General features: G+C 60.4%; 100 protein-coding genes (2 of these 100 cut by a window edge). 52 read left to right on the forward strand and 48 right to left on the reverse strand.

Annotated features, from left to right (window positions below):
• A protein-coding gene (locus ACZ5VE_RS15030; protein WP_464455919.1) for a sensor histidine kinase crosses the window boundary here: on the reverse strand, positions 1–746 show its start. It extends 1339 nt beyond the left edge of the window; the window shows 746 of its 2085 coding nt (coding positions 1–746); the start codon lies at positions 744–746; the stop codon falls past the left edge of the window.
• 6 nt (positions 747–752) lie between these two features.
• Positions 753–4874 (reverse strand): YhdP family protein, encoded by a 4122-nt coding sequence (locus ACZ5VE_RS15035; protein ID WP_464455920.1) that lies wholly within the window; start codon positions 4872–4874, stop codon positions 753–755.
• Positions 4875–4899: 25 nt separating this feature from the next.
• Between ACZ5VE_RS15035 and glnE the strand changes: the two genes are divergently transcribed.
• The 3 genes from glnE to ACZ5VE_RS15050 all read left to right on the forward strand — a co-directional run bounded on the left by glnE (position 4900) and on the right by ACZ5VE_RS15050 (position 12000).
• Positions 4900–7653 carry a bifunctional [glutamate--ammonia ligase]-adenylyl-L-tyrosine phosphorylase/[glutamate--ammonia-ligase] adenylyltransferase gene (gene glnE, locus ACZ5VE_RS15040; protein WP_464455921.1) on the forward strand — a complete coding sequence of 918 codons (2754 nt, stop codon included), beginning with the start codon at positions 4900–4902 and terminating at the stop codon, positions 7651–7653.
• Positions 7654–7779: 126 nt separating this feature from the next.
• Complete coding sequence (locus ACZ5VE_RS15045) at positions 7780–8895, forward strand: efflux RND transporter periplasmic adaptor subunit (RefSeq protein ID WP_464455922.1); 1116 nt, start codon at positions 7780–7782, stop codon at positions 8893–8895.
• A gap of 9 nt (positions 8896–8904) precedes the next feature.
• A complete protein-coding gene (locus tag ACZ5VE_RS15050; protein ID WP_464455923.1) occupies positions 8905–12000 on the forward strand; it encodes an efflux RND transporter permease subunit in 3096 nt (1031 codons plus the stop codon).
• A 49-nt stretch (positions 12001–12049) separates the two neighbouring features.
• Here ACZ5VE_RS15050 and ACZ5VE_RS15055 read toward each other — a convergent pair whose 3' ends face one another.
• Complete coding sequence (locus tag ACZ5VE_RS15055; RefSeq protein WP_464455924.1) at positions 12050–13588, reverse strand: cryptochrome/photolyase family protein; 1539 nt, start codon at positions 13586–13588, stop codon at positions 12050–12052.
• Entirely contained in the window at positions 13585–13767 is a 183-nt protein-coding gene (locus tag ACZ5VE_RS15060) for a DUF2256 domain-containing protein (RefSeq protein ID WP_464455925.1), read from the reverse strand. The genes ACZ5VE_RS15055 and ACZ5VE_RS15060 overlap by 4 nt, the downstream gene beginning before the upstream one ends.
• An 87-nt stretch (positions 13768–13854) precedes the next feature.
• Here ACZ5VE_RS15060 and ACZ5VE_RS15065 point away from each other — a divergent pair, with 87 nt between their 5' ends.
• The 9 genes from ACZ5VE_RS15065 to ACZ5VE_RS15105 all read left to right on the forward strand — a co-directional run bounded on the left by ACZ5VE_RS15065 (position 13855) and on the right by ACZ5VE_RS15105 (position 21910).
• The gene (locus tag ACZ5VE_RS15065; RefSeq protein WP_464455926.1) at positions 13855–14463 is read left to right on the forward strand and encodes a glutathione peroxidase; all 609 of its coding nucleotides are present in this window, start codon (positions 13855–13857) and stop codon (positions 14461–14463) included.
• A 20-nt stretch (positions 14464–14483) separates the two neighbouring features.
• Positions 14484–15803, forward strand: a complete 1320-nt coding sequence (locus ACZ5VE_RS15070; protein ID WP_464457512.1) for an NAD(P)/FAD-dependent oxidoreductase — start codon at positions 14484–14486, stop codon at positions 15801–15803.
• On the forward strand, positions 15800–16693 hold the full coding sequence (locus ACZ5VE_RS15075; RefSeq protein WP_464455927.1) for a DUF1365 domain-containing protein: 894 nt from the start codon (positions 15800–15802) through the stop codon (positions 16691–16693). Before ACZ5VE_RS15070 ends, ACZ5VE_RS15075 begins: the two co-directional genes overlap by 4 nt.
• Positions 16694–16722: 29 nt before the next feature.
• Entirely contained in the window at positions 16723–17970 is a 1248-nt protein-coding gene (locus tag ACZ5VE_RS15080; protein WP_464455928.1) for a class I SAM-dependent methyltransferase, read from the forward strand.
• 125 nt (positions 17971–18095) lie between these two features.
• Positions 18096–18590 carry a chalcone isomerase family protein gene (locus ACZ5VE_RS15085; protein WP_464455929.1) on the forward strand — a complete coding sequence of 165 codons (495 nt, stop codon included), beginning with the start codon at positions 18096–18098 and terminating at the stop codon, positions 18588–18590.
• A complete protein-coding gene (locus ACZ5VE_RS15090; protein WP_464455930.1) occupies positions 18587–19933 on the forward strand; it encodes an MFS transporter in 1347 nt (448 codons plus the stop codon). The genes ACZ5VE_RS15085 and ACZ5VE_RS15090 overlap by 4 nt, the downstream gene beginning before the upstream one ends.
• A 33-nt stretch (positions 19934–19966) precedes the next feature.
• Positions 19967–20560 carry a DUF3833 domain-containing protein gene (locus ACZ5VE_RS15095; RefSeq protein ID WP_464455931.1) on the forward strand — a complete coding sequence of 198 codons (594 nt, stop codon included), beginning with the start codon at positions 19967–19969 and terminating at the stop codon, positions 20558–20560.
• A gap of 122 nt (positions 20561–20682) precedes the next feature.
• On the forward strand, positions 20683–21453 hold the full coding sequence (locus tag ACZ5VE_RS15100) for an SDR family NAD(P)-dependent oxidoreductase (protein WP_464457513.1): 771 nt from the start codon (positions 20683–20685) through the stop codon (positions 21451–21453).
• Positions 21454–21475: 22 nt separating this feature from the next.
• Positions 21476–21910, forward strand: a complete 435-nt coding sequence (locus tag ACZ5VE_RS15105) for a nuclear transport factor 2 family protein (RefSeq protein ID WP_464455932.1) — start codon at positions 21476–21478, stop codon at positions 21908–21910.
• On the opposite strand, the gene ACZ5VE_RS15110 is transcribed toward ACZ5VE_RS15105, so the two are convergent.
• The 6 genes from ACZ5VE_RS15110 to ACZ5VE_RS15135 are packed head-to-tail and all read right to left on the reverse strand — an operon-like array spanning position 21904 to position 28865.
• Positions 21904–23172 carry a BUD32 family EKC/KEOPS complex subunit gene (locus ACZ5VE_RS15110; RefSeq protein ID WP_464455933.1) on the reverse strand — a complete coding sequence of 423 codons (1269 nt, stop codon included), beginning with the start codon at positions 23170–23172 and terminating at the stop codon, positions 21904–21906. The two genes, ACZ5VE_RS15105 and ACZ5VE_RS15110, sit on opposite strands and share 7 nt — an antisense overlap.
• The gene (locus ACZ5VE_RS15115) at positions 23165–23851 is read right to left on the reverse strand and encodes a hypothetical protein (protein WP_464455934.1); all 687 of its coding nucleotides are present in this window, start codon (positions 23849–23851) and stop codon (positions 23165–23167) included. Before ACZ5VE_RS15115 ends, ACZ5VE_RS15110 begins: the two co-directional genes overlap by 8 nt.
• Complete coding sequence (locus tag ACZ5VE_RS15120) at positions 23848–24867, reverse strand: hypothetical protein (RefSeq protein ID WP_464455935.1); 1020 nt, start codon at positions 24865–24867, stop codon at positions 23848–23850. The genes ACZ5VE_RS15115 and ACZ5VE_RS15120 overlap by 4 nt, the downstream gene beginning before the upstream one ends.
• On the reverse strand, positions 24854–25138 hold the full coding sequence (locus ACZ5VE_RS15125; RefSeq protein ID WP_464455936.1) for a hypothetical protein: 285 nt from the start codon (positions 25136–25138) through the stop codon (positions 24854–24856). The genes ACZ5VE_RS15120 and ACZ5VE_RS15125 overlap by 14 nt, the downstream gene beginning before the upstream one ends.
• On the reverse strand, positions 25135–27027 hold the full coding sequence (locus ACZ5VE_RS15130; RefSeq protein ID WP_464455937.1) for a hypothetical protein: 1893 nt from the start codon (positions 27025–27027) through the stop codon (positions 25135–25137). The genes ACZ5VE_RS15125 and ACZ5VE_RS15130 overlap by 4 nt, the downstream gene beginning before the upstream one ends.
• Positions 27024–28865 (reverse strand): FtsW/RodA/SpoVE family cell cycle protein, encoded by a 1842-nt coding sequence (locus tag ACZ5VE_RS15135; protein WP_464455938.1) that lies wholly within the window; start codon positions 28863–28865, stop codon positions 27024–27026. Before ACZ5VE_RS15135 ends, ACZ5VE_RS15130 begins: the two co-directional genes overlap by 4 nt.
• Before the next feature lie 248 nt (positions 28866–29113).
• Between ACZ5VE_RS15135 and ACZ5VE_RS15140 the strand changes: the two genes are divergently transcribed.
• Genes ACZ5VE_RS15140 through ACZ5VE_RS15155 form a run of 4 tightly spaced genes read left to right on the forward strand, consistent with a single transcriptional unit; the run spans position 29114 to position 34244 of the window.
• The gene (locus ACZ5VE_RS15140; RefSeq protein WP_464455939.1) at positions 29114–29635 is read left to right on the forward strand and encodes a hypothetical protein; all 522 of its coding nucleotides are present in this window, start codon (positions 29114–29116) and stop codon (positions 29633–29635) included.
• Between the two features lie 11 nt (positions 29636–29646).
• Positions 29647–31335, forward strand: coding sequence for a hypothetical protein (locus ACZ5VE_RS15145; protein WP_464455940.1), 1689 nt, complete (start codon positions 29647–29649; stop codon positions 31333–31335).
• 19 nt (positions 31336–31354) lie between these two features.
• Positions 31355–33556: a hypothetical protein gene (locus ACZ5VE_RS15150; protein WP_464455941.1), complete on the forward strand. Its 2202-nt coding sequence runs from the start codon at positions 31355–31357 to the stop codon at positions 33554–33556.
• A 10-nt stretch (positions 33557–33566) separates the two neighbouring features.
• Positions 33567–34244: a hypothetical protein gene (locus ACZ5VE_RS15155; protein WP_464455942.1), complete on the forward strand. Its 678-nt coding sequence runs from the start codon at positions 33567–33569 to the stop codon at positions 34242–34244.
• 99 nt (positions 34245–34343) lie between these two features.
• Here ACZ5VE_RS15155 and ACZ5VE_RS15160 read toward each other — a convergent pair whose 3' ends face one another.
• The gene (locus tag ACZ5VE_RS15160; RefSeq protein WP_464455943.1) at positions 34344–34958 is read right to left on the reverse strand and encodes a glutathione S-transferase N-terminal domain-containing protein; all 615 of its coding nucleotides are present in this window, start codon (positions 34956–34958) and stop codon (positions 34344–34346) included.
• Between the two features lie 119 nt (positions 34959–35077).
• Here ACZ5VE_RS15160 and purB point away from each other — a divergent pair, with 119 nt between their 5' ends.
• Entirely contained in the window at positions 35078–36478 is a 1401-nt protein-coding gene (gene purB / locus ACZ5VE_RS15165; protein WP_464455944.1) for an adenylosuccinate lyase, read from the forward strand.
• Between the two features lie 9 nt (positions 36479–36487).
• Complete coding sequence (locus ACZ5VE_RS15170; RefSeq protein WP_464455945.1) at positions 36488–37048, forward strand: YaeQ family protein; 561 nt, start codon at positions 36488–36490, stop codon at positions 37046–37048.
• Positions 37049–37158: 110 nt separating this feature from the next.
• Here ACZ5VE_RS15170 and ACZ5VE_RS15175 read toward each other — a convergent pair whose 3' ends face one another.
• Positions 37159–37614: a DUF3717 domain-containing protein gene (locus ACZ5VE_RS15175; protein ID WP_464455946.1), complete on the reverse strand. Its 456-nt coding sequence runs from the start codon at positions 37612–37614 to the stop codon at positions 37159–37161.
• 355 nt (positions 37615–37969) lie between these two features.
• On the opposite strand from ACZ5VE_RS15175, the gene ACZ5VE_RS15180 reads away from it, so the two are divergent.
• Positions 37970–38656: a TerC family protein gene (locus tag ACZ5VE_RS15180; RefSeq protein ID WP_464455947.1), complete on the forward strand. Its 687-nt coding sequence runs from the start codon at positions 37970–37972 to the stop codon at positions 38654–38656.
• Between the two features lie 7 nt (positions 38657–38663).
• On the opposite strand, the gene ACZ5VE_RS15185 is transcribed toward ACZ5VE_RS15180, so the two are convergent.
• Positions 38664–40172 (reverse strand): M48 family metalloprotease, encoded by a 1509-nt coding sequence (locus ACZ5VE_RS15185; protein ID WP_464457514.1) that lies wholly within the window; start codon positions 40170–40172, stop codon positions 38664–38666.
• 123 nt (positions 40173–40295) lie between these two features.
• On the opposite strand from ACZ5VE_RS15185, the gene moaC reads away from it, so the two are divergent.
• Positions 40296–40787 carry a cyclic pyranopterin monophosphate synthase MoaC gene (gene moaC, locus ACZ5VE_RS15190; protein ID WP_464455948.1) on the forward strand — a complete coding sequence of 164 codons (492 nt, stop codon included), beginning with the start codon at positions 40296–40298 and terminating at the stop codon, positions 40785–40787.
• Between the two features lie 27 nt (positions 40788–40814).
• Here moaC and ACZ5VE_RS15195 read toward each other — a convergent pair whose 3' ends face one another.
• The 5 genes from ACZ5VE_RS15195 to sucC all read right to left on the reverse strand — a co-directional run bounded on the left by ACZ5VE_RS15195 (position 40815) and on the right by sucC (position 45863).
• Entirely contained in the window at positions 40815–42224 is a 1410-nt protein-coding gene (locus ACZ5VE_RS15195) for a PglL family O-oligosaccharyltransferase (RefSeq protein WP_464457515.1), read from the reverse strand.
• A gap of 130 nt (positions 42225–42354) precedes the next feature.
• Positions 42355–42837: a pilin gene (locus ACZ5VE_RS15200; protein WP_464455949.1), complete on the reverse strand. Its 483-nt coding sequence runs from the start codon at positions 42835–42837 to the stop codon at positions 42355–42357.
• 78 nt (positions 42838–42915) lie between these two features.
• Positions 42916–43602, reverse strand: a complete 687-nt coding sequence (locus tag ACZ5VE_RS15205; RefSeq protein WP_464455950.1) for a TerC family protein — start codon at positions 43600–43602, stop codon at positions 42916–42918.
• Positions 43603–43753: 151 nt separating this feature from the next.
• Positions 43754–44650 carry a succinate--CoA ligase subunit alpha gene (gene sucD, locus ACZ5VE_RS15210; protein ID WP_464455951.1) on the reverse strand — a complete coding sequence of 299 codons (897 nt, stop codon included), beginning with the start codon at positions 44648–44650 and terminating at the stop codon, positions 43754–43756.
• A gap of 52 nt (positions 44651–44702) precedes the next feature.
• Entirely contained in the window at positions 44703–45863 is a 1161-nt protein-coding gene (sucC, locus tag ACZ5VE_RS15215; protein WP_019429940.1) for an ADP-forming succinate--CoA ligase subunit beta, read from the reverse strand.
• A 185-nt stretch (positions 45864–46048) separates the two neighbouring features.
• Here sucC and argC point away from each other — a divergent pair, with 185 nt between their 5' ends.
• The gene (gene argC, locus ACZ5VE_RS15220; RefSeq protein WP_464455952.1) at positions 46049–46972 is read left to right on the forward strand and encodes an N-acetyl-gamma-glutamyl-phosphate reductase; all 924 of its coding nucleotides are present in this window, start codon (positions 46049–46051) and stop codon (positions 46970–46972) included.
• Between the two features lie 204 nt (positions 46973–47176).
• Here the strand turns inward: argC and recX are convergent, their stop codons facing one another.
• Together recX and recA are read right to left on the reverse strand one after the other, a co-directional pair.
• Positions 47177–47632, reverse strand: coding sequence for a recombination regulator RecX (recX, locus tag ACZ5VE_RS15225; RefSeq protein WP_464455953.1), 456 nt, complete (start codon positions 47630–47632; stop codon positions 47177–47179).
• 22 nt (positions 47633–47654) lie between these two features.
• Positions 47655–48692, reverse strand: a complete 1038-nt coding sequence (gene recA, locus ACZ5VE_RS15230) for a recombinase RecA (RefSeq protein ID WP_464455954.1) — start codon at positions 48690–48692, stop codon at positions 47655–47657.
• Positions 48693–48834: 142 nt separating this feature from the next.
• Between recA and ACZ5VE_RS15235 the strand changes: the two genes are divergently transcribed.
• The 3 genes from ACZ5VE_RS15235 to ACZ5VE_RS15245 all read left to right on the forward strand — a co-directional run bounded on the left by ACZ5VE_RS15235 (position 48835) and on the right by ACZ5VE_RS15245 (position 51618).
• Positions 48835–49338: a MarR family winged helix-turn-helix transcriptional regulator gene (locus tag ACZ5VE_RS15235; RefSeq protein ID WP_464455955.1), complete on the forward strand. Its 504-nt coding sequence runs from the start codon at positions 48835–48837 to the stop codon at positions 49336–49338.
• A 94-nt stretch (positions 49339–49432) separates the two neighbouring features.
• Positions 49433–50107: a response regulator gene (locus ACZ5VE_RS15240; protein WP_108406347.1), complete on the forward strand. Its 675-nt coding sequence runs from the start codon at positions 49433–49435 to the stop codon at positions 50105–50107.
• 47 nt (positions 50108–50154) lie between these two features.
• Entirely contained in the window at positions 50155–51618 is a 1464-nt protein-coding gene (locus ACZ5VE_RS15245) for a sensor histidine kinase (RefSeq protein WP_464455956.1), read from the forward strand.
• A 171-nt stretch (positions 51619–51789) separates the two neighbouring features.
• On the opposite strand, the gene ACZ5VE_RS15250 is transcribed toward ACZ5VE_RS15245, so the two are convergent.
• From ACZ5VE_RS15250 to ACZ5VE_RS15265, 4 genes are all read right to left on the reverse strand, one after another.
• Complete coding sequence (locus tag ACZ5VE_RS15250; protein ID WP_464455957.1) at positions 51790–52449, reverse strand: glutathione S-transferase family protein; 660 nt, start codon at positions 52447–52449, stop codon at positions 51790–51792.
• A 37-nt stretch (positions 52450–52486) separates the two neighbouring features.
• On the reverse strand, positions 52487–52717 hold the full coding sequence (locus tag ACZ5VE_RS15255; RefSeq protein ID WP_464455958.1) for a hypothetical protein: 231 nt from the start codon (positions 52715–52717) through the stop codon (positions 52487–52489).
• Complete coding sequence (locus ACZ5VE_RS15260; protein ID WP_464455959.1) at positions 52714–53493, reverse strand: biotin--[acetyl-CoA-carboxylase] ligase; 780 nt, start codon at positions 53491–53493, stop codon at positions 52714–52716. The genes ACZ5VE_RS15255 and ACZ5VE_RS15260 overlap by 4 nt, the downstream gene beginning before the upstream one ends.
• A 142-nt stretch (positions 53494–53635) precedes the next feature.
• Positions 53636–54340: an SET domain-containing protein gene (locus tag ACZ5VE_RS15265; RefSeq protein ID WP_464455960.1), complete on the reverse strand. Its 705-nt coding sequence runs from the start codon at positions 54338–54340 to the stop codon at positions 53636–53638.
• A gap of 95 nt (positions 54341–54435) precedes the next feature.
• On the opposite strand from ACZ5VE_RS15265, the gene ACZ5VE_RS15270 reads away from it, so the two are divergent.
• Positions 54436–57363: a DNA topoisomerase III gene (locus tag ACZ5VE_RS15270; protein WP_464455961.1), complete on the forward strand. Its 2928-nt coding sequence runs from the start codon at positions 54436–54438 to the stop codon at positions 57361–57363.
• 196 nt (positions 57364–57559) lie between these two features.
• Entirely contained in the window at positions 57560–58069 is a 510-nt protein-coding gene (locus ACZ5VE_RS15275) for a hypothetical protein (RefSeq protein ID WP_464455962.1), read from the forward strand.
• Here ACZ5VE_RS15275 and ACZ5VE_RS15280 read toward each other — a convergent pair whose 3' ends face one another.
• The gene (locus ACZ5VE_RS15280) at positions 58070–59959 is read right to left on the reverse strand and encodes an acyl-CoA synthetase (protein ID WP_464455963.1); all 1890 of its coding nucleotides are present in this window, start codon (positions 59957–59959) and stop codon (positions 58070–58072) included. It lies immediately after the preceding gene.
• Positions 59960–60021: 62 nt separating this feature from the next.
• Positions 60022–64065, reverse strand: coding sequence for a proline dehydrogenase family protein (locus ACZ5VE_RS15285; RefSeq protein ID WP_464457516.1), 4044 nt, complete (start codon positions 64063–64065; stop codon positions 60022–60024).
• A gap of 108 nt (positions 64066–64173) precedes the next feature.
• On the opposite strand from ACZ5VE_RS15285, the gene ACZ5VE_RS15290 reads away from it, so the two are divergent.
• Both ACZ5VE_RS15290 and ACZ5VE_RS15295 read left to right on the forward strand, forming a co-directional pair.
• On the forward strand, positions 64174–64647 hold the full coding sequence (locus ACZ5VE_RS15290; protein WP_464455964.1) for an Lrp/AsnC ligand binding domain-containing protein: 474 nt from the start codon (positions 64174–64176) through the stop codon (positions 64645–64647).
• Positions 64648–64670: 23 nt separating this feature from the next.
• Complete coding sequence (locus tag ACZ5VE_RS15295; RefSeq protein WP_464457517.1) at positions 64671–65060, forward strand: thiol-disulfide oxidoreductase DCC family protein; 390 nt, start codon at positions 64671–64673, stop codon at positions 65058–65060.
• 10 nt (positions 65061–65070) lie between these two features.
• Here ACZ5VE_RS15295 and ACZ5VE_RS15300 read toward each other — a convergent pair whose 3' ends face one another.
• Both ACZ5VE_RS15300 and ACZ5VE_RS15305 read right to left on the reverse strand, forming a co-directional pair.
• The gene (locus ACZ5VE_RS15300; RefSeq protein WP_464455965.1) at positions 65071–66378 is read right to left on the reverse strand and encodes a leucine-rich repeat-containing protein kinase family protein; all 1308 of its coding nucleotides are present in this window, start codon (positions 66376–66378) and stop codon (positions 65071–65073) included.
• A gap of 22 nt (positions 66379–66400) precedes the next feature.
• The gene (locus ACZ5VE_RS15305; RefSeq protein ID WP_464455966.1) at positions 66401–66820 is read right to left on the reverse strand and encodes an Lrp/AsnC family transcriptional regulator; all 420 of its coding nucleotides are present in this window, start codon (positions 66818–66820) and stop codon (positions 66401–66403) included.
• Between the two features lie 140 nt (positions 66821–66960).
• Between ACZ5VE_RS15305 and ACZ5VE_RS15310 the strand changes: the two genes are divergently transcribed.
• From ACZ5VE_RS15310 to ACZ5VE_RS15320, 3 genes are read left to right on the forward strand one after another with little or no spacing between them, the layout of a single operon-like run.
• Entirely contained in the window at positions 66961–68064 is a 1104-nt protein-coding gene (locus ACZ5VE_RS15310; RefSeq protein ID WP_464455967.1) for an ornithine cyclodeaminase, read from the forward strand.
• Positions 68065–68104: 40 nt separating this feature from the next.
• Positions 68105–69046: a citrulline utilization hydrolase CtlX gene (gene ctlX / locus ACZ5VE_RS15315; RefSeq protein ID WP_464455968.1), complete on the forward strand. Its 942-nt coding sequence runs from the start codon at positions 68105–68107 to the stop codon at positions 69044–69046.
• A gap of 37 nt (positions 69047–69083) precedes the next feature.
• Positions 69084–70034 carry a delta(1)-pyrroline-2-carboxylate reductase family protein gene (locus ACZ5VE_RS15320; protein WP_464455969.1) on the forward strand — a complete coding sequence of 317 codons (951 nt, stop codon included), beginning with the start codon at positions 69084–69086 and terminating at the stop codon, positions 70032–70034.
• Between the two features lie 12 nt (positions 70035–70046).
• On the opposite strand, the gene ACZ5VE_RS15325 is transcribed toward ACZ5VE_RS15320, so the two are convergent.
• Positions 70047–70949 carry a LysR substrate-binding domain-containing protein gene (locus ACZ5VE_RS15325; protein ID WP_464455970.1) on the reverse strand — a complete coding sequence of 301 codons (903 nt, stop codon included), beginning with the start codon at positions 70947–70949 and terminating at the stop codon, positions 70047–70049.
• Positions 70950–71066: 117 nt separating this feature from the next.
• Between ACZ5VE_RS15325 and ACZ5VE_RS15330 the strand changes: the two genes are divergently transcribed.
• Genes ACZ5VE_RS15330 through ACZ5VE_RS15340 form a run of 3 tightly spaced genes read left to right on the forward strand, consistent with a single transcriptional unit; the run spans position 71067 to position 74673 of the window.
• Positions 71067–72053, forward strand: a complete 987-nt coding sequence (locus tag ACZ5VE_RS15330) for a tripartite tricarboxylate transporter substrate binding protein (RefSeq protein WP_464455971.1) — start codon at positions 71067–71069, stop codon at positions 72051–72053.
• On the forward strand, positions 72050–73240 hold the full coding sequence (locus tag ACZ5VE_RS15335; RefSeq protein ID WP_464455972.1) for a M20 aminoacylase family protein: 1191 nt from the start codon (positions 72050–72052) through the stop codon (positions 73238–73240). The genes ACZ5VE_RS15330 and ACZ5VE_RS15335 overlap by 4 nt, the downstream gene beginning before the upstream one ends.
• 11 nt (positions 73241–73251) lie before the next feature.
• A complete protein-coding gene (locus ACZ5VE_RS15340) occupies positions 73252–74673 on the forward strand; it encodes an amidase (protein WP_464455973.1) in 1422 nt (473 codons plus the stop codon).
• 57 nt (positions 74674–74730) lie between these two features.
• Here the strand turns inward: ACZ5VE_RS15340 and gap (ACZ5VE_RS15345) are convergent, their stop codons facing one another.
• Positions 74731–75729, reverse strand: coding sequence for a type I glyceraldehyde-3-phosphate dehydrogenase (gap, locus tag ACZ5VE_RS15345; protein WP_464455974.1), 999 nt, complete (start codon positions 75727–75729; stop codon positions 74731–74733).
• A gap of 540 nt (positions 75730–76269) precedes the next feature.
• Between gap (ACZ5VE_RS15345) and ACZ5VE_RS15350 the strand changes: the two genes are divergently transcribed.
• On the forward strand, positions 76270–78069 hold the full coding sequence (locus ACZ5VE_RS15350) for a delta-60 repeat domain-containing protein (protein WP_464455975.1): 1800 nt from the start codon (positions 76270–76272) through the stop codon (positions 78067–78069).
• Between the two features lie 188 nt (positions 78070–78257).
• Here ACZ5VE_RS15350 and ACZ5VE_RS15355 read toward each other — a convergent pair whose 3' ends face one another.
• From ACZ5VE_RS15355 to nac, 13 genes are all read right to left on the reverse strand, one after another.
• Positions 78258–79103, reverse strand: a complete 846-nt coding sequence (locus ACZ5VE_RS15355; protein WP_464453075.1) for an ABC transporter substrate-binding protein — start codon at positions 79101–79103, stop codon at positions 78258–78260.
• A 28-nt stretch (positions 79104–79131) separates the two neighbouring features.
• Positions 79132–79866, reverse strand: coding sequence for an amino acid ABC transporter ATP-binding protein (locus ACZ5VE_RS15360; RefSeq protein ID WP_464455976.1), 735 nt, complete (start codon positions 79864–79866; stop codon positions 79132–79134).
• Positions 79863–80630, reverse strand: coding sequence for an amino acid ABC transporter permease (locus ACZ5VE_RS15365; protein ID WP_464455977.1), 768 nt, complete (start codon positions 80628–80630; stop codon positions 79863–79865). The genes ACZ5VE_RS15360 and ACZ5VE_RS15365 overlap by 4 nt, the downstream gene beginning before the upstream one ends.
• Before the next feature lie 2 nt (positions 80631–80632).
• Positions 80633–81334 (reverse strand): amino acid ABC transporter permease, encoded by a 702-nt coding sequence (locus tag ACZ5VE_RS15370; RefSeq protein WP_464453078.1) that lies wholly within the window; start codon positions 81332–81334, stop codon positions 80633–80635.
• 16 nt (positions 81335–81350) lie between these two features.
• Entirely contained in the window at positions 81351–82103 is a 753-nt protein-coding gene (locus ACZ5VE_RS15375; RefSeq protein ID WP_464455978.1) for an SDR family oxidoreductase, read from the reverse strand.
• A gap of 86 nt (positions 82104–82189) precedes the next feature.
• A complete protein-coding gene (locus ACZ5VE_RS15380; RefSeq protein ID WP_464455979.1) occupies positions 82190–82972 on the reverse strand; it encodes a LamB/YcsF family protein in 783 nt (260 codons plus the stop codon).
• Positions 82962–83399, reverse strand: coding sequence for an acetyl-CoA carboxylase biotin carboxyl carrier protein (locus tag ACZ5VE_RS15385; RefSeq protein WP_464455980.1), 438 nt, complete (start codon positions 83397–83399; stop codon positions 82962–82964). The genes ACZ5VE_RS15380 and ACZ5VE_RS15385 overlap by 11 nt, the downstream gene beginning before the upstream one ends.
• Positions 83396–84382 carry a 5-oxoprolinase subunit C family protein gene (locus ACZ5VE_RS15390; protein ID WP_464455981.1) on the reverse strand — a complete coding sequence of 329 codons (987 nt, stop codon included), beginning with the start codon at positions 84380–84382 and terminating at the stop codon, positions 83396–83398. The genes ACZ5VE_RS15385 and ACZ5VE_RS15390 overlap by 4 nt, the downstream gene beginning before the upstream one ends.
• Entirely contained in the window at positions 84379–85041 is a 663-nt protein-coding gene (gene pxpB / locus ACZ5VE_RS15395; protein WP_464455982.1) for a 5-oxoprolinase subunit PxpB, read from the reverse strand. Before pxpB ends, ACZ5VE_RS15390 begins: the two co-directional genes overlap by 4 nt.
• Complete coding sequence (accC, locus tag ACZ5VE_RS15400) at positions 85038–86390, reverse strand: acetyl-CoA carboxylase biotin carboxylase subunit (protein WP_464455983.1); 1353 nt, start codon at positions 86388–86390, stop codon at positions 85038–85040. The genes pxpB and accC overlap by 4 nt, the downstream gene beginning before the upstream one ends.
• Positions 86383–86811 carry an acetyl-CoA carboxylase biotin carboxyl carrier protein gene (locus ACZ5VE_RS15405; RefSeq protein ID WP_464455984.1) on the reverse strand — a complete coding sequence of 143 codons (429 nt, stop codon included), beginning with the start codon at positions 86809–86811 and terminating at the stop codon, positions 86383–86385. Before ACZ5VE_RS15405 ends, accC begins: the two co-directional genes overlap by 8 nt.
• An 80-nt stretch (positions 86812–86891) precedes the next feature.
• Positions 86892–87563 carry an RraA family protein gene (locus ACZ5VE_RS15410; RefSeq protein ID WP_464455985.1) on the reverse strand — a complete coding sequence of 224 codons (672 nt, stop codon included), beginning with the start codon at positions 87561–87563 and terminating at the stop codon, positions 86892–86894.
• 133 nt (positions 87564–87696) lie between these two features.
• Positions 87697–88644, reverse strand: coding sequence for a nitrogen assimilation transcriptional regulator NAC (gene nac / locus ACZ5VE_RS15415; RefSeq protein WP_464457518.1), 948 nt, complete (start codon positions 88642–88644; stop codon positions 87697–87699).
• 113 nt (positions 88645–88757) lie between these two features.
• On the opposite strand from nac, the gene ACZ5VE_RS15420 reads away from it, so the two are divergent.
• From ACZ5VE_RS15420 to ACZ5VE_RS15430, 3 genes are all read left to right on the forward strand, one after another.
• Positions 88758–89966 (forward strand): aspartate transaminase, encoded by a 1209-nt coding sequence (locus ACZ5VE_RS15420; protein WP_464455986.1) that lies wholly within the window; start codon positions 88758–88760, stop codon positions 89964–89966.
• Between the two features lie 148 nt (positions 89967–90114).
• Entirely contained in the window at positions 90115–91398 is a 1284-nt protein-coding gene (locus ACZ5VE_RS15425) for a hypothetical protein (RefSeq protein WP_464455987.1), read from the forward strand.
• Between the two features lie 41 nt (positions 91399–91439).
• Positions 91440–93038, forward strand: a complete 1599-nt coding sequence (locus ACZ5VE_RS15430; protein ID WP_464455988.1) for a GMC family oxidoreductase — start codon at positions 91440–91442, stop codon at positions 93036–93038.
• A gap of 192 nt (positions 93039–93230) precedes the next feature.
• On the opposite strand, the gene gap (ACZ5VE_RS15435) is transcribed toward ACZ5VE_RS15430, so the two are convergent.
• Both gap (ACZ5VE_RS15435) and tkt read right to left on the reverse strand, forming a co-directional pair.
• Positions 93231–94238, reverse strand: a complete 1008-nt coding sequence (gene gap, locus ACZ5VE_RS15435) for a type I glyceraldehyde-3-phosphate dehydrogenase (protein WP_464455989.1) — start codon at positions 94236–94238, stop codon at positions 93231–93233.
• 138 nt (positions 94239–94376) lie between these two features.
• On the reverse strand, positions 94377–96428 hold the full coding sequence (gene tkt, locus ACZ5VE_RS15440) for a transketolase (protein WP_464455990.1): 2052 nt from the start codon (positions 96426–96428) through the stop codon (positions 94377–94379).
• 143 nt (positions 96429–96571) lie between these two features.
• Here tkt and ACZ5VE_RS15445 point away from each other — a divergent pair, with 143 nt between their 5' ends.
• The 14 genes from ACZ5VE_RS15445 to ACZ5VE_RS15510 all read left to right on the forward strand — a co-directional run bounded on the left by ACZ5VE_RS15445 (position 96572) and on the right by ACZ5VE_RS15510 (position 110370).
• On the forward strand, positions 96572–97339 hold the full coding sequence (locus ACZ5VE_RS15445; protein ID WP_464455991.1) for a nucleotidyltransferase family protein: 768 nt from the start codon (positions 96572–96574) through the stop codon (positions 97337–97339).
• A gap of 193 nt (positions 97340–97532) precedes the next feature.
• A complete protein-coding gene (locus tag ACZ5VE_RS15450) occupies positions 97533–98921 on the forward strand; it encodes an aminopeptidase P N-terminal domain-containing protein (RefSeq protein WP_464455992.1) in 1389 nt (462 codons plus the stop codon).
• A gap of 3 nt (positions 98922–98924) precedes the next feature.
• Positions 98925–99536 carry an MOSC domain-containing protein gene (locus ACZ5VE_RS15455; RefSeq protein WP_464455993.1) on the forward strand — a complete coding sequence of 204 codons (612 nt, stop codon included), beginning with the start codon at positions 98925–98927 and terminating at the stop codon, positions 99534–99536.
• A 200-nt stretch (positions 99537–99736) separates the two neighbouring features.
• Positions 99737–102040, forward strand: coding sequence for an NADP-dependent malic enzyme (locus ACZ5VE_RS15460; RefSeq protein WP_464455994.1), 2304 nt, complete (start codon positions 99737–99739; stop codon positions 102038–102040).
• A gap of 154 nt (positions 102041–102194) precedes the next feature.
• Complete coding sequence (locus ACZ5VE_RS15465; protein WP_464455995.1) at positions 102195–102608, forward strand: guanyl-specific ribonuclease; 414 nt, start codon at positions 102195–102197, stop codon at positions 102606–102608.
• A 29-nt stretch (positions 102609–102637) separates the two neighbouring features.
• The gene (locus tag ACZ5VE_RS15470) at positions 102638–103063 is read left to right on the forward strand and encodes a barstar family protein (protein WP_019429907.1); all 426 of its coding nucleotides are present in this window, start codon (positions 102638–102640) and stop codon (positions 103061–103063) included.
• Positions 103042–103245, forward strand: coding sequence for a hypothetical protein (locus tag ACZ5VE_RS15475; RefSeq protein WP_464455996.1), 204 nt, complete (start codon positions 103042–103044; stop codon positions 103243–103245). Before ACZ5VE_RS15470 ends, ACZ5VE_RS15475 begins: the two co-directional genes overlap by 22 nt.
• A gap of 179 nt (positions 103246–103424) precedes the next feature.
• Positions 103425–104420 (forward strand): DctP family TRAP transporter solute-binding subunit, encoded by a 996-nt coding sequence (locus ACZ5VE_RS15480; protein WP_464455997.1) that lies wholly within the window; start codon positions 103425–103427, stop codon positions 104418–104420.
• Between the two features lie 10 nt (positions 104421–104430).
• Positions 104431–104958 (forward strand): TRAP transporter small permease, encoded by a 528-nt coding sequence (locus ACZ5VE_RS15485; RefSeq protein ID WP_464455998.1) that lies wholly within the window; start codon positions 104431–104433, stop codon positions 104956–104958.
• A gap of 16 nt (positions 104959–104974) precedes the next feature.
• A complete protein-coding gene (locus tag ACZ5VE_RS15490; RefSeq protein ID WP_464455999.1) occupies positions 104975–106258 on the forward strand; it encodes a TRAP transporter large permease in 1284 nt (427 codons plus the stop codon).
• Between the two features lie 47 nt (positions 106259–106305).
• Complete coding sequence (locus ACZ5VE_RS15495) at positions 106306–107118, forward strand: class I fructose-bisphosphate aldolase (RefSeq protein WP_464456000.1); 813 nt, start codon at positions 106306–106308, stop codon at positions 107116–107118.
• A complete protein-coding gene (locus ACZ5VE_RS15500; RefSeq protein ID WP_464456001.1) occupies positions 107115–108155 on the forward strand; it encodes a zinc-dependent dehydrogenase in 1041 nt (346 codons plus the stop codon). Before ACZ5VE_RS15495 ends, ACZ5VE_RS15500 begins: the two co-directional genes overlap by 4 nt.
• Positions 108148–109653, forward strand: a complete 1506-nt coding sequence (locus ACZ5VE_RS15505; protein WP_464456002.1) for a xylulokinase — start codon at positions 108148–108150, stop codon at positions 109651–109653. Before ACZ5VE_RS15500 ends, ACZ5VE_RS15505 begins: the two co-directional genes overlap by 8 nt.
• 12 nt (positions 109654–109665) lie before the next feature.
• A complete protein-coding gene (locus ACZ5VE_RS15510) occupies positions 109666–110370 on the forward strand; it encodes a FadR/GntR family transcriptional regulator (protein WP_464456003.1) in 705 nt (234 codons plus the stop codon).
• A gap of 12 nt (positions 110371–110382) precedes the next feature.
• On the opposite strand, the gene rsmA is transcribed toward ACZ5VE_RS15510, so the two are convergent.
• The 3 genes in view from rsmA to ACZ5VE_RS15525 are tightly spaced (each overlapping or abutting the next) and all read right to left on the reverse strand, a layout consistent with a single transcriptional unit that may run on beyond the window.
• Complete coding sequence (gene rsmA / locus ACZ5VE_RS15515) at positions 110383–111162, reverse strand: 16S rRNA (adenine(1518)-N(6)/adenine(1519)-N(6))-dimethyltransferase RsmA (protein ID WP_464456004.1); 780 nt, start codon at positions 111160–111162, stop codon at positions 110383–110385.
• Positions 111159–112523, reverse strand: coding sequence for a peptidylprolyl isomerase (locus ACZ5VE_RS15520; protein ID WP_464456005.1), 1365 nt, complete (start codon positions 112521–112523; stop codon positions 111159–111161). The genes rsmA and ACZ5VE_RS15520 overlap by 4 nt, the downstream gene beginning before the upstream one ends.
• Positions 112516–114130: the 3' portion of an LPS-assembly protein LptD gene (locus tag ACZ5VE_RS15525; protein WP_464456006.1), read on the reverse strand. 755 nt of this gene lie beyond the right edge of the window; 1615 of the gene's 2370 nt are visible here — the last part of the coding sequence; its start codon lies off the right edge, out of view; its stop codon occupies positions 112516–112518. Before ACZ5VE_RS15525 ends, ACZ5VE_RS15520 begins: the two co-directional genes overlap by 8 nt.

Raw genomic sequence — 114130 nt, forward strand, 5'->3', positions numbered from 1 at the left:
AACACCCGCCGTTCCCGGCGCTGGGTGCCCGCAATGGCCAGACGTGTGCCGTCCGGCTCGATGAATGACAACTCGTTGCGGCGGCCAAATGTGCTGCCCAGACGCTCTGTCAACATCTCTTGCAGGCTGTAAGTGACCACCGTGTAGCCCGAGAGTTCCCCTGCTTGTGTCACGGGCAGGCACAGCTCCATGACCTCCATGCCCAGGCCATCGGTTTGTGGCAAGAAATAAGTGCTCGAATAGGCGGGGCCATTCAAACGCTTGCCGCGTTGGCAAGCTTGGCTGGCTTCGTTGAGCACGTCAGGGCGTGCGATGCGTTCAAACGCGGGCGCACGCAAAGGCGAGTCGGCAAACGACACCAAACGCCATTCCTTGTCGCGCCACTCAATGCGCAACCAGTCGCGGTTGTCGCGCAGCAAGCCCATGGCTTCGGGTTGCCAGGTCGTGGGAGCGAAATGGCCTGACTGCAGCGCTTGCAGGGCCTGAACCTGGCGAGACAGGCTGTTGCGCAAGTCGTTCACGGCGTCGGCGGTGTCGCGCTCCAGCTCGGCTTGCACCTGACTGGCTTCGTAACGACCCGCCAGCCACACCAGTGTCACCAGCACCGCCAGCACCAAGGCAATCAAGGCCGCCCACAAGGACCGTCGGCCTGAACCCCAAGGCAAAACTTCGTCGAGCCTGGAGCGCAAGCGCAACAGGCCAGCTTGCCATGCGGCACGAATGCGAAAAGCGCCAGGACGTTTCATGGCGCGTCAGGGTGTGCTGTTGGGCGTGGCGGGGGTTTTGCTGTCACCGCCGTTGCTGGTGACTTTGGTGACCCGTGGTTCGGTCCAGCTGCCATCGATCAGGAACTCTTGGGTGTTGGCTTTGGCCAACGGGTTTTGCAGGAAAAGCTGGGCCAAAAACGCCGTCAGCCCCACCACCGGGTTGAGCGCGATGCCCGCCACCAAAGACGCGGTGCCTGCGTCCAGCGCTGGCAAAATCACCACCCGCAGTTTTTGGGTTTCATGGGCAATGTCGGCCGAGCCGTCGAGTTGCACCAAGGCGTTCACCCCTTTGATTTGCATGTTGCGCGTGTTGGCAATGCCTTGCGTGATGGTCACGTCGCCACGCACCGAGTCAAAAGCGAAACCTTCATAAAACACATCGCGAAAATCGAGCAACAGGCGCCGTGGCAGGGCTTGCAAGCTCAACACCCCCAGCAACTTGGCGGCGCCCGCATCGGCCTTGAGGAATTGGCCGCGCCCCATCTTGACGCCGAACTGCCCCGACATGCTGGGGTAATGCAAAGCCATGGGCGAGCCTTGCCAGCTCACGGCACCTTCGAGCTGACCGGTTCCGCCGCGCAAGGCATTGGGCGTGCCCAAGCGGGTCAGCAGCGCACCCGCATCGCTCACGTCCAGCTTGAAGTTCATTTCGGTTTTGCGTTGATGCCCGCCTTCACCCGCCGTCAGCCAGCGGCCTGTGCTGCGCAGTGTGGCCTCGGGCACCGTGAGGTTGAACTTGTTCAACTGCCATTCGGGGGCGCTTTTGGCGCGAGACTTTTGTTGTTCTGTGTTGATGGCCTCGATTTCAATGCGGCCAAGGTTCTTGCCTCGCAGTTCCAGCTGCTCGACCACGATGTCTAGAGAGGGCAAATTGGCGGGCGGGGCTTCCAGCAGGCCTTCGACTTCGGCCACGCTGGAGGGGGGCAAATTGAGCCGTGACAAGCGCGCAAACAGGTGTCCCAATTGTTCACGCGAGGGCTGGCGATAGACCACATGACCACTGAGTTCACGCGCATCCAGGTTCACGCGCCAGGTGAGGTCTTCGCGAACCCCGCCTGCGACCACCTGGTGCAAGGTGCGCCCATCGGCGGTGATCGTGTTGGCTTGCAGGCCGATGCGTGTGGGCAAATAGGTCCGCCAGGCGTTTTGTCCCGTGCCAGGCTTGTCACCGCCCAAGATCAGGTTGGCGGGCAGCAGGGTTTCCCAGTCGTCGACAGAAAAACGGTCCAGAGCCACCGTGGCCGAAACCCCTGTGGCGGGCAAGGCGGGCGCCTGTGTGCCCAGGCTCAGGCTGCCGCGCAGCACGACAGGTTCGGCACCGCTCAGGTCTCGCACATAGTGGGCCGAAGCGATGTTGCCCCATTCAAACTGCAGCTGGTCTTGCAAGGTGCCGCCTTGGCTTTGTGCGCGCACGCGCAAGGACAAGGGCACCTTGGCGGTGGCGGTCTTCCCCAAGGGCGAAGGCAACTTCAAGGCCATGCCGTCCAATTGGCTTTGCACAGACCACTCGGGTTGGCCTTGCCGCCAGCCCAGCTGGGCGTTGTAAGAGGTGGCACCACTGGCGTATTGGGCCAGTTCATTGAGCGGCGCGAATTCTTTGGCTTGGCGCAAGCCATCGGCGGTGATCTGACCTTGGGCACGCAATTGCATGCTGGTTTCAGCGGCTGTGGCTGGTGATGTGCGCAGGCCGCCTTCGATGCGAACGGGCCCACCCAGCAAACGGGCTTGCAGTGCACTCAGAGTGAATCCTGCTTCGGTGAACTGCACGGTGCCCTGCGCTTTTTCCAGCAAGGGCGTGGTGGGTGAGATGCGCACATCGTTGCCGTTCAGCACCACCGTCCCTTGCACTTTGGTGCTTTGAGGGGTCAGCAGCGGAATGCTCAATTTGAAGCGGGTCTGGATGGTTCCCGTGGCCTGGGTTTGACGCAACGCGCCGGACAGCAGCGCGTCCAGCGGCGATTTTTGAACCACCGTCAGCACTTGTGCGGCGGAATCCTTGTTGTCTGCCGAGACGTTCAGCACGGCTTGGTGCGCCATGTCGGCAATGTCTGCTTGTCCGGCTGTCAAACTGAGTCCTGTACGCGCATCGCCTGCGCGTGCCGAGGCATCGGTCAGTTTCATGCCCAAGCGGTCAAACACCAGCAGTCCGTTCAATTTGTGCAGACGGGGCCAGGGCAGGCTTTTGGGTGGCAGCAAGGCCGCAGGCAGGTAATCCAGTTCAACATCCCGCAAGCGTCCTGCGAATCGGAATTCGCCTTCTTTGGGGTTTGCAAACGGCAGTCGTGCCAGATCCCCCTTGATCTTGACCTGTACATCTGAATAGGTCCCTTTGACCACGGCATCCCGCACGTATTGACGCACGTTGGCGGGCAGCGTGACGGGCAAGTAACGGTGTGCCTGAGACGCATCGATTTGTTTGATTTGCCCTTGCAGGTCCAGCGTGCCCGGGCCACTGCCATTGGCCGCTGCTTGCCATTTGCCGTGCCATTCGCCTTGCACATCGGCGTTGGCCAACTTGAGCTGCCATTGCGGCACATGCCATTGCCCGGCCTCTCGTTTGAATGTGGCTTCGGCGTGCAATGCCTGCACGCGCACCTCGGCGTCTTCCAAAATGCCGGGCAAGAACACCGCCCCGTCTGGCCCCATGCTCAAGCTCACCTGGCCGCTGTCTTGCGTCATCGACACTTTCGCTTGTGCGTTTTTCAGGCCAGGCCGTTGCGGTGTCTTGTCGTTGGCGTTGGGTGTGGGGGGCGGCAGCGTCAAGCCTTCCAGTGTCACTTGCCCGTCATAGCGCACGGGCGATTGCCAATCGCCTTGCCAGCCCCACTGCAAAGCCCCCACTTGACCGCTGATGTCTTGTTGCTGCAGGCGTTCGTGTAACGCGGTGGGTAAAGGCATGCGCAGGGCCACTTCGCGCAGCGCGAACAGATCCAGATGGTCCGCCTGAATCTGGCCGCGTGCCGGGTTTTTGCCTTCGGGGTAGGTGTAGGTCAGCGAGGCGTTGCCGCCAGGCCAGGCCACGCCATTGGCACCCACAAAGGCCAGGTGTTGGGTTGAGACTTCAAAACCCAGTGCGCTGGCCCGTGCACCTAGGCGTCCCGACAAGCGTTCAAAAACCAGCGCCTGTGCATCGGACGCCCATGTGGTTTTGAGTCCGGTCAGGTTCACATCGGCAACACCGCCCGTCCACTGTCCTCGGGTGACATCACTCCACAGGCGCAGGCTCCCGTTGCCAGAGGCGATGTCCACGCCCAAAGGCACATGCTGGCCCCATTGCGCTGCATCTACTTCGGGAAAGTAGGCGTAAACCTGGCCCGTCCAATCGGTCCATTCACCGGGGTGGATGGACAAGAGGCTGCGACGGAAACGCCCCATGCCGACAAAACGCGCGCCCCACTCTGCGGGGGGGGTGGCGTCCAGTCGCACATCGTGGTGTCGGGCCGAGTTGCGCAACACCAAGTCCACGTCATGCAGCGCGAGGGTGATCGGCGTCGTTTCGGCATGGGTCGCAGGTGCCGGGGTTTTTGGCAACCACGGTGACAGCAAGCCTGGCGCCGCTTGATGTCTGCGGCGTTCGTGGGTCCAGCGCACGGTGCCACCTCGCACGATGACTTCGCGCTGCGAGAACAACCAATCGGCGGCGGCGCCATCGCTGCGGGTGTGGGGAGCCCAATCCAGGCCAGCCACGCGCCATTGGCCATCGGCCGTCAAGCGGATGTCGAGTTCCGGCGCGTCCAGCACGAGCTGTTCCAGCTTCAGGGCCAAGGCCGATTGCACGCTGATGGCGATCACCACCTTGGGCAAACGCAGGCCGGGCAGGCCTTCCTTGTCCAGCAATTCGATGTTGCGCAGCTCAAACGAGGGCACCCATCCCGTGGATTCGGCGGAAATTTGACCAATCCGAACCGGAACCCCGATGCTTTGCTGGGCCAAGCGCTCCAAGGCGGGGCGGTAATCACCGATTCGCGGCACAATCCAAAAATGCAGGGTGCCCCAGGCCATGCCCAACAAAACACCCAAGACGAGCAGCGCCCATGCAATGGCCCGCATGACACGGGACAGCGCAAGGCTCAGGCGGGGAAAAGTGGGCAAAGACGGCACAAACATTTGAATCAGAAAGTCAGCAGGAATTATGACCCGCAGCCAGCCTATGAACGATGCCTCCGACTCAAAAGCGGTAAGTCCTGGTAATTTGACCTTGTATTCACGTTTTGTGCAGCGTTTGCACCGCCGTTACGCTGCTGTTTTGCCCCTGTTGGCGCCCGGTGCCCCCACGCGTGACAGCTTGAACGCCGCTTTTTCTGCTCTGCAAGCCACAGGTCTGGACACGGGTGCCGCCCTGCGCGTTTTGCGCCAGCTCACGCTGGAACGCCTGGCACAGCTCGATTGCACCGGCCAAGCGCCTTTGGCGGTGGTGACCCATGCCATGACTTGGTTGGCCGAAGTCACACTCGACATCGCCTGGCAGCAGGTCATGGCCGATCTGGACGCCTTGCACGGTCAGCCCTTGACAGTCAGCGGCCAACGGGCCGAGATGTGGATCGTCGGCATGGGCAAGCTGGGTGCCCGCGAGTTGAATGTCTCCAGCGACATTGACCTGATTTACGTGTACGACCAGAACGGCGAAACCCAGGGCAACAGCGAGGGCCGCAACAAAGTCTCGTGTCAGGAGTATTTCACCCGCGCCGTCAAACGCATGTACGCCCTGATTGGCGACACCACCGAACACGGTTTTGTGTTCCGGGTCGACCTGGCCCTCAGGCCCAACGGCAACTCCGGGCCCAGCGTGGTCTCGCTCGATGCGCTGGAGGAGTATTTGCTGGTGCAAGGCCGTGAATGGGAGCGCTTTGCCTGGATGAAAAGCCGGGTGGTTGCGCCCCGCAGCGCGGTGGTCAACGGCTCGGCCCAGGCCTTGCGTGCGGTGGTGCTGCCGTTTGTGTTTCGCCGCTACCTCGACTACAACGTGTTCGAGTCGCTGCGCACGCTGCACCAGCAAATTCGCGACCACGCAGCCAAACGCAGCGCAGGCCACCCCGAGCGCGCGAACGACGTCAAGCTGTCACGTGGCGGCATCCGCGAGATCGAGTTCACCGTGCAACTGCTACAGGTGGTGCGTGGCGGGCAGTTCCCCGAGCTGCGCACGCGCCCCACGCTGGACGCGCTGCAGCGCGTGGCCAAAGCCGGGCTCATGCCCCAGGCCACGGCCGATGCCTTGGGTGCGGCCTATGTGTTTCTGCGTCAGGTTGAGCACCGCATCCAGTACCTGGACGACCAACAAACCCATGTGCTGCCGACACGCGACGATGACCTAGCCTGGATCGCCCAGACCTTGGGGTATGAAGGTGCCTGCGCGTTTTTGACCGACCTGGACGCACACCGCGAAGTCGTGGCGCAAGAGTTCGACACTTTGCTGGGAGGAGACAGGGAATGCAAAGGCTGCAACGGTAAAAATGGCAAGAGCGGCCCCCATGGCCGTGAACATGCCGAACTCGAAGCTGTGCTCACCGAATTTGATGGCGCGGTCCGCACCCGCCTGGCGCAGTGGGGTGACAACCCCCGCGTGCAAGCCCTGCGCGACGATGCCCGAGGCCGTTTGATGCGCTTGTTGCAACGCACGGCGCAATGGCTCAAGGACGGGCGCATCAGCGAAGTGGCCGTGCTGCGCATGGCCGATTGGATCGAACCCTTGCTGCGCCGAGAAAGCTATCTGGCCTTGATGCTGGAACGCCCTTCGGTGTACGAACGCTTGCTGCGCCTGTTGGGGGCGGCCAAGTGGCCTGCGCGCTATTTGTTGCAACACCCCGGTGTGATCGACGAGCTGGCCGGGGGCAATTTGTTTGACACCCGCTTTGACGCCACCGAGTTCGAGGCAGAGCTGGAATCGCGCCGCATCGCGCTCAAGCGCACGGGCGAAGACGACGAAGAAAGCCTTTTGAATTTGCTGCGCCGTGCCCACCATGCGGAGCAATTTCGCACCTTGGCGCGTGACGTCGAAGGCGTGCTCAGCGTCGAACAAGTGGCCGATGACCTGAGCGCCTTGGCCGATGCCGTGCTGCGCGTGACGGCCCGCTGGTGCTGGGACCGCCTGAAAAACCGCCACCGCGAGGAACCGGCGATTGCCATCATTGGTTACGGCAAGCTGGGCGGCAAAGAGCTGGGCTATGGCAGCGACCTGGACATCGTGTTTGTGTACGACGACGAAGACGAGCGCGCCCAGGAAATTTACGCTGGGTATGTGCGCAAAATGATCAACTGGATGACCGTCAAAACAGCCGACGGTGATCTCTACGAAATTGACACCGCCTTGCGCCCCAATGGCAACTCAGGCCTGCTGGTCACCCGTTTTGAGGCCTATGCCGACTACCAGCAGCAACGCGGCAGCAACACCGCCTGGACCTGGGAACACCAAGCCATGACCCGCGCCCGCTTTGTCATGGGCCTGCAAAGTTTGGCACCGCGTTTTGACGCCGTGCGCCATGCGGTCATCAGCGCGTCACGCGATGCGGACAGTCTCAAGGCCGAAATCGTGGCCATGCGCGAACGTGTGCGCCAGGGGCATCCTGTCAAAGCCGATCGTTTTGATGTCAAGCACAGCCCCGGTGCCATGGTGGACGTTGAGTTTGCCGTGCAATACCTGGTTCTGCTGCACACCGCTGCACACCCGGAATTGGCTGACAACGTGGGCAACATCGCTTTGCTTCAACGCGCCGAAAAAGTGGGCCTTTTGCCTGCAGGTGTGGGCAATGCTGCCGCCAACGCTTACCGAGAAATGCGCCGTGTGCAACACCGTGCCCGTTTGAACGAAGAGCCCACCGATGTGCCTTTGATCGTGTTGTCGGCAGAGCGCGATGCGGTGCTGAGGTTGTGGCAGGTGGTGATGGGTTGAGCTGGTATTTTCGCCCTCTGCTCCCTGCGAAATACCTGAGCATGGCATCTGCACCATGACGCTTCTTGTCACCAGCCGCTAAACTCGCCGCACGTCACAAGGGCGTGCAGTCAAAAGAGAAGCGTCATGAAAAAAAGCGGTGTTTGGATTGGGGTGTGGGTGGGTGTGTGCATGGGCTTAGGTCATGCGGCTTGGGCCGTAGAGGACAGCAAATCATCTGTGCTCGCCAAGCCATCTTTGACCGTCACGGTGACGTTGCCCCAGACGGCCAGCATGGCCCAAAAAATCAGCGCCAACGGCAACTTGGCCGCTTGGCAAGAAGCCATTGTTGGCGCCGAGGCCAATGGTTTGAAGATCATCGAAGTGCGTGCCAATGTGGGCGACCGGGTGCAGCGCGGCGATGTGCTGGCGGTTTTGCAAACCGACAGCTTGAGGGCTGAGTTGGCGCAGGCCGAAGGCACGCTGGCCGAAGCAGCGGCCAGTGCTCAAGAAGCCAAAGCCCAAGCCGAACGCGCCCGCAGCCTGCAGCAGCAAGGATTCTTCAGCGCTGCCCAGCTGAGTCAGGCACTTGCGGCTGAAGCCTCGGCCGTGGCCCGTGTGCAGTCCGCCCGCGCCTTGGTGCAGCTGCAAAACGTCCGCCTGTCGCAAACCCAGGTGCGTGCGCCCGATGCGGGCGTGATCTCGGCACGTCAGGCCACCGTGGGCAGTGTGGTGGGCGCAGGCACCGAGTTGTTCAGGTTGATTCGCCAGGGCCGCATCGAGTGGCGGGCTGAAGTGACGGCTGCCGAGATTGGCCGCATCCAGGTGGGTGCGCCTGTGCAGATCAAAGCGGCCAGTGGCCAGCTGCTGCAAGGCAAAGTGCGCATGGTGGCACCGTCGGTCGATGCGCAAACTCGCAATGCCCTGGTCTACGTCGATTTGCCTGCACAGACCGGCAGCGCCCGCGCAGGCATGTATGCCCAGGGTGAAATCGTGCTGGGCCAAAGCCAGGCGCTCACTGTGCCGCAAACGGCGGTGGTGGTGCGCGACGGTTTCAGCTATGTCTACACCGTCGGGGCCGACCACAAAGTCAGCCAGCTCAAGGTGCAAACCGGACGCCAAAGCGGTGACCGTGTCGAGGTGACCAACGGCTTGAAAGCCGATGCCCGTGTGGTGGCCAGTGGCGGTGCATTCCTGAACCAAGGCGACACGGTGCGCGTGGTGGACGCTCCAGCGTCTCCAGCAGCCCCTGCCAGCAAATAAAGGGACGCCATGCTCAACGTCTCTTCTTGGTCGATCCGCAACCCCATTCCCGCCGTCATGCTGTTTGTGCTGCTGACGGTGGCCGGCTTCATCGCCTTCGGGTCCATGAAAGTACAGAACTTTCCGGACCTGGACGTGCCTACCATCACTGTGACCGCTAGCCTGCCGGGCGCGGCACCCTCGCAGCTTGAAACCGATGTGGCCCGCAAGCTCGAAAATGCGCTGGCCCCGTTGCAAGGCCTCAAACACATCACCACCAAGGTGCAAGACGGCGTGGTGTCCATCACCGCCGAGTTCCGCATGGAAAAGCCCACGCAAGAAGCGGTGGACGATGTGCGCTCGGCCATCCAGGGCGTACGGGCCGATTTGCCCGGTGACCTGCGCGATCCGGTGGTGCAAAAGCTCAACCTAGCCGGCTCGCCCGTGTTGGCGTATACCGTGCGCTCGACGCGCATGGACGACGAGGCCCTGTCGTGGTTGGTGGACAAAGACATCACCCGCAAGCTTTTGTCATTGCGTGGCGTGGGTGCCGTCAACCGCGTGGGCGGCGTGACGCGTGAGGTGCGTGTGGCCCTCGATGTGAACCGCTTGCAATCGCTGGGCATCACGGCGGCCGAAGTGTCGCGCCAACTCAAGCAGGTGCAGCAAGAAGGGTCTGGCGGGCGCATGGATTTGGGCGCGGGCGAGCAGCCTGTGCGCACCCTGGCCACCGTCAAAACGGCGCAAGAGGTGGGCCAGATCGAGCTGGCCACATCGCGGGGTGCAAGCGTTCGGCTGGACCAGGTGGCCACCGTGAGCGACACACTGGCCAATGCCCGTTCGGCAGCCACCTTGGACGGTGCGCCCGTGGTCGGCTTTGAGGTGGTGCGCAGCAAAGGCGAGAGCGAGGTGGCCGTGGGCCGCTTGGTGCGCCAGGCGCTGGCCGAATACCGCTTGCAAAACCCGGACATCGAGATCACCGAATCCTTCGACTTTGTGACCCCGGTAGAAGAGGAATACGACGGCTCACTCGTGCTGCTCTACGAAGGCGCGATTTTGGCCGTGCTGGTGGTGTGGCTGTTTTTGCGCGACTGGCGGGCCACCTTTGTGTCGGCGGTGGCGCTGCCGCTGTCGGTGATTCCGGCCTTCATTGGCATGGCCTACTTGGGTTTTTCCATCAACGTGGTGACTTTGCTGGCGCTGTCATTGGTGATTGGCGTGCTGGTGGACGACGCGATTGTCGAGGTGGAAAACATCGTGCGCCATTTGCGCATGGGCAAGTCGCCGTATCAGGCGGCCATGGAAGCGGCCGACGAAATCGGTCTGGCCGTGATCGCCACCACCTTCACCTTGATCGCGGTGTTTTTGCCCACGGCCTTCATGAGTGGCATTCCGGGCAAGTTTTTCAAGCAGTTTGGCTGGACGGCGTCGCTCGCGGTGTTTGCCTCGCTGGTGGTGGCGCGGGTGCTCACGCCCATGATGGCGGCCTATATTTTGAAGCCCATCGTCACGGCCGAGCACGAACCCGGCTGGCTCAAGCGCTACATGGTCTGGGCCACTTGGTGCATGAAGCACCGTTTGGTCACCATGGTGCTGGCCACGCTGTTTTTCATCGGCTCCATCATGCTGGTCCCTTTGCTGCCCAAGGGCTTCATTCCGCCGGACGACAACTCGCAAACCCAGGTCTATGTGGAGCTGCCCCCGGGCTCGACTTTGGCGCAAACCCAGGCCAGCGCCGAGCTGGCCCGCACGCTGCTCATGACGGTGAACGACGTGAAGAGCGTTTACACCACGATTGGCGGCGGCAGCGCAGGCAGTGACCCGTTTGCGGGTGGCGGCGCGGCCGAGGTGCGCAAGGCCACGCTCACCATTCAGCTGAGCGAGCGCGGCACACGCCCGCGCAAGCAGGTGATTGAAAACGACATCCGTACCGCCTTGCAGCAACTGCCCGGTGTGCGCAGCAAGGTGGGCTTGGGCGGCTCGGGCGAGAAATACGTGCTGGTGCTCACGGGCGAAGACCCGCAAGCCCTGCAAACCGCCGCCATGGCCGTGGAGCGTGACCTGCGCACCATTCAAGGCCTGGGCTCGATTGCGTCCACCGCCAGCTTGGTGCGCCCCGAGATCGCGGTCCGCCCCGACTTTGCCAAGGCCGCCGATTTGGGCGTCACCAGCGCGGCCATCAGCGACACCTTGCGTGTGGCCACCTTGGGTGACTACGACGCGGCCCTGCCCAAGCTCAACCTGTCGGAGCGCCAGGTGCCCATCGTCGTGAAGTTGGGTGAGGCGTCCCGGCAAGACCTGGCCACACTCGAGCGCCTGATGGTGCCTGGAAGCCGTGGCCCGGTCATGCTGGGCCAGGTGGCCCGCATCGAGGTGGCGGGCGGCCCGGCGGTGATCGACCGCTACGACCGCCAGCGCAATATCAATTTCGAAGTCGAACTCTCGGGCATGCCGTTAGGCGACGTGACGCAAGCCGTGCAAAAACTGCCTGCTCTGCAAAGCTTGCCTCCGGGCGTGAAGATCGTGGAAGTGGGTGATGCCGAAGTGATGGGCGAACTTTTTGCCAGCTTTGGTCTGGCCATGCTGATCGGCGTGCTGTGCATCTACATCGTGCTGGTCCTGCTGTTCAAAGGCTTTTTGCACCCCATCACCATTTTGGCGGCGCTACCGCTGTCGCTGGGCGGTGCCTTTGTGGGTCTGCTCATCGCGCAAAAGAGCTTCTCCATGCCCTCGCTCATTGGCCTGATCATGCTCATGGGCATCGCCACCAAAAACTCCATCTTGTTGGTCGAATACGCGATTGAGGCGCGGCGCGGCAAACTTGCCGAGGGCGATCAGCCCGCTGTGCCGCCGATGAGCCGTTGGGACGCCATGCTGGACGCCTGCCACAAACGTGCCCGGCCGATTGTCATGACCACGATTGCCATGGGCGCGGGCATGCTGCCCATTGCCGTGGGCTGGGGCGCAGCGGACGCGAGTTTCCGCTCGCCCATGGCGATTGCCGTGATCGGTGGTCTGCTCACCAGCACAGTGCTCAGCTTGCTGGTGGTGCCGGTGGTGTTCACTTATCTGGATGATTTGGCGCAGTGGATAGGCCGGTTGTACGTCAGGCTGACCGGAAGGTGAGCGCCATCAGAGCTGGATTCCTGCCCTAGAAGGAATGGCAAGGGCTTGTTCATGCCCCTTCCAATCCCTCGCGCGTGGCATTTGCCTGTGTCCGTATCCGGGCCTTGTCGTCGTCGCTCATTTTTCCCACATGCTTGACCATGAGCGCGGTGCGTGGGTTGCCTGCAAAGTCTTTTTCGTGGCGGATCAAAAAATCCCAATACAAGGTGGTCATGGGGCAGGCGTTGGGGCCGGTGCGCACCTCGGGCTGGTAGCGGCAGCCTTTGCAGTAGTTGCTCATGCGGCTGATGTATTGCCCGCTGGCCACATAGGGTTTGCTGGTGAAGCGCCCGCCGTTGGCGTGCAGGGCCATGCCCAAGGTGTTGGGCGTTTCGACCCACTCCACCGCATCGACATACATGGCGCGGTACCAGGCGCTCACCTGCTGTGGTGATAGCCCGGCCAGCACCGCAAATTGCCCGGTGACCATGAGCCGCTGGATGTGGTGTGCGTAGCCGTGTTGCAGGCTCTGGCCGATGGTCGCTTGCATGCAGGCCATGTGGGTGTCGCCCGTCCAGTACCACTTGGGCAGGTCGCGGGTGTGGCCGTAGTGGTTGGTTTCGGCCATGTGCGGCATGTCCAGCCAATACACGCCGCGAATGAACTCGCGCCAGCCCAGCACCTGGCGGATGAAGCCTTCCACGCTGGCCAGGGGCAAGCCCCGTTCGTGATAAGCCTGCTCAGCCGCCACGATGACTTCACGCGGATGGAGCAGGTGCAAGTTCAGGCTGCTGGCCACCAGCGCGTGCCAGCCAAAGGGCAGCGTGGTCCACATCGCGTCTTGCCAGGCACCGAAGTTTTCCAGTCGCTGGTCGATGAAGTGCTGCAAGGCCACGAGCGCGTCTTCGCGGGTCAGGGCCCAAGCGAAGTGGTCCAGCGTGCCGGGGTGGTGGCCAAAGCGCTCGCGCACCAGGGTGATCACGTCTTGCGTGACGCGGTCGGGCGCAAAGCGCGCAGGCGGCGGCACAGGGCCCGGGCCTTTGGCACCAAAGCCTTTGCGGTTCTCGGCGTCAAAGTTCCATTGGCCCCCGGTGGGCTCTTTGCCTTCCATCAAGATGCCATGGCGTTTGCGCATCTCGCGGTAAAAGAACTCCATGCGCAGCTCTTTTTTGTCGCCCGCCCACTTGGCAAATTCGGCGCGGCTGCACAAAAAGTGGGTGTCGTTCACCCAACGCAGCAGCGTGCTGGTCTGTTCGGCAGCGTCTTCGATCAGCTGCTCCATGCGCCAAGCGCCGGGTTCCATCACCACCAGGGCTTGGGGCCTGTGGGTGTTCAAAGCGTGGGTCAGGCGTCCGGCAAAGTCACCAAGCAGACTCGGGTCGTCCACCTTCATGTAAGTACACGGCCAGCGGCGGCGGTGGGCCTCGTTGGCAAAGTGCCGCATGCCTGACAAAAACAGGGCGATGCGGGCTTGGTGGTTCCAGACCTCGCCCGCCTCGCTGTCGGCCTCGATCATCAAAAGTCGGTCTTGTGCCGGGTCAAAACCATTGAGCGCGGGGTTGTCCCAGCCAAGTTGGTCGCCCAGAATCAAAATCAGGTGTCGGGTCATGTGGGTGCTTTGGCCGTGGTGGTGGTGTTTTTGGCGGCCCTGCAACGGTCGCTGCAGTACAACACGCTGTCCCAGTTCTTGGCCCAGCTTTTGCGCCAGCTCATGGCGCGGCCACAGACGGCGCAAGGTTTTTGCGGCAAATCCTGTTTGTTCCCTTTAAAACCCGAGGGTTTGGGCATGCAGTTCTCCAATGAAAAGGCGGCGGCGTGACAATGCACACAAACGAGTTTAAACTGTTCAGTCACAAAATGAATTTTGAAGTGCAAATGAATCACTCCTGGGTTAATCATTGGGTCGGTCGCCTTGCCATGGCCTTGGTGGCCGCCGCGTTGGGCTTGGCCTTGGAAGCGGCGCATGCCGGCAACCCCTCAACAAGTCACAACAACGCGGCTTGTCCAGCGCTCCTCAACCACACGTTTGAGCGTTTGCAAGACGAAAAGCCGCAGTCGCTGTGCCAGTACGCGGGCAAGGTGGTGCTGGTGGTCAACACCGCCAGTTTTTGTGGCTTCACCTCTCAATACAAAGGGCTGGAAGCGCTGAACGCCAAATACAAGGACCAGGGCTTGGTGGTGCTGGGCTTTCCGTCCAACGATTTTGCGCAGGAAAAAGGCAGCAACAAAGAGATTGCCGACTTTTGTGAAAGCACCTTCGGCGTGAAGTTCCCGATGTTCACCAAAACCCAGGTCACAGGCGATGGCGCAGCGCCCCGGTTCAAACAGCTCACCGCGCAAACCGGCCAAAAGCCGCGCTGGAACTTTCACAAATACCTGATCGGCCGCGATGGCAAGGTCATTGACCAATACAGCAGCATGACCGGACCGGAAAGCAGAACCTTGCTCTCTGCCATCGACAAAGCCCTGAAAGCCCAACCATGAGTCCCGTCATGAAGCCTCGAATGAAACTGGCCGTCGTGGGTTCGGGCATTTCCGGCCTGGCCGTGGCCCACACCCTGAAAGACCACGCCGACATCACCGTGTTCGAGGCGGGCGATTATTTCGGCGGCCACACCCACACGGTGGACGTGACGCTGCCCACGCCGCAGGGCCCGGTCACGCACGGCGTGGACACCGGCTTTTTGGTGTTCAACGAACGCACCTACCCCAATCTGATCAACCTGTTTGCCGAGCTGGGCGTGGAGACCGCGCCGTCGGACATGTCGTTTTCGGTGCAGGTGCCGGGGGCGCTGAATGGCAAAACATTGGAGTGGAGCGGCACCGACCTGAACAGCGTGTTCGCGCAGCGCGCCAATCTGGTCAACCCGCGCTTTTGGCGCATGTTGGCCGATGTGATGCGCTTCAACGCGCTGTGCACCCGCATCGCCAAAGAGCAGCGCGACAAAGAGCTGCAGCAACCGCTGAGCGAATTTTTGAAAACGCACAAATTCAGCGAGCCGTTTCGTGACTGGTATTTCCTGCCCATGTTGGGCTGCATCTGGAGCTGCCCCACCGACCAGATGCTGCAGTTTCCGGTGGCGACCATGATCCGGTTTTGCCACAACCACGGTTTGATTCAGGTGACCAACCGCCCACAGTGGTTCAGTGTGGTGGGCGGTGCCCGTCACTACGTCGAGAAAATCTTGGCGGGCGTGCACGACAAGCGCCTGAATACCCCAGTGCGACTGATCGAGCGCGATGCACAAGGCGTGCGTGTCATCACCGACGGCCATGCCGAGCGCTTTGACCAAGTGGTCATCGCCACCCACACCGATCAGGCTTTGAGTTTGCTGCGCGAGCCCAGCACGTACGAGCGCAGCTTGTTGGGTGCCATCCGCTACCAGGACAACCGCGCCGTGCTGCACACCGACGCCAGTGTGCTGCCTGCCAACCCCAAGACCTGGGCTGCATGGAACTACGAACGCGCCGCCAGCAGCGAGCGCGAGTCTTCGCGGGTGTGCCTGCATTACTTGCTCAACCGGCTGCAGCGCATCCCGTTTGCCCAGCCCGTGGTGGTTTCGCTCAACCCGCTGCAGGCCATTGACCCAGTCTCCATCGTGGGTGAATACGACTACGCGCACCCGGTGTTTGATTTGGCCGCCATCGAGGCGCAAAAGAAGCTGCCCCTGCTGCAAGGCCAACAGCACACTTGGTATGCCGGGGCCTGGACGGGTTACGGTTTCCACGAAGACGGCCTCAAGTCGGGCCTGCAAGTGGGCCGAGCCCTGCTCAAACTCATCCACGAACAGGCCAGCCCTGTTCAGGACAAGCTGGCGGCATGACACCCACCCCGGTTCATGCCAACACCGCGCTCATTGGCTGGGGGCAGGTGCGGCACACGCGGCATCGCCCGGCGCACCACGCCTTCGCTTATCCGACGGCGTTTTTGATGTTGCCGATGCGCAGCTTGGCGGCTGCAGGCATTCGCGAGCAGGGGCTCGCTCCCACACAAAACCCTTTGCGCAAGCTTGAGTCCTCCACTGACCGGGAGGCCTTGTGGGAGCGAGCCCCTGCTCGCGAATGTGAACCGACCGCCTTGGCCATCAACCGCCCAGCCTGGTTGGCCTTTCACGATGCTGATCACGGCGATGGCCGACCGGCTGAAAATGGCGGGGCGCTGGCATGGCTGGACGAACTGCTGCAAAAAGAAGGCATCCAGGACGCCACAGGCGAAGTCTGGCTCCAGGCCTTTCCCCGTGTGCTGGGCCATGCTTTCAAGCCCGTGAGCTTTTGGTACGCGCACCGCGCCGATGGCAGCCTGGCCGCCATCGTGGCCGAGGTGAACAACACCTTTGGTGAGCGCCACTGCTACCTGCTGCCCGAGCCGCAATACGGCCAAACGATCCTGGCCAACAAGGTTTTCCATGTCTCGCCTTTTTGCGATGTGCAAGGCGAATACCGTTTTCGCTTCATGCGCACGCAGCACCAAGGGCAAGACCGCATCGTGGCGCGTGTGGACCATGCCGACGACGACGGCCCTTTGATTGACACCAGTTGGAGTGGCGCGCTCGAGCCCGCCACCGCAGCCGCTTTGCGCCGCGTGATGTGGCGCTTTCCGCTGCTCACATTGGGTGTGGTGGCGCGCATCCACTGGCACGCGCTCTTGCTTTGGTTGAAAAAAGTGCCGTTCTGGCACAAGCCCGAACCGCCCCGCGATTTTGTGACCCGATGAACACTGGACCCCACCGGATGCCCACCACGATGAAGACCGTTGACACTGCCACTGCTTTGGGCGCTTCCAGCGCCGCAGCGCAGATCCCGCAGACCAGTTTGCCCAAAGCGGCTGCGCGTTTGCTGGGCCTGCTTGCCCGCCTGAAAATCGGCACGCTCACCCTGCATGCGCCCGATGGCAATTTTCAGGTGTTTGGCACGCACGAGGCCCCGTTTGCGGCCCTGCACATTCACCGCTGGTCGGTCTGTGCCGAGGTGCTCAAGTCGGGCGACATCGGCTTTGCCGAAGGCTACATGGCCGGCGACTGGGACACGCCCGATCTGGCCGCGCTGCTGCGCCTGTTGATCGCCAACCGCACGCAGATCGAGGGTGCGATTTACGGCCACTGGCTCGGGCGTCTGGTTTACCGCGTCAAGCACCTGCTCAACCGCAACAACCGCAGCAACAGCCGCAAAAACATCCACGCGCACTACGACCTGGGCAACGCGTTTTACGAGTTGTGGCTCGATGGCACGATGAACTATTCGTCGGCCTGGTTCGACGGCGACAAAACCCAGCCCATGGCCGATGCCCAAAAGGCCAAGGTGCGCCGCGCCTTGCGCATGGTCAATGCTCAACCGGGTGACCGCGTGCTGGAGATCGGCTGTGGCTGGGGCGCATTGGCCGAGGCCGCGACCACCGAGTTTGCTGCGCACATCACGGGCGTGACCTTGTCCACTGAGCAATTGGCTTTTGCCCAGGCCCGCATGCAATCGCACGGTGTGCAGCAACGCGCAGACTTGCGTTTGCAGGATTACCGTGACATCGACGATGGGCCGTATGATGCGATCTGCTCGATCGAGATGATCGAGGCCGTGGGCCAGGAATACTGGCCCACCTACTTTCAGACGGTGAGCCGTTTGCTCAAACCCGGTGGCCGTGCCTGCATCCAGAGCATCACCATCGACGACGCGCTGTTTGAGCGCTATGTGCATTCCACCGACTTTATCCAGCAGTACATTTTTCCGGGCGGCTGCCTGCCCAGCCCCAGTGAGTTCCGCAAACAGGCACAAGCTGCGGGCTTGCAAGTGGTCGATGAGCTGAACTTCGGCCCCGATTACGCTGAAACCCTGCGCCGCTGGCGCGAGAGCTTCATGGCGCAACTCGATACCGTGCGGACCTTGAAATTTGACGAACGCTTCATTCGCCTGTGGGCCTTTTACCTGGCGTACTGCGAAGCCGCTTTCGACGAGGCCAACATCGACGTGGTGCAGTTCACCTTGGCCAAACCGGACTGATGCGCATGCAGACGCTGTCGAAAAAGACCGGTGCATCTCGATCTCAACCATGGCGTGGGTGGGGCGTTGGGTGTGTTGTCCTTTTCGCTGCGTTGCACGGGGCTGCGCAAGCCCAGGCCAACAACGTGCTCAGCCCCCATGTTGCCTATGTGCGCCCCGAAGTGGCCGCCTTGAGCGGCGTGATGCCGACGGCGCCTGTGCGTCTGCGGGTCTGGGGCTTCGAGGTGTACGACGCGCGGCTGTGGACGCCTGTGGGTTTTCGGCATGGCCAGTATGCGCAGCATTCGTTTGCGCTGGAGCTGCAATACCTGCGCCGCCTGGAAGGTTCGGCCATCGCCAGCCGCTCGATCGACGAAATGCGGCGCGTGGGCAACTTCAGCGATGCCCAGGCGCAAAGCTGGCTAGCCGCCATGCGCGAGTTGTTTCCCAATGTGAGTGCGGGCGAACGCATCACCGGTGTGAACCTGCCGGGCGTGGGGGCCGAGTTCTGGGTCAACGGCCAGCGTGTGGGGGCGGTCAATGACCTGGCTTTTGCGCGTTTGTTTTTTGGCATCTGGCTGGATGAACGCAGCTCCGAGCCCAAGATGCGCGCCCAGCTGTTGCAGGGTTTGCCGCCATGAGCGCCGCACTGCCTTTGCCCACCGTGCTGCGCCAGACCGCAGCGGCTTACGGTCTGCTGGGCTTGCCCTTGGCTTTTGTGGCCTTGCCGGTGTATGTGCATTTGCCCAACCTGTATGCCCAGCAATACGGCGTGCCGCTGGCCGCTTTGGGCGCAGTGCTCTTGCTCAGCCGCGGCATCGACGCGGTGGTGGACCCTTGGCTGGGCCGCTGGGGTGACCGGCTTTATCGCCATTCTTGGCGGGCGGTGTGGGTAGCGGCGGTGCTGCTGGCGCTGGCCGTGGCGTTGGGTTTTGCGGCTTTGTTTTTTCCGCCTGCAGCGGCCTTGTCGCCCACGGCTTTGCTGGTGTGGGTGGGCGCAGCGCTCACGCTGAGTCACTTGGCCTACAGCGGCTTGTGCATCTTGCACCAAGCCTGGGCGGCCCGGCAAGGCGGTGGCGGCATGGCGCAAAGCCGCTGGGTCGCCTGGCGCGAAGGCTTTGCGCTGGTGGGTGTGTTGTTGGCCTCGGCCTTGCCTGCACTGTGGGGTTGGGCGTTGACCACCGCTTTGCTGGTGCTCATGCTGGCGCTGGGCTTGTTCACCTGGCAGCGCATGGCATGCAGCGCCTTGGCATTGGATGGGGTCGCGCCTCAAGGCCATGCGGCAGGCAGCCTTTGGCAGCCGTGGCAACACGCGGGCTTTCGCCGCCTGTTGCTGGTGTTCATACTCAACGGTTTGGCCAGTGCTGTGCCCGCCACGCTGGTGCTGTTTTTTGTGCAAGACCTGTTGCAAGCCCCCAAGGCCATGGAGCCCTTGTTTTTGGGTTTGTATTTCGCCGCCGGGGCGTTGTCGTTTCCGTTGTGGCTCCAGGTGATCGACCGCATCGGCCTGCTGCACACCTGGGCCACGGGCATGGCCTTGTCGGTGCTGGCCTTTGTCAGCGTGGTCACGCTGGGCGCAGGCGACACGACGGGCTTTTTGGTGGTGTGCGCCTTGTCGGGCATGGCGCTGGGAGCAGACCTGACGGTGCCCGGTGCCCTGCTCAACCAGCTGATTGACCGCTGTGGCGAGCGCGGCCGCACCGACGGCGCGTTCATGGGCTGGTGGAATCTGGCCACCAAACTCAATTTGGCTTTGGCCGCTGGGCTGTCGCTGCCCTTGCTGGGTCTGTGGGGTTACGCCCCGGGCCAGCAAGGTGCCGATGCGGTGCTGGCGTTGGGCTTGGCTTATGGCCTGCTGCCTTGCCTGCTCAAGCTGCTGGCCGGACTGGCTTTGTATCTGGGCTTGATGCGCCGGCCCGATTTGATTTTGGGGCCTGATGCTGCTCATTCTTCGATCGATCCTTCGACCCCCCTTTCGGCATGAAGCCGCTTTGACACACGACAACGGGAGCCCACCATGAGCCCAAACAACCCCTTGATCCACCGCCGCACCGCCCTGACCCGCCTCGGCGCTTTGTCTGCGGTCGTGACCACGCCGTTTCTGGCCAGTTGTGCCGGGCCGCAGGTGCAAACTTACGCGCAGGAAAAACCGCAACTGGACCTGCGCACCTATTTCAACGGCACCATCGACGCCTGGGGCGTGTTCACCGACCGCAGTGGTCAGGTCGTCAAGCGCTTCACCGTGGTCATGGACTGCAGTTGGAATGGCGACGAAGGCGTGCTGGACGAGGCCTTTGTGTACTCGGACGGCACAAAGCAACATCGCGTCTGGCTGCTCAAGGCAGGGCCCAACGGCAGCTACACCGGCCGTGCCGACGATGTGGTGGGCGAGGCCACGGGCCAGGTCAGTGGCAATGCGTTCCGCTGGGGCTACACGCTGGCGCTGCCGGTCGATGGCCGTGTCTGGCACGTCGATTTTGACGACTGGATGTACCTGATGGACGACCGCGTCATGCTCAACAAGGCCACCATGAGCAAGTGGGGCGTCAAGCTGGGCGAGGTCACTTTGTCGTTCACACGCCGCACGCCGCTGGCGGCCAAGTCGGGTTGATTCACATGAATACCGCATCTTCCGGTTCTGCCGCTGCAGTCGCGCCATCGACAGACATGACCATGCCCAAAGCGGGGCCGCAGGGTATCGCCGCTTCCCCGCAAGCGCAGACCCGCCGCTGGCTGCAGCTGAACACACCCATCACCGACTGGCAAGGGCGCCGGGTCTGGTTGGTGGGGGCCTCAACGGGCATCGGCCTGGCCTGTGCGCAAGCGCTGCGTGCCGCCGGTGCGCAAGTGGTGGTGTCGGCCCGCCATGCGCAAGGCGTGCAAGACTGGGCCGCGCAGGATGCGGGCGTTCAGTGGCGTGCGCTGGACGTGAGCAATGCAGCCCAGGTGCAGGCCACGGCTTGCGTCCTGCTGGCCGAAGGTCCGCTCGACATGGTGGTGTATGCGGCTGGCTATTACCGCGCCCAACGCGCCACCGCCATGGACCTGGATGACTTGTTGCAGCATGACAAGGTCAACTACCAAGGCGCACTTCAGGTCATCGACGCGGTGCTGCCCGGCATGCTGGCACGCCAAAGCGGGCACATCAGCCTGCTCAGCAGCGTGGCCGGGTGGCGTGGCCTGCCCAATGGCCTGGCCTATGGCCCCACCAAGGCGGCCCTCACCCACTTGGCCGAGACGCTCTACATGGACCTGCAAGACCATGGCATCGGTGTGAGTGTGGTCAACCCCGGTTTTGTGGCCACGCCACTCACGGCCCAAAACCAGTTCACCATGCCCGCCCTCATCAGTCCGGCAGAAGCGGCGCGTCAAATGCTCAAAGGCTGGGCCAGCGGTCAGTTCGACATCCACTTTCCCAAACGCTTTACCTTGTGGCTCAAGCTGCTGCGCCTGTTGCCCTATCGGCTGTATTTCCCGCTCGTGCGCAAGTTGACGGGTTTGTGATTTTTGTATGGAAAAATTGACCATGAACACGCGACAAATGACGAAAAATTTGGCGGTATTTTTTGAAAAACTCTCACCCTCAAGTGTGTCGCAACTGCACATGCTCTATGACGCGCAAGCCAGCTTCAAAGACCCGTTCAATGAGGTGAAAGGCCTGCCCGAGATCGAGCGCATTTTTCGCCACATGTACGTGGCACTCGACCAGCCGCACTTCGTCATCACCGGTCAGCTGGTCGATGGTGCGCAGGCCTTTTTGACTTGGGAGTTCCGTTTTCGCTTCAAGCGTTTTGACACCACCACCTTGCAAACCGTCCGGGGTGGCAGCCATGTGGTGTTCAACGAACAAGGCTTGGTGAGCCTGCACCGTGACTACTGGGATGCGGCCGAAGAGTTGTATGAAAAATTACCGGTGCTGGGTGGCGTGATGCGTTGGCTCAAGGCCAGGGCCAATCAATGAGGGCTTTGTTGGTGTTGATGCTTGATGGACCGCCGCGCAAGAGCGGCCATCGCTAAACTGGGTGCCAAACCGAGCCAACACAATTTGCTCAATGGCATGCCGAAAATCCAGAGCTCGAACAGCAAGGTCCATTGTCCAAAGACATGCAGTCGCATGGCAAGGGTCAGCCAGCGAACCTTGTTTTTCCGCTTTAGACAGCCTGCCAGCCCGACGACAGAAAAAAGCAGCACACACAGCAGTGTTGCCAGTGTGAGCCGTGTCACCGGTTGCCGCTGGACGCTGTAGCCAACGTCCAGAGCCCACCACCCCACGCCTAAAAAAATGGCAGAAACAGCCACCGTCCATCCGTGATGTGAGGCGGTCTGCACCGACTGAGGCTTCTGTACTTTGGACGTGGTGATGACTTCTTCGGAGCAGACCCCATCTGCGATGCGCGCGGGCACAGGCAAGGAGGCTTGTGCTCTGGGTCTGGGTGTTGTTTGCTTGTCGGTGGGTTTTGGCGTGGTGCAAGCATGTTGCAAACGGCCAAGGCATTGTTGCAACAACGCGCGAGCGTCTTCTTCCTTGTGCAAGTTCAGCAATTCAGAAAACGAAGCCTGCCATTCAGTGAGCAAGGATGGCTGCATGCGTGATGCGCGCAACAGCATTTGCCCTGCACCATGGGCCATAAGACACCATTTCAGCGGCAATTTTTCGACCTGCAAGCCTTGGGTCCAATCGTCCTGGTAAATTTTTTGAGGAACGTCGAAGGGGCTTTGCCAGTCGGTGGGCTCGGGCAATTGATGGCGTTTGCAAAAGTCTTTCCAATCCTGAGCCAATGCGGTTTGCAGCAAGGGGTGCTGGTCATGGTTGGGCAGCATCCAGAGCGGTTTTTGCAAAGCAAAGTGGGGGCAAATGGCATTGCCAAAGTCAATCAACCAGACGCGAGGACCAGCAGCATGAACGGTGTTCTGGATGACAAAATTCCGCAAGGCAATGTCAACATGCCAGACATCCAGTTGTGCCGTGGTAATGAGCGCAGACAACGCGCCTGCCAGCGCGTGCATGGTCTTGGTCGCTGTGACCGATCCTGAGTTCAACCACTGGTGCAGATCTGTGCCGCCATGGTGCATCTCCAGATAGACCATTTCCGCATGGCTGAGCACCACAGGGGGAACCGGTGCATGCCGCTGGCCCAGGTATTCCAGAATTTGATGTTCTCTGGACAGCTCGTAGCGGTTGGCGAATGTTTTTCGGTAAATTTTGGGGATTTTTTTATCCATACTGAATCCACAGCATGGCCACCGAGACGTCATCCTGACACCCTGACGACAAGGCCTCGTTGGCCAATGTCTGACAGAGGTAATCCAGGTCTTCGGACGAGGGTGTCCGCTGGCTGATTTTCTGGAGTGTTTTTTGCAGCACTGAAGCCGTCAACACCCGTGCAGGTCCGTCAGACATCATCAGTGCCAGCCAAGTTCCTTGAGCTGGCAAGTCCAGTTGGTGCACGGTGTCCAACACGTCTGATGCGACCAGTTGTCTGGGGTGTCCATCGGTGTCCAGATCTTTGGGCATGGTGCGGTTTTTTTGCCAAGGCCCCCTGCCCCACCAGCCGCGTTTGTAAACCGTCAATTCGCTGTCACCCACGCTCACCAGCCGCAAGCCCCATGGGGCCACATGAAGCCCCACCAGTGTGGCTGCGGTGTTGGGGAAGGACACCAACATGTGTTCGTGCAAGTCGCGAACCAGTGGCTCGAAGTTCAGGTGCTGGTCTTTCGGCACTTGGGCATCCGTGATCTGCTGGCAGAGCCACAGCGCAGCCTGACCACTGTCAGGGCAACTGTTGGCACCGTCACACAGTGCGTACAAGCCTTCCTCAGGGCATGCGCTGAAAGCGTCAAACCCCAAACCGGTGTCAGGCCCGTGGTTGATCGCCTTGCCCAGGATGCACGTTGGCGTCATCGAACAGCTCTGGGGCGTGGTGTGGCGTCGGCGTGAGTTGCAGAACGGCTGCCTGCACTGATCTCGATGCGCGGGTATTCGGCGCGGTTCTCCCGTTGACCGGGCGCAACGAGGGTGTCCATGGGGACGCCCGTCAGCAAGCGCAATGGCGAGTCTGGCGCAATCCGGTGCAGTGTGTCGGGTCGCAGCACTTCACCTTGCTCGGTGGAGCACGTCAGGCTGGCCTCAGCGGGAACAAAGCAATAGATTTGCCCCAATGCTTCAAACACGATCAGCTGCCTGCGTGAAACATAAGTCCCGGCAATGTCCACGCCTGACCCTACAGCGAGGCCTTGGGCAGAGGCGGTCTCGCGCCCAAGCAATGCAGGCAAAGTCACCGATTTTTCGGTGTTGCCGTGTTGGTCGTGAAGGGTGATCTGAACGCGCGATCCTGCGGTTTTTGTTCCACTGCGCAAAGCTTGGTTCATCGCTGTGCCGCGGGGCGTTGTGATGATGGTCTCGGGCATTGTGGGTGGTGTTTTTCGAGTGGGGCCGTCCAGCGCGGCGCGGACTTCAAAACGCACTTTGCGGCCTTTCAGCGAAAGGATGAAGGATTCATCTTCGGTCGCGGTGTCAAGTGATTGGGGGTTGACTTCAAAGATGGGCACCAAGTCGGGAGAGACCCGCACCGATGCACCTCGTGTTGACCGGTATTCACGCTGGACGACTTGACTGAAAAATTGAGAGCGAAACTGCGGATTGATGTTTTCGTGGTTGGATAAAAATTCTTCCAATTCGCGAGATGTTTGCGCGTCCATCGCTTTGATCACGAGGCTTTCCAGTGAGAAGAAACTTTCTTCCAGAATGCTGCGCATGTAGCGACTCTCGCGCTCTTCGAGTGCCCGTGTGATGGCGCTGCTGATGAGCGTTTTGAGTTCAAAAATCACGTTGTCTGCAAAAGCATCCATTTCGCGGGTGTGCAGGTTTTCGATGCCTTTTTCGGCAGAAGAAAAACCAAAAATGTCACGAAATTTCATGGCGCGCTCCTGGCGGTGTGAACAAGATCAAAAAATCAGGTTTCGAATGAACACGAATTTCCAGTCGTGTTTCCAGATCGGTGTATTCGGCTGACAGCAGGTCATAAAGAACACGGCCGTAATCTGCGGTGTGCAGTTGCTGGTGAACCTGATGAGGTATGCACAGGCACAAGTGGCGGTGTTCTCGCAGCGTGGACAAGACGGTGAGGCTCACTGCAAGCAATTGGGTCAAGGCAGGTGCATCAGGGTTAAAACTGAATTTGCGCATCATGGACCTCGTGCGGGAAGCATGATCTGGTTCACTGTAGCCATCGCCAAATGGCTGGCGGCATGCAGTGGCGGTGCGCCTTTTTCAGGAATCGCAATGACCCCGATACTCAGGATTTGGCGTGGGGTTTTTTCTGCGTCAGAGTCTCCTCGCCACTTGGACAATTCGCGGGTGTCCACCAAACCAGAGAACAAACTGGTCCCTGCAAATCCCGGGTCTTTTTGACTCACGGTGCCTGTTTTTCCCCAGACGCCGCATTCACCCGTGCAGGGTTTTTGCATTTCACGCGTGAAGGCGGCAGATATGGTCCCTGCGCCTTGCCAACCGACCTCTGCAGGCTCGACGGCCTTGCGCATGCCGCCCATGACCGTCAGGGCGGCCATCGACCATTTTTCGGGTGTACCTGGCAACAAGCTTGATTCAGCAGGAGGGGACATCACAGAAGGGAGCACAGGCGCCATTTTTTGCGTCAAACGCCACAGCTGCATAGGCACGACCGCCAAGCCCATGGCGCTCACGCGTGAGTCCCCAGCGCCGATAACGGCTTGAATGGCGCGTGAAGTTTCGGTGTACGCGGCGTCCCTTGGTGCTTTTTGTTGGCCTTGGCGGATGCGGTCGTAAAGTTCCCAGTCCATCATTTTGACGCCACGATCGGTACCGGACTCAATGGCCAGACGGCCGATCAAGCCAGGGACCAGGCTGGCCACATCGGCAGACACCAGACCGACTCGCCCGCAACCTGGCCCTTTGGCTTGGCAATTGAGGTTGAACCCGAAGGCGTTCGAAATGGCCCGGGTCCGTGCTGGAACGAAACAGCGCTGGTTTTTTTGCCCATCGCAAATGGCTTGTCGTTCCCACCATTCGTTGCGCTTGCTGACGCTGCCGTCATTTTGTCCCGATGTTTTGATTTGTTTTTGCAAGACCAGTGGGTCCATGTGCTCATGGGTTGCCAAGCTCAAGGCAAACAACAATTTGGCGGTTGACGCCGGAGGTGCTTCCAGCAAGGTGGCTCCCATGACTCCGGGGCCCGTGGCATTGGCTTTGTTGCAGGCTTTACCGTAGCACCAGGCCGCCAATGTCGCGCCAGATTGCGCATCCATGACGACCACTGAAACATCACGGAGTTTTTGCAGTGCAGGTACTTGGGTACAGGTCGCGCTGTGCAGACATGCTGTCCAAAGGTCGAACCTTTGCTGCATTTGAGCATTCAAGGTCAGGGTCGCAGGTCCGGTGCTGGTGAGTTTTCCGGTGACTGCAGAGAATGCGGAGGCCTTGGCGATGCCGCTGGCGAGTTGGCGGTAAGAGGATTCTTGCGATAAAGCGGCCAATGATTTGAGCTGAGGTGGATTGCCGCAATTCATGGCGTTACCCGACAGCAAGACAAACTGATCACCCTCTTTGCCCAAGAAGCATGGCATGTGCCTCGTCCACGTGACATCTTCAGAGAGTTGTTGCGCCACCGTGCGTGCAGACACGCTGGGGGTGTCTGATGGTGCCGCTGCCAAGGTGACGGCCCATTGGAAGGCTTGCAAAAAACTGCTGCAACCTGTCCAGTGGTCGGTGGCTTGCGCGGCCTGCAAAATACGTGCGTCAGCTTGTGCTTGTGACCATCCCAGTCCGGACATCAGGCGCACTCGGAGTACCGCCAGCGAACGACCTTCGCAAGGCAGGGACGTCGTCTTGTTTCCCGGTGGGGATTGAGGATTTTGCGCATCCAGACTGTTGCTGGCCGCAAGCACTTGTGCAATGCGATCGGTGGGGCGGAACACGGTGTCACCGATTGGAGGGGGCTGTTTTTGCTGCCACCAGGCTGTGCTGAGCAGCAGCATCAGCATGCACATGCCCATCCAGAGTGCGCGACCGGCCAGAACCCGACTGTATGGTTTGATCATGGCCTTGTTTCCTGAATGCGATGACGCACCACCATGGTGAGCGTGAGCGCGATAACAGGCACCAGTGACGATGACAAGCCAATGCTCAAAAGCGGTGTTCCCAAGCCGGTCAGGGGGATGATTCTCCAGTTGCCCAGAAATGTCACCACAGTCTGTGTTGCGGTGCCCCACAGCATGAAAAAAGCCATCATAGATAAAGCACGTGTGTTGCCTTGTCGGGTCAAAAATTGCCGCATCAACCATCCGGCCAAGGCCATCATGGTCATGAGATACAGCAGAAAAAATACAAAGCTGCCTTGGGCACCCAGAACACCGCTCAGGACCACAGGCATGTAGTCACTGAGCGCTTGCAAAGGGATGCAGACGCCACCACCGCTGCACCATGCGATTTGCCCCAAGTTGAAACCACGCTCATGTGCGGCATTTGAAAAAGCCAGCAGCCTTGCAAAGTCACTGACCGATGCGCTCAAGGGGTCCATCATCAACGCAATCCGAGCTTGAACTTTTTCGGTTTGACTCATGAGTGCGGCCATCAGCATGCCTACGAGCAAAACCGCACCGGCAAGGCGTGAACCAAAAACCATGTACAGCGTGGTGACCGCCACGATGGCGGTTACCAGTGCCGCACCAAGATCATGAAATACCAGTGCTGCTGCGCCAATGGCCACAGCACAAAATACTGTGAACTGAAGCAAAGGCCGATTCAGCTGTGCTGCGATCACATCCAAAGGGTCTTGGATGCCGAGCGCGTTTCGTCGCCACGCGGTCATCAAACGCCATGGCCTCAATGCCGCAGGTGCAACTTGGGCCGTTGCATGGACACTTCGGCCGAAAGCGGCGGTGAGCAGGCCTGCCATCACAGATATGCCGAGTTTGAGCACCTCTGAGCCCAACGCGGGGCCTTGCCATGCATACGCACAACCCATCAAGATGATCAGGGTCAACATGGTTGCACCCAAGTGCCGCATCGCCAACGAGATGATCTGACCGATCCGGGGGGCGAGGAGTAGACCCGTCGCCATGATGGAGGCCGTCACGCCACCGACAAGCATTTGACGGCTCAATTGGTTGCCCAGGGGGTTCAGTGGAAATACGCTCGAACCTTGACCATAGTGCACCGACGCATCTGCTGCGATGAACAAACCCAGCCAGGTCAAGACGGCGTAGCCAGCCATCAAGCCCCACCCCAACCAGCGAGCTCGCCACCACCCCAGCCCCACCAACATGGCCGTGCACAGTGTCACGGCCCAAGGCATCCATGCGAGGCAGTTGGCCAGCGTGTCTGCTCGGCCTTTTAGGCCAGAGGGGTTGTCTGCTGCGCGAACCACGTGCCAATTGATTTTTTTGAAGGTGCCTGATGTGGCGTCGTAGCTTTGGCCTTGTTGTTCCAGCAAAAGTTGAAACATGTCGGCGTAAGCCGATCTCTCAGCCGGGTGATCTTTTGTCTGGCTTTCCATTCGGGCTGAGCGTTCGGTCCATTGATCCAACCGCAACTGGAGTGCAAACAGCGGCTGAGTCAGCATGGGTTGACTCAAGCGCAGACTTTCCAGATGCTGGAGCAGCGAACGCAGTTCGGCTTGCCTTTGCTCAACCGATTGAAGCGCTTGCGTCCAACTGGCTTGCGCTTGGTCGGACACTGAAGGGGTCAGTGTGCTGGTGTTGTAACCACTGCGGCAATCGACATGGGCGAGATGTTGACCCGTCCACATTTCGCAAAACGCTGAGGCACTCAGTTGGGGTATTGATGCGGGCCGAACCCAAGAATCCACCGCCGCAGACAGCGCGATTTCACGTGAATCGACCGCTTTGGGAAACCAGCTCAGGGTTGCGACGCCCATGCCAATGGCCAGGAGACATCCCAGCAGTAATGGCCATGGGTGACGAAAAGTCGTCATGACGGTTTGTGTGCGGCGGCTGAAGTCATTGCGCTTTCAATGCGTCAAACAGCTTAAAAACAACAATAAAGCCAAAATTCCATGATGTGGCAATTTCGTGGCTTTTAATGTCAAAAGTATAATTATCAAACAATAAAAGTGTAAGATCTAAAAACAACAATTGAGGGAATACCTTGCTTGAAATAATTAAATTGACAATCCGACTCTCGATCGTGAGCTGTCTGGTGTTCAGCTTGTCCGCTTGTGACCAACTCCGTGGCCAATTGGCAGAACTGATTGCGCCGCAGTCCCCCGAAGAAGCGCTCAAGTCGATTGACACCATGACGGCGGCTGGGCAATTGAAAGAAGCGCTGGCCAAAGCCGAGTCTTTCATGGACAAACCGGGTGAGATGCGTGGGCACTTTGAGTTGGCTGCAGCGCGCGCCGCTGCGATGCAAGGTCAAACAGATGCTGCACTCCGTTATTTGGCGCGTGCGGTGGGGAGTTTGAATCTTGCGCCAGACACCTTGATGGCTGATGAGGCCTTCAGTGCGATGCGCACGGACATTCGTTTTTTGCAAACGATCACAGGCCAGGCCAGTACTGTTTCCAGCCCCCCAAAACCCTCACGCTCTGACACCCAAGTGAAAGCCAGTGAGGACACACAAATCAAGATGAACAACCAAGGCACAGAGGTCCGTGCCGGCGATGTTGTGATCAAACTTCCCAACTGATTGGATAAAGCATGAAAAAGAACATCATTGCATTGGCATCGGGCTTGGTCCTGTCTATGGCAGCAGGCTCATGGGCGCAAGCACAAACAGTGACTGCATCGACACAAACAAAAATTCAAATCACCAAGGGAGCCAGCCCTGCTTCTCTCAAAAGAAAGTTGAAAGAAGAGCTCGAAATCAGAGCCGTGAAGAATTTGCTGGAAGCCTCTTTTGCGATCAAGATGACACCCCAAGTCGAGGCCAAATTGCCCGAACTCGTCGAGTTGCTGGGGGACTCGATTCAAATTTCGATGGATCCAGCCGACGGCGAAGTCTTGTCCGGAAAAGCCACCATCACGGTGGCATCTGCCAAACTGAAAGAGTACCTCATCAACAAGGGCATTGGCGCTGGCGATATTGCCGCCAAATCAGCCAAGATCTTGGTCTCTATTGACGAGTTCATCGGTGTTGCGACGGCCAACGATGGCAAGACAGCCACTGAAACGGAAGTTCAATACTCCCACGACAAGAGCTCTTTCTCTGACACCAGCGCCAAGGCAGCAGGAAGCCAGAGTGCATCGTCTTCTTCGGCTTCATCGCGTAAAAATGATGTTGCGTTTGCATCACGTGATTCGGTAGCGGTCTCAGGTCGTCAGTCTTCCGCTGTTGCTGCGCGACAAGATACCGCCGTGGCGGGGCGTCGTGACTCTGCTGCTGCCTACCAAGGCCGTGATGGCAATGCTGCTGCGGCATCTTCCAGCCAATACGCTGGGGCACAGAGCACGCAATACCAAGCAGCTCAGTCTTCTCAATATGCGGGCGCTGCTTCTTCTTCACGCGCCTACAGTGACCGTAGCCAGAGTGCAAGTGCACAGAGCGCCTCATCGGCTTCTGCGTACAGCACAGATCAGAAAAACGTTCAGCAACAAAACGACAAAGTCAGCTATTCGGTGCGTACCAAAATGCCCGAGTTCAACAATGCGAAACCTTTGGGTGCCCAAGACCGTGTGTTGGCATCGCGCTTGAGTGGTGAATTCCAAAACAATGGCTTGCGCTTGGTGGCAGAAAACGACTTGCGCGCTGAAGGCGGTCGAATCCTTCCTATTTTTGAAATCACGAACAATGGACGAATCAACCAGTTCGTGGACTTGATTCAGAAAAAAAGCATCGAGGCCGATGTGTGGGCGACAGGCCAAGCCAATTACACGATTGTGGGTACAACACCGAGTGGGACGCAATGTAACGGCAACTTGGCTGTGCAAGGGCGTTTCATTGAAGGTAATGAAATATTTTTTGAAGACTCGTTGCAGGCCGCTGCAGTGGGTAACGGTGACCAGGATTGCCGTGGGCGACTCGGTATTGCATTGGCCACATCTTTGGCAAAAGTCTTGGGCCAAAGGGCCAACAAGGAATTGAATGCCCGCTCCTCACGTGGATCGGTCTATACCTTGTACCTTTACAGCGCGAGTTCACTCGGTCGTGGAGAGCGCAACAAGTTCCAGACAAGTTTGAAAGCCACTGATGGTTTGCAGGCCAGTGAGCCCAGGATCGGAGACAACTACATGGCCGTGAGCGTGCAGATGGCAGGTTCACTGGACAGCACGATCAACAAGGTACTTGACTCGCTCAATTGGGACAAGGCCGATTACGTGACGCGTCCCGGCAACCGAATTTGCATTGGCCTTGAAGGCAAACAAGCTTGCCCTGCCGATTTGCGCTAACTTATTTTTGATTGACGCCATGATCTCAAACCGCATTGCAGTTGTTTTGGCTTTGTGTACGGGTTGGCTTTGCAGTGCCCATGCTGCGGCTGAATTCCAGTACTACGTTTACCCAGTGGGCGGGATCACGGGCATCAGTCAATCAGCGATCAAAGCGGAGCAAACTGGGCCTAAATATGGCGGCATGATCAATGAGAAATATGCCGACCTCTTTTTTGATGAGGCCACCCAACAGGCGCTGATTAAAAATTTCAAAGATAGTGTGGTTAAGCAGTTTCCGACCTCTGTGGTGGGGGCTAACCAGATTCGTACCAGCAAGTCTGGCAAATATGCCTACCAACCCTACGAAACAACGCAGTGCAGCCCAGGCTTTACAGTCAATTACAAAGATAGCTTTGCGATTGCGATAGGTATCAGCCGTTTGTCAACGTACTTCAACACTTACGATGATTTCACCCAAGTCTTGGTCCCGATCACTTACACAGTGCGATTTGTCAAGCTCAACGGTGCATCGGTGGTCTTCTCTAAAAGCGAAACCATTTACAGCAGCATGGAGCGCTTGACGAAAGACTTTTTCATGCCGGGTACGAGGGACATCAAGCCCGAGAACATTGCCAAGCTCAAAGCCGCCATCATGGCCGATGGCATTCAAATGGTGCAGCGACATGTCGACGCCGCAGCAAAAGGCTTTTCGCCCAAGCAGTCCGAGATCACCGTGGCGGCCAGAGACGCCAATTACTTCATCTTCAACAGCGGCAGCGAAGTGGGCTTTTCTTCTGGCGAAGACTTTTATCCCGTCAACGACAAAGGTGAAGAGTTTGCATTGACCGTTGAATATGCCAGCAATGGTATTACAGTGGCCGTTGCCAGTGATTTCACGCCTGAAGTCAAACGTGCAACCAATCGTCTGCGTCAGGGTGAAAAACTGACATTCAGTTTCACCAAGCAAGGTAAAGACGATGCCAAACCATCTGTTTTGGCGGTTCAATACACACCGTCTACAGGGGCGAATCTGAACGATCAACAGGTACAGGACAACGCATTGCTGTCCATCGTGGCTGATGACATCGGGTTCAAGGCCCCCTTCAACCTGATCAAGCACGATGCCGACTTTTCGCGGCTCAAAACCCAAATCCGTGGTGAAGCCAATTGCGAATCGACCATGTTTCAAGACATGAATGGTTTTGCAGACAACTCGACCAAGCCTCGTGCGAACCCAGACTTTTACTTGAAACTCGATGCACACAGCTCGCCCATTTTCACGGCGACAGGTGTGGGCGGCGCCACCACCAAGTCCATTTTCAACAATGCGGTCACTCTGAGTCTGGTGGACCGCTCCAGTGTGGTGAACCAGGTCTTTGTCGGCAGCAACCCCTATGAGTTAACCCGCACGGGCGGCAAAGGTTTGGACAATAACCAGGCCAACGAAATCAACTTGAAAAATGCGGCCTTGGGTGCTATGCAATCCATGCTCACGGGCTTTGCTGTGGCGCCCAAAACGTTGGCCATCAAAGCCGTGTCAGGTGGGGCCATCACATTGGCGCAACCCTTGCCTTTGAGCGTGTTCAACCAAGCCAAGATTGTCCGGCCACTCAAGGCTGGATCGAAGGCCACCATCTTGATGCCTCTGGCGAGCAGCCAAGCGCAATTGGTCAAGCCCACGCAAGACACTGACAAGCTGGACATCAAGGGCGAAGTCCGCAACAGCGACTTGATCATGCTGGGATCTATGGATGCCACCAATAAGCCACTGAAGATGTGTGACGACACACGCAAGCGGCACTTCCTGATGACGCCCAGTTTGAAGCACCCCTCATTAGGTGAAGGCGTGGTGGGTCGCGTCATCCCCTTCAAGGCCAAGGGATTCAACCTTTACGAAACATCAGCTGCCTACCTCGACAGCGTGCAGTTGGCCTTGCGAGACGGATTTTTTGGCAACACCGACGTGGTCAAAAACGTGGAGTCGCCCTATTGCGTGGTGGCCCAAGAACTTCAGCAATTGGTCAAAAACGATTGCACTGCTGACAAGTGCGCGGGCTCGGGCAGCCTCGGGTCGGTGGTTCGAATTTACGAAGGCGCCAACAAGATTGGCGAATCCATCATTGGTGCCAAGTTTGATTTTGCAGACATCAAACCCGATGCGCTTTCCCAATTTGTAGGCGTCAAAGCCTACGAACACCAGCTGAACAGCATTGCCCAGCACAAATCAAAACTCAACTAAAGGAAATCCTATGAAAAACAAAATCATTGCGTTGTTCATTGCGCTTGGCGCAGTGTCTTCTGCGAACGCGCAATTCGGCGGTTTGGGCGGCATGCTCGGCGGTGGCAAAAGCAGTGGCGGCGGCGACGTTGGTGCCTTGGCTGATGAGTTCAACCGCGATGCCTCGGCCATCAATGAAGTGGTCAGCTACTCGCTGCTGCAAATTGTGGCGGCTTTGGGCGACAAGACCCAAATTGCCAACGTCAAAGCAGTGGCCGACAACCTGAACAAAACCACAGACCCTAAGGAAAAGGGCAGCATTCAAGGTACCGCGGTCAAAGACACCGCTGCAGTGGCTGAGACATTGCTGAAGTCGGCTGATGCCAAAGCAAAAGTCGAAAAAATGGCTCCTGAGATGCAGCAAAAAGTGGCGAAATCCATTTTCGCTGTGGGCGTCGCTTCGTTGCGCATTCCCGCCATGATGGACAAGGGCAAGAAGATCATGGAAGGTGTTGGCAGCAACCCCATGAACATCACCAAAGCCTTGCCGGTCAAGGACGGCATGGCCGTGTTTGCCGCAGCCTTGCCCAAAATGCCCAGCATTTTGACCACTGGCTTGCAGTTGATGCGCGATGTGAAGGTGGATCCAGGCAATCCAGCGGCCGACTCCAAGTTGGAGGCGGATAAAAACCTGATCGTGCCCGAGTAATTGGATGCGCATGGTCCTTGGTGGCCACAGCAAAAAGCCCAGCTCACATGAACTGGGCTTTTTTCATGGCTGTGCCAGGGTCTCGAAATCTCAGGGGGCTCAACCCGGCAAACTGTCCATAAAGCTCGGTCGCTGCGCCAGCTTGTCGTAAAGCTTGTGCAGGTTGGGGTAAGGGGTGCGCCAGTCGATGTGCGGGAACCTGAAATCCAGATAACCTACAGCGCAACCCACGGCGATGTCAGACAGGCTCAGGTGGATGCCTGAGCAGAACGTCTTCTCACCCAAGCCGTGACTCATGGCGGCCAATGCGTGTTGAATTTTGTCCAGCTGCCGGTCAATCCAGGCTTGGCTGCGCTGGCTGTCTTCGCGTTTCGTCCATACCGCTTCCATGCGTGCCAGCAGGGCCGCGTCCAGCAGACCATCGGCCAGTGCTTCCCAGGTTTTGACTTCAGCGCGCTCACGGCCAGCCGATGGAATCAGTTTGCCCACAGGTGACAAGGTGTCCAGGTATTCCACGATGACGCGGGAGTCAAAGACGGCCTCGTGCCCTTCCATGATCAGGCAGGGCACTTTGCCCAAGGGGTTGGATGCGTGGATGCTGGTGGTATCTGACCACACGTTTTCCGTCACGAACTGGTAGTCCAACTTCTTCTCGGCCATGACGATGCGCACCTTGCGGACATAGGGACTGGTGACGGAGCCGATGAGTTTCATAAAGGGAAATATCTGAACTGAATGGTTGTTGATTCTAGAGGCTCAGGGCTCGCGAACACTGACACGATCGTTGATGGGCGCCGTCCGGGTGCCTTGGCCCTGGGAATTACAATCAAAGGATGAATTTCTCACCCATTTCCGCTCTCTCGCCGCTGGATGGCCGTTACGCCAGCAAACTCAACGCCCTGCGCCCTCTGATGAGCGAGCAAGGCTATATGCACCGCCGCGTGCAGGTGGAGATCGCCTGGTTCATCGCTTTGTCGGATGCAGGCTTTGCCGAGTTCAAACCTTTGTCACCCGGTGCACGCAGCTACCTGACGGCCTTGGTGAAAAATTTCTCCGAGGCCGATGCCGTCGCCATCAAGGAATTCGAGAAGGTCACCAACCACGACGTGAAGGCGGTGGAGTACTGGATCAAGTCCAAATTCAAGGATCGCCCCGAACTGGAGCATGTGGGCGAATTCGTGCACTTTGCCTGCACCAGCGAAGACATCAACAACACCAGCCACGCTTTGCAGATCAAGGGCGCACGCGCCCAGGTGATCTTGCCGGGCCTGGATGGCCTGATCGCCAAGCTGCGTGAGATGGCGCACACCTTTGCCGAAGTGCCCATGCTCAGCCGCACCCATGGCCAGACCGCCAGCCCCACCACTGTGGGCAAGGAAATGGCCAACGTGGTGATGCGCCTGAACGGCTGCCGCGAAAAAATCGCCGCCGTCAAGCTCATGGGCAAGATGAACGGTGCCGTGGGCAACTACAACGCGCACCTGTCGGCTTGGCCTGACTTTGATTGGGAAGCTTTTTCAAAGAAAGTGGTCGAAACGCCCGAGCTCAGCGAAACCCAAAGCAGCCAATGGGGCTTGGGCCTGACTTTCCAGCCCTACAGCATCCAGATCGAGCCGCACGACTACATGGCCGAGTTGTTCGACGCCGTGGCGCGCACCAATACCATCCTGATCGACCTGTCGCGTGACATCTGGGGCTATGTGAGCCTGGGTTACTTCAAGCAGCGCCTCAAAGCCGGTGAGATCGGTTCGTCCACCATGCCGCACAAGGTCAACCCGATTGATTTTGAAAACGCCGAAGGCAACCTGGGCCTGGCCAACGCCGTGCTCAAGCATTTGTCTGAAAAGCTGCCGATCAGCCGCTGGCAGCGTGACTTGACCGACTCCACCGTGCTGCGCAACATGGGCGTGGGCCTGGGCTACACCACGCTGGCCTATGCCTCGCTCATGACCGGCCTGAACAAGCTCGAACTCAACGAAGAAGCGCTGGCCGCCGACCTGGACGCCGCTTGGGAAGTATTGGCCGAGCCGATCCAGACCGTGATGCGCCGCTATGGCGTGCAGGGCGCCTACGAAAAGCTCAAGGAAGTCACGCGTGGCAAGACTGTCACCGCTGCGGACCTGCATGGCCTGATTCAGGGTCTGGAGATCCCGCAAGCCGACAAGGACCGCCTGCTGGCCATGACACCGGGCAGCTACATCGGCAAGGCCGCCGAGCTGGCCCGCCGGGTCTGACGGGTTCACATGGCCCTCAAATCCACCATCTACAAAGCCAACCTGTCGATCGCTGACATCGATCACAGCTACTACGAAGACCACCAGCTCACGCTGGCGCGCCACCCCAGCGAGACCGACGAGCGCATGATGATCCGCCTGCTGGCGCTGGCCATCAACGCCTACAAATTGCAGGCCGTGTGCAACGGCGACGGCAAGCTGGCTTTTGGCGCGGGCCTGTCGGACCCGGACGATCCGGATTGCAGCTTGCGCGACTTCACAGGCCGCACCCGCATGTGGATCGAAGTCGGTCAGCCCGAAGACAAGCCGATCATGAAAGCCTGCCAGAAGGCCGACGAGGTGCTGTTGTATTGCTTCAACCACGCGGCCGAAGTCTGGTGGAAGGGCATCGAGACCAAGCTGACCCGCTTGGACAAGTTGCAGGTCTGGCGTGTGCCGACCGAAGGCTCTCAGGAGCTGGCCAAACTGGCCGAGCGCAGCATGCAACTGCAAGCCACGGTGCAAGAAGGCTCCGTCACCTTCAGCAGCGACAAGGGCAGCGTGCACATTGAGCTGATTCGCTGGAAGTAAGGCAGGCCACTGTCTTGCGGTGCGGCCAATCTGACTGTGCGGTCTTGGTAGGTCGGAGCTTTAGCTCCGACAGGGATGTCAACGATGCACGTCGGAGCTAAAGCTCCGACCTACAAATCCAGCTTGGTTTGGGCCTCTGCGGCGGCCTTGGCCCAGTGCCGGTCCTCGGCTGCGCGTTCGGCGTATTTGTTGAAGCGCCATGACGTGCCATCCACCGTGATGCGTTGCCACACGGCGCGTTTTTCGCCGGGGGTCATCTCGGTCCACAGCTGCACTTCTTCAAAGCTCCTGCCACAGCCTTTACAGGTTTCGTCGCCCTGGCTGGTGGAGCAGATCGCGATGCAGGGCGTGTCGGGTGTGGTGGCGTACCAGTCCTGCCAGGCTTCGGCTGCGGCCAGGGGCAGCGTGAACTCATCGGCCAGATCGTGCTTGTAATAGACCATTAGCGCATACACCTCGGCCAAAGCACGCAGCTCGCGTGGCAGCGCGACCCCGTCGGGAGAGGGGTTCTTGATTCGCCAGTGGTTGATGGCGGCTTCGATGTCGGTGATGTGGATTCCGGCCATGGTGTGTCAGGTGCAGGTCGGCGATCATAGCGCCTTCATGCTGATCGAAAGCGTAAGGGGTGAAGGGGCAATTCCCCCAAAATTCAAAAGGTAAAACAAAAATAAGGTTTAATTCAGCCCAGAAGGGGAGTAGCTCCCTGTTGCCGAGGCCTGCAAAGCGCCCCCGGTTTTGGTAAGCCGTCAATACGTAGCGCAAGCTTCCGGTTTACCAGGCACAAGCCACGCTTGTTGCTGAGCAAGACCTTCGATCCAAGCCTGTCAAGGGTGGGTCGATCTTGTGGCGTACGGCATGTCTGCTGTCTGCACATTCCCGACTCCCCCCAAGCAGGTTCAACACATTGAACCGGAGTCTTCTATGGAATTTTTATCGGCACCCTGGTGGTCGGCATTGCTGGCCATCATCTTGATTGACCTTGTGCTGGCGGGTGACAACGCCATCGTGATCGCCCTGGCGGCCCGCAGCTTGCCTGCCGACCTGCAAAAGAAAGCCATTTTTTGGGGCACCGTGGGTGCCATCGCGGTGCGCGGCGTGATGACCATTGGCGTGGTCTGGCTCCTGCAAATCCCCGGCCTCATGCTGGCCGGTGGTTTGGGCTTGCTTTGGGTGGCTTACAAGCTGTTGGCCGACACGGGCCATGGCGACGACCATGGGCCTGTGGCCAGCACCTTTTGGGGTGCCATGAAAACCATCGTCGTGGCCGATGCCTTGATGGGTGTTGACAACGTCTTGGGCGTAGCAGGTGCGGCGCACGGCGCATGGGACTTGGTGATCCTCGGCTTGTTGATCAGCGTGCCGATTGTGGTGTTTGGCAGCTCGGTGGTGCTCAAGCTGGTCGAGCGGTTCCCGATCATCATCCAGTTGGGTGCCGCTGTCTTGGCGTTCACCGCTGCCAAGATGGTGGTCACTGAGCCTTTGCTCGACAGTTTCTTTGATGCGCCTTCGCAAGCCGTCTGGCGTTGGGCCGTTTATGTGCTGGCCATCGTGGCGGTCTTGGGTGCAGGCTGGCTGAGCACACGCAAGACGCCCGCCAACGCCGGTTGAGTCACATTCAGCGCTCGGTCTGCATCTCCCGGATCTGAGCTTGTACTTGCCGCAGCCGGGTGTCCACAATCGAGGCTTCGATGTGGTCGCCTGCTTGCAAGCGGTTGTTTTTGGCCCACTCTTGCGCCGCGCGAAAGCGGTCCACGGCACCCGACCCATCCATGCGGGCCATTTGGGCTTCACCCTCGGCGCGCAGTGAAGCCAGTGTTTGCCCTTGTAAGGCCAGCATGCTGGCCAGGGTGTCCCAGGCTTGTGCATCGTGCGGTGCCTGTGTGACTTGTTCGCGCAACTGCCGTGTGATGTCGGCGCGCAGCGGATGTGCAGGCAGTCGCAGCAAAGCCTGAGCCGTGGCCAGGAGTTCCGGGCGTTGTGGCGTTTTGCCACCCAAAGTCTGCAACACCTGCAGCGCGACACCAAAGCGTTCTTGTTTGGTGGCCACTTCGGCTTGAAGCAAAGTCACCAAGCGCTTGGCTTCTGTGGCCTGCGGTGTCACTTGCGATACGGATTGCGACAGGGTTTGCCAAGTCCGTTCTGCGGCGGCTGCATCGCGCAATTGCAAGTGTGCCAATGTGGCGGCGTACAAAGCACCGGCTTTTTGTGCAGGTGATGCTTGCGCCGAAGTGGCCTTGCTGTCTTGTGTCCAAGCCCTCAAGGCCTCCACACTGTTTTGCGACATCACCTTGGCCCGTGCGGCCAGCATGGCTTGCACCAAGTCCGCTGGCACACGCGAAGTGCTGCTGCTCAGCTGCAGGCGCGCCTGCATGTCGGCGATGCGTTCGGTGGTCAAGGGGTGGCTGCGCAGGTAGGGGAATGCGCCGTTGTCGTTCACGCCAGCGGCTTGTTGCAGCTTGGCGAACATGCCTACAAAGCCTTGTGGGTCATAACCGGCGTCGGTCAGCACCCCATAGCCCACTCGGTCGGCTTCACGCTCCATGTCGCGTGAATAACTCAGCTGCGACTGGATTGCCGCTGCTTGCCCGCCCACGATCAGGCCTTGTGCGGCTTGCGGGTTCTTGCTGATGGCCAGCGCCCCCAGAATCATCGAGCCAATGACCAAGGGCATCATCTTGCCTTGCTCGTCCATCGACCGTGCAATGTGGCGTTGCGTGACATGGCTCAACTCGTGCGCCAACACCGAAGCCAGCTCGTCGTTGCTGCCAACCACCGCGATCAAGCCCAAATGCACACCCAGATAACCACCGGGCAGTGCAAACGCGTTCACCGACCGGTCACGCCCCAGCAAAATGCGCCAGGCAAAACGCTCTTGCAAATCGGGCGACAGCTCGCCACGGGCAGCGGCCGCTTTGACCAGCGGTGCCCACAGACGCTGAATGTATTCATCCAGAACCGGGTCTTCCAGATAGTCTGGATCGCGGTACAGCTCGCGTGCAATGCGGTCACCCAATTTGCGCTCGGCACTGAGCGAAATGCCTTCGCTGTTGCCCAAGGACGGCAAAGCGTTGGTCTGGGTCCAGCCCGGTTGCAAGCCCAAGGCCCCGAGCAGCAAGAGCAGCATCAGTTTGGAAGGGCGGAATGTATTTTTCAAGGTGATCGACGTCCCGTGGATTGACCTGTTGGTGGCCGTATGATGCGCCATTCTTGTCAACCTTTTGTAAATGGTTTTTTACCAAGCACAGCCATGACCCCCTCTACCGATGTCTTGACCCATTTCGACGCCCAAGGCCAGGCCCACATGGTGGATGTGGGCGGCAAATCCAGCACCCGCCGCATCGCCGTGGCCACCGGCCGCATCGAGATGCTGCCCGCCACGCTGGCGCTGATCCAGTCGGGCACCGCCAAGAAAGGCGACGTGCTGGGCATCGCCCGCATCGCGGGCATTCAGGGGGCCAAAAAAACCAGCGACCTCATTCCACTGTGCCACCCGATCGGCCTGACCCGTGTGGCGGTGGAGTTTGAGGTGCTGAGCGCAGACAACGCGGTGGTCTGCACCGCAACGGCAGAGACGGTGGGCCAGACCGGGGTGGAAATGGAAGCGCTGACGGCAGTCCAAGTGGCCCTGCTGACGATTTACGACATGTGCAAAGCTGTCGATCGGGGCATGACCATCAACGGCGTTACGCTGCTGGAAAAGCACGGGGGCAAGTCGGGCAGTTTTGTGGCGGGGAAGTAAAAACCACATCCACCCTAGCTTGGGCGCTCAATGCCCAGGCATCGGCTCTGCCGGGAATGCCGCACGCCACCTTGCCGAGTGCTGTTGCACCAAATCCTGCCTGCCCAGCATGTGCGCACTCAGGATCAACTGCCGCACCACTCTGGGCTCGGGTGAGTAATGCAGCATCTCCAGACTCGTGGCCAGCACCCATGGGGCGTTTTCCGGCGTGACACGGGTCATGGTCAGCTCGGCAAACGTCGCTGAGCGGCTGAAAAACCAGCTGCGGTGGGCGGCCCCCAACGGATCGTCACGCCACACCGGCCAGCGCTGGTGGGCCGGCATGTAAATTTGCCGTGCTTGGGCGTAGTCCGCGCCCACCAAGCAAGCCATGGCCAGGATCAAGCCCCCGGCCAGCTGGATGGATCGTGAGGCCTGTGCCTTCAGGTCTGAGCCGAATGACACAAGCAAGACCCCGCACAGCAACACAGCCATCTGGAAGGGGCCGTACCAAAGCGGAAATTCCAGCAGGCTGTGCAAGCCGATCACGGCCAACACCGACCAAGCCAATTGGTGCGCGGGTACGCGACTCAACCAGGGGCGCGCCCAAGCCAAGGCGGCCAGCAAACCCAAGCCCAAGGCGATGGCAGCAGGCACACCCAAAGTCACGGCCAGGTGCAAAGGCAGGTTGTGGGCGTTGCCCAGAATCTCGCAGAACCTTTTATCGGGACCGCCCTCGTAGGCCGTGATGTAGTGGGCGTATTTGAGTTCGTCCCAGCCCCAGCCCGTCCAGGGCTTTTGGCCGATCAGCTCCAGCACATTGGCCCACAGCACGCGTCGGCTGCCGCAGCCTTCGTTGTGGCCCATGCGGGTCAAAGCATCGATGACGTCTTGCCCGGACAACACGCTCAAGCCCCAGGGCAGTGCCCAGTTGGCCAGCAGGTAGACCGCCAAGGCCCAAAAGGCCAAGCGGGTGGACAGCTTCGACGCTTGCAAACGGCTGCGCCAGGCCCAGAAGGCGACCAAGCTGCAAACCAAGAGCATGTGCAACAAGCCTGTGCGCGATGTGGTGGCGGCATTGCCGATGGCCAGCAGCGCGAGCATCCACAGCGCGTGGCGGGTTCTGAGCCCGTTGGCTTGCCACCAGAGCACTGCCAGAATGCCGACGGCCAGCAAGGTGGCCAATTGGTTGCGCTGCCGCAAGTTGGCATTGGCTTCGCCCAGAGCGGGCACATGCAGCCAGGCGCTGAACGCAGACGCTGCGCCAAAGTACTGGATCAGCCCCATCGCGCAGCTGATCAGGGCGGCCCAGGCCCATGCGCGGGCGATGTCCAATGGCTGGATGCGCTGGCCCCCCAGCATGAGCAAACCGATGCAAGTCCAACTGACCAGCAGGGGCACGGTATTGGCTTGTGGTGCGGGTGACCAGGGCGCGACCCAAGGCAGCACCATCAACATGCCCAAGAGCCAATCCGGGAGTGAGAACGGTCGTTTGAATGGGCTTGTGCGTGTCGGGTTCAGCAGCATGGGGTCATCACCATGAAAAACGCCCTGGGTTCAGCAGGGCGTTGGGGTGTGCAAAAGACGTTCAAGACGCTTTGCAGGAAGCAGGCAGGTACTTGAGCGGCAAGCCATTGCTGCTGGCCGGGCCGCAGCGCCAGCCCGAGATGGTTTTGCCGCCATCGGTACTGCCGTTGACGGCCGTGTCACCGGTTTGCAAAGGCGTCAACGCGATGGCATTGGCCGATGCGCTGGTGCTGCCGCGCAAGGCTTCGTGCTTGCCCACCACGGTGATCACGCCATTGCCGTCCACAGTGACGCTGGCCACGTATTTGCTGTCTTGGCTTTCGCAAACCTTGGGCAAAACCGCAGACACATTGGCATCGGACGAGGAGCTGACGGCTTCGTTGACTGCAGTTTTGCAACTGTTGGTGGCCAGCAGCATCTCGGAGGCCTTGGCCCGGATGGCGTAGTCCTGGTAGGCCGGCAGCGCCAGCGCACCCAGAATGCCGATGACCGCGATCACGATCATCAACTCGATCAATGTCAAACCGTGTTGGTTTTTTTTCATGGTTTATCTCCCTGGTGAATGGCCTTTGATGGTAATTCAATCACCGGGCAAACTCCACCACGGATGCGCCTGGACAGATCACTCAGCCGATGGCTCGGGTTTCTTGGCCGAAGCCATTTTGCCGATGCCCAGAACCAAAGCAGCGCCCAGTGCAGGGGCCACATAGTGCAACCAGCCATTGGCTTCAACGATAGATTTGAGCGCGACGTCGCTGACGATGGTCTCACCACCCACCCAGCCGATCAGGCCTGCGCCGAACCAGATGATGATCGGGAAACGGTCCATCAGCTTGATCATGAGCTGGCTGCCAAAAATGACCAAAGGAATGCTGATGGCCAAGCCGAGAATCAACAAGGTCATACTGCCCTTGGCGGCGGCAGCCACGGCGATCACGTTGTCCAGGCTCATCACCAGATCGGCGATCAGGATGGTGCGGATGGCGACCCACAGACCGGCTTTTTCGCTGCCACCTTCGTCGCCTTCGTCATCGCCATGCAGCAGTTGTGTACCCACCCACAGCAACAAGATGCCGCCCACGATTTGCAGGTATGACAGTTCCAGCAGTTTGGCGGCCACCACCGTCAGGCCAATCCGCAGCACCACGGCGGCACCCGAGCCAAACATGATGGCTTTCTTTTGCTGTTCGGCAGGCAGCGAACGGGCTGCCAGCGCGATCACGACCGCGTTGTCGCCTGACAAGATGATGTTGATCCAGATGATCTTGATCAGACCGATCCAGAATTCGGGGTTTTGCAGCAATTCCATTGTTGTTCTCCGTCAATATAAAAAACCAAAGCGCTGACAACCTGCGTTGACAGCGCTTTGAGATGCAGGTGCCCGAGTTTAACGGGCGATGCCTGCAATGGCGTGCGTAATTGCCCTTATGACCAAGCCTCAAGAGGCCCGGGCAGAGGCATCACTTCAGCTGAGCCTTGAGCAATTTGCCCAGTTCTGACGGGTTGCGTGTGACGATGAAGCCGCACTCTTCCATGATGGCCAGCTTGGCATCGGCTGTGTCGGCACCGCCAGAGATCAGGGCACCTGCGTGGCCCATGCGCTTGCCGGGAGGGGCAGTCACACCGGCGATGAAGCCAACGACGGGCTTCTTCATGTTGGCCTTGCACCACATGGCGGCTTCGGCTTCGTCTGGACCACCGATTTCACCGATCATGATGACGGCGTCGGTGTCTGGATCGTCGTTGAAAGCCTTCATCACGTCGATGTGCTTCAAACCGTTGATCGGGTCGCCACCGATACCGACAGCGCTGGACTGGCCCAGGCCGACTTCGGTCAACATCGCCACGGCTTCATAGGTCAAAGTGCCCGAACGGGACACCACGCCGATGCGGCCTTTGCGGTGGATGTGACCGGGCATGATGCCGATCTTGATTTCGTCAGGGGTGATCAGGCCTGGGCAGTTGGGGCCGAGCAACAAGGTTTTCTTGCCGCCAGCGGCTTCCTTGGCCTTCATCTTGTTGCGCACTTCGAGCATGTCACGCACTGGAATGCCTTCGGTGATGCAGATCGCCAGGTCTAGGTCGGCTTCAACGGCTTCCCAGATGGCAGCGGCTGCGCCTGCTGGGGGAACGTAGATCACAGACACGGTCGCGCCAGTTTGCGTGGCGGCTTCCTTGACGGTGGAATAGATTGGGATGTTGAAGATGGACTCGCCCGCCTTCTTGGGGTTCACACCCGCGACGAAGCAGTTCTTGCCGTTCGCGTATTCCTGGCACTTTTCAGTGTGGAACTGACCGGTTTTGCCGGTGATGCCTTGGGTGATGACTTTGGTGTCTTTATTGATGTAGATCGACATGGGTTTTCCTAATCAGTTGGGGACAGAGCTAAAGATCTGTCCCGCAAAGTCATTATTTAACGGCGGCAACAATGGCTGTCGCGGCTTCGGCCATGGTGTCGGCAGAGATGATCGGCAGACCGGATTCGGCCAGCATTTTCTTGCCCAGCTCGTCGTTGGTGCCCTTCATGCGCACGACCAGTGGCACGGACAGGTTCACGGCTTTGCAAGCGGTGATCACGCCGGTGGCGATGGTGTCGCACTTCATGATGCCGCCGAAGATGTTGACCAGAATGCCTTTGACATTCTTGTTGGCCAGCATGATCTTGAAGGCTTCAGTGACTTTCTCGGCCGTTGCGCCGCCGCCCACGTCCAAGAAGTTGGCTGGCTCGCCGCCGAACAACTTGATGGTGTCCATGGTGGCCATGGCCAAGCCAGCGCCGTTGACCAGGCAACCGATGTTGCCGTCCAGGCTGATGTAAGCCAGGTCAAACTTGGAAGCTTCCACTTCAGCTGGATCTTCTTCGTCCAGATCGCGGTAAGCCACGATTTCAGGGTGACGGAACAGCGCGTTGGCGTCGAAGTTGAACTTCGCGTCCAGGGCCATCACATTGCCTTTGCTGTCGCGGTTCAGCGGGTTGATTTCGACCAACGAAGCGTCGGTTTCCATGTAGCACTGGTACAGCTTCTTGAAGATGTCCACGGCTTGTGCGGTGGAGTCAGCAGGCATACCGATAGCGTCAGCGATCTTCTTGGCTTGGGCATCGCCCAGACCGGTCAAAGGATCGATGAACTCGGTGATGATTTTCTCGGGAGTGGAATGCGCCACTTCCTCGATGTCCATGCCGCCTTCGCTCGAAGCGATGAAAGCGATCTTTTGTGTGGCGCGGTCGGTGACCACAGACACGTAATATTCTTTGTTGATGTCAGCGCCGTCTTCGATGTACAGGCGACGGACTTTTTGGCCTTCGGGGCCAGTCTGGTGGGTCTTGAGCTGCATGCCCAGGATCTCGCCAGAGATGCGTTTGACGTCTTCAATGGTCTTGGCCACTTTGACGCCGCCACCCTTGCCACGGCCACCGGCGTGGATCTGGGCCTTGACCACCCACACTGGGCCGCCCAGTTTTTGAGCGGCTTCAACAGCCTCTTGAACGGTGAATGCCGGGATGCCACGGGGAACGGGCACACCGAATTGACGCAAGATTTCCTTGCCTTGGTATTCGTGAATCTTCATGAGGTCTTCTCTCAGAGGGGTGGAAATTCGACAGGTCCGCCGGGGTCCTTGAATCAAGGTAGCCCGCCAGCAGGCTCTGGACACTGCAGCCTGCGACTGTATCATGCTGCAATGCACCAATCCTGATCCTTGCGTCTTACATTGACATGACGCTGAGGACCCGATTTCTTGAGAAAGTAATACCCATGGCCAAAATATTCATCGATGGCGAAGCTGGCACCACAGGTTTGCAAATCCGCGAGCGCTTGGCGCTGATGCCCCAGATCGAGGTGCTGAGCATCGACCCGGCCCGCCGCAAAGACCCCGAGGCCAAGCGCGAGCTGATGGCTGCCGCCGATCTGGTGGTGCTTTGCTTGCATGACGATGCCGCCATCGAATCGGTGGCCATGATCGACAGCCTGCCCGGCCGCAAGCCCCGCATCGTGGATGCATCGACGGCGCACCGCTGCCATCCCGATTGGGTGTTTGGCTTTCCTGAATTGGCGGCCGATCAGTTGGCCGCCGTGCGCCAGGCCGAGCGCGTGGCCAACCCCGGTTGCTATGCCACGGGCGCGATTGCCATCTTGCGGCCTTTGATTGATGCCGGCTTGCTGCCGCGTGACTTCCCGGTCTGTTTGCCATCGGTCAGCGGGTACTCCGGCGGTGGTCGGACCATGATTGAGGACTACGAAGCGGGCAAAGCCCCGTTGTTCGAGTTGTACGGTTTGGGCCTGCAGCACAAACACATTCCTGAAATCATGCGTTATTCGGGACTGACTTGCCGCCCCTTGTTTGTGCCGTCTGTGGGCAACTTCCGCCAAGGCATGCTGGTGCAATTGCCGCTGCATCTGGACGCTTTGCCCGGCAAACCCACCGGCACCGATCTGCACGAAGCCTTGCGCGCGCACTATGCGGCCAGCCAGGCGGCGGGTGGCTGGGTGAGCGTGGAGCCTGCAACCGACAACCTGAAGCTGGATGCGTTGGCGCTGAACGACACCAACAAGCTTGAAATCCGGGTGTTTGCCCATGAGGCGAATCGCCAGGCCGTGGTCATTGCCCGCCTGGACAACCTGGGCAAGGGTGCCAGCGGCGCGGCGGTGCAAAACATCGAGTTGATGCTGGGCTTGTGACGGGCGCTTTTCGAGCTGTGTGACCCAGCACACGGTCACGCCCTGAACTCTTCAAGATACTGAAGCCATCGACAGAGCCTTCTGGCGGCTCTCCCCAGCTTGATGTGCCCCTTCGGGGGCAAGACAAAGCAAGGTGGTTTCCCTGGTATCAGGGAGGTTCATTGGGGGGAGCCCTCAGAGGGCTTTGTGGACTGTGCCTTCAGTTCAGTCTTCGTCGGCGCCTTGCACGATTTTGCGCACCACCTCGGCGTTGAACCCACGGGTCATCAAAAATCGGATCTGTTTGGCCCGGTCGTTCGGGTCAGTTGCAGGGCGGTCAAACTTTTTGCGCCAGACGGCCAATGCGCGGCTGAACTCGGTTTCGCGCAGACCCTCCATCGCAGCGGTCACGGCTTCACCCGACAGGCCTTTGGCGGCCAGCTCTTGTTTCACACGCGCAGCGCCCAGTTTGCTGGAGCGGCGGTGCACCACCGATTCAATCACCCGCCCTTCGTTGATGAAGTCCCGTGCCTGCAGCTCGTCGAGCGCTTTGGCCAGTTCGCCTGGCACTTCTTCGTGGGGTGCCAGCTTGCGTTCCAGCTCGGTGCGGGAGTGTTCGCGCTGGCTCAAAAGGCGCAAGGCGCGCCCTTTGAGCGAGGGTTGAAAGCCGGGCTTGTTCATGCGGGGCTGTGGTGGCGTGGGCTCAGTCGCCCTTTGCTTCGGCGATGGCCGATTCCAGCAAACGGATGCCCAGCGACTCGCGCACCTTGTTCTCGATCTCGCGGGCCAGCGCCGGGTTTTCGCGCAAAAACTCGCGGGCGTTGTCACGGCCTTGGCCGATTTTTTCACCTTGGTAGGCGTACCAGGCACCGGATTTGTCGACGATCTTGGCGGTCACGCCCATGTCGATGACCTCGCCTTCGCGGCTGATGCCCTCGCCGAACAGGATGTCGAATTCGGCGGTCTTGAAGGGTGGTGCCACTTTGTTTTTGACCACTTTGACTTTGGTCTCGTTGCCGATCGCGTCGTCGCCTTTCTTGATGGTGCCGGTGCGGCGAATGTCCAGACGGACGGAAGCGTAGAACTTGAGCGCGTTGCCGCCCGTGGTGGTCTCGGGGCTGCCGAACATGACGCCGATCTTCATGCGGATCTGGTTGATGAAGATGACCGTGCAGTTGGTCTTTTTGATGGTGGCGGTCAGCTTGCGCAGGGCCTGGCTCATCAGGCGGGCTTGCAGGCCGGGCAGGCTGTCGCCCATGTCGCCTTCGATTTCGGCCTTGGGGGTCAGGGCGGCCACCGAGTCGATGACGACCAGATCGACCGCGCCGGAGCGCACCAGGCTGTCCACGATTTCCAGCGCTTGCTCGCCAGTGTCGGGCTGGCTGACCAGCAGTTCCTGTAGGTTGACGCCCAAGTTTTGGGCATATTGCACGTCGAGTGCGTGTTCGGCGTCGACAAAGGCGCAGGTGCCGCCCAGGCGTTGCATTTCAGAGATGACTTGCAAGGTCAGGGTGGTTTTGCCCGAAGACTCAGGGCCGTAGATTTCGATCACGCGGCCACGGGGCAAACCACCCACGCCCAGGGCGATGTCCAGGCCCAAAGAGCCGGTGGAGACGACTTGGATGTCGGCGATGGCTTCGCCTTCGCCCAGACGCATGATGGTGCCTTTGCCGAATTGTTTTTCAATCTGGGCCAGGGCGGCTTGCAGGGCTTTGGACTTTTCGCTGTTGTCGTCGCTCATGGGAATCTCCTTGAATATCAATGGGTTGGGGCACCGGGCTCAGCGGGGATGCGCTGTTGACTGGATGCTTGAACAGTACTGTAAACGAACTGTATAAACCTGTGAACACTATTTTTGGTCAGTTTGCCTTATCATTTGCACGATGACAAAAGCGCCTAAATCAACAGCCAGCGAACAGCCAGACTGGGCCGATGACCGATGGCGCCAAACCCATTTGGGTCGACTGCTCGGGCATGCCATGCGCCGTTTTGACGAACGTGTGCTGTACTTGATGGCGGGCAACGAGGGTGTGCCGCTGGCCTTGGCCAATTTGGCGTCGCGTGACCAGATCAGCGCTGCACACATCCACATCACGCGGCACCTGGCGTTGGAGGGCTCTCGCCTGACCGATCTGGCCCGTGCGGCAGGCATGAGCAAGCAAGCCATGGGCGATCTGGTGACCCAGTGCACCGCCTGGGGCCTGGTGCAACGCGAACCGGATTTGACCGATGCCCGTGCGCGGCGCGTGGTGTTCACGCCTGTGGGGCTGGCCTGGCTGCAGGCTTTCAAGGATGCGGTGGCCCAAGCCGAGGCCGAGTTCCGCGATGCCGTGGGCAAGGATGTGGCGACCGTGGTGGCTTTGGGCCTGGAGGCTTATGCGCACTGAAAAGCAGGCAGAAGCACCCACGCCAGACACTAGAATTGCAACACCCCGGTGATCAGCCCGGAGCGAGCCGCACCCACAACAACAGGAGACAGACATGCGAATTCTGATAGCCGAAGATGACCAGGTGCTTGCCGATGGATTGCTGCGCACCTTGCGCAGCGCAGGCGCGGCCGTAGACCATGTGGCCAGTGGCTCCGAGGCCGATGCGGCCTTGATGACCAACAACGAATTCGACTTGCTGATCCTGGATCTGGGCCTGCCCAAGATGCACGGCCTGGAAGTGCTCAAACGCTTGCGCGCCAGAGGCTCCACATTGCCGGTGCTGATCCTCACGGCGGCAGACAGCGTCGAAGAACGCGTCAAGGGCCTGGACTACGGCGCTGACGACTACATGGCCAAACCCTTCAGCCTGCAAGAACTCGAAGCCCGCGTGCGCGCCCTGACGCGCCGGGGCATGGGCGGTGCCACCTCGCAAATCAAGCACGGCCCGTTGATCTATGACCAGTCCGGTCGTGTGGCCACGATCGACGGCAAGATGGTGGAGTTGTCCGCACGTGAGCTGGGCCTGCTGGAAGTGCTGTTGCAGCGTGCCGGTCGTCTGGTCAGCAAAGACCAGTTGGTCGAGCGCCTGTGCGAGTGGGGCGAAGAGGTCAGCAACAACGCCATTGAGGTGTACATCCACCGCCTGCGCAAGAAGATCGAAAAAGGCCCGATCCGCATCGCCACAGTGCGTGGCTTGGGCTACTGCCTTGAAAAAATCCCGGGCTGAGCGCCCGGTGATTTGACACGCACCCCACGTCAACCCAGGACGCCGCCATGAAATCACGCGGCTGGAACGTGCGCATCTTCAAGCGCGAACAGCGCTCCTTGTTCGGGGAAATCCTCGACTGGATGCTCACGCCACTGCTGCTGCTGTGGCCGATCAGTCTGGCCCTGACCTGGCTGGTGGCGCAAGGCCTGGCCAACAAGCCCTTTGACCGGGCACTGGTCTACAACGTGCAAGCGCTGGCCCAGCAGGTCAAGTTGGGGCCTGACAAACGCGTGCAATTCAACCTGCCCCAGCCGGCCAGCGAATTGCTGCGTGCCGACGAGACCGATCTGGTTTATTACCAGGTGCGTGGTGGGCATCAAGAGCACTTGAGTGGCGAACGCGATTTGCCCTTGCCGCCCGCAGACCAGGACAAGGGCAGCAGCTACGAAGTGCACATCCGCGATGACGAGATGCGTGGCCTGGAGGTGCGCGTGGCCTACACCTGGATACGTCTGGATGCCGAGGGCAAGCACCCGGCTTTGGTGCAGGTGGCCGAAACGCGGGAAAAGCGGTCCGTGTTGGCGGCAGAAATCATCAAGGGCGTGATGCTCCCCCAGTTCGCCCTTTTGCCTTTGGCGGTGCTTTTGGTCTGGCTGGCGCTGGTGCGCGGCATCAAGCCCTTGTCGGAATTGGAAGAGCGCATCCGTGCACGCAAACCTGACGACCTGAGCCCCCTCGATGACAAAGCCGTGCCCATGGAGGTGGCCCCCTTGGTGGTGTCGGTGAACGACTTGCTGGAGCGCTTGAAAGATTCCATCGTCACGCAAAAACGCTTTTTAGCCGATGCGGCGCACCAGCTCAAAACCCCGTTGGCGGGCTTGCGCATGCAGGCCGACCTGGCGCAGCGCTCGGGTTCGAGTGAAGAAGACCTGAAAAAATCCTTGAAGCAAATTGGCCGCGCCAGCGTCCAGGCCACGCACACGGTGAACCAACTGTTGTCATTGGCCCGTGCGGAAGGCGGCGGCACGCATGTGCCGCAGCAAAGTTGCGACATGGTCCTGCTGGCCAGCGAAGTGCTGCAAGACTGTCTGCCCCGCGCCATGGACAAGGGCCTGGACCTGGGCTATGAGGGCGTGGATGCAGGCACGCCGGGTGCGCAGGTGCAAGGCAATCCGACTTTGCTGAAAGAAATGCTGCGCAACCTGGTGGAAAACGCCGTCCACTACACCCCCAGCACACCCGAGCGCCAGGGTGTGGTCACGGTGCGTGTTCTGGTTGACCCGTACAGCAAAGCGCTGGTCATGCAGGTGGAAGACAACGGCCTGGGCATTCCTTTGGCCGAGCGCGATCTGGTGTTCCAGCCGTTTTACCGGGCCTTGGGCACCAATGTGGATGGCTCGGGTTTGGGTTTGCCCATCGTCAAAGAAATCGCCCAGCAACACGGTGCCTCGGTCACGGTCGATGCCGCCCATCCCAGCCACACCCCGCCGGGGGCTTGCTTCACGCTGCGCTTCAACGCGCCTGCTTGAGCCTAAGCGCTGCCATTCTCTCTGTGGGAGGCTTCCCCTGCTGCCTAATGCCCGAAATGGCTCCGGCCGCCATTCGCGAGCAAGGGCTCGCTCCCACATGCGCCTCCAAAAGCCCTTGCCTCTGTGGGAGGTCGCCCCTGCGGCCGAATGCCTGAAGGGCCGTTGTCTGCCTTAAGCGGGCTTGCCCATGTTCAGCTGCAAGCGCTCACGCTCGATCACCCGGGCCACGGCGGGTTCGGCCGCTACTTTTTGCACAAAGGCCCACAGCTCGGGGTGTTCTTCGGGCGCGATGCCGGCAATCGTGCCCCAGCGGGTCAATGTCAGGCTGTAGGCGTCCAGCGGGCCAAAGCGCTCACCGGTCAACCAGGTCTGGCCTTTGGCGGCAGCGGCTTTCACGAGCGCTTGCAATTCGCCCAGCATGCCGCGAAACAACTGGGTGTTGTAAGGCTTAAGGGCCGCTTGCACTTCGGCCAGGTCCGAGAATTTTTGCGGCATGAAGATGTGCGTGAAAGTGGGGTGCACGGTGTTGTTCATCCAGGCCAGCGTCGAGATGGCTTGTGCACGGGCCAAGGCCTCTGTGGGCAAGAAACCCATCTGAGGGAACAGCTGGTCCAAGTGCAGGACGATGGCCACGATTTGTGTGACGGGCTGGCCGTTGTTCACCAGCACGGGCACCTGGCCGCGTGGGTTGATGGCTTTGTAGTCGTCGCTGTTTTGCTCGCCTTTGTGCAGCTTGACCATGCTGGGTTCAAATTCGGCACCGCTCATTTCCAGCAGCACATGGGGCACAAAAGAACAGGCACCAGGGGCGAAGTAAAGTTTCAGGCTCATCGGTCAACTCTCCAAATGGGTTAAGGGGTGGTGGCTTTCAGGGCTTTGCCGCTGTCAGGCCATTTTCTGTGGGCGCTGTTTCAGCAGCGATCGGCTGTGCGGCAGCCGGGATGTCGATTTTCAGTGCTTCAGGGCGAATCTGGTTCGCCAGGCGTTCAGGCTCGCGTGCCGTGTTCGGGCCCCAGCCCCAAGGGGCAAAAGCGTCCCATTGCCAGGCCAGCGTGGCCGCATTGAGGATCAGCAAAAGGGCCATCAACCAACGCATCATCTGGATTTGTCCTCGACAGGAAAAGGGCGCACGCTGACTTCGGCGCTGTGAATCTCTTGCAGGCCTGCGTCGGTTTGCAGGCGCAAGGCACCGCTGGCGCTGACACCCAACGCCACACCGAGCAGGCCATCGCTGGTGTGCACGCGCCGACCTTTGAGCACATCGCGCAACTCAAACCGGTTTTGCAGCGGTGCGAAGCCTTCATGCTCGAATGCCAGCAATGTCCGGATCAAAGGCATGGCCACACGTGCCAAGCAGGCAGGCGCGGTCAAGTCGGGCAACAACTCGGTGAGGGCTGCTGGCGCGGTGTTGAGGCCGTCTGCAGGGCGTGGGCGGATGTTCAGGCCGACCCCCACCACCACCTGGCTGCGCCCGCCCATGCTGGCGGCTTCGACCAGAATGCCGCCGAGCTTGCGGTCTTGAAACCACAAATCGTTGGGCCACTTCAGGCCCACATCGGGGTGCAGGCTTTCGGCCAGGCTCAGGCCCACGGCCAGCGACAGGCCGGACCAGTTTTTGGGCGTGAGGGACAAGCTGAGTGAAAAAGTGAGTGAGTCGCCGGGCTGGCTTTGCCAGACGCGGCCCATGCGACCGCGGCCTGCGGTTTGGCGCTCGGCCACCAGCAGCGTAGGTTCGTGCTGGCCAGCGCGTGCCCGGCGCATGAGCTCGCTGTTGCTCGAATCGATCTCGGGCAGCACCTCGACCGTGAAATCGGGCAGCAGGGGGAACACCTGCTCCCAAACCGTTTCAGCAGGCCAGCGTGTGGGCGAGATCATGGTGGCGGTGGCTCAGCTTGCTTGTGGTGGGCGCGAGCCCCTGCTCGCGAATGGTGGCGCTTCGACAAGGCCTGCACAGCTTTGCCCGCATTCGGCCGCAGGGGCGGCCTCCTACAGGGTCAACGCTGCAGGCCAGCATGCGTCAGCCTTTTGGGGTGCCCGCCTTCTTGGGCTTGGTCGCCTTTTTGGCTTTCTCCGCTTTCACGGGCTTGGCCGCTTTGGGCGCTTTGCTCTTGGCTTTCGCCTTGGCCTGGTCTTTCACCTTGGCATCGGCCTTTGACTTGTCTTTCGCAGGCTTGTCTTTTGATTTGGCCTTGGCCTTTTTCTGGCTGGGTGTCTTGGGCGTGTCTTTGCGCTCTTTGGGTGACAGCAGGGTGCCCCGGCAATTGGCGCTGCCGCACCAGCAAGGGTATTCGGCCTTGAGCTTCTTGGTGTAAGGCTCGTCGATGATCAGGCCGTAGTCGTAGTTCAGCTCTTCACCGGCCAAGATGTTGCGGATGGCCTTGATGAAAATGCGGTCCTTGTCTTCGTCGGCTTCGCAGTTCGGGTTGCAGCTGTGGTTGATCCAGCGCGAAGAGTTGCCGCCGTGCAGCGCATCGATCACACGGTCTTCGTTCACATGGAAGTAGAAGGTGTGGTTCGGGTCTTTGGGGTCGTGCGGGTGGCGGTCTTGCGCCTCGTCCCAACTGATGATCTCGCCCACGTACTCGATCAGGGTCTCGCCTTCGGCGAGGTCTTGCAACGCAAAGACGCCCTTGCCGTGCACGCCGGAGCGGCGAACCTGGATGCGTTTGCCGGATGCGCTCGGGGTGGAGCTGCTGGGGGAAGAAACAGAGGTTTTGGCCACGGCGTTAAAAATTTGTTATGGTGAATTCATGTGGGCGTGCGCGTGAGCGCGTGCCCGGGCGCGTGCGCACACGCGAGACAACGGATTGTAATGACATGAAAACATTGGTAATTGCAGAGAAGCCTTCGGTGGCTCAAGACATCGTCAAAGCCTTGACGCCGACCTCCGGCAAGTTCGAGAAACACGACGACCATTTCGAGAACGACCAATACGTCGTCACCAGCGCCGTGGGCCATCTGGTCGAGATCCAGGCCCCCGAGCAATACGACGTGAAACGTGGCAAGTGGAGCTTTGCCAACCTGCCCGTGATCCCGCCGCACTTTGACTTGAAGCCGGTGGACAAAACCAAGAGCCGTCTGACGGCCGTGGTCAGGCAGGCCAAGCGCAAAGACGTGAACGCCCTCATCAACGCCTGTGACGCGGGCCGCGAGGGTGAGTTGATCTTCCGCCTGATCGAGCAGTACGCCGGTGGCACCAAGACCCTGGACAAACCCGTGCAGCGCCTGTGGCTGCAGTCCATGACGCCACAAGCAATCCGCGATGGCTTTGACAACCTGCGCAGCAACACCCAGATGCAGGGCCTGGCCGATGCCGCCCGCAGCCGCTCGGAAGCCGACTGGCTGGTGGGCATCAACGGCACCCGCGCCATGACCGCGTTCAACTCGCGCGATGGCGGCTTCTTTTTGACCACCGTGGGCCGGGTGCAGACCCCCACACTCGCCGTGGTGGTGGAGCGTGAAGAACAAATCCGCAAGTTCGTGAGCCGCGACTATTGGGAAATCCACGCCGAGTTCGGCGCTGCCGCAGGCACCTACCCCGGCAAGTGGTTCGACCCGAAGTGGAAAAAAGAAGAAGACGCCGAAAAGAAAGCCGACCGCCAATGGACGGCTGCTGAGGCGCAAGCCATCGTCAACGCAGTGCGCGACCAAAAAGCCACCGTCACTGAAGAGGCCACGCCCACCACGCAAGCGAGCCCCGGCCTGTTTGACCTGACCAGTCTGCAACGCGAGGCCAACGGCAAGTTCGGCTTCTCGGCCAAGACCACGCTGGCCCTGGCCCAAAGCCTGTATGAGCGCCACAAGGCCCTGACTTACCCGCGTACCGACTCGCGCCACCTGCCTGAAGACTACGTGCCCGTGGCGAAAGAAACCTTCGAGATGCTGGCCGACAGCGGCATGCGCCACCTGGCCCCGCACGCGCTGACGGCGCTCAACAACAACTACGTGCGCAAGATTCCGCGCGTGTTCGACAACAAAAAGGTGTCGGACCACTTCGCCATCATCCCCACGCTGCAAGCGCCCAGCGGCCTGTCCGAGGCCGAGCAAAAGCTCTATGACCTGGTGGTGCGCCGCTTCATGGCGGTGTTCTTCCCCAGCGCCGAATACCAGGTGACCACCCGCATCAGCGTGGCTGCTGGCCACAGCTTCAAAACCGTAGGCAAGGTGCTGGTCAAACCCGGTTGGCTCGCCATTTATGGCAAGGAAGCCGCCGACGAAGTGGAAGACGCCAAAGACGGCGACAAGGGCCAAAACCTGGTGCCGGTGCAGCCGGGCGAGCAGGTCGGTGTCGAATCGGTCGAAGCCAAGGGCCTCAAAACCCGCCCACCGGCACGCTATTCAGAAGCCACGCTGCTGGGCGCCATGGAAGGCGCAGGCAAGATGGTCGACGACGACGAATTGCGCGAAGCCATGCAGGAAAAAGGCCTGGGCACGCCAGCCACCCGCGCCGCCATCATCGAAGGCCTGATCAACGAAAAGTACATGCTGCGCGAAGGCCGCGAGATGATCCCGACGGCCAAAGCCTTCCAGCTCATGACGCTGCTGCGTGGTTTGCAGGTCGAAGAACTGTCCAAGCCCGAGCTGACCGGCGAGTGGGAATACAAGCTCGCCCAGATGGAGCAGGGCAAACTGAGCCGCGCCACCTTCATGGCCGAGATCGCGGCCATGACCGAGCACATCGTCAAGAAAGCCAAAGAATACGACCGCGACACCGTGCCCGGTGACTACGCGACGCTGACCACGCCCTGCCCCAACTGCGGCGGCGTCGTCAAAGAGAACTACCGCAGGTACACCTGCACCGGTGCACAAGGCGCTGCAGAGGGATGCGGCTTCTCGTTTGGCAAGTCGCCTGCTGGCCGCACCTTTGAGCCCGCCGAAGTCGAGCAGTTCATGCGCGACAAAAAGATTGGCCCACTGGACGGTTTCCGCTCCAAAGCCGGTTGGCCTTTCGTGGCCGAGATGGCGCTCAAGTACAACGAAGAAGAAAAGAACTGGAAGCTCGAATTCGACTTCGGAGACGACAAGAAGAACGAAGAGAGCGGCGAGATTGTCGAGTTCACCGACGAGTCGCTGGGCGTTTGCCCCAAATGCGGCAGCGCTGTGCACGAGCACGGCAGCAACTATGTGTGCAGCAAGGCCGTGCCCACCAACGAACAACCCACGCCCAGCTGCGACTTTAAGACCGGCAAGATCATCTTGCAGCAGCCGGTGGAGCGTGAACAGGTCGTCAAATTGCTGAGCACCGGCAAGACCGATTTGCTCGACAAGTTCGTGAGCAACCGCACCCGTCGCAGCTTCAAAGCCATGCTGGCCTGGAACCCCGAAGAGGGCAAAGTGGCCTTCGAGTTCGAGCAGCGCGAAGGCGGCAAGAAATACCCGCCGCGCAAAACAGCGGCTAAAAAGACGCCTTTCGGCAAGCCCGCAGCCAAGAAGACCGCAGCGGTCAAAACCGCCAAAGCCCCTGCCGCCAAAAAAGCCGCCAAGACGGCCGCCCCCAAAGCGCCCCGCAAAGCCGCCGTGGGCACCTTGAAGCCCAGTGCCTCATTGGCCGCCGTGATCGGCGACGGCACTTACGCCCGCACCGAAGTGGTCAAGAAAATCTGGGACTACATCAAGGCCAACAACTTGCAAAACCCGGCAGACAAGCGCTCCATCACCGCCGATAGCAAGCTGCAGGCGGTGTTTGGCAAAGACAGCGCCACCATGTTCGAGCTGGCCGGAATCATTGGCAAGCACCTGAGCTGAGCCTCGTGTGAGCTGAGGTTTTGAACGCCACGCGGGTCGTGGCGTTTTCTTTGGCGCAAGGCATACCCGTCCTGACGTGTAGGTGACGGTATAGACCTTTTGGCTGATGAAAATTGACCGTTGGATGGATTCACGGTGCTTCCTGGTTTTTGCAGACTGTCCTTTTCTTTCATTGACTGAACCAAAGGAACGTCCCATGAACGCCCGATTTGTCAAAACCGCTTCCACAACCGCTTCAATAACCGCTGCCATCGTGCTGGCCGCTTCCACCATGACCGCGCAGGCCCAAGGTGCCAGCTCTGCAGGTGGCGCAAGCCCTGCCGCAGGGTCTGGCTTGGTCAATAAAACAGAGCAATTTGTGGAGCGACAAAAAGAAGCCATCCACCACCAGACGCAAATCCGCACGCAGGAAAAAAACCTGTCGGACACACGCGACCAGATCAAGGTGCAAGAGAAGCTGCTCAAGCAAACGCGTGAACAGATCAAGCGACAAGACCAGATGTTGGTCCGCACGCGCAGCCAGATTCAGGACCACGCGCAAGACAAGCCTGAGTTGCTGGACGCCCTGCGCAAGCAAGAGCAAACCCAAGAGCGGTTGTTGACGCACCTGAAAACCCAAGAGCAAAGCTTGACCCAGGTTCGCGACCAGCTCAAGACCGAAGAGCAGGAGCAGACCCAGGTGCGCGACCAGCTCAAAAAGCGGTGACTATTTCTCGGTCAACCGGATCTTGACGGGCAAGGCCACCAGCAAGGGCTTCAAGACTGCCCAAGCCGCTGCTGGCGTTGCGGTGGCGTCAACTTCGACGGGGGCATCGCCCGTGGCAGTCACTTTGGGCCATTGCGCTGCAGGCGTCTGCAAGGGCGTCAAGGCCTGATGGATCAGACTTTGCACCACGGCGGCTGTGGCCAGCGTGCGCAACTCGGGTTTGTAGATCTTGCCGACGTTGGTCACCGGCATGCGCTGCAGCACCGTGACGGACTTGGGGCGGGCCGGGGCTTCGTCCACGCGGTTGGCCGTGAAGGCCAGCAGCTCGGCTTCGCTCACCTGCGCACCTGCTTTGAGCGTGGCAAACGCCACGGGCAGTTCGCCCGCATAGGCGTCGGGTGCACCCACGGCGGCGCACAGTTCCACGGCGGGGTGGGCACCCAAGGCGTCTTCGATCACCTTGGGGTCGATGTTGTGGCCGCCGCGAATGATCAAATCCTTGGCGCGGCCAGACAGGTGCAAGCGGCCTTGTTCGTCGATGAAGCCCACATCGCCCGTGATGAGCCAGCCGTCCGGCGTGAAACTGCGCGCGGTCTCTAGCGCATCCAGATAGCCCGAAAACAGATTCGGCCCTTGGTAAAGCACCATGCCTTTTTCGACCGCAGGCAGGTCTTGCCCGGTGGCCTGGTCGTCGCTGTTCAAGGCCACAATGCGCACCCGCGCATGCGGCAGCGGCCAGCCCACGCAGCCTGCAGGCGCGCTCAGGCCCGGTGGCGCCACGGTGCTGAGGCCCGCGGTTTCGGTCATGCCCAGGCTTTCGTTGATTTGCAAGCCGAAAGTCTGCTCAAAGCGCTGCGCCAGCTCGGGTGGCAGGGGCGCAGCCCCGGTGCGCACCGCACGCATGCGCGAGATGTCGGCCCCGTTCAGTGGCATGCCCGCCAATGCGGCCAGCACCGTAGGCACGCCCGACATGAGCGTGCAGCGGTGGTGCTCGACCAGCCGCCAATAGTTTTGCACCACTTCGCGGTTGCGAAACAGGCTGGGCGTGGGAATGATCACGTGCATGCCAACGGCCAAAGAACACAGTGCGCCGGGCAGCACACCAGCCACATGGAACAGCGGGTAGCCGTTGATCGTCACATCGCTGGACCGAAAGCCTTGCATGCTGGCGTTGGCCCAGGCGGTGAACACCTGCGCGCCATGGCTGTGCCGCGCCAGTTTGGGCGCACCGGTGGTGCCCCCGGTGTGGAAGTACGCGGCGATGTCGCCCGGCTGGAAAACCCGCCCGCTCAGCAGGCGGTCGCTTGGCTGCTGCTGGCGCAGGGCATGAAAGTCGTGTGTGCCGAGCGGTAAGTTAGACGCTAGAGCATGGCCATCGGGGTGCACGAACAGCACGGTGTGGAGCTGGGGCAATTGGGCTTGCAGGCGCAACGCTTTGTCACGCATCTGGCTGTCGTCGTCCATGCCATGGGCGATCAGCACTTTGGCTTGGCTGGCCTGCAGCAGGGAGAGAAATTTTTCTTCGCTCAGCAAGGGGTTGAGCGGTTGCACAATGCCCGCCGCCTCGCCACCCCACAGGGCCAGGTGGTAGGCCAGCCCACCGGGCAGCAAGATGGCCACCACGTCTTGTGGGCCGATGTGCAGGCTGTGCAGTGCATTGGCCGTCTGGTGGATGCCTTGCAGCAAGCTGCGGTAGGTCCAGGTGGTCGAAGGGCCACCGGGTTGCCCGGTGTGCAAGAACGTGAGCGCGGGCTGGTCGGTGTGGGCTTCGGCACTCGCGCGAATCAGCTCATAAGTGCTGGCCCACGGCATGGCTTGGGCCAAGGGCGTGGCCTCGATGCGGTGAATGTCGGCGAGGGATTGAACGGGAGATGAAACGGTCAGGTGCATGCGCGATGTTAGCCACAGCTTGGTCCGTGCTTTGTCACGCAGGTGGCAAAGCACGGGTGCCTTCAAACGGCCAGCGTCATCAGGCTGGCATTGCCCCCCGCTGCGGCCGTGTTGGTGCTGATGCTGCGCTCGCTCACCAGGCGGGCCAACGGCACGGCGGCATCGCCCGGGCGCAAAGCCGTGAGCGTGACGATGGCCCCCGGGCGCTGCGCCAGCTGCGCTTGCCAGTGCAAGGTGGTGGCTTCGTCGGCGTGCAGCAGTGCCGCGTCCACCGGTTGAGCTTGCGCAAGGTCTTGCAGCGTCACCTGGCTTTGCACCGCAGCAGGCAGCTGGGCGTGCTGCGCCTGCGCAGACAGCGGCCATACGGCGCAGCTGCCCACGGCCAGCACGGCGGCCAGTTGCGTCAGGCGGTCGGCATCGGCGCTGGGCTGCTCACCCGTCAGGCACAGCACCCGCGCACGGGCTTGCACGCAGTACACGTTGCGCTCGCCCGTGGGGCCGCTCAGGGTGGCTTGCAGGCCCGCCGGGCTGGTCGCCGCAAATTGCGCACAGGCATGCGCCAGCGGCAAACGGCTTTGCGTCACCGCCCAATCGTGCAGGGCTTGCAGTGCAGGCGTGGCTTGCGGCAGCGCCGCCGCACCGCTGGCCTGCACGCTGCGCAAGGCGGCGTCTGGCGGGCAGTGTGCCAACAGGCGCAACAGGTAAAGCGGGCCACCCGCCTTGGGGCCAGTGCCCGAGAGGCCTTCACCACCAAAGGGCTGTACGCCGACCACCGCGCCGACCATGTTGCGGTTCACGTAGACATTGCCCGCGTGGGTGTGGTCCATGACCTGCGCGATGGTTTCTTCGATGCGCGAATGCACGCCCAGCGTGAGGGCGTAGCCGGTGTCGTTGATGCTTTTCAGCAAGTTGTTCAGATCACCCCGGGCATAGCGCACGATGTGCAGCACCGGGCCGAACACTTCGCGCTCCAGTTGGGCGATGCTGTCGATCTCGATCAGCGTCGGTTGCACATACGTGCCTGTGGGCAAGGCATGGGATTTTTTTGTGCTGCCGGGTGGTGCGTTTTGGGCAGATTGTGTAGGAGCTTGCCCTGCAAGCGATGGCTTGTGGTCCACAAGCGCCTGATCGCCAGCAGGGCTGGCTCCTACAAAGCCGTGTGTCTGTAAGACGGCGGCTTCAGCCCCGACAAGCGCTTTTTCACCCGCAGCGCCTGCGCCCACGATCTGCCACGCGTCCGGCGTGTTGCGCGATATGCGGTGCACTGGGCAGCCGCTTTGCTGCATGGCGCGCACATGTGCTTCGATGCCTGCGCGGGCTCGCTCGTCGATCACCGGGCCCATGTCCACGCTCAGTTGGGCCGGTGTGCCCAGCGTGATTTCGGCCATTGCGCCTTGCAGCATCTCTACCAAACGGTCCGCCACATCGTCTTGCACGCACAGCACGCGCAGGGCCGAGCAGCGTTGGCCTGCGGCTTCAAAGGCCGAGGCCACGGCATCCGTCACCACCTGCTCCAGCAAGGCCGACGAATCGACCACCATGCAGTTTTGGCCGCCGGTCTCGGCGATCAATGGCACGGGCTGGCCATGGGCGTTCAGGCGTTCGGCCAGCGCCGCTTGCAGCACGCGAGCGGTCTCGGTGGAGCCGGTGAACAGCACGCCTTGCACGCGGGCATCGCGCACCAGCTGTAGGCCCACCTCGCGGCCCTGGCCCGGCAGCAGTTGCACTGCAGGCCGGGGCACGCCCGCTTGCCACAAGGCCTGCACGGCCAGCGCCGCCACGGCGGGTGTGGACTCGGCGGGTTTGGCCAGCACCGGGTTGCCCGCAGCCAGCGCCGCTGCCACCTGCCCCACAAAAATCGCCAGCGGAAAATTCCAGGGGCTGATGCAGACCACTGGGCCCAGCGGCGTGTGGGTGCCGGGGTCAAAGTCGCGTTGCACCTGCGCGGCGTAGTAGCGCAAAAAGTCTACCGCCTCGCGCAGCTCGGCCACTGCGTGGGCCCAGGTCTTGCCCGCTTCGCGCACCAGCAGGGCCATCACGCGGGGTGCATCGGCTTGCAGCAGATCGGCGGTCAGCGTGAGCATGGCGGCGCGTTGTGCGGGCGGTGTGGCGGCCCAGCCGGGTGCGGCTTCGCTGGCCGCTTGCAGGGCAGCCTCTGCATCGGCCGCGCTGGCGTATTGCACCGTGCCCAGCACATCGCTGTGGTCGGCTGGGTTACGAAGGGTGATGCGTTCAGCGCCCACAAAAGGCGTGGCGATCAGAGGTGTCACGGTCACAGTTTGCACCTGCGCCTGCATGTCTAGCGCCAGCTGACGCAGGGTGGGTTCGTGCGCCAGATCGGGCCCGCTGGAGTTGCGGCGGGCCGCGCCATACAGCTGCGCGGGCAGCGCGATCTGCGGGTGCGGCTGGCCAGGGGGGCTGTCTTCACGCTGGGCATCTTCTTCGGTGCGCAACACCGGGTCTTGCACCAGATCGCTGACCGACACGCTGGCGTCGGCCATGCGGTTGACGAACGAGCTGTTGGCCCCGTTCTCCAGCAGGCGGCGCACCAGATAAGCCAGCAGGGTTTCGTGCGTGCCCACGGGGGCGTAAATGCGGCAAGGCCGCTGAAACTGTGTACCCCCACGCAGGCTCACTTCGTGTAGCCCGCTGCCCCCCGAGGGGGTGCTCGCGCCTTGGGACGGCCCGGCGGCGCTCGCTCGCCCGACCACCTGCCGGTACAGCGGCTCGCCCATGCCGTGCAGGCACTGGAACTCGTATTGGCCTGGCGCGTAGTCGCCGTGCATGTCCTGCGCCAGTTGCACGATGGCCGCCAGCGTGTGCGCGTTGTGCGTGGCAAATTGCGGGTACACCGCCTCGGGCGCGGCCAGCAGTTTTTGGGCGCAGGCCAGGTAAGACACATCGGTGTGGTGCTTGCGGGTGTAGACCGGGTAGTCGCTTTGGCCGTCCAGCTGCGCGCGTTTGATCTCGCTGTCCCAATACGCGCCTTTGACCAAACGGACCATCAAGCGGTGCTGAGTGCGGCGCGCCAGATCGACCACGAAGTCGATTACGAAGGGGCAGCGCTTTTGGTAGGCCTGGATCACAAAGCCGATGCCGTGCCAGCCCTGCAGGCTGGGGGCATGGCACAGCGCTTCGAGCAGGTCGAGCGAGATGTCCAAGCGGTCCACCTCTTCGGCGTCGATGTTGAGGCCGATGTCGTAATGCCGTGCCAGCTCGGTGAGCCGCAACACCCGTGGCAACAGTTCATCCATCACGCGCTGGTGTTGGGCGCGGCTGTAACGCGGGTGCAGTGCCGACAGCTTGATCGAGATGCCCGGGCCTTGAATCACGCTCTGCCCATTGGAGGCCTTGCCAATCGCGTGGATGGCGTTTTCATACGAGCGGAAATAGCGCTGCGCGTCGGCCTCGGTCAGCGCCGCTTCGCCCAGCATGTCGTAGGAGTAGCGAAAGCCTTGGACCTCCATGGTGCGGGCGCGTTGCAGCGCCTCGTCAATCGTCTCGCCTGTGACGAACTGCTCGCCCAGCATTTGCATGGCCAGTTGCACGCCCTGGCGGATCAGCGGTTCGCCGCTCTTGCCGATCAGCCGGGTGAGCGAGGCCAGCATCGCGCCCTCGCTGTGCGTGGCCACCAGCTTGCCCGTGAGCAGCAGGCCCCACGATGCGGCATTCACAAACAGCGATGGGCTGCGGCCCACATGCTGGTGCCAGTCGCCCTGGCCAATCTTGTCGCGGATCAGCGCGTCGCGTGTGGCGGCGTCGGGGATGCGCAGCAGCGCCTCGGCCAAGCACATCAGGGCCACGCCTTCTTCGCTGGACAGCGCGTATTCCTGCATCAGGCTTTGCACGCGGCCGGCACGGCCGCCCAATGGACTGCCGGCGCGGCCGCGTTGGCCTTCGCGCATGCCTTGCACCAGTTGCCGGGCCATCGCGTCGGTGCGCTCGGCTTGTGCGGGGCTCATGCGGGCGGCGGCCAGCAAGGGGGCCAGGGCCTGCGCCTCGGGCAGGCGGGTGGCGCGGGCCATGGCTTCGCGCAGGGCGCTGCGTCCTTGTAACGGGCCACCGGGGGTGAAGTGGGCGCCTGTGGGCAGGTTGGTCGGGGTCATGGGGGCGTTCATGGCATTGTCTTCGTGGATTGACATGAATCGCTATCATCCATATATGAAGCTGAGTATTTCACTAAATTTGAATTAATAAACCGGATAAAAATCAGCATGACCACCGAAACCCCAGACATTGACCGCATTGACCGCCGCATCCTGGATTTGCTGCAACGCGACGGCCGCATCAGCAACTTGAAGCTCGCCGAAGCCGTGGCGCTCTCGCCCACGGCGGTGCTGGCGCGGGTGCAGCGCCTCACGCGTGAGGGCTTCATCCTGGGCTACGAAGCACGTTTGAACCCGCTGAAACTGGGCGCGGGGATGATGGTGTTTGTGGAAGTGCTGCTTGATCGCACCAGCCCCAATGTGTTCGACCAGTTCAAGGCGGCGGTGCAGGTGCGCCCCGAGATCATGGAGTGCCACATGGTGGCGGGCGGCTTTGACTATTTGCTCAAGACCCGCGCCGCCGACATGAACGCCTACCGCGAATTTGCGGGCACCGTGCTGTGGCAATTGCCTGGCGTACGCGAGACGCGCACTTATGCGGTGATGGAAGAAGTTAAAAACACAACGGCGTTGGCGCTGTGAACATGCCCACCACATCCAGCCCGCTGATCGTGGTGTTTGACGGACAGTGCCTGCTGTGCAACGGCTGGGTGCGGTTTTTGCTCAGGCACGACCAGCGCGGTGTGTTCCGTTTTGCGGCCATTCAGGGCCGCACCGGCCAAGCCTTGCTGCGGCAAGCGGGCTTGCAGGTCGAAGGCTTGCAAACCCTGTTGCTGGTGGACGGCACCACAAGCTGGCAGCACACCGGTGCGATCTTGCGCATCCTGCACCATCTGGGTTGGCCCTGGCGTGCGGCTTGGGTGGGCTGGCTGGTGCCTGCCGTGCTGCGCGATGCGCTCTACCGTCTGGTGGCCCGTCACCGTTACCGGATTTTTGGGCGGACAGAAACTTGCATGGTCCCGTCGCCCGATGTGGCCGCTCGATTTCTGGATTGAGCTGGGCGAATCAAGCCACGAGTCCGTTGGCCAACGCCTCGCATTGCGCTGCCACCTCAGCCATGCTGGGCCTGTCACTCGGCACAGGCGACAGGCAGGTCTGCGCTAACCCGTGAACGGCCTGGCTTGTCGGCGTTGGCGTGTGGGCTGCCAATTCTTCGAGCAAACAACCCATGGCCCGCACTTCGAGCGCCAGCAAGCGGCGGCGCAGTTCGGGTGCATGGCCAGGTAATCGGGTGGCTGCGCCAAAATCGCCCAGCCGTGCTTGACCGTGCACCGGGTCGATCAGGATGTTGTGCGCATACAGATCGCCATGCATCACACCACGTTGGTGCAAGTGCGCTACCGCATTGGCCACATCACGGGCGATGCCCAGCGCCAGAGGTGCAGGCAAACTGAATCCGGCTGGATACACATCGCGTGTGCAGGTCTGCAAATTCGGTGGCCCCGCCAGGTTGAGGTGCGCTGGTGGAATGAGTGACATCAACAAACCTTGGGCTTGCCCGGGGTGGTCGGTCAGCCGGGCCACGGGCGTGGTCAGGCTCGGGTGGTCACCCGCCGCCAGGCACGCGGCCAGTTCGTCTTCGGGCAAGCCATCGCTGGTCACTTCGCCTTTGAACAGTTTGAGCGCCAGCGGCTGCGGCCAGCCAGCAGCCTGCACGCGGTGGATGTGGCCCGAAGCGCCTTCGCCCAGCAGTGGGCCCAAAGTGATGGAAGCCCAGGGCACTTCGGGCAAGGCCGGTGCATGGGCAAATGTCCAGCCCATGGCATTGCCCGCCAGTGCCAGCCAGCTCAGCCGGGGCAAGGTGGTCAGCCAAGCGGGTACTTCGCGCAGGCGGTTGGCCGAGATGCGCAGCAACTCCAGTTGGTGTGCGCTCTGCAGGCTTTCAGGCAAAGCCTGCAACTGGTTGCCCGCCAGCATCAGTTTTTGCAAAGCGGGCCGTTCGCCCAGTTCGGTGGGCAAGTGGCCCAGTGCGTTGTCGGTCAGGATGAGCCAGCGCAACGCGGGTGGCAGCGCCGCTGACGGCAGCTGCGCGATGCGGTTGGCCTTGAAGCCGACCACTTGCAAGCTGGGGCAATCGCCCAGCACTTCGGGCAGCACCTCAAAGTCGTTGTCCGAGGCAAACAGCACCTGCAGCTTGTGCAGCTTCGTCAGTTGGTGCGGCAAATCGCGCAGCCGGTTGCCACTGAGGTTGAGCACCTCCAGCGTGTCGGCCAGTGCAAAAACCTCGTCAGGCAATTCGGTCAGGCCGCAAGACAGATCCAGTCGGCGCGTGCCTGCCAGCGCGCCGCTGCGCAGTTGTTCAAGGGTGTGCATGGGCTGTGCGCAGGTGGGGTGCTCAGCGGTAAGTCGCCAAGTGGATGTTGGTTTCGGTGCTGCGGATGCCGCTGATCAAGCGCACGCGTTCCAGCACATCGGACAACTCTTTCATCGACGAGGCCTCGATCTCGGCCAGCAAATCCCAACGGCCGTTGGTGTCATGCAAGGCCACCACACCGGGCTCGCCCAGCAGGCTGGCAATCACCTGCCGCGAGGTGTTGCCCTCGATCAGCACGCCCATCCAGGCCTTGATGCGTTCGGGTTCGGCTTCGGGGCGCAGCTTGATGGTGTAGCCCACGATGACCTGTTTGTCTTCGAGTTTGCGCAGGCGGTTGTTGACAGTCCCGCGTGACACCCCCAGCTTGTGCGCCAGGTCGGCGATGTTCATGCGGGCGTTTTGCCGAAGCAGGCTGATCAGGTGCTGGTCGATGTCATCCATGGTGCAAATTGTCATTCAACATTGCCATTTTGGCAAATAAATGCATGAAACAGCATATTTTTGACGATTTACATTGCCATGCCGGGCCATGAAACTTCTCCCATCGACCCACAAGGGTCGAAGACCTGAGAAGCATGACCATGACAAACCCACACACCACCCTCCCAATCGCCTCTTTTTCGACCACGCCCTTGTACCTGAGCGCCCCTGACGCCGTGGCGCTGGTGCGCCGCAAGGGCCTTAAAAACTGCATCGCTGGTATGGCCGAGAACATCCGCGCCGACTTTTTGCGCTGGCCGGACTTTGACAAATCGGCCCGCGTGGCCAACCACTCCAAAGACGGCGTGATCGAGTTGATGCCCATTTCGGACGACACCGCCTACAGCTTCAAGTACGTCAACGGCCACCCCAAGAACACGGCCATTGGCTTGTCCACCGTGATGGCTTTTGGCGTGCTGGCCGATGTGGCCACGGGTGCCCCCACGCTGGTGAGCGAGCTGACTCTGACCACCGCCCTGCGCACCGCCGCCACGTCGGCGCTGGCTGCCCAAACATTGGCCAGACCCGGCAGCCGCGTGATGGCGCTGATCGGCAATGGCGCGCAAAGCGAGTTCCAGGCCATCGCCTTCCAGCACTTGGTAGGCATTGACACCGTGCGCCTGTTCGACATCGACCCGCAAGCCACAGCCAAGCTGGTGGCCAACCTGAGTGGCAGCGGCCTGAAGTTGCAGGTCTGCACCCGCATTGCCGAGGCCGTGCAAGGCGCGGACATCGTGACCACCGTCACAGCGGACAAACAGTACGCCACCATCGTCACGGCCGACATGCTCGCGCCCGGCATGCACATCAACGCGGTGGGCGGCGACTGCCCCGGCAAGACCGAGCTGGCGGCTGGTGTGCTCGAAGCGGCCAAGGTGTTTGTGGAGTTCACGCCGCAAACGCGCATCGAAGGCGACATCCAGCAGATGCCCGCCGACTTTGCCGTGACCGAGTTGTGGGAAGTGCTGAACGGCACGCGCACAGGCCGCGAAAGCGATGCACAGATCACGGTGTTCGACTCGGTGGGCTTTGCGTTGGAAGACTTTTCGGCCTTGCGCTTCATGCACGACGCGGCGCTGGCGCTGGGTTACGGCGAGCGGTTGGCGCTGATTCCGCAAATGGCCGACCCCAAAAACCTGTTTGGCACCCTGCTGTGCCACGACATCGCGGCTGACAGCGAGCTGGCCGACTGCCTTGCGGTCTGAGGCTTGCTTGATCCCGAACCAGAACCTGAAAGAAGTTTCCATGCGTTATGCCGTGCAAGCCCCAGGTGCCGTGGTGATGATTCGCCCGCATGCTTTTGAATCCAACCCCGAGACGCAAGCGGACAACGCGTTTCAAAAAACCAGCGAGGCCGCAGACCGGGCGGTGCTGGCCCAACAGGCTTTTGAAGAGGTCACGCAGGCCGCCCAAACGCTCACACAAGCGGGCGTGCGGGTGCATCTTTTTGAAGACGAGGGCCAGCAAGGCACGCCCGATTCGGTGTTTCCGAACAACTGGTTTTCCACCCATGCGGGTGGGCACATCGCGGTGTATCCCATGTATTCGCCTAACCGCCGACGCGAGCGGCGGCAGGACGTGATCGAGTCGCTCAAAGCCCATTACCGCGTGCAGGACGTCATCGACTATTCGGGCCTGGAGCCCGATGGCCTGTTTTTGGAAGGCACAGGGGCGATGGTGCTCGACCACATCAGCCGCGTGGCCTATGTTTGCCAGTCTCAGCGTGCGCACCCTATCGTGCTCGAGCGGTTTGCCACCCACTTCAACTTCGAGCCCATGGCCTTTGATGCGGTGGACCTGCAAGGCCGGGCGATTTACCACACCAATGTGCTGATGTGCATCGGCACCGACTTTGCCTTGGTGGGCCTGGATCTGATCCCGGACCTGCAACGCCGGGATCAGGTGCGGGCACGCCTGGCCGAAACCGGGCGCGAAGTGATTGAACTCACAGCCCTTCAAATTGCCGAATTCTGTGGCAACGCGATCGAGCTGCAAACCCCTACCGGGCGTGTGGTGGCCTTGTCGACACGGGCCATGGCGGCCTTAGAGCCCGGGCAGATTGAAACAATCGAGCGCAGTGCGCGCTTGCTGCCGCTGCACATTCCCACCATTGAGCTGGCGGGTGGCTCGGTGCGCTGCATGTTGGCCGGCGTGCACCTTTCGGCACGCGTGCCGCAGGGCAGCTGACGCAGAGGGGGGGCGGGCTCGTTTTAAACTGGTGCGCATGATCGCCACAACCGACAACATCCTCAGCCCACAGCAAACAGCCGAGGCCTTGCCTTATGCCTTGCTGGCGCGTGAAATCGAAGCCCTGCTGCAAGACCCGAGTGTGCATGTGCCGCCGCGCATCGTGCAGGCCCTGCAGGGTGGTGGCAGTTTGTTTGTCATGCCGGCGGCCGATGCCTGCGTGGCGATCACCAAACTCATCAGTTTCATCCCCACCAACGCCCAACGCGGCTTGCCCACCATCCAGGGTGACATTGTGGTGTTCGACGTGCAGACCGGCCAGCGCATCGCTTTGCTCGATGGGCCCACCGTCACGGCCCGGCGCACCGCCGCCGTGTCTTTGCTGGCTGCGCAAAAACTGGCACCCCGTCGCGATGGCCCGATGCTGATCGTGGGCGCGGGTGTGCAGGGCAAAGCACACCTGGAAGCTTTTCACCAAGGCTTGGGCGTGCAAGATTTTTGGGTGGCTTCACGCAATCCTGCCACTGCAGATGTCTTGGTGGCGCATGCCAAGGCCATGGGCTTGCAGGCGCGGCGAGTGGACGACCCCAATGCCGCTTTGGCCGAGTGTCCGCTGGTGGTCAGCACCACGCCCGCACAGCAGGTGGTGCTGACAGCCCTGCCCCGCAGCGATGCCTTTGTCGCAGCCGTGGGCGCTTTCACTCCGCGCATGGTGGAGTGGTCGCCGCAGGTTTGCCTGCAGTTGGCGGCCACGGGCACGCTGGTGGTGGACACGCGCGATGCCGACCACGAAGCCGGAGACTTTTTGCAAGCAGGCATTGATGTCAGCACCTTGCCCACACTGGCCGACGTGGTGGGGCAAACCGGTGTCTGGCAGCGGGCCCAACGGCCCAAGCCGGGGCCCGTGTTTTTCAAAAGCTGTGGTTGGGGTGGCTGGGATTTGGCGGCTGCGCGGTGCATGACCCAGGCGTTCGCGGCAGCCCGCTGAGCACACTGGGCTTCAGCGTTTGGCGCTGGCACCGATGGCATCGGTCAGGCAGCGTGCCAAATAGGCAGCCGCTGGTGTGAGTGGCACATTGGGCTGGGACAACAAGACCAGCTCGATGTTTGGCGGTCGCATGCTGCGCAGCGACAACTCCACCAGGCCGTGGCCTTCGGGCTGAGCCAGCAGGGGCGCGGGCATCACGCTGAGCGCGTCGGTTTGCCGCACCAAAGCCATCGCGGCCATGGCGTCGCAGCGGGTGATCAGGGTAGGGGGTGCCACACCTGCTTGCTCAAACATGGTCAACAGACCTTCGTCCAAGCCTTGAGAAAACGGCCCCGGCATTACCCATTCAAGTGCTGCCAGCTTGGCTGCAGTGGGCTGTCGCAGCACCGGGTGGCCCGCACGCACCACCAGTTTTTGCTGTTCTTTTTGCAAGCGGGTGCACTGAAACTCTTGCGGCGTCACATCGCCGCTGTCGGCCACGATGGCAAAGTCCACCGTGCCATCGCGCAAGCCCGGCAACACCCTGGCCACCAGGCCCTCGATCAGGCGTAGCTGGATGTGCGGGTAGCGTTTGCGAAACCACTTGAACGCCTCGCCCAGCACGGTGAGCATCAGGTAAGGCGTCAATGCCACCCGCACGGTGCCCTCGTTGTCACCCTGGCTTTGTTGCAGTTCGTCGTGCGCCAGCGCCAGTTGGCGCATGACCAGTTGCGCTCGCGCATGCAGCCGCAAACCCGCATCGGTGAGCACCACCCCTCGGGATTTTCGGATCACCAGCGCCACGCCGGTGTCTTCTTCGAGCAGACGCAAAGACTTGGTCAGGGCGGCTTGGGTCAGGTGCAGTTCGCGTGCCGCAGCGCGGATGCTGCCGTGCTCGACCACGGCCACCAGGGCCTGGAGTTGGTGCAATTTCATGGTGAGGCAGTTTAATCCAGTGACAACTGAAGGTTGTCATGAAAGAAATTGACAGTCTTTCAGTTGTCGTTCGGCAGGGCTAGCATCGCCACCATCTTTTTGACGATGGAGACTTGAATGAAACTGCTCAACACACTGGGCCTGCTGCTGGGCGCGGCCATGGCCGTCAGCGCACCGGCTCAGGCGCAAAACTTTCCCAACAAACCCGTGACCCTGATGGTGCCTTACCCGGCCGGTGGCCTGTCGGACCTGGTGGCCCGCAAGGTCAACATGGCGCTGGCCGCCGAGCTCAAGCAACCCGTCATCATCGAAAACTTGGGCGGCGCGGGCGGTGCCATCGCGGCGCAAAAAGTGTTGAGCGCCCCAGCCGATGGTTATTACCTCTTTCAAGGCTCTCCCAACGAATTGATCCTGGCCCCTTTGGCCATGAAGGCCGTCAAACACAAGCCGGAGGACTTTCGGCTGATCCAGCGCATGGCTTTGGCACCCATGGCCATCGTGGCCAGCAAGAATTTCCCTGCCAACAACCCGCAGGAGATGGTGGCTGAGATCGTCAAACGTGCCAAAGCGGGCAAGCCGGTCAACTACGCCAGCGTGGGCACCGGCAGCTTCTACCATTTGCTGGGTGAAGAAATGGCCAAAAAAATCGGTGCCGAGATGCTGCATGTGCCTTACAAAGGCGGCGGACCGATCCTGCAAGACTTGCTGGGCGGACAGATTGATTTGTTCATCACGCCCTATGGTGCACCGCATGTGGCCATGGCCAAAGAAGGCAAAACCAAATTCGTGGCCGCGCTGTCGCCCCAGCCGCAGCGCTTGATCCCGGACGTGTTCTCGGTGGACCAGGCCAAGGAACTCAAAGGTTTTCACTACACGATTGGCAGTGGTTACTACGTGAAAAAAGGCACGCCCGAACCCATCGTCGAGGCCTTGCACCGTGCGCTGACCAAGGGCATGTTCGATGCCGATTTCCGCAACACCATGATCGCGATGGGCCAAGAGGTGGGTGAACCCCTGCGTCTGGACCAGACCCAGCAGGTGTATGCCGATGAGGTCAAGCTCTACCAGGGCATCGCCAAATCGATCAAGCTCGAAGCCCAATGAGCGTGTTGAACGCTCTGCAACAGCGTGCAGCGCCTTTCGTGGCCTTGCGCCATGATTTGCACCGCCACCCCGAGCTGGGCCTGCAGGAGTTGCGCACCTCCGAGGTGCTGGCGCAGCAGTTGCAAAGCTGGGGCTACAGCGTCACCCGTGGCTTGGCCACCACCGGGTTGGTGGCGCAACTGCGGCGCGGCAGCGGCAGCAAGCGCTTGGGCCTGCGTGCCGACATGGACGCGCTGCCCATTCACGAAACCAACACCTTTGAGCACCGCAGCGTGCACGAAGGCGTGATGCACGCCTGTGGTCATGACGGGCACACCGCCATGCTGATGGCAGCTGCTCAGTACATTGCGCAAGAGGTCGAGTTTTCCGGCACGCTGAACCTGATTTTTCAGCCCGCCGAAGAGCACCCGGGCGGCGCGAAAATCATGATCGAACAAGGTCTGTTTGAACGCTTTCCGTGCGATGCGATTTTTGCAGCGCACAATATGCCCGGCATCCCGGCCGGGCAGCTGGTGTTCATCGAAGGTCCGGCCATGGCATCCAGCGATGACGTGACCATCACGCTGACGGGCGTGGGCGGGCACGGCGCCATGCCGCACCGCGCACAAGACCCGATCGTGGCGGCAGCGGCCATCGTGATGACGCTGCAAACCATCGTCTCGCGCAATGCGGACCCGCAGCACACGGCCGTCATCACCGTGGGGTCTTTGATTGCGGGCAAAGCCAACAACGTGATCCCCTCCAGCGCCCGGTTGGAACTGAGCGTGCGCTCGCTCGACCGCGAGGTGCGCGACTTGCTGCAAGCGCGCATCACCGCGCTGGTCACGGCGCAGGCCCAAAGCCTGGGCGTGCAGGCGCACATCGACTACAAGCGCGACTACCCCGTGCTGGTGAACACCCCTGCCGAGACCGAACTGGCCCGGCAAGTGGGCACCGAGTTGCTGGGGGCCGAACGGGTCACGCGCCAAGGCCGTCCACTCACGGGCAGTGAAGACTTCGCCTTCATGCTGGAGCACTGCCCTGGCAGTTATTTCATGATTGGCAATGGTGCGGGCGAGGGCACGGGTGAAAGCGCGGTCGCCCACGCCTGCATGGTGCACAACCCCGGCTACGACTTCAACGACGACATCCTGCCCGTGGGCGCTGCCTTCTGGGCTTTGCTGACACAACGCTATTTAAAAGATTGAGGCCAAACACCATGACCACCGAACTCTGGCAACTCAGCGCCACCGACTTGGCCGGGCGCATCGCCCGCCGCGAAACCACCGCACGCGCCGCCACCGAAAGCGTGCTGGCCCGCATTGCCGTGGCCAACCCGCTGGTCAATGCCTTGGCCAGCGTCACCCCCGACAAAGCCCTGCAAGCCGCCGATGCGGCCGACGCCGCGCAAGCCCGTGGCGATGCGCTGGGCGCGTTGCACGGCGTGCCGGTCACCATCAAGGTCAACATCGACGTGCAAGGCGAAGCCACCACCGACGGCGTGGTGGCCTTCAAAGACAACATCGCCAGCAGCGACTCGCCTCTGGTGCAGTCCATGCGTGAGGCGGGTGCCATCGTCGTGGGGCGTAACAACGCACCTGCGTTTTCGCTGCGCTGGTTCACCGACAACGCCTTCCATGGCCGCACGCTCAACCCGTTTGATGCGGGCGTCACCCCTGGTGGCTCCAGCGGCGGTGCGGCTGCAGCCACGGCCTTGGGCATGGGCGCGATCGCGCATGGCAACGACTATGGCGGCTCGATCCGCTACCCGGCCTGGGCTTGCGGTGTGGTGGGCCTGCGAACCACCGTGGGCCGCGTGCCTTCTTACAAAGCCAGCGCCCCCAACCGCATCATCAGCAACCAGCAAATGTCGGTGCAAGGCCCGCTGACCCGCACCGTGGCCGATGCCCGGCTGGCCTTGCAAGTGATGTCGCAAGGCACACCGCTGGACCCACAGTGGGTGCCCGCCCCGCTTGAATTTGCCGATGCCCGACACACCACCCGCGTGGCCGTGTTCCGCAGCTGGTCGCATTCACCGGTGGACCCCACCGCCTCAGCGGCGGTGGACCAGGCGGCGCGTTGGCTGGAGGCGGCAGGCTACACCGTCGAAGAAGTGGAGCCGCCGCACTTTGCCGAGGTGTCGGCCATGCAGTTCCACATGGTCATGAACGACATGCGCCGTGGCGGCGAGCCCTTCATGCGCGAGCATGGCGACGATGCGCTGCGCACGGCGCTCGGCCATTACATGCCCATCAACCCGGTGTGGGACCGCGATCAATCTTTGGAAGCCATGACGCGGCGCTTCAACATCGCGCGTGACTGGGCGGTGTTCTTTGAGCGCTATCCGGTGCTGCTCATGCCCAACTCGTGGGAGCGGCAGTTCCCGATCGACGACGACCAGCAATCACCTGAGCGCACCGCGCAAATCCTGCTGGCCCAGGCCCCGATGCTCAGCACGGCAACCCTTGGCTTGCCCGGTCTGTCGGTGCCCACGGGCGTGGTGAATGGTTTGCCGGTAGGCGTGCAAATCGTTAGCACCAAATTCCGCGAAGACCGCATGCTGGCGGCGGGCGAAGTCATTGAGCAGGCGGCAAAGTTTTCGGCGCTGGACCATTTGATCGCCCAACAAAAAGCGGATTGACACGTCACACCGCATGCCGCGTCATGGGATGCGGCATGTGGAACTGGCCAGAAAACCTCAGCGCCCGACCACGCGCGCCATTTCCAGGCACTTGTTCGAGTAACCCCACTCGTTGTCGTACCAGGCCACCACCTTGATGAACGTGCTGTCCAGCGCAATGCCCGCATCGGCGTCGAACACGCTGGTGCACACTTCGCCCCGGAAATCGGTCGAGACCACCTTGTCGGTCGTGTAGCCCAGCACGCCCTTGAGCGCGCCTTCGCTTTGGGCTTTCATCTCGGCGCAAATTTCGGCATAGGTGGCCGGGCTGTTCAGCTCGGCCGTCAGGTCGACCACCGACACATCCGACGTGGGCACGCGAAACGCCATGCCTGTGAGCTTGCCCTTGATCTCGGGGATCACCACACCCACGGCCTTGGCCGCGCCCGTGCTGCTGGGGATGATGTTTTCCAGAATGCCGCGACCGCCGCGCCAGTCTTTGTTGCTCGGGCTGTCCACGGTTTTTTGGGTGGCAGTGGCGGCGTGCACGGTGGTCATCAGGCCCCGCTTGATGCCCCACTTGTCGTTCAGCACTTTGGTGATGGGGGCCAAGCAGTTGGTGGTGCAGCTGGCGTTGCTGATGATGGCTTGCCCGGCGTATGAAGCATGGTTCACGCCATACACAAACATGGGCGTGTCATCTTTGGAGGGGGCCGACATCACCACCTTTTTGGCACCTGCGGCCAGGTGCTTGCCCGCGCTGTCCTTGTCCAGAAACAGACCGGTGGATTCGATCACCACGTCGGCACCGACCTCGTTCCACTTCAGGTTGGCCGGATCGCGTTCTTGTGTGAGGCGAATCTTTTGGCCATTGACCACCAAGGTGTTGCCTTCCACGGCGATGCTGCCCTTGAATCGGCCGTGCACGCTGTCGTATTGCAGCATGTAAGCCAGGTAGTCGGGCTCCAGCAGGTCGTTGATGCCAACGATCTCGATGTCGTTGAAGTTCTGCACCGCTGCGCGCAGCACCATGCGGCCGATGCGGCCAAATCCGTTGATACCGATCTTGGTGGTCATGTGGGTCTCACTTTCGTTGGATGTGTCTGTGACGGCAGTGCCCTGATGCTGAAGAGTCGCCGATGTAACCATCGTATGCGAATTTATGAAACTTTGTTACATGGCGGGTGATTTGTGGGGGTTTGTTCTGGTTTTGTAACTCGATTGCGGAACGTCACCGCAGTTGCCAGTTTGCGCCACTGAAGATGTCAGTTTTCTGAAACTCCGAAGTCGATCAACAGCTGCCAGAGCGTTGTAGTTCTGTTTCCGTTATTTGTGAATGCCAGTGGACTGCTTTTGACATGGCCGCTCGTGCACAATTCTGATTTCTTTTCTCGTACAGAAGTGGTTATGCGCAAGGATTCATTGTTACTCTTACTCAGCGCTGTTCTGATCGTTGGAAATGTATGGGCGGACAGCAACCCAAAGGAGGCGCCGCTAACAGACCAGAGATGGCCCAGTAACCATTTGCTCGGGAACGTGTCTATCCCGGACCCAAAATCAGCCAGAACGGTTGATCCATTTGGGGCCTTGCATGATCGGCCAATGGCGGAGAGCGCCGTGTTGGTTCCTCAACTCATTGCCACTGCTCACACGCTCCCTCCTCAATACCTCTACGAATTGGCCAGACGTCTCTGGCCCACAGATCGATCAAAGGCGATGGAGTGGCTGGTCGTCGGCATGGCGCGTGCACGGTACGACGCATTGCGCTGTGTTGATAAGAGCGCAAGACAAGGAATTGGGTTCCTTGGCTCAATCGCGTCTGATGTCATGACGGGTATCAAAGAAAACCGAAAGGTATTCAGTGAGGTAGGCAGACGTGCTTTGGCCAGAGCAGACTTGTATACCGACGCAGTGTCTCCAGCATGGATATGTAGCCATGGCATTCAGGCCATCAGCATGGCACTTGAAGGAAAGAAGGAGGCGCAGAGAGATTGGCTGATATCACCCGCAGAGTGGGAGGCGGTCAAAAGCGCTGTGAGCACGGAGTTGGCGCGCTACTTGGCCGAGCAGGAAATGCTTCCCAATGAGCCACCACAATCCAATCAGGAAACGCTTGTTTACCGTATTTCAACGCTAACAAATGGTTCCAGCGCTTGGCTCGATCAGGCTTTTGGACAGCGTGGCACGTTCAAGATGTTTATCGAATCAAAGAAGATTTATGCAAAGGATGCGCTGGTTCAACCAGATGGAAAGATTGTTGTCGTGGTGGGGCTGTCAGACACGAGCTACAAGGAATCCGCTGCATTGGTTCGCTTAAAACAGGATGGAACGCTTGATAAGCAGTTTGGCGTGGGCGGTGTTGTTTCAGCGAAGCTCGGGGTGACCACCCGCTATGGAAAGATCGCGCTGTTGCCAGACGGAAAGATCGTCGTGACCGGCTGGGCCTACGTTAGCTCTGAAAAGAATGGAACGCTCATGGCTCGCTACAACGCGGATGGCAGTTTAGATGAGAGCTTTGCGGATCAGGGTGTCTTATTTTTCCCCCAAGGGCTTGAAACATCGATCCATGTGCTTGCCACTGGCACCAATGAGAGCATCACCGTAGGTGGAACCATAACGATTCGAAAGCAACATTCAAATGGCGGATTTTTTACTTCCGTTCCGCACGAAAATTTCTTCCTGGCTCGAATTAAAAAAAGCGGTGTTTTAGACGTGGACTTTGGTGAAAAAGGATTCGTTGCGACCGATGTTGGTGGTGGCGGAAAGGTGTTGGCATTAACAATTCAACGAGATGGAAAGATTGTTGCCGCAGGCACGGCGCGAAGAGGCGCTGCTTCATCCGTGGTGGTGGCTCACTACAACGAAGTCGGGGCCTTGGACAGAGGTTCAGGGCGCGATGGCTTTTTCGTCCGAGATGCTCAAGACATGCACTATGCGTCTTCAAAGATCGCCGTGCTTTCAGATGGGAAGCTGTTGGTGAGCTATGTTGCAGGAAATGAATTATTGCTTTCGAGGTTTTTGCCTGATGGACAGTTGGATACAGCGTTTGCGGATGGCGGACAGCGCAAGCTGGCCATTGGGTCGTTGAAGTACGCTACGACCCCCTGGGTGACAGAGGGCGGCAGGATAACGATATCCGGAATGGTGGTGCGCCCTTCCGCAGAGGGCAAGACACAACCGCCCTATCACTACAGCTTTGGACTGGCACGTTTTTTCCCGGATGGAAGGAGCGACACAGCGTTTGGACCAGATGGAATGCAGGTGTTACCGATCGGTGCTCTTTCCGATACCGCAACAATCCTCATAGCGAGACGGAATGGACAAGTCCTTTTGGTTGGCAACAGTTCGGACGAGCAGCAGGATTCTCAATTGGTGCTTTTAAGCATTGCCTTCTCAGGTTCGATGTCTGCACCGTGAGTTATGGTCAATTCGAAAATGGCAGTCTCATTGACACAGGCCCGGAACAGATCAATGTTCACTGACGTGAGGCCATTGACGAGCAGCCATGAAAAAAGGAAACATGCTTTCACATGTTTCCTTTGTGGACTCCAGACCTGTCAGCCTTGACTGACAGGTTTCTGGACGTCAGGTCTGTGGACTTTTGATTAAGGCAGCGGGTCGAATTTCAATTCAGACAGCGGCACCACTTTCTCGTCACGCGTCATTTTGAACTCGGTATTCGGGCCAAGCCATTTGTCCCAGATGCGGTTGATCTCACCCGATTTGTCCATGGCCAACAGGGCGTCGTTCACCTTGGCGAGCAATTGGGGTTCGTCTTTTTTCATGCCGACACCGATGGGCTGAAAGGCCATGGGTTCCTGGATCATCTTCATTTCCACGGCACCACCGGTCTTGGATTGAGCCACCAGTTTGGTGATGGTCATGGTGTTGGCCACCATGCCCAGTGCCTTGTTTTGCTGAACCGCCATGTAGACGGAGCCGGTGTCCTGGAAGGTCACAGGCTCGGAGCCGTTGAGTTTGATGGACAGCTCGGATGTGGAACCTTTGGTGGAGGCGATGCGCTTGCCTTTGAAGTCGGCCTTTTTGGTGCCGGCATCAGAAGCTTTGACCGCCAGCATTTCCTTGGCTAGGTAGTACGGGTGGCTGAACTGGATTTGCTCGGCACGGCCCAAGGTGTAGGCCAGGTTGGCCACAGTGACGTCCACGCGACCGGTCTTGACTTCAGGCACACGTGCTTCAACGGACACAGGTGTGACCGAGGCTTTCAGGCCCAGGTGTTTGGCCAGAGCGTTGCACATGTCGACATCAAAACCGACCATTTCACGCGTCTTGGGGTCGGGTGCTGCAAATGGGGGAACGTCGGCAAAGGTGGCGCAGCGCAACTCTTTGCGTTGCTGCATGTCTGACCATTGATCGGCGAATGCGGACGCCGAAACAGACGCCAGCGCAATCAGACCGGCGGTAAATCGAATCGAGTGACGAACTTGCATGGTGAGCTCCAGGGGTTGAGAAACGAAATCAATGTGCACGCAGATCCGACAGGAAGCGTTGTGCGCGTGGGTGTTGCGGGTTTTTGAAGAAGGCTTCGGGTTCAGCTTTCTCTAGGATGGAACCGTCGTCCATGAACCAGACACGGTCAGCAACTTCTCTGGCAAAACCCATCTCGTGGGTGACGCACATCATGGTCATGCCATCGTGGGCCAGGCTGCGCATGACCGCCAGCACCTCACCCACCATCTCGGGGTCCAGGGCGCTGGTGGGTTCATCGAACAGCATGGCGGGGGGCTCCATGGCCAGCGCTCGGGCAATCGCCACACGCTGCTGCTGACCACCGGAAAGCTGTGCCGGATAGGCTTGGGCTTTGTGGGCCAGACCCACTCTGTCGAGCAAGGCCATGGATTTTTCATGGGCCTGTGTCTTGTTCAAACCCGACAACCGCATGGGCGAGAAGGCGATGTTCTCGATCACCGACATGTGCGGAAACAAGTTGAAGCTCTGGAAGACGAAACCGATTTGGCTGCGCAGTTTGTTCAACTGCTGGCTGTTCATGGGGCTGTGAACTTGCTGCCCATTGAACTGGAGTTCACCTGACTGGATTTCTTCTAGGCGGTTGACGGTGCGAATCAAGGTGGATTTGCCCGAGCCGGAAGGACCGCAAACGACCACCACTTCGCCTTGCTTGACTTCGGCGGAGATGTCCACCAGGGCGTGGTAGTCACCGTACCATTTGTTGACGTTGGAAAAGGAAATCATGGCAGGGGCCTCATGGGCTGTGAGCCGGGTGGCAATTCCGGCGAAGAAGTCTTGACTTGAGGGGTATGGATGCCCTGACGTTTGGTCGCAATCCGGCGCTCCAGCCATTCGGCTGCCTGGGTCAGGCTCCAGCAGACGATGAAATAAATCACGGCCAGGATGAAGAAGACGTGAAAGGGCTTGGTGAGCAATTGGTTGTTCACCTGGCTGGCTGCAAACGTGAGTTCATGGACGTTGATCACATAGCCCAGGGTGGTTTCCTTGATGGTGGACACAAACTGGCTCAGCATGCTGGGCAGCATGTTGTAAAGCGCTTGGGGCAAGATGACATGGAACATGGCACCCAGGTAGCTGTGCCCCAATGCGCGTGCGGCTTCCATCTGGCCTTTGGGCAATGCTTCAATGCCGGCACGAACGATCTCTGCCAGGAATGCCGCCTCGTAGATCACCAATGTCACCACCATGGTGGTGAAGCCGGAGATGTTCCGACCGATTAGCATGGGCACCAGAAAATAAACCCACAAAATGATCAGCAGTAAAGGGATGCCACGTGCGCCATAGACCAATGCCGATGCAGGCCAGCGCAGGAAGGCGTAGCGCGAAATCCGGGCCAGTGCGATCAGCACACTCAGAGGAAAAGCCAGGGTGATGCCCAGCACGGACAGCATCAGGGTGCAAGCCAGTCCACCCAAAGGGCCGTTGGGGTATTGCCCCACCAGCAGCAGCAGCCAGTTGTCGTTGAGGATGGAGATCAGATCGCTCATGATCACCTCGCCGTCGTCAAGGCGGTGCGCCGCTCGATCCAGCTGCCGACCGCCATGATCAGCAAGGAAATGATCAGAAAAATCACGGTCGCGATCAGGTAAGCCTCAAAGGCCCGGAAGGTGCGGCTTTCCATCTCTTTGACAGCGTGCGTGAGTTCGGCTGCGCCAATGGCCATGGCCAGACTGCTGTTTTTGAACAAGGAAACACTGTGGTTGACCAGCGCCGGGACGGCGTTGCGCACAGCCTGCGGCATCAGAACATGCCGCATGGCCCCGGTGTAGCTGTGTCCCAAAGCGCGTGCGGCTTCGGTTTGCCCCATCGGAACGGCACGAAAGCCCGAACGAAGGTCTTCGCAAAAATAAGCCGCCTGGCACAGCCCCAAGGCGATGACCGCAAAAACCGCCTCGGCCTGGTTTTCGGCCAACCAGGCTTGCACGGTGTCAGGCAAGAAATTGGCGATCCCGAAGTACCACAGCATCATCTGAACGAGGGTCGGGATGTTTCGGTGGTACGAAATATAGGCTTCGACGACCCTTTGTGCCATGCGGCTGGGGCTCAAGCGCACCGCCAGCAAAACGACCGCCAGGCTCATGGCCAGCAACCAGGAGCCCAGCGCCACGAACAGGGTGACTTTCAAACCGGACAAGAGCATGCTGCTGAACTCGGGGTTCAGCAGCAAGGCCATCACGTTGAAGTCTTTCATGGGACGGTCTTCAGGTTCAGGCTTGTGCGGTTTCAGGCCGCGCCGTTGACAAGCCGCCGGGCACTTGCAGGGTGGGGGTGATTTCCATGTGGCCGATGTTCACGGCCACTGGCGCCGCGATGGCAAACGCAATGGCTTCGGCAATGTCTTCGGCCTGTGGCAGTTCAAAGCCATCGATGAAGCGTTCGCGGATCTCGGGCGAATCGCCATGCACGTGCGAAAAAATATCGGTGGCGACGCGGCCAGGGCAAATCTCGGTCACCCGGACCCGTTTGCCAAAGGCATCGATGCGCAGCTGGCGCGACAGCATGCTCACGGCGGCTTTGGTGGCGTGGTAAGTGCTGTTGCCATTGAAGTTGTAGGCCCCGGCAATGGAGCTGATGTTGACCACATGGCCCCGGTCACGCGCGTGCATGCCCGGCACCACCAGCCGGCACAGGTGCAAAACCGCACGCAGATTCACGTCGACCAGCAAATCAATGTCATCGGCTTGTGATTTGAGAAAAGAGCGGGGACGGTCTACGCCAGCGTTGTTGACCAGAATGTCGAAGGGCACTTGCTGTGTGAGGCGTGTCACGGCTTCAAGGTCGGTGACATCCAGCGCGTGCGCGATGCACCCGGTTTCTGCGGCCAATGCCTGCAAGCTGTCTTTGGATCGGGCCAGTGCGTGCACTTCCAAGCCTTCACGGCGCAAGCGGCGCACCACGGCAGCCCCGATGCCGGAGGATGCACCTGTGACCAGCGCTGTTTTGTAATCGGAAAAAGGCATCTCTTATCCTTGGTTGACTGTGAATTTATAGGGGAGTGGGGCGCAATGCCAAGACGGAATGGCTGTGTTGGTATAAGCCCGGCTTATCACCGGTTAAACCCTGAGTCCCGTTGCACCGAGATGGGCACGATGCGGCCCCCATGGGCTTCGATCTCGTGGCGGATGGTGCGCGCCAGTGACACGGCCCCCGGGGTGTCACCGTGAACCAAAATGGACCGCGCTTTGGCCGGTATCACGGTGCCGTTGTAAGTGGTCACTGTACCCGTGGTCAGCAATTGGCGGACCCGCGCCAGAACGGCCTGTGGGTCCTTGATGACCGAATTTGGCAACTTGCGGGGCACCAGCAGGCCTTGATCGTCGTAAGCGCGGTCTGCCAGAAACGAGGTGGCCACCACCAGTCCGTGCTGTGCAGCGGCGTCTTCGATGGCCCGGCTCGAAGAGGAGCTGATGATCAGCTGGGGGTCGAAACGGGCAACGGCCTCCAGCAAGGGATCGGCCAACGCCGGGTCTGCGGCCGCCATGTTGCCCAGTGCACCATGAAAACTCATGTGCGTCATCCGGCAGCCTGCAGCTTGCGCCAGACCGCTCAAGGCCCCCAGCTGATAGACCACCATGGCCGCCAATTCAACGGTGTCGATCTGCATCACGCGCCGACCAAACCCCTGACGGTCCGGGAAACCCACATGGGCACCGACATCAATGCCTTTTGCTTTTGCCATGCGCAAGGTCTGCGCCATGATCAGCGGATCACCCGCATGGAATCCGCAAGCGATGTTGGCCGAGGAAATGACCTCGAACAGCGCTTCGTCTTCGCCCATCTTCCAGGGCCCCAGGCCCTCGCCCACATCGGCATTCAGGTCAATTTGCATGGGTGCCCTCTTTTTCGATTGCCACAAGACTGTCGCCATACCCGACGATGTGCCCATCGCCCACCAGCACCTGAAGCACCACGCCATCGTGTGGGGCGGGCACGGGCAGCAGCACAGCGCCGACTTTCAACAGGGCCACCGTTTGCCCTGCAAGTACCCGCTGTCCTATTTGAACCAGTGGATCGTCCCTGAGCGGATGGGCATGCATGACCACACCCACCGAGCCTACGCGCACGATGGTGGAGGTCGCGTCTTCCGGTCGAGCGACAGCGCCTGCCCCCGTCATGGGCTCCTGCTTGGGGTGGTGGCCCGTGGCTTGCGTCAAGTGAATGAAGGTTCCAGGGCCACGCAATTGCAGCGTGTGGATCGGGGTCTCGCGCAGCCAGTCTTCCAGCTGTTGAGCGATGTCGGTCATGGGTGCATTCATGCGGCACTCCGGGTGTCATGGTGCAGTCGAATCTGTCGCTCGATGTCGGCCAGCCATGCCTGTGTCTGCTGCAGCGCTGCCAGTGCTTCTTCCCAGTTGGTTTGCATGAAGCGGATGCGGCTGCCAATGGGCATCTGACCGAGCCGCCAGAGGTCGGCTTCGATGACCGTGCCCATCTTTGGATAACCCCCTGTGGGTTGTGCGTCGCGCATTTGAACAATGGGTTGTCCGTCGGGTGGAACCTGTATCACGCCCGGCACGATGCCATGAGAGCGCATTTCCAATGGCGCAATGGCTTGCAATGGCTCACCCGCCAGACGGAAACCATAACGGTCGCTTTGGGGTGTGATTTTCCATTCGTCAGCCCAAAAGGCGGCCTGCGACGCAGCGGTGTATTGCGCATATTCGGCAGCGGGCAAGACCCGCACGGCAGAGCAACCGTCCAGGTGCAGCGGCATGGCCACCTCGGGAGGGACCAGTCCCAAGGTGCGGCCCTCAACGCATGTGGGCGTTGTTGCCTGCAAGGTATCCCCGGTGCGCAGCGCCCGTCCACCGATACCGCCAAATGCACCACGCAGTTGGGTGCTGCGCGAATTCAGGACGATGGGCACATCCACGCCACCCGGCAAGCACAGGTAGCTGCGGCTTCGGCGAAAGGCCCCTAGGCGTGGCAAATTCAGTGTCAGGATCTGGCCTGCGCACGCGCCATGAGCGGCCCAGGGCATCAAGGGTTTGTCATCCAGCCGGGCATCGCAGTCTGCCCCGGTCAGGGCGAAGTCGCAGCTGGCCAGAAAGCGGACCTTGAACGGAAAAACCTGGACTTCAACCGCGGCGCAGTTGGCACCATTGCCCAGCAAGAGATTGCCCGCAGCCAAAGCCAGGCCATCCATGGCGCCCGCAGTGCCGACACCCCAGCGCAGGCAACCGTCGCGGCCCAGATCCTGCACGGTGTTGAGTGCACCGGTGCTCAGTACCTCGATCATCGGATCACCTTTTCAACGCGAAAACGGATGCTGTCACCCGGCTGCAGCAACGCAGGCATGGCCAGTTCGGGGTCAAAAAAGGACATGCTGGTCGAACCGATGGTGTTCCAGCCACTGGGGCCTGCCGAAGCCGACACGCCGGTCTGGAATCCGCCGATCGAGACCGCCCCGCCGGGAATCCGCAGCACAGGCACCTGGCGACGTGGGGTGGCAATGCGCTCATCCATGCCGCCCAGGTAGCAGTAGCCGGGGTGACTGCCCAGGGCATAAACGGGGTAAACGGGTGCGCTGTGCAGGGCCACGATGTCATCCACACTCAGGCCCGTGTGCGCCACCACGTCGCGCATGTGCGGACCGCCCTCGCCGCCGTAGACCACGGGCAATTCGATGACGCGCCCGTCCAGCACCATGGGCGACACTGTGGCCCATGCCGTGGCCAGACGCTCGCGCAGTGCGGCAATGTCGCGGGGTGGTGTGGAGAACGCCAGCATCAGGTTGTTCATGCCCGGCACGGCTTCCCGGACCTCGGGCCAGGTTTGGGTCTCTTTGGCCAGCGCCCAGATGCGCTGTTGCCGCGCCAGGTCCATGGCAGGGCCGGGTGCCTCGAACAGCGCGGCCGTCGTGCCGAGCAAACTGAAGATGGGTTTTGCGTCGGTCATGCAAGCGCGCTTTCCTTGAGCCAGCGTTCCAGGTAATGGATGTCCACCCCGCCTTCGGCAAAGCCCGTGTCCGCCATCAGCTCGCGGTGCAAAGGCAGATTGGTCGAGATGCCGCCGACCTGCATTTCATCCAGTGCCGCCCGCATCCGCCGCAAAGCGTCTTCACGGTCAACGCCATGCACGATGAGTTTGCCCACCATGGCATCGTAGTAAGGCGGCACACGGTAGCCTTTTTGTGCGTGTGTATCCACGCGCACCCCCCAACCCCCCGGCAAACGCCACGCCGTGATCTCACCGGGCGAAGGCAGAAAGCTTTTGGGATCTTCGGCATTGATGCGGCATTCCAGCGCATGTCCGTGGCATGGGACATCGGCCTGTCGGATCGTCAGGGGGTCGCCCCTGGCCATCCGGATTTGTTGCTCGACGATGTCTATGCCCGTGGTCAATTCGGTGACCGGGTGTTCCACCTGCAGACGGGTGTTCATCTCGATGAAATAGAAAGCCCCGTCTTCGTACAAAAACTCGAAAGTGCCGACGCCGCTGTACCCGATGCTGAGACACGCCTGCACGCAGCGCTCGCTCAACTGGGCCAACAGCGCAGGCGAAATGTGCGGGGCCGGGGCTTCTTCGATGACTTTCTGGTGCCGCCGCTGCAAAGAGCAGTCCCGCGATCCCAGCCAGACCGCATGGCCGTGCTGATCGGCCAGGATCTGGATTTCGACATGGCGCGGATGCAGCAAAAACTTCTCGATGTAGACCTCCGGGTTGCCGAAGGCGCGGGCCGCCTCTTCACGCGTCACCGACAACGCAGACAGCAATTGCGCCGGTTCATGCACCACGCGCATGCCGCGTCCGCCACCGCCACCCGCTGCTTTCACAATGACCGGATAACCAATGTCGTGGGCGATGGCCAGTACCTGTTGGGGGTCATCGGGCAAAGACGTGTCTGGGCCGGGCACGCAAGGCACGCCTGCCGCGCGCATCGCATGCTTGGCAGACACTTTGTCACCCATCAGACGGATGCACGCTGCGCTGGGGCCAATGAAACGCAACCCGGCCTGCTCCACTTGGGCCACAAACTCGGCGTTTTCTGACAAAAAGCCATAGCCGGGGTGAATCGCCTGTGCGCCGCTGACCTGGGCCGCCGCCAGAATGGCCGACTGTTTCAGGTAACTCTGACGGGGCGCTGCCGGCCCGATGCACAGGGCCTGATCGGCCAGCGCCAGGTACGGTGCGTGTTGGTCGGCCTCTGAATACACCAGCACCGTGCGCAAACCGAGCGTGCGGCATGCGCGCAGGATGCGCAACGCAATTTCACCGCGATTGGCGATCAGAACCGTATCAAACATGGGTGCCTTGTTCGACCACCACCAGCACTTGACCGGCTTCCACCTCGGTGCCTGTGACCACGCGAACCGCCACAACCCGGCCCGCATGCTCACAGGTCACCTCGTTGAAGACCTTCATGGCTTCGATGGTGCAAACCGTTTGCCCTGCCCGGACCTGCTCCCCCACCTGCACAAAAGGGGGCTGACCGGGAGATGCTTGCAGGTGCACGATGCCAAACACGGGGGCTAGGATGTCGCAGACCGACGAAGAGGATGTTGCCTGGGGGCGGGGCGACGCCAGGGGTTTCACGCTGGCGGGTGCGGCCCCCGTGGTGGCGTGCCTGACCAGCCGCAGGGTCCAGCCTTCGTGGCTGACTTCCATTTCGCTCAGGTCCGATGCGGCCATCGTGTCGATGGCGGCCTTCATGTGGTGTAAATCCATAGCGATCCTAGTTCCGGCACAGGGGCATCGGCGCGGTCAGCATGGGCCAGCTCATCCGTTCGATCCGGCCCATGCGGTTTTCAGTTGACGGCGCGTGCTTCAAGTGCCGCAATGAATGAACGGTCCCAGCGGCCCTGGTTGATTTCATCCATTTGTTGCTCTTCCTTGCCTTGTTGGATCAGGGCTTGCTGGATCAGCGTGGCCGCTTCGGATACGGGGAATGCCAGCAGACCGTCCTGGTCGCCCACAATGATGTCGCCAGGTTGCACCACCATGCCGCCGATGCACACAGGCACGTTGATTTCGCCCGGGCCATTTTTGTAAGGGCCACGGTGGCTGACACCTCGGGCATAGACCGGAAACTCGCGCTCACGGATTTCGGCCACATCGCGGATGGCCCCGTCAAGCACCATGCCGGCCAAACCCAGCATGGCCGCGCCGGCCGTGATGATGCCGCCGACAATGGCGTTGCTCACATCGCCACCCGCATCGATCACCAGCACGTCACCCGGACGGCAGTAATCGAGGGCCCGCAGGGTCAACAGGTTGTCACCGCCACGGGTGCGCACCGTCACGGCGGTGCCGGCCATGGTCCATTTGGTGGGCTTGTGATAGGGCGAGATGCCCAGGCTGCCCGTGCCACGGTGCATGTTGTCTGACAAAAGGGCAACCGCCAATTGGCGCAATTGGTCGATTTGTGTTTTCTCGGCCTGTGGCAGAGAGGGCATGCGCCGGGCTCCAAGTTCAGTCATGGCAATCCTTGTGAAAAATCAGTCGGGTGAGCCGACAGTTCACAGAGCGTATGCAAGGACGGGGTGCCCGGCAAAGACCAAATGTGTATTTCCAGATAAGGTTCGCTTATGGAACGCTGGATTGGCGCTCAGCTCAGCTGCTGCTCCCGGCAGGCTGGGCGCGTGACGCGGGACTGAGCAGACTGCCCGGAATGTCGGCAATGACCTCGAGCAAGATCTCCTTGACGGCTTTGGCCGGTTCGGACAAAGGCAGGTGGTCCGATTGGCACATGGCCAGCCGTGCTTCAATTTCAGGCTCGATGATGCGGGCCTGCCAGGCATTGCAGTCCTCCACCAGTTCCCGTGCCAGCGAGGTGGGCACCACTGCCGCCCCCAAGCCATCGCTGATCAGGGCCGACAAGGTCTTGGCCGACTCGATCTCCGCGACCACACGGGGTTTCAGTCCCAGGCTGGCAAATGCCTCATCCACCAGGCGGCGCAGGTAGTTGTAGCTGCGCGGCAAATACAGATCAAATTCGGCCAGCTCTCGCACCGTGATGGTTTCGGACGGCGCTGGCATCGATGGTGGCCCCACCAGATACAGCGATTCACGCAACAAGGGCAGGAATTGCAGCCCATGAATGGCATCCCGTCCGCCATAGAGCACGGCCAGGTCCATGCGGCCACTCATGACCAGTTCGGACAAAGTGGTGCCGTAGTTTTCATTCAGATAGGGCACGATGCCCGGGTGTCTAGCCCGCAGGATGCGAAGCAGGGGCAAAGCCAGGGTGGCGGCCATGGTGCCGGGTGCCAGGCCGATGCACACAGAACCCGATATGCCGCTGCTGGCCGTTTGCATGTCGACCACGGCTTGGTCACATTGCCGCAGGATCAGTTGTGCATGCCGATACAGCACCTTGCCCGCTTCCGTTGGGGTGACCCCTCTTTTGGTTCGCAGCAACAGTTGCTGGCGCACCTCGGCCTCCAGGGTGGCCAGTTGCTGGCTGATTGCGGGCTGGGCAATGTGCAGCAGGTCGGCGGCCTGGGTCAGGCTGCCGACATCCACAATTTTCACAAAGTATTTGAGCCGCCTGAGATTGATCGTCATGGCGGCCATTATCTATCCATAAGCGTTACCTATTAAGGCAGAGGAAAGCCGTCTTGGCATTTCGGGCCGTGTCGCCCTACCTTTACGCCATCCAAGGAGTTCACCACATGAGTACACCCCAATTTGCTGCCAGGCTACAGCGCATCAAACCTTCCCCCAGTACTTTTGCCGCTGACCGTGCCAGCGAACTGCGTCGGCAGGGCAAATCCATCGTCAATCTGGTGGTGGGTGAGCCTGACTTCGACACACCGGCCCACATCCGTGAGGCTGCCGTCGAGGCCATGAACAAAGGGCAAACGCGCTACACGTTGATGGCGGGTACGGTCGATGTGCGCCAGGCGATTGTGGCCAAGCTCCAGCGTGAGAACGGCCTGCAGTACGGGATGGACGAAATCATCGTGACCAGCGGTGCCAAGAGCGCCATCTTCAGCGCGTTTGCCATCACCATCGAGGCAGGTGATGAGGTGATCATTCCTGCCCCCTATTGGGTCTCTTACCCTGACATGGTGCTGGCCTGCGATGGAACGCCCGTGACGGTGGTATGTCCCGAGGCCAACGGATTCAAGCTGACCCCGGAACAACTTGAAGCCAGCATCACCCCCCGCACGCGCTGGCTTTTGATCAATTCACCCAGCAATCCCACCGGGGCGAGCTACACGATGGAGGAATACCAGGCTCTGGCGCAGGTGCTGGACCGCCATCCCGGCGTGATGGTCATGACCGATGACATTTACGAGCACATCCGTTTCGATGGCCAGCGCACGCCGCACTTGTTGCAAGCGGCACCACAGCTGCGCGACCGCACGCTGGTGATCAATGGGGTCTCCAAAACTTACGCAATGACCGGCTGGCGCATTGGCTACATTGCAGGTCGACGTGAATACATCAAAGCGCTGGACACCCTGTTGTCTCAATCCACGGGCAGTTGCTGTGCCATCAGCCAGGCGGCTTCTGCTGCGGCCTTCAACGGTGATCAGAGTTTTGTGGCGGAAAGCGTGGCCATCTACAAGCAGCGTCGCGACCATACTGTCCAGGCGCTCAACGCCATTGAGGGCATCAGCTGCCGATTGCCCGAGGGCGCGTTTTATTTGTATGTCAATTGCGCGGGCCTGTTGGGCCGCAAGACCCCTGACGGCAAAGTGCTGAAAGAGGACACCGATGTCGTCATGTATTTGTTGGAAAGCGAGGGCGTGGCGGTGGTGGCAGGCACGGCGTATGGACTTGCGCCTTATTTCCGGATGTCGATTGCCACATCGATCGACATCCTCGATGAAGGTTGCAAGCGCATAGCGCGTGCAGTGGCTCAACTGGCCTGAGGGACTTGTTTGCAGGTGCTGCACTGATGGGGGCGTGTTCACTGGCATCCTGACCGCGTGGGTTGTGTGTCTTTGACCGCTTGCCGGATTCGTCCGCAATGGGCTTGGCGATAAGATTCAGCCAGACCCCAAGCCAGGACGCAGCCCAGTGAACACCGCACACATCAACACCGATAACTTCAACCGCGAATGTTTTTGCATCAGCCTGGATGATCAGGCTTTGGCGCAAACCATGGCGGCAGACATTGGTAATCCGGCACTGTTTGACCTGGTGCGCGACCGCTTGCCTTCGCTGTTTTCGGCACGGCCGGTGGTGCTTTCGCAGGCGCAAGTGCAGCGCATGACCCGTCTGATCTCGGCCCTGGAGTCTGTGGCCTGCTTGCCGACTTACCGCGAAGAAGTGCTGTCCCGCTCGGACCCGATTGCCCGGCACCCGACGCGTGCCAAAAGCGTGTTCATGGGCTACGACTTTCATGTCCACGGCAATGAACATGGCCAGGGCTTTGGCCTGATCGAGGTCAACACCAATGCGGGCGGTGCACTGCTCAACGCCTTGCTGGCCCGGGCGCAGCGTGCGTGCTGCCCGGAGATCGAAGCCATGGTGCCCACGGCGGCACAGGTTGACGCATTGGAGTCGGCATTTGTGGCGATGTTTCAAAACGAGTGGCGACTGGCCCAGCCCGACCGCCCCTTGCAAACCGTGGCCATCGTCGATGCGTCCCCTGAGCAGCAATACCTGTACCCGGAGTTTTTGCTGTTCCAGAGTTTGTTCAAACGCCATGGTGTGCAGGCGGTCATTGCCGACCCTTCGCAACTCGTTTGGCGTGACAACCGGCTTTGGTTCGACAACACCGCAATCGATCTGGTCTACAACCGCTTGACCGACTTCGCTCTGAGTGAGCCGGCCCACGCCCATTTGCGTGAAGCCTATTTGCAGGACGCTGTGGTCTTGACGCCCCACCCGCAAGCCCACGCTTTGCTGGCCGACAAGCGCAACCTGGCCTTGCTGTGCAACGCAGACAGCTTGACGGCCATGGGTGTCCCGGCGGCCACGCAAGCGGTGTTGCTGGACGGCATTCCACAGACCGTGGTGGTGACCCCGGCCAACGCCGAGCATTTGTGGGCGCAGCGCAAGCACCATTTCTTCAAGCCCTTTGCGGGTTATGGCGGCAAGGCGGCGTACCGGGGCGACAAACTGACCCATCGGGTCTGGGCTGAAATTCTGGCGGGCGGCTACATCGCCCAAGCCTTGGTGGCCCCGGGCGAGCGCACCATCTCGGGGGGTGAGGCGGCGCAGGTGCTCAAGTTCGATGTGCGCAATTACACCTACAACGCGCAGGTCCAATCACTGGCCGCGCGTTTGTACCAGGGCCAGACCACCAACTTCAGAACACCCGGCGGCGGCTTTGCACCGGTGTACGTGGGGCTCTGATCGACTGACCAACAAGGCGAAAACGCCAACGAAAGGGAGAGATGAGCACTTTGAATTTTGACTACATCGTCGTGGGCGGTGGCTCGGCGGGTTGTGTGTTGGCTGCCCGTTTGAGCGAAGACCCGGCCGTGCAGGTTGCCCTGATCGAAGCCGGGCCGCCCGATACCAGTGCCTTGATCCATTGCCCTGCAGGCATCGCGCTCATGGCCCGCACCGAAATCGTTTCGCAAGGCCTGAGCACGGTGCCGCAGCCCGGCTTGCTGGGGCGCAGCGGTTTTCAGCCGCGTGGCCGCACCTTGGGCGGCTCCAGCTCGACCAATGCGATGGCCTACATCCGTGGCCAACAGGTTGACTACGACACCTGGGTCGACATGGGCTGCGAAGGTTGGGCGTGGGCCGATGTGTTGCCCTACTTTCTCAAGGCCGAGCACAACGAGCGCATCCACAACGAATGGCATGGTCAAAACGGTCCCTTGAACGTGGCCGATCTGCAAAGCCCCAACGCGTTTGCCAAGCGCTTTGTCGAGGCGGGTGTGCAAGCGGGCTTGCCCCACACCACCGACTTCAATGGCCCCACACAAGAAGGCGTGGGCCTGTACCAGGTCACCCAACGGGCGGGCGAACGTTTTAGCGCGGCCAAGGCCTACCTCACGCCGAATCGGGGGCGTCCCAATTTGCATGTCATGACCGGTGTCACCGTGGACCGGATTGGCCTGGTCGATGGCGTGGCGCGGCAGGTGCACACCTTGCAGGGTGGCAAGGCACAGACCTTGAGCGCTCGGCGCGAGATCATTTTGAGCGCAGGCGCTTTCCAGTCGCCTGCCATCCTCATGCGCTCGGGTATCGGGCCCGCTGCGCATTTGCAAAGCCTGGGCATTGAGGTGCTGCGCGACTTGCCCGGCGTGGGCGAAAACCTGCACGACCACCCAGACGCGGTGCTGGTGGCCGATGCGCCGGGGCAAACCGATTTGATCGGCGTGTCACCCCGGGGCGCTTGGCACACCTTGCAGGCTTTGTGGGCTTGGCATCAACACCGCACGGGGCGGCTCACCACCAACTTTGCAGAGGGCGGGGCGTTTTACAAAAGCCGCCCCCATGAGGCACACCCTGACATCCAGCTGCATTTTGTGGTGGCCAAACTGGTGGACCATGGCCGCCAACTCACGCTGGGGCATGGTTACTCTTTGCACGTGTGTTTGTTGCAACCGGACAGCCGAGGCCGTGTGCAATTGGCCGACCGCAACCCGCACAGCGCGCCGCTGATTGATCCGCAGTTTTTGAGCGACCCACGTGACTTGCAGCGCTTGCGCGACGGCGTCCGCCAAGCCCAGTGCATCCTGGCCCAGCCTGCGCTGGCGGCGTATGGCAAAGAGTGGGCGGCTTCGGCCGATGCCCGCACGGACGAACAGCTGGAACACTGGATTCGCCAGAACGCCGACACCATTTACCACCCCGTGGGCACTTGTCGCATGGGTCAAGACGACATGGCGGTGGTGGATGCGCAACTGCGCGTGCACGGCGTGCCGGGGCTGCGGGTGGTCGACGCGTCCGTCATGCCGCGCATCGTGAGCGGCAACACCAACGCGCCGACGATCATGATTGCCGAGAAGGCGGCGGATTGGATCAAAGCGGCACGCTGATCGGGTTAAAAGTCATCTGAATTGTGTGGGAGGCTGCCCCTGCGGCCGAATACCTGTGTGCCGGTAGCTCCATTCGCGAGCAGGGGTTCGCTCCCACATTTTCTGTGGACCACGAAAAGAGCGCCTCTGATCCCTAGCGGGGCATCGGCGGCTGAGTCTGCCGCAGGCACCCGCGACCGACCCAGCCCAAGCTCACTTCTTCTTGGCCACCACCCGCACCATCTCCAGGCACTGCTTGGCGTAGCCCCATTCGTTGTCGTACCAAGCGACGATCTTGACGAAGCTCTTGTCCAGGGCAATGCCGGCCGTGGCGTCGAACACGCTGGCGCAGGGCTCGCCGCGGAAGTCGGTGGAGACCACTTTCTCGTCGGTGTAACCCAGCACGCCCTTGAGCGCGCCTTCGCTTTGGGCTTTCATTTCGGCGCAGATTTCGGCGTAGCTGGCGTCGCTGCTCAGCTCCACCGTTAGGTCAATGACCGACACGTCAGAAGTTGGCACGCGGAAGGCCATGCCAGTGATCTTGCCCTTGATTTCGGGGATCACCACGCCCACGGCCTTGGCGGCACCGGTGCTGCTGGGGATGATGTTTTCGAGGATGCCACGGCCGCCGCGCCAGTCTTTGCGCGAAGAGCTGTCCACGGTCATCTGGCTGGCGGTCGCCGCGTGCACGGTGGTCATCAGGCCGCGTTTGATGCCCCACTTGTCGTTGAGCACCTTGACCACGGGGGCCAGGCAGTTGGTGGTGCAGCTGGCGTTCGACACGATGGCTTCACCCGCATACTTTTTGTGGTTCACACCATAGACGAACATGGGGATGCTGTCTTTGGACGGGGCCGAGATCACGACTTTTTTGGCACCGGCGGCGATGTGCATCTGGCTGGTGGGTTCGGTCAGGTAGTGGCCGGTGCATTCGAGCACAGTGTGCACGCCCATCTCGCCCCAGCGCAGGTTGTGCGCGTCGCGCTCGTGCGAGAGCTTGATTTTTTTGCCGTTGACGATCAGGGCATCGTCGGTGAAGTCCACCGTGCCATCAAAGCGGCCGTGCACGCTGTCGTACTTGAGCATGTAGGCCAGGTAGTCGGCGGGCTTGGGGTCGTTGATGCCGACGATCTGGATGTCGTCGTAGCCGTGCTTGAGGGCGGCGCGCAAAGCCAGACGGCCGATGCGGCCGAATCCGTTGATACCCAACTTGATGGTCATGGTGAGAGCCTCAGGAGAAAGTTACGAAACCGTTACGTAACCGGATTTGAAACCAGCACCCTTTCATGGGCCTGATCCCCTGAACCGGATTTCAGCGCACTCAGCGCTGAAATCGTCCAGTCCCGGTCAGTGGGCTTTTTAGGCCTTGAGCAGCGCAGCGTGGACCGTGTCGGCCACGTTTTCGGCGGTGAAGCCGAAGTGTTTGAACAGCACGGGGGCCGGGGCCGACTCGCCGTAGGTGTCGATGCCGACCACGGCAGCGCAGCCGTATTTCCACCAGCCGTCGGTGGAACCCATCTCGACCGCCACGCGGGGCAGACCTGCGGGCAACACGCTTTGCTTGTATTCGGTGTCCTGGCGGTCAAACACATTGGTGCTGGGCATGGAGACCACGCGCACACCGATCTTGCGTTCGGCCAGCAGCTTTTGCGCGGCCAAGGCCAGTTGCACTTCAGAGCCGGTGGCGATGATCACGCCGTGGGTCTTCTTGATGCCGACGTGTTCAGGCTCGGATAGCACATACGCGCCACGGCTGATGTCGCCCAGATCGCTCTTGGGCGAGTAGGCCAGGTTTTGGCGGCTCAAAAGCAGAGCCGAGGGGCGGTTGGCGTTTTGCAGCGCCACGGCCCAGGCCACGGTGGTTTCGGCCGTGTCGGCCGGCCGCCACACGTCCAGACCGGGGATCAGGCGCAGGCTGGCGGCGTGCTCGATCGACTGGTGGGTCGGGCCGTCTTCGCCCAGACCGATGGAGTCGTGGGTGAAGACGTGCACCACGCGCTGCTTCATCAGCGCGGCCATGCGAATGGCGTTGCGTGAGTAGTCTGAGAAGGTCAGGAAGGTGCCGCCGTAGGGGATGTAGCCGCCGTGCAGGGCCACGCCGTTCATGATGGCGGCCATGCCGAATTCGCGCACGCCATAGTTGATGTGGCGGCCAATCTTGGAGGCCCCTTCGGTAGCCGAGCCGTCTGCCGTCTTGACCACATCACCAGCCAGGTCCACACGGAAGGCGGGGGTGCTCTTGGTGTTGGTCAGGTTGGAGCCGGTCAGGTCGGCCGAGCCACCCAGCATTTCGGGCAGGGCGGCGGTGAAGGCTTCGAGTGCCAGCTGGCTGGCCTTGCGGCTGGCCACGGTTTCGCCCTTGGTGTGGGCGGCGACCACGGCGTCAAACGCCACCTGGTTGAAGTTCTTGGGCAAGTCGCCCTTCATGCGGCGCACAAACTCTTTGGCCTGTGCAGGGAAGGCGGCTTTGTAAGCGGCAAAGGCGGTGTTCCACTCGGCTTCACGGACTTTGCCAGCGGCCTTGGCGTCCCAGTCGGCATAGACCTCTTTGGGGATCTTGAATGGCTCGGCTGTCCAGCCCAGGGCTTCGCGGGTGAGCTTGATTTCTTCGGCACCCAGGGGCTCGCCGTGGGCTTTGGAGGTGCCTGCGCGGTTGGGCGAGCCCTTGCCGATGGCGGTCTTGCAGACGATCAGGGTGGGCTTGTCGGCGCTGTGTTTGGCGCTGGCAATCGCGGCCGACACGGCGGCGGCGTCATGGCCGTCCACGGCGTCGATCACGTTCCAGCCGCAGGCGGCAAAACGCTGGGGCGTGTTGTCGATGAACCAAGGGGCAACTTGGCCGTCGATCGAGATGCCGTTGTCGTCGTACAGGGCGATCAGCTTGTTCAGCTTCCAGGCACCGGCCAGGGCCACGGCTTCGTGGCTGATGCCTTCCATCAGGCAGCCGTCACCCAGGAACACATAAGTGTGGTGTGAAACGATCTTGTGGCCTTCTTGGTTGAACTCGGCGGCAAGCATTTTTTCGGCCAGCGCCATGCCCACGGCGTTGGTGATGCCCTGGCCCAGCGGGCCGGTGGTGGTTTCCACGCCGGGGGTCACGCCCACTTCGGGGTGGCCAGCGGTTTTGCTGTGCAGGGTGCGGAAGTTCTTGATCTCTTCGATCGGCAGCTTGTAGCCGGTCAGGTGCAGGACCGAATAAATCAGCATCGAGCCGTGGCCGTTGGACAGCACAAAGCGGTCACGGTTGGCCCAATGCGGGTTGGCGGGGTTGTGTTGCAGGTGCTCGCCCCACAGTGCCACGGCCATGTCGGCCATGCCCATGGGGGCGCCGGGGTGACCCGAGTTGGCTTGTTGAACAGCGTCCATTGCGAGGGCGCGGATGGCGTTGGCCATTTGTTGCTGGTTTGCCATGTGGGCAGCTCCGGGGAAGTATTCTGGAAAACCCGGATTTTAGCGGTTGCGGACAGCCCTCTTGGTCCATTTGGACGGTCTGGTGGCTGTTCTGGGGCGTCAACGAGCGACAACATGCGTACGGAACATGGCAACATCGCAGCATGAATTCCCCTGCTTTCGAACAGAACAAGCGCCCAGCGGCCCAAGCCATGGTGCTGGCGGCCGGGCGTGGTGAGCGCATGCGCCCCCTGACCGACACCACGCCGAAACCCCTGCTCACTGTGCGTGGCCAAGCCCTGATGGCGTGGCCCATGCAGGCGCTGGCCCGCAGCGGCTTTACCCGTCAACTGGTCAATACCGCGTGGCTGGGTGACCAGATCCTGGCGCACTTTGGTCACCAGACCGTCTGGCCCGGCTTGCCCGAAGTGCACATCACCTATTCCCACGAAGACCATGACTTTGGCCACGCCCTTGAAACGGCGGGCGGCATCGTGCGCGCCCTGCCGGGTTTGGCCGATGTTTTCTGGGTGGTGGCAGGCGATGTGTTTGCCCCTGACTTTGTGTTCAGCCCCGAAGCGGTTCAGCGCTTCGCCGCCAGCGACAAGCTGGCCCACTTGTGGCTCGTGCCCAACCCCGCGCACAACCCCGGCGGCGATTTCGGTCTGTCCGCGACCGGCCAGGTGCTCAACCTGCCCAAAGGCACGCCGGGGAGTCACACCTTCAGCACCATCGCGCTGTACAAACGCGCCTTTTTTGCCGACTGCGGCCTGCCAGAAGGCAACCCGCAGGGGATTGCGCTGGCGCTGGCCCCCCTGCTGCGTGCGGCCATGGACCGGGGACAGGTCTCGGGCGAGGTGTATGAAGGTGCCTGGACCGATGTGGGCACACCCGAACGGCTGGCACAGCTCAATCACAGCCAAGACATTTGAAAGCCCCGCTCTTCGTGGGAGCGAGCCCCCGCTCGCGAATATTGGCCGGAGCCCATTCAAGCATTCGGCCGCAGGGGCAGCCTCCCACGAAGTCATGCGGTATCTCTGCTGTGGGAGCGAGCCCCTGCTCGCGAATGGTGACCAAAGCCCCTTCAAACATTCGACTGCAGGGGCGGCCTCCTACAATGTTCAAATGACCTCCAACACGATCTACGCCCAACGCCGCGCCCGTCTTGCAGCCCAACTGGGCGCTGGCGGTATCGCCATCGTCCCCACCGCACCTGAGCGCCCGCGCAACCGCGACAGCGATTTTTTGTACCGGCACGACAGTTACTTTTATTACCTGACCGGTTTCACCGAGCCGCACGCCACGCTGGTGATCACGGCCGATGGTGAGACCACACTGTTTTGCCAGCCCAAAGACCTGGAACGCGAAATCTGGGACGGCATCCGTTTGGGGCCAGATGCAGCGCCTGCCACGCTGGGCGTGAGCCGGGCTTTGCCGTCGGCTGAGATGGCCGCGCACATGCCCAAGCTGCTGGAAAACCGCAGCACGGTCTGGTACCCGTTTGCGATCCATTCGGGGCTGGAAGGCCGTGTGGACGGCTGGTTGCAGTCGGTGCGTGCCCGTGTGCGCTACGGCGCTTTGTGTCCGGACCAGCAGCGCGATTTGTGCAGCTTGCTTGACGAGATGCGCTTGGTCAAAGACACCCACGAGCAGGCCATCATGCGCCGTGCCAGCGCCATCAGCGCCCGCGCCCACATCCGCGCCATGCAGCGCAGCGCCGCCATGCTGCGTGCGGGCCAAGAGGTGCGCGAATACCACCTGGACGCCGAGCTGCTGCACGAGTTCCGCCAAAGTGGCTCGCAGTACCCGGCTTATGGCTCCATCGTGGCGGGCGGGGCCAATGCGTGCGTCTTGCATTACCGTGCGGACACGGCCTTGATCCAAAACGGCGATCTGGTGTTGATCGACGCCGGTTGCGAGCTGGACGGTTACGCCAGCGACATCACCCGCACCTTCCCGGCCAACGGCACATTCACCGGGCCGCAGCGCGCCTTGTACGACCTGGTGCTGGCTTCGCAAGACGCCGCGGTGGCGGCCACCAAGGCCGGTGCCCGTTTTGTCGACCCGCACGAAGCCACCGTGGCGGTGCTGTCGCAGGGCCTGCTCGATGTCGGCTTGCTCGACAAGAACAAGGTGGGCAACGCGCAAGACGTGATCGCCAACCGCAGCTATTTCCAGTTTTACATGCACCGCACTGGCCACTGGCTGGGCATGGACGTGCACGACTGCGGCAGCTATGTGGAGCCCTCGCAGGTGGGCCAGATCAGCGAACGCAAAGACCCGCTGAGTGGCGAGCTGATCAAAGACCGCCCGAGCCGCATCCTGCAGCCGGGCATGGTGCTGACCATCGAGCCGGGCCTGTATGTGCGGCCTGCGCCGGGCGTGCCCGAGCAGTTCCACAACATCGGCATCCGCATCGAAGACGACGCCATCGTCACCGAGACCGGTTGCGAGTTGATGACGCGCGGTGTGCCGGTCAAGACCGACGAGATCGAAGCTTTGATGAAGGGCTGACCCATGGCCGACGCCGCCAAGCCGCACACACCTCGCGCTGGCCGCGTGCTGTCGATCCAGACCGGTCGGGTGCGTCCCTTGAGTGTGGGTGAGCGCAAGCTGATGTCGGCCATTGGCAAAACCCCGGTGACGGGCCCGGTCGAGCTGGGCCCTTTGGGCTTGGTGGGTGACGAGCAAGCCGATCTGTCTGTGCACGGCGGTCTGAGCAAGGCTGTCTATGCCTTGCCTTCGGAGCATTTGCGCTGGTGGCAAGCGCAACGCCAAGCGCGGGGCGCGACGATGTTTGAAGAAGACCTGCCCCCCGGCTATCTGGGCGAAAACCTCAGCCTGCAAGGCGTGCTCGAAGCAGACCTGTTCATCGGCGACAGCTTGGACTTTGGCGATGTGGTCTTGCGCGTGACCCAGCCGCGCGAGCCCTGCGGCAAATTCAACGCAGTCATGGGCTACGCCCTGGCCGCCAAAGACATGGTGCAAAGCGGGCGTTGCGGCTTTTATCTGGCGGTGGACCGGCCAGGCCGCTTGCAAGCGGGGGCTTCTTTTGACGTCATTCCGGGGCCACGTTCCATCAGCGTGGCGCAGGCTTTGATGCACAAGGCCAGGAAGCACCTGCTTTGAATGGCCGCCATTTGTGCGCAAAAGTCAAAAGCCAACTCACTTGTGAGGGGCATTACCCAGGCCTGGGGCGTTGAATGCGGGGTCTACAATGAAAATACTGGCCGACTGTCGCCTTGGGTGTTGACAAATCACTTGTCATCCAAATCGGCTGCTGAACCTTGGCAACCCTGACAGCACATCCCTACAACGGAGCAAAAACAATGACCGACAAGGTTAAAGCCGAAGAAAAACGCGCCCAGTTGCGCAAAGCCGCACTCGAATACCACGAGTTCCCTACCCCCGGCAAAGTGGCCATCGCGGCCACCAAGCAGCTGGTCAACCAGCACGATCTGGCCTTGGCCTATTCCCCTGGCGTGGCAGCCCCTTGCGAAGAAATCGTCAAAGATCCGGCCAACGCCTTCAAGTACACCAGCCGGGGCAACCTGGTGGGCGTGGTGACCAACGGCACGGCGGTGCTGGGTTTGGGTGACATTGGCCCATTGGCCAGCAAGCCGGTCATGGAAGGCAAGGGCGTGTTGTTCAAGAAGTTCTCGGGCATCGACGTGTTCGACATCGAGATCAACGAGAAAGACCCGGACAAGCTGGTGGAGATCATCGCCTCGCTGGAGCCGACTTTCGGCGGCATCAACCTCGAAGACATCAAGGCGCCCGACTGCTTTTATGTCGAGCGCAAGCTGCGCGAGCGCATGAAGATCCCGGTCTTCCATGACGACCAGCATGGCACGGCCATCGTGGTGGGCGCGGCCATTTTGAACGGTCTGAAAATCGTGGGCAAAGACCCTAAGAAGATCAAGCTGGTCACCTCGGGCGCGGGCGCTGCGGCCCTGGCTTGCCTGGGCCTCTTGGTCAAGCTGGGCATCCCGCGTGAAAACATCTGGGTCACCGACCTGGCGGGTGTGGTTTACGAAGGCCGCACCGAGCTGATGGACGAAGACAAGATCCAGTTCGTGCAAAAAACCGAGCACCGCACGCTGGCGCAGGTGATTGCAGGTGCTGACGTGTTCCTGGGCTTGTCGGCCGGTGGCGTGCTCAAGCAGGACATGGTCAAGTCCATGGCGGCCAAGCCGCTGATTTTTGCCTTGGCCAACCCCAATCCCGAAATCAATCCCGAAGACGTCAAAGCCGTGCGCGACGATGCCATCATGGCCACAGGCCGCACCGACTACCCCAACCAGGTCAACAACGTCCTGTGTTTCCCCTACATCTTCCGGGGTGCGCTGGACTGCGGTGCCACCACCATCACGCTGGAGATGGAAATTGCCGCAGTGCACGCCATTTCAGAGTTGGCGCAAGCCGAGCAAAGCGAGGTTGTGGCGGCCGCCTATGTGGGCGAGCCATTGGCCTTTGGCCCGGAATACCTGATTCCCAAGCCCTTTGATCCCCGCTTGATGATGAAGATTGCCCCTGCCGTGGCGCAAGCCGCTGCAGAAAGCGGCGTGGCCTCGCGCCCCATCAAGGACATGGACGCCTACCGTGAAAAGCTGCAAGGCTTTGTGTATGCCTCGGGCACCATGATGAAACCCATTTTCACGGCTGCCAAGCGCGCCCTGAAAAAGCGCATTGCTTACAGCGAAGGCGAAGAAGAACGCGTGCTGCGTGCCGCCCAGATCGTGGTGGACGAAGGCATTGCCCGCCCCACGCTGATTGGCCGCCCTGCAGTGATCGCCGAACGCATCGAAAAATTCGGCCTGCGCCTGAAAGAAGAGCTGGACTACGACGTGGTTAACGTCGAGCTGGACCACCGCTACCGTGATTTCTGGCAGACCTACCACCGCTTGACCGAGCGCAAGGGCATCACCGAGCAGATCGCCAAGATCGAGATGCGCCGCCGCTTGTCGCTGATTGGTGCCATGTTGCTGCACAAAGGCGATGTAGACGGCATGATTTGCGGCACTTGGGGCACCAACCCCATGCACCTGAACTACATCGACCAGGTCATCGGCAAGCGCGCAGGCGTCAACACCTATGCGTGCATGAACGGTTTGATGCTGCCAGGCCGCCAAGTCTTCATGGTCGACACCCATGTGAACTACGACCCGACCGCTGAGCAATTGGCCGAGTTCACCATCATGGCCGCCGAAGAGATGCGCCGTTTCGGCCTTAAGCCCAAGGCGGCCTTGCTGTCGCACTCGAACTTCGGTTCGTCCAACCAGCCCAGCGCCGTCAAAATGCGCGACGTGCTGGAGCTGCTGCGCAAAAATGCGCCATGGCTTGAAGTGGATGGCGAAATGCACGGCGACGTGGCATTGGATGCGGCTGCACGCCACGCCATCATGCCGAACAGCAGCTTGATCGGTGACGCGAATTTGTTGGTATTGCCAAACATCGATGCCGCCAACATCGCCTACAACTTGCTCAAGACCGCAGCGGGCGGCAACATTGCCGTGGGGCCTGTTTTGCTGGGCGCTGCCAAGCCGGTTCACATCCTGACATCCAGCACCACCGTGCGCCGGATTGTGAACATGACAGCGTTGACCGTGGCCGATGCCAACGCGGCGCGTTAAGCCATAAAACGACAGCAAGCGCTAACTTGATGTTGGAATGCCCAGACAGGCTTTGCCTGTTTATTGGGCATTCGCTTGCTTTTTTATGTCGTTTGCTTCACACTAGCGCCTTCGAGTGTTCGGGTTAACCCGGGGACTTCTGAAAGGTGTTTTCATGAAGGTGGCGCGACCAATCGCTGCCCCGCAGCGCTGGATGCCAGTGCTTTTGGGGTTGATGTTATCAATTTGCACTTTTTTGGTGCAGGCCAGTCCAGCCACCGAAGCCCAAACTTCACCGACCCTGTCGGTGACAGATTTGCCGCGAGAAGGCCAAGAAACGTACCAACTCATCCGCAAGGGGGGTCCTTTTCCTCATGAAAAGGACGGCACGGTTTTTGGCAATCGCGAGCGGATTCTGCCCCGCGAGACGCGGGGGTTTTACCGTGAATACACCGTCAGAACACCTGGGGTGAAGCATCGCGGAGCGCGGCGCATCGTTTGCGGTGGCCAGGTTCCCCGAAATCCACAGACCTGTTACTACACACAAGACCATTACGCGAGTTTTCGCATGATCGTCGACAAGCCTTGATTTTTAGACTTTAGAGAAAGACCACGGAGATGGACACGCCGATTCGTCACGACCAAGAGGCGCCCCTGAAGGGCGTGCGGTCCAACATCGTGCAGTCGATTCGCGCTTACCGCGTGAGCGACTTGCAAGAAGCCGCCCAAGGCTTGGGCCACCACTTTCTGTACGCTAACCTGGCCGAAGCCCAGAGCAAACAAGACGTGCTGGACCTGATTGGTGCGCAATTCACGCTGCCTTCGCACTTCGGCAAGAACTTTGATGCCCTGTACGACTGCATGACCGACCCCCTGCACAAGTCGGGCCCACAGCCTGGCTTCATCGTGGTGCTGGAGCAAATTCCGGCGCACGTCAAATTCGACAAGGAAGCCCGCGAGCAATTGCTGGACATCTTCCGTGACACCGCCGATTACTGGGGAGACAGGAAGATACCCTTCCGATGCTTCTATTCTTTTCTGTAGCCCGTTCTGCGCAAAACAGCCAAGCAGGACGGGCGATTGAGGCACAAACCGAAGACGCCGCAGTGGCCGAATCGGTCGAAGAAGGCGAAAAAATGCCCACCGACAAACTGGTGGACGTGTCGCCCTTGGCGCTGCGCATGAGCAGCCCATTCAACGCAGGTTATTGGCTCGCAGCCGCCTGAATCCGATCACGGCCCTACAGGCCAATCACTCAAAAGCCTGTCCAAGCGACGGGCTTTTTTTTGGCCAAATTTCGATGGAAGAGACCCCACTTCAAGGGTTTTCCAGTATTGGTTATACCAATTTATTTTCTTATGCTCAGGCACCAACCCAGATTGGTATAACCATTAGGAGACTCAGAATGCGGAAATTCAAAATCTTGATCCTCACTGGCATGCTCGCCCTGACAGGTACCTGGGCATCGGCCAAGACCACGTTCACCTTGTCCACGCCCGACCCGGATAACTCGGAAATCACACTGGCTGCTAAAAAATATGCCGAGCTGGTGGCGGTCAAAACAGGCGGTGAGGTCGAAATCAAAGTATTCGCCAACGGCCAGCTTTATGGTGGTGACCCATCGGCTGCCGTGAGGCAACTCGCCGGGGGCTCGCTGGACATGCTGTTGCTGTCCTCTTCGCTGTATGCCAACTTCAATCCCAAATTCACGGCCATCTCGATCCCGTATTTGTTCGATGACAACGCGCAATTGCGCAGCTATCTGGCTGGCCCTTTGGGTCAGGAATTGCTGGGCGACCTCAACAACATTGGCCTGAAAGGTCTGGGCATGTGGCAGCGCCCCTTCCGTCAAATGACCAACTCACGCAAACCGATCCAGTCACCACAGGATTTGGCGGGCATGAAGTTCCGCGTGCCCAACAACCCTTTGTGGGTCGAGTTCTTCAGCAAGATGGGTGCGGCCCCTACGCCCATGGCATTTGGTGAGGTGTACAACGCCTTGCAATTGAAGGTGGTGGATGGTCAGGAAAATCCGATCAACATCCCAGTGACGGCCAAGCTGTATGAAGTGCAGAAGTACGCCACGATGTCCAACCACATGGCCGACGGCTGGGTATTGGCCATCAATCCCGGCAAGTTCAATGGCTTGGCTGAAAAAGACAAGCAAGCGCTTCAAGCCGCTGCGGTCGAGGCCGAAGCCTGGAAAGCCGCCAACGATGCGGCAGATGCCAAGCAGTCGATTGACTTTCTGGTTTCCAAAGGCGTGGCGGTTAACAGCCTGACACCCGAGCAACAAAAAGCATTTGTGGCGGTTGCAAAAAGCCTCTTTCCACGGTTCTCGCAACTGGTGAAAGACCAAGCTTTCTTCGACAAGACCTTGACCTTCGTTGGCAAGAAATGAAGGAGGCACCATGAGCTACACCCTGCCACCCGAACCCATTTCAGGCCGCCCTGGTGCGGCATCCCGAATGTTGTCGCTGATGACCGATGGTGTCTGCGGCGTCGCTGTTGCAGCCATTGTTTTTGTGGTTTTGCTGCAGGTGGCAGGACGGCTCTTGGATGTGCCGTTTTCATGGACAGAAGAACTGACGCGCGCCTGTTTCATCTGGATGGTGTTTTCTGGCCTTGCCGCCAGCATCCGCCATGCAGATGCTGCGCGCGTGACGGTTTTGCTTCGGTACTTTCCGCGCTTCATTCAGCGCAGTGCTTTGCCCATTTATGTGGCGTGCAGCCTGAGCTTTTTCTTGCTGACAGCGTGGACGGGCTGGTACATGGTCAAGCAGCAAGTGGTCATGAATGAACAGATTGCGACTTTGGGTTGGCCCAGTTGGGTTGTCGGCGTGATCGTTCCGGTGTCTGCTGTTCTGTCAATTTTCAGTTTGCTGCAGTCGCTTCGTACCCACCGATCCACCATCGCTGTCACAGACAGCAACGCCTGAATAAGGGTATCGCCAAATGATGAGTCTTACATTACTCGGCTTGTTCTTGCTGCTGTGTGCATTGGGTTGCCCTTTGGCCATTGCACTGGGACTGTCCAGCGTGGCCAGCATCGCCATCTTCACCAGCACGCCGGTTCATGTGCTGTCGGAAAGCATGTTTTCGGCCATGAATTCATTCCTGTTGGTGGCTGTGCCCTTGTTCCTTCTGGTGGGGCAGTTGATGGACAAAGGCGGCGTGGCGGATCGGATTTTTGATTTTGCTCATGCCATCGTCGGATGGCTTCCGGGGGGGATGGGGCATGTCAACGTGACCTCTTCGGTCGTGTTTGGGGGCATCTCCGGATCGTCTGTTGCCGATATCGCGTCGCTGGGTGCCATCGAGATCAACGCCATGGTGAAACACGGCTATGACAAGGGTTACGCCGTTGGCATGACGCTCGCCACATCCACACTCTCATCGATCATTCCGCCATCGATTCTCATGGTGATTGCGGGCTCCATTGCAAATCAGTCCATCGGTTTGTTGCTCATTGCAGGTTTGGTGCCCGGGCTTTTTATCGCTGCATTCTTGATGGTCTACAACCACATTTACAGCGTTCGCCATGGTGTGTGCAAACCAATGCCGTTTGATGTGCGCCATTTCGCCAAAGCAGCCGCCAGGGCCATCTTGCCCATGTTGACGCCGGTGATTTTGATGGCGGGGATTTTGGACGGTTTCTTCACACCCACAGAAGCCGCCGCCATGGCCGTGGTCTACACCTTCTTCATTGCCGCGATTGTGTACCGGAACATCACCTGGAACGACATGCGTGAAATGCTCAAGGAGACGGGTCGTTCGAGCGGTGGCATTCTGTTCATTGCAGCGACCGGAAAGTTGGCGGCATGGGTTTTCGCATTTGACGGTCTGCCTGTCATGGTGGGTACATGGCTGGGCACCATCACCAAAGATCCCACCCTGATCATGGTCTTGATTTTTCTGTTCCTGGTGGTGGTTGGCATGTTCATGGATGCGATTGCCGCCATGTTCATCCTCATTCCTATCCTGGTCCCGCCAGCGATTTCTTTGGGGGTCGACCCTATCCATTTGCTGGTCATCATCGTCATCACGCTGACGCTGGGCTTGGTAACACCACCAGTGGGTGTGTGTCTTTTTGCAGTGGCCAAAGTGACCAACATGAGTCTCGAAGAGGTGATCAAGAGTTCCACGGGGCCTGTTTCTGTGCTCGTGGTCTCGATCATTGCCCTTGTTTTGTTCCCCGTGCTGGTGATTGGACCCCTGAAGTTATTCGGGATGTACTGATCGTTTGCTTTTATTTTTCTTGCTCATCTCATCAACTGGAGTGTTTCATGTTCGTAGGAAAACAAGTTCGTATGCGTCGTTTGTTGGGTCCGTCGGGTCGCATGTTGGCGATCACCATTGACCATCCCATCACGCGGGGTTTGATGCCAGGTCTGGAGGACATCCATGGCACGATGAAAAAGGTGGTTCGAGGCATGCCCGACGCGATCACCATGCACAAGGGCATTGCTGAAAAAGTGTTTCCTCCCTACGCTGGACAGGCGGCCATGATTTTGAAAATCAGTGCCTATTCCACCCAGTACCACCCGCATTACGACGCTCCCGTTGCCGACGTGGAAGAGGCTGTTCGCATGGGCGCCGATGCGGTGTCTGTCGGTTGCATCGTGGGGGGGCCTGAGCAAGCACAACAGCTCGGTTTTCTGGGCCGCATGTCCAAAGAGGCACAGTCCATGGGCATGCCTTTGGTTGCACACATTTACCCCAAGGGCACCATGATCAAGGACCCGCATGACGCCAAGGCCGTCACTTACGCGGCCCGCGTTGGCGCTGAATTGGGCGTGGACATCATCAAGACCCTCTGGACAGGTTCTGCCGAGAGTTTTCGAAGTGTTGTGGAAGGCTGCCCTGCCATGGTTGCACTGGCGGGAGGTGACATGGGTGAAACACTCGAGGACTACCTGCGCATGACGCGTGAAGCCCTTGATGTTGGTTTGGGTGGTGTGACCTATGGCCGCTTTGTCTGGCAGCACCCGCATACCAGCAGCGTGATCAAGGCGCTGGGCGCGCTGATTCATCAGAACGCCAGTGTGGAAGCTTCGTTGAAAATTTACGAAGACGATGTTGCGGCAGGTGTGCAATGAAAGCGGCCATTCTTCGAGCCCCCAACGTGCTGGAAGTCGCCGACATGGCGACCCCGCAAGCCGGCCCTGGTGAGCTGATCTTGTCGATCCGCGCTGCCACGGTGTGCGGTACCGATCTGCGCATCCTGTCAGGTAAAAAAACCAAGGGCATTCGCTTTCCCTCGGTCATCGGGCACGAGTTCTCGGGCGTGGTGGTTGAAGCGGGTGCTGGCGTGACGGGTTTCAGCACAGGCGACCGTGTGTGCATGGACCCGGTGGTGCCTTGCCGTGCGTGCGCTTATTGCAAAGCCGGTCTGGAAAACGTCTGCCAGAACCGGCAGGCTATGGGTTATGAATTTGATGGCGCCTTTGCGCAATACATCCGCATCCCGGCCATCGCCTTGCAAGCGGGCAATGTTTTCAAAATGCCGGAGGGCATGAGCTTTGAGGCAGCGGCGCTGAGCGAACCATTGGCCTGTTGCATCAACGGACAGAAAAATGCCCAAGTGGGCTTGGGTGACTCGGTCGTCATTCTGGGTGCGGGTCCTATTGGCCTGATGCATGCGGCCTTGGCCAAGGCCGCAGGTGCTCGGCAAGTCATCATCAGCGAGCCGAGTGCCGCACGCCGTCAGGCGGCGTTGGAGCGTGGCGTCAGTTATGCATGCGATCCCACCCAGGAAAATTTACTGGATCTGGTGAAGCAAAAAACAGAGGGCCTTGGTGCCGATGTCGTTATATTGGCGATTGGCGTTCCTGCCTTGGCCAACGAGGCGTTAAACCTCGTTCGCAAAGGCGGCCGTGTGAATTTGTTCGCCGGATTTTCTCAGGGTGACATGTCCAGTATCGACGTCAATTTGATTCATTACAACGAAATCACGGTCACGGGTGCCAGCGCCCTGAGCCGCAGCGGTTATGAGTTGGCATTGAACATGTTGTCTACCGGTCAGATCGATGCCACCTCCTTGATCACCCACCGGTACGGTGTTGACGACTCACTTGCAGCCTTTGCTGCGGCGGCCAGTGGTGCGGCCATCAAAGTGGCGATCCACAATGACTGAAGTTTTTCTGGGTATAGATGCCGGGACAAGTGCCATCAAGGTGTGTGCCTTTGACGCCCGCGGCAACTTGCTCAAAAAAGTGCAACGCTTTGTCCCGGTCATTACCCCCTATCCGCTCTGGGTTGAAATCGATCTGGAGCGGTATTGGGAATTGCTGCTTGAAGCCTTGCAGGAGATCACGTCACAAACTGGCCCCACCAGTTCCGTGGGCTTGTCGACCACATGCCCCACGACCATCTTGCTGGACAGCGAGCGCAGGCCTGTTCGCCACGCCATGGTTTACCTCGATGGTCGTGCAGACGCCATTGTCCGGTCTGTCGCAGGAGAAGACACGGTAGCGTTTCAGGACCGCAGTGGCAACCGGGCCAGCACCTCCACCTGCTGGGCGGCCAATTTGATGTGGGTGCAGCAAAACGAGCCCGAGGTCTGGAAAAACGTCCGCAGTGTGTGCATGCTCAACAGCTATATTGCGATGCGCATGACAGGAGAGTTGGCCATTGACCCGACCCAGGCCTCTTATTCGGGGCTGATGGACGTCAAACAGGCGACGCCACAATGGCATCCCGAGTTGGTCCAGCTCTGGAACACCCCGGCAGAGTACCTGCCACCCATCGTTCACGGTGCGCAGCATCTGGGCCAAGTGACCCTGGATATCGCGGCGTTGACGGGCATTCCCGCTGGTGTGGCGGTGGCACTGGGTGTTGCTGACACGGCAGCGGCCGCATTTGCCATGCAGTTGCGCGACAACGGTCAGGCTTTTGAATCGGTTGGCACATCCGGTGTGATCACCTTCTGCATGGACCAGCCAGATTTTGAAGCGGGGTTTCTCAATCGACACCATGTCTATCCGAATCGGTGGTTGGCACATGGTGCCATGTCTACGCTGGGCGGCTCTTTCGGTTGGCTGCAAAGCAAAATTTGGCCCGAGGTGAAATCCCTGGCCGAGCTGGAGCGATTGGCGCAAGAGTCTTTGCCGGGAGCCAACGGGTTGATCTTTTTGCCTTATCTGGCGGGTGAACGCAGCCCCATCTGGGACTCTGAAGCGAGTGCGGCATGGATCGGATTGCGTCTCGGGCATACACGCGGCGACATGATTCGTGCGGTCTTTGAGGGCACGGCATTCGGCCTGCGACAAATCATGGAACTGGCTGAGCGCAAGTGGGGCTTGAAGCCCACACGCATGGTCGGCGTCGGTGGCGGTTCTCACAGCCGTTTCTGGGCGCAAATCAAGGCCGATATTCTTTGCCTAGAATATGGCACCACGGAATTCCAGGACGCTGGTGCCTTAGGGGCCGCTATGCTGGGGGCCATTGCCGGTGGCCATTTTTCGGGTCTGGAAGATACGGCATTGCCTTCCGTGAAAATATCTTCGCAGTGGGTCAAACCCTCTTTTGCAGACAAGCAAGACATTTACCAACGTCATTTTGAAATATTTACCCGCCTTTACCCTGTCCTTGCGACATCGATGCACGAGCTTGGTCAAAAGACATCGGGCTGATGGCTGCGGGTTATGAGCGAAGACACCGACGACCTCCTGATTCGCATCATTGAAATTGCGATGCGCGTTCGGCCGGATGAAAGTGGCCGCGTGCGCTTGCCGACGGAGCGCGAGTTGTCAGAGGTTCTGGATGTCCAGCGTCCGACCGTGCGTGAACGGCTCACGGTGCTTGAAACCCTTGGATTCGTGACGCGCCGGCAAGGCAGTGGCACTTTTTTGTCGTTGCCCAATGCGCAAGTCTTGCAGTTTTATTTTGAAGTCAGTCTCAAGCTGGGATTTTTGTCGCTGGAGCAAATTCAAAAAGCCCTGGAGATGATCGGCATGGAGATGGCCGTGACCGCATCCATTGATGCGAGTCGTGAGGAGTTCGATGCCTTGGATGCGGTGGTCGCACGAATGGCTGAAGCCAACAGCATTGATGGCTTTGCCCAATGCCAGCTGGATTTCCATGTCGAGTTGGCCAAAGCGGCGCACAACCCAGTGATCTCACTCATCATTGATGGACTCACCAGCGTGATTCGCACGGTCATGACCAATCGGGTGCGGATGATCTCGGTTGTCAAAGGCAGCTTTGACCGCAGTGTGAACACGCACCGTTCGGTGGTTCAGGCGCTCAGGGATCGGGAGCCCGAAATGGCCCGCATTGCTTTGCAGGAATGCTTTTCCTTGTGGCGCCGGGAATCGGCCAAAATTTCCATGTTGTACGTCACGGAATAAACCCAAGACCGATCAAACGGCCTGAGCCAAGGCCACGAATTCGGCCACGGGCACTTCTTCCGCACGGCGTTGCAAATCAAAACTGCCCGCAAAGCCTTTTTCTTCAAGCCATTTGCCCAAGGTGTTGCGCAAGATCTTGCGGCGCTGGCTGAAGGCCACTTGCACCAGGGTTTCGAGCGTTTTGACATGGACCTCTGGCGGCGTGGCCAGGGGCACCATGCGCACCACGGCGCTGTCCACACGCGGTGGTGGGTCAAAGCTCTCTGGGGGCACAAACAGCACGTTGGCCATGTCGTAGCGCCATTGCAGCATGACCGACAGGCGGCTGTAGTCCGAGGTGGCAGGCTTGGCCACCATGCGGTCGATGACTTCTTTTTGAAGCATGAAGTGCTGGTCTTCGATCACGTCCACCTGCGCCAACAAATGAAAGAGGATGGGCGTCGAGATGTTGTAGGGCAGGTTGCCGACGACCCGAATTTTGGGCGTGGCCGAAGGGGAAGCCTTGGCCAGCATCTGCGCTGCCAGGGCCCGAAAGTCGACTTTCAGGACATCTGATTCGACCACCGACAGGTGCGGGTGTTCGCGCAGGCGCACCGCCAGATCACGGTCCAGCTCGATCACCGTCAGGTGCCCCAAGCGCTCGACCAGCGGCTGCGTCAACGCAGCCAAGCCCGGGCCGATTTCAACCATGGGCTGACCCGCTTCAGGGTTGATGGCGTCCACGATGGCATCGATGATGCCGCCGTCGGTCAAAAAGTGCTGACCAAATCGTTTGCGTGCAATGTGCTTCATTGGGGCGGCTCGCGCATCTCGACATAAGCCCGGCCGCGAATGTCCTGGACCCAGGCGGCATAAGCCTCGTCAAGTTTCTTTTCGCGCAAGGCATTGCGGGCCATGGTGCGCTGCTCCTGCTCGCTCATGGGGGCGTTGCGGCGGTCGGTCACTTCGATCAAATGCACACCAAAACGCGATACCAGCGGTTCGGCCACCTGGCCTGGGCGCAGGCGGTTCATGACTTGTTCGAATTCGGGCACAAACATGCCGGGGTTGGCCCAGCCCAGATCGCCGCCTTGCTGTGCGCTGCCGTCTTGTGACATCTGGCGGGCCACAGCGGCAAAGTCTGCTTTGCCAGACACCACGGCTTGGCGCACTTCGGTGAGCTTGGCCACGGCCTGGTCTTGCGACATTTGCGCAGAAGGACGCAGCAGGATGTGACGGGCACGCGTTTGTGTGATGAGCAAGGTGTTGGCCTGGCGACGCTCAATGACTTTGAGCACGTGAAAGCCTGCAGCGGATCGCACGGGTGCAGCGACTTCACCCGCATTCAAGCTGCGCGTGGCGTTGACAAACAATTCGGGGTAGCGGTCCATGGGGCGCAAGCCCATGTTGCCGCCATTGGCGCCACGGTCCGTGGTTTGAGAAAAGGATTTGGCCAACTCGGCGAAGTTTTCACCGCCACGTGCACGGCGTGCAATGTCTGCAGCGCGCTCGCTCAAGGCCTTGGTTTCCGATTCGCTGCTGTTTTCAGGCACGGCAATCAGGATCATGCCCAAATTGAGTTCAGGCGGCAGTTGCGCCGCTTGGGCCTTCAGCTGTTCGCGCAAAAATTGCTCGACGTCCAGATCGCTGACCCGCACGCGGCCTTCGATTTCGCGTTCACGCAAACGGCTGAGCGTCAGCTGTGTGCGCAACTGCTCACGAAACGTGCTCACTGCAATGCCGTCTTGTGCCAGACGCTTGTGCATCTCTTCTCGTGTCAACTGGTTGCTGGCCGCCACATTGAGTTCGGCTTGGTCAATGGCCTCGTCTTCGATTTTGATGCCCGCATCGCGTGCTTGTTGCAGTTGCGCTTTTTCGTTGATCAGTTGTTCGATGGCCAAGCGGGTGAGTTCGTTGGCATCGGGCTTGCTGCCGCCACGTGCAGTCGCCTCGTTGGCCAGGCGCTGACGCAGCACCTGCACATCGCGGTTGGTGATTGGCTCGGAGTTGACGACCGCCACAATGAAATCAGCCTGGCGGATGGGGGCTGTGGTGGCTTTCACGGGGGCTGCATTGGGGCTTTGTGCCCAAGCGCCGGGTGTGCCGAGCAGGCTGACCGCACCCAGAATGGAGGCCAGCCAAGCTGAACGGACAGGAGAAAACAGGTTATTCATAGTGCTGGAACCGACTGGGTTGAACCGTGCTGTCGCGCAGGTATTGGTAACGGGGAATGTTGTCACTGAGGCTCTTCAAGGGGCTGACGCCCACACGTGCAAAACCGACAAATTCAAGCTGGAAAAGGATTCGGCTGGTGGCGCTGCTGGCGCTGACACTGGACACGTTGGTTTGGAGCCGCTGAAAGGCGACCCTGCCCAGCCAGCAGCCCGCATCGTATTCGAGGCCCACCAAAGTGTCCACCAGACTGCGCTCTTTCAAGCTGTAGTTCAGGCGGCCCACTGTGTACCAGCGGTCAGGCCCCAGACCTTGGCCGGAGGTCCGTGTCCAGGCGCTTTCTGCTTGCCGGTCGGTTCGGCCGATCAGATCACTCACAGGCCATTGCCAGCCGAAGTCCACAAATTCGGTTTTGGGCGTGACTTGGTTGTTGGCGCGGTACGCCATGTTGATGACGCGGTAAGGGCTGTGGCTGTAACGCCCTTGCAAGGTGGTCCGGCTGATCTCATGCGTCTGGTTCTTGGCCTGGATGGTGCCGTCGAACGACCAGCGGTCATCCCAACGGATGCCCGCGCCGAACAAGATATCGCTCAGCCCGGCGGCTCTGTCGGCCTGATTGGACGACAGGTTGACCTGTTGATCGGAAAACCGGATCCGCTGTGCCACACCCACCCGCAGCATTTCAGCACCCGTGCCTGCATCAAAAAACCGGCTGTTCAGGCCCAAAGTCAGGGCATCGTTGTCCACCAGCCGGTCATGTCCTACATAGGCGTTTTCGTTGAAGATGGTCGACAGGTTGAAGTCGGCGGCACCGCTGTCATACACCGGCAGCATGTCCTGGTTTTTATAGGGTGTGCGGGCGTAAAAAGCGCGGGGCTCCAGTGTTTGCAAAACATCGCGGCCAAACCAGCGGGTTTCGCGCTCAAACACCAGGCCAGAGTCCACACTGAAGGTGGGCAGGACGCGGTTGACCGACAGGGCGCCGTTGTCGAGGGCGCGGTCCATCTGGTAGCGTGTGGCGTGCAGCTGCAGCTTGGGCGTGACAAAGCCCCAAGGGCGAATCCACGGACGGCTCACCTGTGCTTGTATGAAGCTGCGCTCCCCGTTGCGCGGTAAGGTGCCCGCACTGACCAAACTGGCCACGCGTGAATAGTCGGCCTCAAACCGTGTGGTGTCGCCCACCACCGACCAATCCAGGCCCTCGGCATTCCATTGGCCATAGCGCATGGTGATTTGCGGTGCCCGGTCGTAGGGCGGGGCAGCCTCTTGCAGGTTTTGCCAGCGCTGCACTTGGGCGGTCATGCTGAAGTCGCCTCTGCCCCATGACAAAACCCCCGTGGAGGGCAGCACACGTTGGGTCAAAGCCAAACCAGAGCGGGGGAAGTCACGCCAGTAGTTGTTGTCGCTGACCCGGTTCAAGGTGAGGCCCAAGCCAATGCGGCCCACACCGTCCAGGCCGGTCTCAATGCCGCCACTGTGTTGGCTCGACAGGCCCCAGCGGTTGGCGTCCCGCAATTTGTCGGCCGGCATCAGGTTCAGACGGACTTGGCCGCTGTAGTCCCGCTCCAGATAACGGAATTCCGTGTCTGCGGCGATGCCGCGTTGGCTC

This window comes from Limnohabitans sp. INBF003, from assembly GCF_055396645.1.

Excerpts from the sequence above, each read along its gene's own strand:
- moaC (WP_464455948.1), top strand. The coding sequence starts at position 40,296 with ATGACCCCCTCTACCGATGTCTTGACCCATTTCGACGCCCAAGGCCAG.
- ACZ5VE_RS15480 (WP_464455997.1), top strand. The coding sequence starts at position 103,425 with ATGCGGAAATTCAAAATCTTGATCCTCACTGGCATGCTCGCCCTGACA.
- ACZ5VE_RS15355 (WP_464453075.1), bottom strand. The coding sequence starts at position 79,103 with ATGCAAGTTCGTCACTCGATTCGATTTACCGCCGGTCTGATTGCGCTG.
- ACZ5VE_RS15175 (WP_464455946.1), bottom strand. The coding sequence starts at position 37,614 with ATGGCCGGAATCCACATCACCGACATCGAAGCCGCCATCAACCACTGG.
- ACZ5VE_RS15070 (WP_464457512.1), top strand. The coding sequence starts at position 14,484 with ATGAAACTGGCCGTCGTGGGTTCGGGCATTTCCGGCCTGGCCGTGGCC.
- ACZ5VE_RS15460 (WP_464455994.1), top strand. The coding sequence starts at position 99,737 with ATGACCGACAAGGTTAAAGCCGAAGAAAAACGCGCCCAGTTGCGCAAA.
- ACZ5VE_RS15330 (WP_464455971.1), top strand. The coding sequence starts at position 71,067 with ATGAAACTGCTCAACACACTGGGCCTGCTGCTGGGCGCGGCCATGGCC.
- ACZ5VE_RS15125 (WP_464455936.1), bottom strand. The coding sequence starts at position 25,138 with ATGATGCGCAAATTCAGTTTTAACCCTGATGCACCTGCCTTGACCCAA.
- ACZ5VE_RS15195 (WP_464457515.1), bottom strand. The coding sequence starts at position 42,224 with ATGTTGATGGTGCTGCCTTGGGTCGCGCCCTGGTCACCCGCACCACAA.
- ACZ5VE_RS15080 (WP_464455928.1), top strand. The coding sequence starts at position 16,723 with ATGAAGACCGTTGACACTGCCACTGCTTTGGGCGCTTCCAGCGCCGCA.
- ACZ5VE_RS15245 (WP_464455956.1), top strand. The coding sequence starts at position 50,155 with ATGAAATCACGCGGCTGGAACGTGCGCATCTTCAAGCGCGAACAGCGC.
- ACZ5VE_RS15095 (WP_464455931.1), top strand. The coding sequence starts at position 19,967 with ATGAGCCCAAACAACCCCTTGATCCACCGCCGCACCGCCCTGACCCGC.
- tkt (WP_464455990.1), bottom strand. The coding sequence starts at position 96,428 with ATGGCAAACCAGCAACAAATGGCCAACGCCATCCGCGCCCTCGCAATG.
- ACZ5VE_RS15365 (WP_464455977.1), bottom strand. The coding sequence starts at position 80,630 with ATGAGCGATCTGATCTCCATCCTCAACGACAACTGGCTGCTGCTGCTG.
- ACZ5VE_RS15160 (WP_464455943.1), bottom strand. The coding sequence starts at position 34,958 with ATGAAACTCATCGGCTCCGTCACCAGTCCCTATGTCCGCAAGGTGCGC.
- glnE (WP_464455921.1), top strand. The coding sequence starts at position 4,900 with ATGACCCGCAGCCAGCCTATGAACGATGCCTCCGACTCAAAAGCGGTA.
- ACZ5VE_RS15055 (WP_464455924.1), bottom strand. The coding sequence starts at position 13,588 with ATGACCCGACACCTGATTTTGATTCTGGGCGACCAACTTGGCTGGGAC.
- ACZ5VE_RS15390 (WP_464455981.1), bottom strand. The coding sequence starts at position 84,382 with ATGATCGAGGTACTGAGCACCGGTGCACTCAACACCGTGCAGGATCTG.
- ACZ5VE_RS15445 (WP_464455991.1), top strand. The coding sequence starts at position 96,572 with ATGAATTCCCCTGCTTTCGAACAGAACAAGCGCCCAGCGGCCCAAGCC.
- ACZ5VE_RS15420 (WP_464455986.1), top strand. The coding sequence starts at position 88,758 with ATGAGTACACCCCAATTTGCTGCCAGGCTACAGCGCATCAAACCTTCC.
- ctlX (WP_464455968.1), top strand. The coding sequence starts at position 68,105 with ATGCGTTATGCCGTGCAAGCCCCAGGTGCCGTGGTGATGATTCGCCCG.
- ACZ5VE_RS15485 (WP_464455998.1), top strand. The coding sequence starts at position 104,431 with ATGAGCTACACCCTGCCACCCGAACCCATTTCAGGCCGCCCTGGTGCG.
- ACZ5VE_RS15360 (WP_464455976.1), bottom strand. The coding sequence starts at position 79,866 with ATGATTTCCTTTTCCAACGTCAACAAATGGTACGGTGACTACCACGCC.
- pxpB (WP_464455982.1), bottom strand. The coding sequence starts at position 85,041 with ATGACCGACGCAAAACCCATCTTCAGTTTGCTCGGCACGACGGCCGCG.
- ACZ5VE_RS15495 (WP_464456000.1), top strand. The coding sequence starts at position 106,306 with ATGTTCGTAGGAAAACAAGTTCGTATGCGTCGTTTGTTGGGTCCGTCG.
- ACZ5VE_RS15380 (WP_464455979.1), bottom strand. The coding sequence starts at position 82,972 with ATGCAAATTGACCTGAATGCCGATGTGGGCGAGGGCCTGGGGCCCTGG.
- ACZ5VE_RS15075 (WP_464455927.1), top strand. The coding sequence starts at position 15,800 with ATGACACCCACCCCGGTTCATGCCAACACCGCGCTCATTGGCTGGGGG.
- ACZ5VE_RS15150 (WP_464455941.1), top strand. The coding sequence starts at position 31,355 with ATGATCTCAAACCGCATTGCAGTTGTTTTGGCTTTGTGTACGGGTTGG.
- ACZ5VE_RS15310 (WP_464455967.1), top strand. The coding sequence starts at position 66,961 with ATGACAAACCCACACACCACCCTCCCAATCGCCTCTTTTTCGACCACG.
- ACZ5VE_RS15270 (WP_464455961.1), top strand. The coding sequence starts at position 54,436 with ATGAAAACATTGGTAATTGCAGAGAAGCCTTCGGTGGCTCAAGACATC.
- ACZ5VE_RS15375 (WP_464455978.1), bottom strand. The coding sequence starts at position 82,103 with ATGCCTTTTTCCGATTACAAAACAGCGCTGGTCACAGGTGCATCCTCC.
- ACZ5VE_RS15450 (WP_464455992.1), top strand. The coding sequence starts at position 97,533 with ATGACCTCCAACACGATCTACGCCCAACGCCGCGCCCGTCTTGCAGCC.
- ACZ5VE_RS15320 (WP_464455969.1), top strand. The coding sequence starts at position 69,084 with ATGATCGCCACAACCGACAACATCCTCAGCCCACAGCAAACAGCCGAG.
- ACZ5VE_RS15145 (WP_464455940.1), top strand. The coding sequence starts at position 29,647 with ATGAAAAAGAACATCATTGCATTGGCATCGGGCTTGGTCCTGTCTATG.
- ACZ5VE_RS15180 (WP_464455947.1), top strand. The coding sequence starts at position 37,970 with ATGGAATTTTTATCGGCACCCTGGTGGTCGGCATTGCTGGCCATCATC.
- ACZ5VE_RS15060 (WP_464455925.1), bottom strand. The coding sequence starts at position 13,767 with ATGCCCAAACCCTCGGGTTTTAAAGGGAACAAACAGGATTTGCCGCAA.
- ACZ5VE_RS15065 (WP_464455926.1), top strand. The coding sequence starts at position 13,855 with ATGAATCACTCCTGGGTTAATCATTGGGTCGGTCGCCTTGCCATGGCC.
- ACZ5VE_RS15475 (WP_464455996.1), top strand. The coding sequence starts at position 103,042 with ATGCTTCTATTCTTTTCTGTAGCCCGTTCTGCGCAAAACAGCCAAGCA.
- ACZ5VE_RS15340 (WP_464455973.1), top strand. The coding sequence starts at position 73,252 with ATGACCACCGAACTCTGGCAACTCAGCGCCACCGACTTGGCCGGGCGC.
- ACZ5VE_RS15505 (WP_464456002.1), top strand. The coding sequence starts at position 108,148 with ATGACTGAAGTTTTTCTGGGTATAGATGCCGGGACAAGTGCCATCAAG.
- ACZ5VE_RS15290 (WP_464455964.1), top strand. The coding sequence starts at position 64,174 with ATGACCACCGAAACCCCAGACATTGACCGCATTGACCGCCGCATCCTG.
- sucC (WP_019429940.1), bottom strand. The coding sequence starts at position 45,863 with ATGAAGATTCACGAATACCAAGGCAAGGAAATCTTGCGTCAATTCGGT.
- ACZ5VE_RS15035 (WP_464455920.1), bottom strand. The coding sequence starts at position 4,874 with ATGTTTGTGCCGTCTTTGCCCACTTTTCCCCGCCTGAGCCTTGCGCTG.
- ACZ5VE_RS15490 (WP_464455999.1), top strand. The coding sequence starts at position 104,975 with ATGATGAGTCTTACATTACTCGGCTTGTTCTTGCTGCTGTGTGCATTG.
- ACZ5VE_RS15090 (WP_464455930.1), top strand. The coding sequence starts at position 18,587 with ATGAGCGCCGCACTGCCTTTGCCCACCGTGCTGCGCCAGACCGCAGCG.
- ACZ5VE_RS15045 (WP_464455922.1), top strand. The coding sequence starts at position 7,780 with ATGAAAAAAAGCGGTGTTTGGATTGGGGTGTGGGTGGGTGTGTGCATG.
- ACZ5VE_RS15255 (WP_464455958.1), bottom strand. The coding sequence starts at position 52,717 with ATGATGCGTTGGTTGATGGCCCTTTTGCTGATCCTCAATGCGGCCACG.
- ACZ5VE_RS15370 (WP_464453078.1), bottom strand. The coding sequence starts at position 81,334 with ATGAAAGACTTCAACGTGATGGCCTTGCTGCTGAACCCCGAGTTCAGC.
- ACZ5VE_RS15430 (WP_464455988.1), top strand. The coding sequence starts at position 91,440 with ATGAGCACTTTGAATTTTGACTACATCGTCGTGGGCGGTGGCTCGGCG.
- ACZ5VE_RS15260 (WP_464455959.1), bottom strand. The coding sequence starts at position 53,493 with ATGATCTCGCCCACACGCTGGCCTGCTGAAACGGTTTGGGAGCAGGTG.
- ACZ5VE_RS15135 (WP_464455938.1), bottom strand. The coding sequence starts at position 28,865 with ATGGGCGTCGCAACCCTGAGCTGGTTTCCCAAAGCGGTCGATTCACGT.
- sucD (WP_464455951.1), bottom strand. The coding sequence starts at position 44,650 with ATGTCGATCTACATCAATAAAGACACCAAAGTCATCACCCAAGGCATC.
- accC (WP_464455983.1), bottom strand. The coding sequence starts at position 86,390 with ATGTTTGATACGGTTCTGATCGCCAATCGCGGTGAAATTGCGTTGCGC.
- ACZ5VE_RS15115 (WP_464455934.1), bottom strand. The coding sequence starts at position 23,851 with ATGACGCCAACGTGCATCCTGGGCAAGGCGATCAACCACGGGCCTGAC.
- ACZ5VE_RS15050 (WP_464455923.1), top strand. The coding sequence starts at position 8,905 with ATGCTCAACGTCTCTTCTTGGTCGATCCGCAACCCCATTCCCGCCGTC.
- gap (WP_464455989.1), bottom strand. The coding sequence starts at position 94,238 with ATGACCATCAAGTTGGGTATCAACGGATTCGGCCGCATCGGCCGTCTG.
- ACZ5VE_RS15410 (WP_464455985.1), bottom strand. The coding sequence starts at position 87,563 with ATGACTGAACTTGGAGCCCGGCGCATGCCCTCTCTGCCACAGGCCGAG.
- purB (WP_464455944.1), top strand. The coding sequence starts at position 35,078 with ATGAATTTCTCACCCATTTCCGCTCTCTCGCCGCTGGATGGCCGTTAC.
- recA (WP_464455954.1), bottom strand. The coding sequence starts at position 48,692 with ATGAGCGACGACAACAGCGAAAAGTCCAAAGCCCTGCAAGCCGCCCTG.
- ACZ5VE_RS15500 (WP_464456001.1), top strand. The coding sequence starts at position 107,115 with ATGAAAGCGGCCATTCTTCGAGCCCCCAACGTGCTGGAAGTCGCCGAC.
- ACZ5VE_RS15405 (WP_464455984.1), bottom strand. The coding sequence starts at position 86,811 with ATGGATTTACACCACATGAAGGCCGCCATCGACACGATGGCCGCATCG.
- ACZ5VE_RS15170 (WP_464455945.1), top strand. The coding sequence starts at position 36,488 with ATGGCCCTCAAATCCACCATCTACAAAGCCAACCTGTCGATCGCTGAC.
- argC (WP_464455952.1), top strand. The coding sequence starts at position 46,049 with ATGGCCAAAATATTCATCGATGGCGAAGCTGGCACCACAGGTTTGCAA.
- recX (WP_464455953.1), bottom strand. The coding sequence starts at position 47,632 with ATGAACAAGCCCGGCTTTCAACCCTCGCTCAAAGGGCGCGCCTTGCGC.
- ACZ5VE_RS15510 (WP_464456003.1), top strand. The coding sequence starts at position 109,666 with ATGAGCGAAGACACCGACGACCTCCTGATTCGCATCATTGAAATTGCG.
- gap (WP_464455974.1), bottom strand. The coding sequence starts at position 75,729 with ATGACCACCAAGATCGGTATCAACGGATTTGGCCGCATCGGCCGCATG.
- ACZ5VE_RS15235 (WP_464455955.1), top strand. The coding sequence starts at position 48,835 with ATGACAAAAGCGCCTAAATCAACAGCCAGCGAACAGCCAGACTGGGCC.
- ACZ5VE_RS15300 (WP_464455965.1), bottom strand. The coding sequence starts at position 66,378 with ATGCACACCCTTGAACAACTGCGCAGCGGCGCGCTGGCAGGCACGCGC.
- ACZ5VE_RS15335 (WP_464455972.1), top strand. The coding sequence starts at position 72,050 with ATGAGCGTGTTGAACGCTCTGCAACAGCGTGCAGCGCCTTTCGTGGCC.
- ACZ5VE_RS15250 (WP_464455957.1), bottom strand. The coding sequence starts at position 52,449 with ATGAGCCTGAAACTTTACTTCGCCCCTGGTGCCTGTTCTTTTGTGCCC.
- ACZ5VE_RS15130 (WP_464455937.1), bottom strand. The coding sequence starts at position 27,027 with ATGATCAAACCATACAGTCGGGTTCTGGCCGGTCGCGCACTCTGGATG.
- ACZ5VE_RS15520 (WP_464456005.1), bottom strand. The coding sequence starts at position 112,523 with ATGAATAACCTGTTTTCTCCTGTCCGTTCAGCTTGGCTGGCCTCCATT.
- ACZ5VE_RS15305 (WP_464455966.1), bottom strand. The coding sequence starts at position 66,820 with ATGGATGACATCGACCAGCACCTGATCAGCCTGCTTCGGCAAAACGCC.
- ACZ5VE_RS15275 (WP_464455962.1), top strand. The coding sequence starts at position 57,560 with ATGAACGCCCGATTTGTCAAAACCGCTTCCACAACCGCTTCAATAACC.
- ACZ5VE_RS15465 (WP_464455995.1), top strand. The coding sequence starts at position 102,195 with ATGAAGGTGGCGCGACCAATCGCTGCCCCGCAGCGCTGGATGCCAGTG.
- ACZ5VE_RS15185 (WP_464457514.1), bottom strand. The coding sequence starts at position 40,172 with ATGCTGCTCTTGCTGCTCGGGGCCTTGGGCTTGCAACCGGGCTGGACC.
- ACZ5VE_RS15325 (WP_464455970.1), bottom strand. The coding sequence starts at position 70,949 with ATGAAATTGCACCAACTCCAGGCCCTGGTGGCCGTGGTCGAGCACGGC.
- rsmA (WP_464456004.1), bottom strand. The coding sequence starts at position 111,162 with ATGAAGCACATTGCACGCAAACGATTTGGTCAGCACTTTTTGACCGAC.
- ACZ5VE_RS15280 (WP_464455963.1), bottom strand. The coding sequence starts at position 59,959 with ATGCACCTGACCGTTTCATCTCCCGTTCAATCCCTCGCCGACATTCAC.
- ACZ5VE_RS15455 (WP_464455993.1), top strand. The coding sequence starts at position 98,925 with ATGGCCGACGCCGCCAAGCCGCACACACCTCGCGCTGGCCGCGTGCTG.
- ACZ5VE_RS15470 (WP_019429907.1), top strand. The coding sequence starts at position 102,638 with ATGGACACGCCGATTCGTCACGACCAAGAGGCGCCCCTGAAGGGCGTG.
- ACZ5VE_RS15205 (WP_464455950.1), bottom strand. The coding sequence starts at position 43,602 with ATGGAATTGCTGCAAAACCCCGAATTCTGGATCGGTCTGATCAAGATC.
- ACZ5VE_RS15285 (WP_464457516.1), bottom strand. The coding sequence starts at position 64,065 with ATGACCCCGACCAACCTGCCCACAGGCGCCCACTTCACCCCCGGTGGC.
- ACZ5VE_RS15385 (WP_464455980.1), bottom strand. The coding sequence starts at position 83,399 with ATGAATGCACCCATGACCGACATCGCTCAACAGCTGGAAGACTGGCTG.
- ACZ5VE_RS15155 (WP_464455942.1), top strand. The coding sequence starts at position 33,567 with ATGAAAAACAAAATCATTGCGTTGTTCATTGCGCTTGGCGCAGTGTCT.
- ACZ5VE_RS15120 (WP_464455935.1), bottom strand. The coding sequence starts at position 24,867 with ATGAAATTTCGTGACATTTTTGGTTTTTCTTCTGCCGAAAAAGGCATC.
- ACZ5VE_RS15105 (WP_464455932.1), top strand. The coding sequence starts at position 21,476 with ATGAACACGCGACAAATGACGAAAAATTTGGCGGTATTTTTTGAAAAA.
- ACZ5VE_RS15110 (WP_464455933.1), bottom strand. The coding sequence starts at position 23,172 with ATGGATAAAAAAATCCCCAAAATTTACCGAAAAACATTCGCCAACCGC.
- ACZ5VE_RS15240 (WP_108406347.1), top strand. The coding sequence starts at position 49,433 with ATGCGAATTCTGATAGCCGAAGATGACCAGGTGCTTGCCGATGGATTG.
- ACZ5VE_RS15200 (WP_464455949.1), bottom strand. The coding sequence starts at position 42,837 with ATGAAAAAAAACCAACACGGTTTGACATTGATCGAGTTGATGATCGTG.